The sequence below is a fragment of the Mesorhizobium sp. M0074 genome, from assembly GCF_040322975.1.
In the GTDB taxonomy this organism is placed as follows: Bacteria; Pseudomonadota; Alphaproteobacteria; order Rhizobiales; family Rhizobiaceae; genus Mesorhizobium.
On the sequence record NZ_JAMYUM010000022.1, the window covers coordinates 1 to 115,343 of the forward strand.

Annotated in this window: 95 protein-coding genes and 2 pseudogenes (1 of these 97 running past the window's edge); 50 read left to right on the forward strand and 47 right to left on the reverse strand. The window is 64.1% G+C overall.

The window, feature by feature from the left end:
- From NKJ73_RS25620 to NKJ73_RS25640, 5 genes and pseudogenes are all read left to right on the forward strand, one after another.
- A pseudogene (locus NKJ73_RS25620) lies at positions 1 to 370 on the forward strand (DUF4350 domain-containing protein); the annotation flags it as partial.
- Positions 357 to 1,313, forward strand: a complete 957-nt coding sequence (locus NKJ73_RS25625; protein ID WP_292661489.1) for an AAA family ATPase — start codon at positions 357 to 359, stop codon at positions 1,311 to 1,313. The pseudogene NKJ73_RS25620 and the gene NKJ73_RS25625, both read left to right, overlap by 14 nt.
- Positions 1,310 to 2,617, forward strand: a complete 1,308-nt coding sequence (locus NKJ73_RS25630; RefSeq protein WP_352571509.1) for a DUF58 domain-containing protein — start codon at positions 1,310 to 1,312, stop codon at positions 2,615 to 2,617. The genes NKJ73_RS25625 and NKJ73_RS25630 overlap by 4 nt, the downstream gene beginning before the upstream one ends.
- A complete protein-coding gene (locus tag NKJ73_RS25635; RefSeq protein ID WP_352571510.1) occupies positions 2,614 to 3,645 on the forward strand; it encodes a stage II sporulation protein M in 1,032 nt (343 codons plus the stop codon). The genes NKJ73_RS25630 and NKJ73_RS25635 overlap by 4 nt, the downstream gene beginning before the upstream one ends.
- A complete protein-coding gene (locus NKJ73_RS25640) occupies positions 3,632 to 4,498 on the forward strand; it encodes an RDD family protein (RefSeq protein ID WP_352571511.1) in 867 nt (288 codons plus the stop codon). Before NKJ73_RS25635 ends, NKJ73_RS25640 begins: the two co-directional genes overlap by 14 nt.
- Before the next feature lie 269 nt (positions 4,499 to 4,767).
- On the opposite strand, the gene NKJ73_RS25645 is transcribed toward NKJ73_RS25640, so the two are convergent.
- On the reverse strand, positions 4,768 to 5,454 hold the full coding sequence (locus NKJ73_RS25645; protein ID WP_352457149.1) for a D-lyxose/D-mannose family sugar isomerase: 687 nt from the start codon (positions 5,452 to 5,454) through the stop codon (positions 4,768 to 4,770).
- A 145-nt stretch (positions 5,455 to 5,599) separates the two neighbouring features.
- On the opposite strand from NKJ73_RS25645, the gene NKJ73_RS25650 reads away from it, so the two are divergent.
- Complete coding sequence (locus tag NKJ73_RS25650) at positions 5,600 to 6,658, forward strand: D-TA family PLP-dependent enzyme (protein WP_352571589.1); 1,059 nt, start codon at positions 5,600 to 5,602, stop codon at positions 6,656 to 6,658.
- Positions 6,659 to 6,893: 235 nt separating this feature from the next.
- Here NKJ73_RS25650 and NKJ73_RS25655 read toward each other — a convergent pair whose 3' ends face one another.
- The 8 genes from NKJ73_RS25655 to hutI all read right to left on the reverse strand — a co-directional run bounded on the left by NKJ73_RS25655 (position 6,894) and on the right by hutI (position 25,208).
- On the reverse strand, positions 6,894 to 7,646 hold the full coding sequence (locus tag NKJ73_RS25655) for a heme ABC transporter permease (protein WP_352571512.1): 753 nt from the start codon (positions 7,644 to 7,646) through the stop codon (positions 6,894 to 6,896).
- A 259-nt stretch (positions 7,647 to 7,905) separates the two neighbouring features.
- Complete coding sequence (locus NKJ73_RS25660) at positions 7,906 to 9,675, reverse strand: glucan ABC transporter ATP-binding protein/ permease (RefSeq protein WP_352571513.1); 1,770 nt, start codon at positions 9,673 to 9,675, stop codon at positions 7,906 to 7,908.
- A gap of 364 nt (positions 9,676 to 10,039) precedes the next feature.
- Complete coding sequence (locus NKJ73_RS25665) at positions 10,040 to 18,610, reverse strand: glycoside hydrolase family 94 protein (protein ID WP_352571514.1); 8,571 nt, start codon at positions 18,608 to 18,610, stop codon at positions 10,040 to 10,042.
- A gap of 266 nt (positions 18,611 to 18,876) precedes the next feature.
- Positions 18,877 to 19,464, reverse strand: coding sequence for a HutD/Ves family protein (locus NKJ73_RS25670; protein ID WP_352571515.1), 588 nt, complete (start codon positions 19,462 to 19,464; stop codon positions 18,877 to 18,879).
- 8 nt (positions 19,465 to 19,472) lie between these two features.
- Positions 19,473 to 21,143, reverse strand: a complete 1,671-nt coding sequence (hutU, locus tag NKJ73_RS25675; RefSeq protein WP_352457143.1) for a urocanate hydratase — start codon at positions 21,141 to 21,143, stop codon at positions 19,473 to 19,475.
- A 32-nt stretch (positions 21,144 to 21,175) separates the two neighbouring features.
- On the reverse strand, positions 21,176 to 21,994 hold the full coding sequence (gene hutG, locus NKJ73_RS25680) for an N-formylglutamate deformylase (RefSeq protein WP_352571516.1): 819 nt from the start codon (positions 21,992 to 21,994) through the stop codon (positions 21,176 to 21,178).
- Positions 21,995 to 22,440: 446 nt separating this feature from the next.
- The gene (gene hutH, locus NKJ73_RS25685) at positions 22,441 to 23,976 is read right to left on the reverse strand and encodes a histidine ammonia-lyase (protein WP_352571517.1); all 1,536 of its coding nucleotides are present in this window, start codon (positions 23,974 to 23,976) and stop codon (positions 22,441 to 22,443) included.
- Positions 23,973 to 25,208: an imidazolonepropionase gene (hutI, locus tag NKJ73_RS25690; protein WP_352571518.1), complete on the reverse strand. Its 1,236-nt coding sequence runs from the start codon at positions 25,206 to 25,208 to the stop codon at positions 23,973 to 23,975. Before hutI ends, hutH begins: the two co-directional genes overlap by 4 nt.
- Positions 25,209 to 25,306: 98 nt before the next feature.
- On the opposite strand from hutI, the gene NKJ73_RS25695 reads away from it, so the two are divergent.
- The 4 genes from NKJ73_RS25695 (at position 25,307) to NKJ73_RS25710 (ending at position 28,624) form a co-directional block, all read left to right on the forward strand.
- Positions 25,307 to 26,659 (forward strand): formimidoylglutamate deiminase, encoded by a 1,353-nt coding sequence (locus NKJ73_RS25695; RefSeq protein ID WP_352571519.1) that lies wholly within the window; start codon positions 25,307 to 25,309, stop codon positions 26,657 to 26,659.
- Positions 26,656 to 27,417, forward strand: coding sequence for a histidine utilization transcriptional repressor HutC (gene hutC, locus NKJ73_RS25700; RefSeq protein ID WP_352571520.1), 762 nt, complete (start codon positions 26,656 to 26,658; stop codon positions 27,415 to 27,417). The genes NKJ73_RS25695 and hutC overlap by 4 nt, the downstream gene beginning before the upstream one ends.
- Before the next feature lie 162 nt (positions 27,418 to 27,579).
- Complete coding sequence (locus NKJ73_RS25705; protein ID WP_023677111.1) at positions 27,580 to 28,134, forward strand: DUF4142 domain-containing protein; 555 nt, start codon at positions 27,580 to 27,582, stop codon at positions 28,132 to 28,134.
- A 247-nt stretch (positions 28,135 to 28,381) separates the two neighbouring features.
- Entirely contained in the window at positions 28,382 to 28,624 is a 243-nt protein-coding gene (locus NKJ73_RS25710) for a polymerase (protein ID WP_352571521.1), read from the forward strand.
- A gap of 105 nt (positions 28,625 to 28,729) precedes the next feature.
- Here NKJ73_RS25710 and NKJ73_RS25715 read toward each other — a convergent pair whose 3' ends face one another.
- On the reverse strand, positions 28,730 to 29,626 hold the full coding sequence (locus NKJ73_RS25715) for a DUF1236 domain-containing protein (RefSeq protein ID WP_352571522.1): 897 nt from the start codon (positions 29,624 to 29,626) through the stop codon (positions 28,730 to 28,732).
- 96 nt (positions 29,627 to 29,722) lie between these two features.
- Between NKJ73_RS25715 and NKJ73_RS25720 the strand changes: the two genes are divergently transcribed.
- From NKJ73_RS25720 to NKJ73_RS25735, 4 genes are all read left to right on the forward strand, one after another.
- Complete coding sequence (locus NKJ73_RS25720) at positions 29,723 to 30,022, forward strand: DUF1236 domain-containing protein (RefSeq protein ID WP_023677114.1); 300 nt, start codon at positions 29,723 to 29,725, stop codon at positions 30,020 to 30,022.
- 345 nt (positions 30,023 to 30,367) lie between these two features.
- Complete coding sequence (locus NKJ73_RS25725; protein ID WP_352571523.1) at positions 30,368 to 31,216, forward strand: MetQ/NlpA family lipoprotein; 849 nt, start codon at positions 30,368 to 30,370, stop codon at positions 31,214 to 31,216.
- Between the two features lie 133 nt (positions 31,217 to 31,349).
- Entirely contained in the window at positions 31,350 to 32,414 is a 1,065-nt protein-coding gene (locus tag NKJ73_RS25730) for a methionine ABC transporter ATP-binding protein (RefSeq protein WP_352571590.1), read from the forward strand.
- On the forward strand, positions 32,395 to 33,051 hold the full coding sequence (locus NKJ73_RS25735; RefSeq protein WP_023677117.1) for a methionine ABC transporter permease: 657 nt from the start codon (positions 32,395 to 32,397) through the stop codon (positions 33,049 to 33,051). Before NKJ73_RS25730 ends, NKJ73_RS25735 begins: the two co-directional genes overlap by 20 nt.
- Before the next feature lie 45 nt (positions 33,052 to 33,096).
- On the opposite strand, the gene NKJ73_RS25740 is transcribed toward NKJ73_RS25735, so the two are convergent.
- From NKJ73_RS25740 to NKJ73_RS25750, 3 genes are read right to left on the reverse strand one after another with little or no spacing between them, the layout of a single operon-like run.
- Entirely contained in the window at positions 33,097 to 33,471 is a 375-nt protein-coding gene (locus NKJ73_RS25740; RefSeq protein ID WP_023677118.1) for a hypothetical protein, read from the reverse strand.
- A complete protein-coding gene (locus NKJ73_RS25745) occupies positions 33,468 to 35,153 on the reverse strand; it encodes a hydantoinase B/oxoprolinase family protein (protein ID WP_352571524.1) in 1,686 nt (561 codons plus the stop codon). The genes NKJ73_RS25740 and NKJ73_RS25745 overlap by 4 nt, the downstream gene beginning before the upstream one ends.
- Position 35,154: 1 nt before the next feature.
- Positions 35,155 to 37,239 carry a hydantoinase/oxoprolinase family protein gene (locus tag NKJ73_RS25750; protein WP_352571525.1) on the reverse strand — a complete coding sequence of 695 codons (2,085 nt, stop codon included), beginning with the start codon at positions 37,237 to 37,239 and terminating at the stop codon, positions 35,155 to 35,157.
- A 218-nt stretch (positions 37,240 to 37,457) separates the two neighbouring features.
- Here NKJ73_RS25750 and NKJ73_RS25755 point away from each other — a divergent pair, with 218 nt between their 5' ends.
- The 5 genes from NKJ73_RS25755 to NKJ73_RS25775 all read left to right on the forward strand — a co-directional run bounded on the left by NKJ73_RS25755 (position 37,458) and on the right by NKJ73_RS25775 (position 43,803).
- A complete protein-coding gene (locus NKJ73_RS25755; protein WP_352571526.1) occupies positions 37,458 to 38,285 on the forward strand; it encodes a ferredoxin--NADP reductase in 828 nt (275 codons plus the stop codon).
- Between the two features lie 162 nt (positions 38,286 to 38,447).
- Positions 38,448 to 39,497, forward strand: a complete 1,050-nt coding sequence (deoC, locus tag NKJ73_RS25760) for a deoxyribose-phosphate aldolase (protein WP_031211867.1) — start codon at positions 38,448 to 38,450, stop codon at positions 39,495 to 39,497.
- 13 nt (positions 39,498 to 39,510) lie between these two features.
- Entirely contained in the window at positions 39,511 to 41,883 is a 2,373-nt protein-coding gene (locus NKJ73_RS25765; RefSeq protein ID WP_352571527.1) for an aldehyde dehydrogenase family protein, read from the forward strand.
- A gap of 176 nt (positions 41,884 to 42,059) precedes the next feature.
- Positions 42,060 to 42,791, forward strand: coding sequence for an SDR family oxidoreductase (locus NKJ73_RS25770; protein ID WP_254815741.1), 732 nt, complete (start codon positions 42,060 to 42,062; stop codon positions 42,789 to 42,791).
- Positions 42,792 to 42,957: 166 nt separating this feature from the next.
- A complete protein-coding gene (locus tag NKJ73_RS25775; protein ID WP_352571528.1) occupies positions 42,958 to 43,803 on the forward strand; it encodes a fumarylacetoacetate hydrolase family protein in 846 nt (281 codons plus the stop codon).
- Positions 43,804 to 44,010: 207 nt separating this feature from the next.
- On the opposite strand, the gene NKJ73_RS25780 is transcribed toward NKJ73_RS25775, so the two are convergent.
- The 6 genes from NKJ73_RS25780 to NKJ73_RS25805 form a co-directional block, all read right to left on the reverse strand.
- Positions 44,011 to 45,009 (reverse strand): ABC transporter ATP-binding protein, encoded by a 999-nt coding sequence (locus tag NKJ73_RS25780; protein WP_352571529.1) that lies wholly within the window; start codon positions 45,007 to 45,009, stop codon positions 44,011 to 44,013.
- A gap of 15 nt (positions 45,010 to 45,024) precedes the next feature.
- Positions 45,025 to 46,086: a Gfo/Idh/MocA family protein gene (locus NKJ73_RS25785; protein WP_352571530.1), complete on the reverse strand. Its 1,062-nt coding sequence runs from the start codon at positions 46,084 to 46,086 to the stop codon at positions 45,025 to 45,027.
- The gene (locus tag NKJ73_RS25790) at positions 46,083 to 46,922 is read right to left on the reverse strand and encodes a carbohydrate ABC transporter permease (protein WP_023679838.1); all 840 of its coding nucleotides are present in this window, start codon (positions 46,920 to 46,922) and stop codon (positions 46,083 to 46,085) included. Before NKJ73_RS25790 ends, NKJ73_RS25785 begins: the two co-directional genes overlap by 4 nt.
- Positions 46,923 to 46,930: 8 nt before the next feature.
- Positions 46,931 to 47,854 (reverse strand): carbohydrate ABC transporter permease, encoded by a 924-nt coding sequence (locus NKJ73_RS25795; protein WP_352571531.1) that lies wholly within the window; start codon positions 47,852 to 47,854, stop codon positions 46,931 to 46,933.
- 240 nt (positions 47,855 to 48,094) lie between these two features.
- Positions 48,095 to 49,354 (reverse strand): ABC transporter substrate-binding protein, encoded by a 1,260-nt coding sequence (locus tag NKJ73_RS25800; protein ID WP_352571532.1) that lies wholly within the window; start codon positions 49,352 to 49,354, stop codon positions 48,095 to 48,097.
- Between the two features lie 2 nt (positions 49,355 to 49,356).
- The gene (locus tag NKJ73_RS25805; RefSeq protein WP_352571533.1) at positions 49,357 to 50,316 is read right to left on the reverse strand and encodes an N-acetylmuramic acid 6-phosphate etherase; all 960 of its coding nucleotides are present in this window, start codon (positions 50,314 to 50,316) and stop codon (positions 49,357 to 49,359) included.
- A gap of 199 nt (positions 50,317 to 50,515) precedes the next feature.
- On the opposite strand from NKJ73_RS25805, the gene NKJ73_RS25810 reads away from it, so the two are divergent.
- From NKJ73_RS25810 to nagA, 4 genes are read left to right on the forward strand one after another with little or no spacing between them, the layout of a single operon-like run.
- Positions 50,516 to 51,397, forward strand: a complete 882-nt coding sequence (locus NKJ73_RS25810) for a glucosamine kinase nucleotide-binding domain-containing protein (protein ID WP_352571534.1) — start codon at positions 50,516 to 50,518, stop codon at positions 51,395 to 51,397.
- On the forward strand, positions 51,394 to 52,176 hold the full coding sequence (locus NKJ73_RS25815) for a GntR family transcriptional regulator (protein ID WP_023679844.1): 783 nt from the start codon (positions 51,394 to 51,396) through the stop codon (positions 52,174 to 52,176). Before NKJ73_RS25810 ends, NKJ73_RS25815 begins: the two co-directional genes overlap by 4 nt.
- A complete protein-coding gene (locus NKJ73_RS25820) occupies positions 52,173 to 53,204 on the forward strand; it encodes an SIS domain-containing protein (RefSeq protein WP_036239401.1) in 1,032 nt (343 codons plus the stop codon). The genes NKJ73_RS25815 and NKJ73_RS25820 overlap by 4 nt, the downstream gene beginning before the upstream one ends.
- Complete coding sequence (gene nagA, locus NKJ73_RS25825) at positions 53,201 to 54,370, forward strand: N-acetylglucosamine-6-phosphate deacetylase (RefSeq protein ID WP_352571535.1); 1,170 nt, start codon at positions 53,201 to 53,203, stop codon at positions 54,368 to 54,370. The genes NKJ73_RS25820 and nagA overlap by 4 nt, the downstream gene beginning before the upstream one ends.
- A gap of 2 nt (positions 54,371 to 54,372) precedes the next feature.
- Here nagA and NKJ73_RS25830 read toward each other — a convergent pair whose 3' ends face one another.
- The 4 genes from NKJ73_RS25830 to NKJ73_RS25845 form a co-directional block, all read right to left on the reverse strand.
- The gene (locus NKJ73_RS25830; RefSeq protein ID WP_352571536.1) at positions 54,373 to 55,896 is read right to left on the reverse strand and encodes a malonate--CoA ligase; all 1,524 of its coding nucleotides are present in this window, start codon (positions 55,894 to 55,896) and stop codon (positions 54,373 to 54,375) included.
- Between the two features lie 40 nt (positions 55,897 to 55,936).
- The gene (gene rpe, locus NKJ73_RS25835; protein WP_352571537.1) at positions 55,937 to 56,614 is read right to left on the reverse strand and encodes a ribulose-phosphate 3-epimerase; all 678 of its coding nucleotides are present in this window, start codon (positions 56,612 to 56,614) and stop codon (positions 55,937 to 55,939) included.
- Positions 56,615 to 56,787: 173 nt separating this feature from the next.
- The gene (locus tag NKJ73_RS25840) at positions 56,788 to 57,069 is read right to left on the reverse strand and encodes a hypothetical protein (RefSeq protein ID WP_352571538.1); all 282 of its coding nucleotides are present in this window, start codon (positions 57,067 to 57,069) and stop codon (positions 56,788 to 56,790) included.
- Between the two features lie 249 nt (positions 57,070 to 57,318).
- The gene (locus NKJ73_RS25845) at positions 57,319 to 58,488 is read right to left on the reverse strand and encodes a hypothetical protein (RefSeq protein WP_352571539.1); all 1,170 of its coding nucleotides are present in this window, start codon (positions 58,486 to 58,488) and stop codon (positions 57,319 to 57,321) included.
- 43 nt (positions 58,489 to 58,531) lie between these two features.
- On the opposite strand from NKJ73_RS25845, the gene NKJ73_RS25850 reads away from it, so the two are divergent.
- Positions 58,532 to 58,756, forward strand: coding sequence for a hypothetical protein (locus tag NKJ73_RS25850; protein WP_352571540.1), 225 nt, complete (start codon positions 58,532 to 58,534; stop codon positions 58,754 to 58,756).
- A 167-nt stretch (positions 58,757 to 58,923) separates the two neighbouring features.
- Here the strand turns inward: NKJ73_RS25850 and NKJ73_RS25855 are convergent, their stop codons facing one another.
- Together NKJ73_RS25855 and NKJ73_RS25860 are read right to left on the reverse strand one after the other, a co-directional pair.
- A complete protein-coding gene (locus tag NKJ73_RS25855; RefSeq protein WP_352571541.1) occupies positions 58,924 to 62,607 on the reverse strand; it encodes a DUF7929 domain-containing protein in 3,684 nt (1,227 codons plus the stop codon).
- 10 nt (positions 62,608 to 62,617) lie between these two features.
- Positions 62,618 to 64,579, reverse strand: a complete 1,962-nt coding sequence (locus NKJ73_RS25860; RefSeq protein ID WP_352571542.1) for an NHL repeat-containing protein — start codon at positions 64,577 to 64,579, stop codon at positions 62,618 to 62,620.
- A gap of 571 nt (positions 64,580 to 65,150) precedes the next feature.
- Between NKJ73_RS25860 and dnaK the strand changes: the two genes are divergently transcribed.
- From dnaK to NKJ73_RS25890, 6 genes are all read left to right on the forward strand, one after another.
- Positions 65,151 to 67,067: a molecular chaperone DnaK gene (gene dnaK / locus NKJ73_RS25865; protein WP_023679851.1), complete on the forward strand. Its 1,917-nt coding sequence runs from the start codon at positions 65,151 to 65,153 to the stop codon at positions 67,065 to 67,067.
- 213 nt (positions 67,068 to 67,280) lie between these two features.
- Complete coding sequence (dnaJ, locus tag NKJ73_RS25870) at positions 67,281 to 68,411, forward strand: molecular chaperone DnaJ (RefSeq protein WP_352571543.1); 1,131 nt, start codon at positions 67,281 to 67,283, stop codon at positions 68,409 to 68,411.
- A 117-nt stretch (positions 68,412 to 68,528) separates the two neighbouring features.
- Positions 68,529 to 69,134: a phospholipid N-methyltransferase PmtA gene (gene pmtA / locus NKJ73_RS25875; protein ID WP_023679853.1), complete on the forward strand. Its 606-nt coding sequence runs from the start codon at positions 68,529 to 68,531 to the stop codon at positions 69,132 to 69,134.
- A 60-nt stretch (positions 69,135 to 69,194) separates the two neighbouring features.
- Complete coding sequence (locus tag NKJ73_RS25880) at positions 69,195 to 69,791, forward strand: NADPH-dependent FMN reductase (RefSeq protein ID WP_352571544.1); 597 nt, start codon at positions 69,195 to 69,197, stop codon at positions 69,789 to 69,791.
- Positions 69,788 to 70,501, forward strand: coding sequence for an orotidine-5'-phosphate decarboxylase (gene pyrF / locus NKJ73_RS25885; RefSeq protein ID WP_023679855.1), 714 nt, complete (start codon positions 69,788 to 69,790; stop codon positions 70,499 to 70,501). The genes NKJ73_RS25880 and pyrF overlap by 4 nt, the downstream gene beginning before the upstream one ends.
- Positions 70,502 to 70,528: 27 nt before the next feature.
- Positions 70,529 to 70,816, forward strand: a complete 288-nt coding sequence (locus tag NKJ73_RS25890) for a DUF1330 domain-containing protein (RefSeq protein ID WP_023679856.1) — start codon at positions 70,529 to 70,531, stop codon at positions 70,814 to 70,816.
- Here the strand turns inward: NKJ73_RS25890 and NKJ73_RS25895 are convergent.
- The 6 genes from NKJ73_RS25895 to NKJ73_RS25920 all read right to left on the reverse strand — a co-directional run bounded on the left by NKJ73_RS25895 (position 70,813) and on the right by NKJ73_RS25920 (position 77,307).
- Positions 70,813 to 71,871, reverse strand: a complete 1,059-nt coding sequence (locus tag NKJ73_RS25895) for a D-alanine--D-alanine ligase family protein (RefSeq protein ID WP_352571545.1) — start codon at positions 71,869 to 71,871, stop codon at positions 70,813 to 70,815. The two genes, NKJ73_RS25890 and NKJ73_RS25895, sit on opposite strands and share 4 nt — an antisense overlap.
- A gap of 268 nt (positions 71,872 to 72,139) precedes the next feature.
- Complete coding sequence (locus NKJ73_RS25900) at positions 72,140 to 73,021, reverse strand: SMP-30/gluconolactonase/LRE family protein (RefSeq protein WP_352571546.1); 882 nt, start codon at positions 73,019 to 73,021, stop codon at positions 72,140 to 72,142.
- Positions 73,021 to 73,659 carry a 2-dehydro-3-deoxy-6-phosphogalactonate aldolase gene (locus tag NKJ73_RS25905; protein ID WP_023679860.1) on the reverse strand — a complete coding sequence of 213 codons (639 nt, stop codon included), beginning with the start codon at positions 73,657 to 73,659 and terminating at the stop codon, positions 73,021 to 73,023. Before NKJ73_RS25905 ends, NKJ73_RS25900 begins: the two co-directional genes overlap by 1 nt.
- On the reverse strand, positions 73,656 to 74,606 hold the full coding sequence (locus tag NKJ73_RS25910) for a 2-dehydro-3-deoxygalactonokinase (protein WP_502905403.1): 951 nt from the start codon (positions 74,604 to 74,606) through the stop codon (positions 73,656 to 73,658). The genes NKJ73_RS25905 and NKJ73_RS25910 overlap by 4 nt, the downstream gene beginning before the upstream one ends.
- The gene (locus tag NKJ73_RS25915; protein ID WP_352571548.1) at positions 74,606 to 75,373 is read right to left on the reverse strand and encodes an SDR family NAD(P)-dependent oxidoreductase; all 768 of its coding nucleotides are present in this window, start codon (positions 75,371 to 75,373) and stop codon (positions 74,606 to 74,608) included. Before NKJ73_RS25915 ends, NKJ73_RS25910 begins: the two co-directional genes overlap by 1 nt.
- Positions 75,374 to 75,504: 131 nt before the next feature.
- Entirely contained in the window at positions 75,505 to 77,307 is a 1,803-nt protein-coding gene (locus NKJ73_RS25920; protein WP_352571549.1) for a GtrA family protein, read from the reverse strand.
- A 129-nt stretch (positions 77,308 to 77,436) separates the two neighbouring features.
- On the opposite strand from NKJ73_RS25920, the gene NKJ73_RS25925 reads away from it, so the two are divergent.
- The 4 genes from NKJ73_RS25925 to NKJ73_RS25940 all read left to right on the forward strand — a co-directional run bounded on the left by NKJ73_RS25925 (position 77,437) and on the right by NKJ73_RS25940 (position 81,679).
- Positions 77,437 to 78,444 carry a glycosyltransferase gene (locus tag NKJ73_RS25925; protein ID WP_352571550.1) on the forward strand — a complete coding sequence of 336 codons (1,008 nt, stop codon included), beginning with the start codon at positions 77,437 to 77,439 and terminating at the stop codon, positions 78,442 to 78,444.
- 7 nt (positions 78,445 to 78,451) lie between these two features.
- Positions 78,452 to 78,826, forward strand: coding sequence for a GtrA family protein (locus NKJ73_RS25930; protein ID WP_023679865.1), 375 nt, complete (start codon positions 78,452 to 78,454; stop codon positions 78,824 to 78,826).
- Positions 78,827 to 79,044: 218 nt separating this feature from the next.
- On the forward strand, positions 79,045 to 79,986 hold the full coding sequence (gene gshB / locus NKJ73_RS25935; protein ID WP_352571551.1) for a glutathione synthase: 942 nt from the start codon (positions 79,045 to 79,047) through the stop codon (positions 79,984 to 79,986).
- Positions 79,987 to 80,149: 163 nt separating this feature from the next.
- Positions 80,150 to 81,679: a YifB family Mg chelatase-like AAA ATPase gene (locus NKJ73_RS25940; protein WP_352571552.1), complete on the forward strand. Its 1,530-nt coding sequence runs from the start codon at positions 80,150 to 80,152 to the stop codon at positions 81,677 to 81,679.
- A 230-nt stretch (positions 81,680 to 81,909) separates the two neighbouring features.
- Here NKJ73_RS25940 and NKJ73_RS25945 read toward each other — a convergent pair whose 3' ends face one another.
- The 6 genes from NKJ73_RS25945 to lepA all read right to left on the reverse strand — a co-directional run bounded on the left by NKJ73_RS25945 (position 81,910) and on the right by lepA (position 91,024).
- Positions 81,910 to 84,084, reverse strand: a complete 2,175-nt coding sequence (locus NKJ73_RS25945) for a malate synthase G (protein WP_352571553.1) — start codon at positions 84,082 to 84,084, stop codon at positions 81,910 to 81,912.
- Positions 84,085 to 84,343: 259 nt separating this feature from the next.
- Entirely contained in the window at positions 84,344 to 86,371 is a 2,028-nt protein-coding gene (locus NKJ73_RS25950) for a hydantoinase/oxoprolinase N-terminal domain-containing protein (protein WP_352571554.1), read from the reverse strand.
- A gap of 244 nt (positions 86,372 to 86,615) precedes the next feature.
- Positions 86,616 to 87,239 (reverse strand): CDGSH iron-sulfur domain-containing protein, encoded by a 624-nt coding sequence (locus NKJ73_RS25955; RefSeq protein ID WP_352571555.1) that lies wholly within the window; start codon positions 87,237 to 87,239, stop codon positions 86,616 to 86,618.
- Positions 87,240 to 87,796: 557 nt separating this feature from the next.
- The gene (locus tag NKJ73_RS25960; protein WP_352571556.1) at positions 87,797 to 88,171 is read right to left on the reverse strand and encodes a hypothetical protein; all 375 of its coding nucleotides are present in this window, start codon (positions 88,169 to 88,171) and stop codon (positions 87,797 to 87,799) included.
- Between the two features lie 276 nt (positions 88,172 to 88,447).
- Positions 88,448 to 88,960, reverse strand: a complete 513-nt coding sequence (locus NKJ73_RS25965) for a hypothetical protein (RefSeq protein WP_352571557.1) — start codon at positions 88,958 to 88,960, stop codon at positions 88,448 to 88,450.
- Positions 88,961 to 89,218: 258 nt separating this feature from the next.
- Positions 89,219 to 91,024: a translation elongation factor 4 gene (gene lepA, locus NKJ73_RS25970; protein WP_352571558.1), complete on the reverse strand. Its 1,806-nt coding sequence runs from the start codon at positions 91,022 to 91,024 to the stop codon at positions 89,219 to 89,221.
- A 157-nt stretch (positions 91,025 to 91,181) separates the two neighbouring features.
- Between lepA and NKJ73_RS25975 the strand changes: the two genes are divergently transcribed.
- The 4 genes from NKJ73_RS25975 to msrA all read left to right on the forward strand — a co-directional run bounded on the left by NKJ73_RS25975 (position 91,182) and on the right by msrA (position 94,508).
- On the forward strand, positions 91,182 to 92,246 hold the full coding sequence (locus NKJ73_RS25975; RefSeq protein WP_352571559.1) for a TadE/TadG family type IV pilus assembly protein: 1,065 nt from the start codon (positions 91,182 to 91,184) through the stop codon (positions 92,244 to 92,246).
- A gap of 345 nt (positions 92,247 to 92,591) precedes the next feature.
- Positions 92,592 to 93,302, forward strand: coding sequence for a DUF1223 domain-containing protein (locus NKJ73_RS25980; protein WP_352571560.1), 711 nt, complete (start codon positions 92,592 to 92,594; stop codon positions 93,300 to 93,302).
- A 79-nt stretch (positions 93,303 to 93,381) separates the two neighbouring features.
- On the forward strand, positions 93,382 to 93,702 hold the full coding sequence (locus NKJ73_RS25985) for a hypothetical protein (protein WP_352571561.1): 321 nt from the start codon (positions 93,382 to 93,384) through the stop codon (positions 93,700 to 93,702).
- Between the two features lie 77 nt (positions 93,703 to 93,779).
- On the forward strand, positions 93,780 to 94,508 hold the full coding sequence (gene msrA, locus NKJ73_RS25990) for a peptide-methionine (S)-S-oxide reductase MsrA (protein WP_352571562.1): 729 nt from the start codon (positions 93,780 to 93,782) through the stop codon (positions 94,506 to 94,508).
- A 200-nt stretch (positions 94,509 to 94,708) separates the two neighbouring features.
- On the opposite strand, the gene NKJ73_RS25995 is transcribed toward msrA, so the two are convergent.
- The 3 genes from NKJ73_RS25995 to NKJ73_RS26005 form a co-directional block, all read right to left on the reverse strand.
- Positions 94,709 to 97,243, reverse strand: coding sequence for a mechanosensitive ion channel family protein (locus tag NKJ73_RS25995; RefSeq protein ID WP_352571563.1), 2,535 nt, complete (start codon positions 97,241 to 97,243; stop codon positions 94,709 to 94,711).
- 99 nt (positions 97,244 to 97,342) lie between these two features.
- Positions 97,343 to 98,347: a cytochrome d ubiquinol oxidase subunit II gene (locus NKJ73_RS26000; protein ID WP_352571564.1), complete on the reverse strand. Its 1,005-nt coding sequence runs from the start codon at positions 98,345 to 98,347 to the stop codon at positions 97,343 to 97,345.
- Positions 98,344 to 99,717, reverse strand: coding sequence for a cytochrome ubiquinol oxidase subunit I (locus NKJ73_RS26005; protein ID WP_352571565.1), 1,374 nt, complete (start codon positions 99,715 to 99,717; stop codon positions 98,344 to 98,346). Before NKJ73_RS26005 ends, NKJ73_RS26000 begins: the two co-directional genes overlap by 4 nt.
- 263 nt (positions 99,718 to 99,980) lie before the next feature.
- Here NKJ73_RS26005 and NKJ73_RS26010 point away from each other — a divergent pair, with 263 nt between their 5' ends.
- The 4 genes from NKJ73_RS26010 (at position 99,981) to NKJ73_RS26025 (ending at position 103,013) form a co-directional block, all read left to right on the forward strand.
- Entirely contained in the window at positions 99,981 to 100,907 is a 927-nt protein-coding gene (locus tag NKJ73_RS26010) for an ABC transporter ATP-binding protein (RefSeq protein WP_352571566.1), read from the forward strand.
- 14 nt (positions 100,908 to 100,921) lie between these two features.
- Positions 100,922 to 101,683: an ABC transporter permease gene (locus tag NKJ73_RS26015; protein ID WP_352451914.1), complete on the forward strand. Its 762-nt coding sequence runs from the start codon at positions 100,922 to 100,924 to the stop codon at positions 101,681 to 101,683.
- Between the two features lie 161 nt (positions 101,684 to 101,844).
- On the forward strand, positions 101,845 to 102,336 hold the full coding sequence (locus tag NKJ73_RS26020; RefSeq protein ID WP_023679020.1) for a MarR family winged helix-turn-helix transcriptional regulator: 492 nt from the start codon (positions 101,845 to 101,847) through the stop codon (positions 102,334 to 102,336).
- Positions 102,333 to 103,013, forward strand: a complete 681-nt coding sequence (locus tag NKJ73_RS26025) for a GNAT family N-acetyltransferase (RefSeq protein ID WP_352571567.1) — start codon at positions 102,333 to 102,335, stop codon at positions 103,011 to 103,013. The genes NKJ73_RS26020 and NKJ73_RS26025 overlap by 4 nt, the downstream gene beginning before the upstream one ends.
- Positions 103,014 to 103,113: 100 nt before the next feature.
- On the opposite strand, the gene NKJ73_RS26030 is transcribed toward NKJ73_RS26025, so the two are convergent.
- Entirely contained in the window at positions 103,114 to 105,105 is a 1,992-nt protein-coding gene (locus tag NKJ73_RS26030) for a PhoX family protein (protein ID WP_352571568.1), read from the reverse strand.
- Positions 105,106 to 105,306: 201 nt separating this feature from the next.
- Between NKJ73_RS26030 and NKJ73_RS26035 the strand changes: the two genes are divergently transcribed.
- Both NKJ73_RS26035 and NKJ73_RS26040 read left to right on the forward strand, forming a co-directional pair.
- The gene (locus tag NKJ73_RS26035; protein WP_023679017.1) at positions 105,307 to 105,645 is read left to right on the forward strand and encodes a hypothetical protein; all 339 of its coding nucleotides are present in this window, start codon (positions 105,307 to 105,309) and stop codon (positions 105,643 to 105,645) included.
- Positions 105,646 to 105,659: 14 nt separating this feature from the next.
- Positions 105,660 to 106,361, forward strand: coding sequence for a phosphatase PAP2 family protein (locus NKJ73_RS26040; RefSeq protein WP_352571569.1), 702 nt, complete (start codon positions 105,660 to 105,662; stop codon positions 106,359 to 106,361).
- A 1-nt stretch (position 106,362) separates the two neighbouring features.
- Here the strand turns inward: NKJ73_RS26040 and NKJ73_RS26045 are convergent, their stop codons facing one another.
- Positions 106,363 to 106,542 (reverse strand): hypothetical protein, encoded by a 180-nt coding sequence (locus NKJ73_RS26045; protein ID WP_352571570.1) that lies wholly within the window; start codon positions 106,540 to 106,542, stop codon positions 106,363 to 106,365.
- A gap of 78 nt (positions 106,543 to 106,620) precedes the next feature.
- Between NKJ73_RS26045 and NKJ73_RS26050 the strand changes: the two are divergent.
- Positions 106,621 to 106,870 (forward strand): annotated as a pseudogene (locus NKJ73_RS26050) (sodium-independent anion transporter); the annotation flags it as partial.
- A 16-nt stretch (positions 106,871 to 106,886) separates the two neighbouring features.
- Here NKJ73_RS26050 and NKJ73_RS26055 read toward each other — a convergent pair.
- Entirely contained in the window at positions 106,887 to 107,747 is an 861-nt protein-coding gene (locus tag NKJ73_RS26055; protein ID WP_352571571.1) for an SMP-30/gluconolactonase/LRE family protein, read from the reverse strand.
- A gap of 115 nt (positions 107,748 to 107,862) precedes the next feature.
- Between NKJ73_RS26055 and NKJ73_RS26060 the strand changes: the two genes are divergently transcribed.
- The gene (locus NKJ73_RS26060) at positions 107,863 to 108,666 is read left to right on the forward strand and encodes a helix-turn-helix domain-containing protein (protein ID WP_352571572.1); all 804 of its coding nucleotides are present in this window, start codon (positions 107,863 to 107,865) and stop codon (positions 108,664 to 108,666) included.
- Between the two features lie 126 nt (positions 108,667 to 108,792).
- On the opposite strand, the gene NKJ73_RS26065 is transcribed toward NKJ73_RS26060, so the two are convergent.
- The 3 genes from NKJ73_RS26065 to NKJ73_RS26075 are packed head-to-tail and all read right to left on the reverse strand — an operon-like array spanning position 108,793 to position 111,052.
- Positions 108,793 to 109,593 carry a C40 family peptidase gene (locus NKJ73_RS26065; protein ID WP_352571573.1) on the reverse strand — a complete coding sequence of 267 codons (801 nt, stop codon included), beginning with the start codon at positions 109,591 to 109,593 and terminating at the stop codon, positions 108,793 to 108,795.
- A 41-nt stretch (positions 109,594 to 109,634) separates the two neighbouring features.
- Positions 109,635 to 110,582: a CHAD domain-containing protein gene (locus tag NKJ73_RS26070; protein WP_352571574.1), complete on the reverse strand. Its 948-nt coding sequence runs from the start codon at positions 110,580 to 110,582 to the stop codon at positions 109,635 to 109,637.
- Positions 110,579 to 111,052, reverse strand: coding sequence for a CYTH domain-containing protein (locus NKJ73_RS26075; RefSeq protein ID WP_352571575.1), 474 nt, complete (start codon positions 111,050 to 111,052; stop codon positions 110,579 to 110,581). Before NKJ73_RS26075 ends, NKJ73_RS26070 begins: the two co-directional genes overlap by 4 nt.
- Positions 111,053 to 111,140: 88 nt before the next feature.
- Between NKJ73_RS26075 and NKJ73_RS26080 the strand changes: the two genes are divergently transcribed.
- Genes NKJ73_RS26080 through NKJ73_RS26095 form a run of 4 tightly spaced genes read left to right on the forward strand, consistent with a single transcriptional unit; the run spans position 111,141 to position 114,869 of the window.
- Complete coding sequence (locus NKJ73_RS26080) at positions 111,141 to 111,857, forward strand: CerR family C-terminal domain-containing protein (protein ID WP_352571576.1); 717 nt, start codon at positions 111,141 to 111,143, stop codon at positions 111,855 to 111,857.
- A complete protein-coding gene (locus NKJ73_RS26085) occupies positions 111,854 to 112,807 on the forward strand; it encodes an HlyD family secretion protein (RefSeq protein WP_352571577.1) in 954 nt (317 codons plus the stop codon). The genes NKJ73_RS26080 and NKJ73_RS26085 overlap by 4 nt, the downstream gene beginning before the upstream one ends.
- Complete coding sequence (locus NKJ73_RS26090; protein WP_023679007.1) at positions 112,804 to 113,724, forward strand: ABC transporter ATP-binding protein; 921 nt, start codon at positions 112,804 to 112,806, stop codon at positions 113,722 to 113,724. Before NKJ73_RS26085 ends, NKJ73_RS26090 begins: the two co-directional genes overlap by 4 nt.
- 8 nt (positions 113,725 to 113,732) lie before the next feature.
- On the forward strand, positions 113,733 to 114,869 hold the full coding sequence (locus NKJ73_RS26095) for an ABC transporter permease (protein ID WP_023679006.1): 1,137 nt from the start codon (positions 113,733 to 113,735) through the stop codon (positions 114,867 to 114,869).
- Between the two features lie 36 nt (positions 114,870 to 114,905).
- Here the strand turns inward: NKJ73_RS26095 and NKJ73_RS26100 are convergent, their stop codons facing one another.
- Positions 114,906 to 115,343, reverse strand: the 3' portion of a protein-coding gene (locus tag NKJ73_RS26100; protein WP_352571578.1) for a glutathione S-transferase family protein. 216 nt of this gene lie beyond the right edge of the window; only the last 438 of its 654 coding nucleotides appear in the window; the start codon falls outside the window, past its right edge; the stop codon is at positions 114,906 to 114,908.

The following is a 115,343-nucleotide window of genomic DNA, read 5'->3' on the forward strand; positions in this document are numbered from 1 at the left end:
GGGTGCGGGTAGCTGGCTCGGCTGGGGCGGTCGCGCCCCCCGCTCACCCTCGCCGGGCGCTTTGACGTGCGCATCGCGGTGTTTGTTAATAACGACGGCGATGCTCATGCGGCGTGCCGGCCGGCTGGACGAGCTGGGAGGCCGCTATGCGGCCTTGATGCGGGTGCGCGCCGGCGCGCTGCTCGGCGCACCGCAAGGGTTGCAAGGCAAAGCGCTCGACCACTGGCTCGACTCTCGCGATAAGGAGCAAGCTGGCGGCTTCACGACGCGCTCGCAAGCGGCCGGCGAGGCGAAGAATCTGACGCAGATGCAACAGGCAGCAGAACGGCTGCATGACTGGACGGCAAGGAGGCTCGGTGAACGTCGATGATGTGAAGGCCCTGGCGACACGGATCAGGGAAGAAGTGGCCAAGGCGATCACCGGGCAGCACGATACGGTCGACCTGATGCTGACCGCCTTGTTTGCGGGCGGGCATATCCTGCTCGAAGGTCCTCCCGGCACGGCCAAGACAATGACGGCGCGCTGCTTCGCCCAGGCGCTTGGGATCGCCTACGGGCGGATCCAGTTCACGCCGGACCTGATGCCCGGCGATATCGTCGGGTCGAACATCTACAACTTCCAGACCGGGCAGTTCACGCTGACGCGCGGCCCGATCTTCTGCGATCTCCTGCTTGCCGACGAAATCAACCGCACGCCGCCCAAGACGCAGGCCGCACTGCTCGAGGCGATGCAGGAACATGCGGTCACCTTCGACGGCACCACGCATTCGCTCGGCCGCAATTTCATGGTCGTCGCGACCCAGAATCCGATCGAGCACCAGGGCGTCTATCCGCTGCCGGAGGCGCAGCTCGACCGCTTCCTGTTCAAGCACCGCGTCAGCTATCCCGGCCCCGAGGAAGAACGAGCCATCATCGTCCATCATGGCGGCGGCTCCGCCTCGCACGACATCGCGCAATATGGCATCGAGGCGCAGACGGATCGCGAGACGCTGCAGGAGGCACTCGCTACGGTCGGCTCCGTCACCCTTGTCGACGATGTCGTCGGCTACATAGCGGCGCTGGTTCGGGCTACGCGCGAAAATGCCGATTTGGAGGTCGGGGCCAGTCCGCGCGCCGGCGCCATGCTGGCGCGGGCGGCGCGTGCCCGGGCGGCGCTGGACGGACGCGCTTATGTGATCCCCGACGACGTCAAGGCGCTGGCGGTGCCGGCGCTGCGTCATCGCGTCATCCTTTCGCCTGCCGCACAGATCGATGGCCGGCTGGTCGAGCAGATCGTCTCCGACCTGGTCGACCAGACGGAAGCACCACGTTGATCTATCCCAGCGGCCGAGCGGTATGGGCAGCTGCGGCCGGCGCGGTGCCGGCCTTCCTGGTCGCGCTGGCACTGCCGTCGTTCTGGTATCTGGGGTTGCTGTGGAGTTGTCTGCTGCTTGCCTTCCTGGCGGTGGATGCAGCGGCCGGACGCGGGCGGGCATCGCTGAATGCCAGCATCGATGCGCCGCAGCAGGTCGGTGTTGGTGGGGAATTCGGCGTGCAAATTGCCGCCCGTCACTCGGGGCCGCGCGCCGCGGAGGCCCGCGTCGGCCACGATGTGCGGCTGGCGCCGGTGGACGACAGCGGCGGGGCCTTGCTGCCAACCGCCGGAGGCGGCTCGCTCGACCTTCGCTTCCAGGCGCTGCGGCGCGGCGTCGCCAGCTTCGACCGCCTCTGGGTGCGCTGGCGCGGGCCATTCGGGCTGGTCTGGAACCAGGTCGTGCTGCCGGTGGAAAGCAAGGTTGCGGTGCTGCCCGACGTCAGCAGCGCTCGCGGCGAGGCGATCACGCTGCTGCAACATGCGGCGCTTGCCGAAGGCCATGCGCAGCGCCGCGCCGGTCAAGGCCGCGAGTTCGACGCGCTCAAGGATTACCAGCCGGGCATGGGCCGGCGGATGATCGACTGGAAGCGCAGCGCCCGCCACGGCAAGCTGTTGGCGCGCGAGTTCCGCATCGAGGAGAACAACAACATCGTGCTGGCCATCGACAGCGGACGCCTGATGTGCGAACCGGTTGACGGTGTGCCGAAGGTGGACCGGGCGGTGACGGCCGCCCTGCTGTCGGCATTCATCGCGCTGAAGGGCGGTGACATGGTCAGCCTGTTCGGCTTCGATGCAAGGCCGCGCGTTTCGAGCGGCGCGGTGCGCGGCCCCGCCAGCTTTGCGATGATCCAGAAACGGGCCGCCGAGATCGACTACTCCAGCGAGGAGACCAATTTCACGCTGGCATTGACGACGCTGGCGGCGCGGCTCGACCGCCGCTCGCTGGTCATCATCTTCACCGATTTCGTCGATCCGATCAGTGCGGAATTGATGCTGCGCACCGTGGGCCGGCTCACCGAACGGCATCTCGTGCTGTTCATGATGATGAAGGACACCGAACTGGAGGGCTTGGCCGACCTGCCGCCACGCTCCGGCGAGGATGTTGCCCGCGCGGTCGTTGCCGGAGGGCTCTTGCGCGAAAGGCAGGTCGTCATCGGCCGGCTGCGCCTGCTCGGGGCGCATGTGATCGAAGCCGACCACAGCCGGCTCGGTCCGGAGCTGGTCGAGCGCTATCTGCAGTTCAAGCAGGAGGATTTGCTGTGACGGCGCCGGTACGCGGCAATGCGGTGCGCGGCGACGCGGTACGCCAGTCGCTGGCCAGCTTCCGCCGCGAGCGCGAGGCCGACTGGAAGGCATTCGAGGCGCTGCTGGCGCGTGTCGAGAAGCGTGCGCCGCGGACGCTTTCCGAAGAGGAGCTGCTGTCGCTGCCGCTGCTCTATCGATCGGCGCTGTCTTCCCTGTCGGTGGCGCGCGCGACATCGCTCGATAATGCGCTGGTCGGCTATCTCGAAGCGTTGTCGCTGCGCGGTTATTTCTATCTCTACGGCGCGCGTCGCGGGCTGCGGCAGCGCCTCGCCGATTTCTTCCTGCATGACTGGCCCGAAGCCATTCGCGACCTGTGGCGCGAGACATTGGCGTCGGTCGCGCTGATGGTGATCGGCATTGGCGCAGGCGCCTGGCTGGTGGCATCCGACAAGAGCTGGTTCGACGCGATCATCCCGCCCGGCCTGGCAGGAGGCCGCGGCCCCGACACCTCGGCCGAACTGCTGCGAGGCATGCTTTATGATGGCGACAATGGCTTTCTCTCAGGCTTTGCCGCCTATCTGTTCACGCACAACGTCCAGGTCGCAATCCTGGCCTTCGCCCTTGGCTTCGCCTTCGCGGTGCCGACGGTGCTGCTGATGCTGTTCAACGGCTGCATGATCGGGGCGTTGTTCCAAGTCTATTGGTCCAAGGGGCTTGGCATGGAGCTCGGCGGTTGGCTGGCCATCCACGGCACCAGCGAATTGTTCGCGATCGCTTTGGCCGGCGCGGCCGGCATGCGCATCGGCACCAGCATCGCCTTTCCCGGCGAATTGACACGCATGGCGGCAGCGGCTCGCGCCGGACGCATCGCCGCGAACGCCATGGTCGGGGTCTCAGTCATGCTGCTGTTTGCCGGGCTGCTCGAGGGCATTGGCAGGCAGACCATCACCAGCGACGTCACGCGCTACGGCATTGGCGGTGGCATGCTGGTGCTGTGGATCGGTTATTTCTACCTGTTCCGGGCGGTGCGGCATGGCGATCGTTAAACGCGCCGCCTTCGCGGCTATACGGCCGCTGATCACGCCCGAAGGCGTCGATCTCCGGATTAGGCTTGCTGACGCCGGCACGCGGGCCTCCGCCTTCCTGCTCGACATCGTGTTCATCGCCGTGGCTGCAATCGTGATCACGATCGTCGCGCTGTTCGGGGTGGGAGGCCTTGGCAGCGAGGGATTTCAGCCACTCTTCGTAGTCTGGATCATCCTGATCTTCTTTCTGCGCAACGCCTACTTCATCGTTTTCGAAGCGGGCCGGCGCGCGGCTACGCCCGGCAAGCGGATCGTCGGCATCCGGGTCGCGTCGCGCAGCGGAGACGGCCTGTCGATCGACCAGGTCATCGCCCGCAACCTGATGCGCGAGATCGAGGTGTTCCTGCCGCTGTCGATCATCGTTGGACGCAGCGGGACCGACCTCGCCGACACGCTGACGACGGTGTTCGGACTGGTGTGGACGCTGTTGTTTGCCTTGTTCCCGCTGTTCAATCGAGACCGCATGCGGATCGGCGACCTGTTGGCGGGGACCTGGGTGGTCGAGGCGCCGAAGCGCGCCTTGCTTGAAGACCTGTCGGCACGGCAGGATCCGGCGGCCGGCGCCTTCCGGTTCAGCCACGCCCAGCTCGATGCCTACGGGATTGCCGAACTCCACAAGCTGGAGGAGGTGCTGCGCCGCGACGACTATTTCGCCCTGCGGACGGTTGCCGAAACGATCGCACGCAAGATCGGCGCAGCACCCCAAGCCCATGACCCGCGCCCGTTCCTGACGGCTTACTACGGCGAGCTACGGGCGCATCTCGAACGCAAGCTGCTGCTGGGCAACCGCAGAGCCGACAAGCATGCGCGGTAGCAGTTGCCGAACAGGTGCAGCTAGCGACAAGCATCGGTGCTGCCCCTCATCCGCCTGCCGGCACCTTCTCCCCGTATAGTGACGGGGAGAAGGGAGATAGACGCAATGTCGACCACTATTCCGCAACGCTGCCAGTTTGCGAAACCATCTGCGATAGCGTCTTTCTCCCCGTCACTATACGGGGAGAAATGCCCGGCAGGGCAATGAGGGGCGGCGCCGACGAACCTGATGAGCCCCTCTCATGAGGCCGGTTCAAATGCCACCCTGCCCTACCCCACCCACTTCTCATAATCGGACACCAGCAGGTGCAGCGGTGCTGTGTCCTCGTCGATGTCCGCGAAGCGGCCGATTGGTTCGCGAAAGACATTGTCGGTGAGATCGTCGTTGACGGTCGAAACCTCGCCGATCAGCACGTCCTTGCCCTCGGCCCAGAAGGCATGCCAGACACCCGGCAGCAAAGTGACGCTCTGGCCTGGGTCGAGCTTCAGGAGCCCACCCGCAGGTAGTCTGTGGATGGTTCCGTCGACAGGCACCGATACTTCGGCCTTCGGATCGATGCCGCCATCGCGATCATGCATGAACAGCTCCAGCACCAGTTTGCCGCCGCCGCGGTTGATGATGTCCTCGGCCTTGATGTTGTGGCGATGCATCGGCGACAACTGGTCCTTGCGCGAGATCATGATCTTTTCGGCATAGAGCATGCCCATGCCCTTCTTCATGTCCTCGTAGCGGCCGTTGCGGACGGTGAACAGGAACAGGCCGAGCTCGTCGAATTTCTCCTGGCCGTAGTCGGTGATGTCCCAGCCGAGCCGGGAGGAGAAGATTGCCGACGAATCCTGCCGACGCGCCTTCATCTCTTCGGGGGTCCAGTAGGCGAAGGGCGGCATGATGTAGCCGAAAGAGCGGATGAAGGCGTCGGCGTCGCGGATGATGTCGTTGATGGCGGAGCGTTTCATGGTCGTGGTTCCTTCCCGTCGCGTTCCAAGCGCTAACCGCATAGCCGAACGCCCATCCGGTGTCGATGCAAACTGCTGTCGCTGGCCCCATGACATGCGGTCCGATCAGGGCCATAAGGTCAACCAATTTTCCGATGGTGAGACCATGCGCAGCATAGACGACCTCGATACGCCGGCGATCCTGATCGATGCCGGCCGCGCCGAAGCCAATATCGCGCGGGCGCAGGCCCATGCCGACCGGCACGGGCTGAAGCTCAGGCCGCACATCAAGACCCACAAACTGCCCTACTGGGCAAAGAAGCAGATCGCGGCCGGCGCCGTCGGCATCACCTGCCAGAAGATCGGCGAGGCCGAGGTCATGGCCGACGCCGGACTGACCGACATCTTTCTGCCCTACAATATCCTCGGGCGGGCCAAGCTGGAGCGCCTCAAGGCGCTGCACCGCCGCGTAACCCTGTCGGTGACAACGGACAGCATGGACACGCTGATGGGACTTGCCGCCACCTTTACCGATCCCGGCCACCGCCTGCCGGTGCTGGTCGAATGCGACACCGGCATGGGCCGCTGCGGTGTGCAGTCGGCCGGCGAGGCAGTCGCGCTGGCGAGCGAGATCGACAAGGTCCGGGGGCTCGTCTTCGGCGGCTTGATGACCTACCCGGGGGCGGGCCGCGCCACCGAGACCGAGGCGTGGCTCGCCGATGCGCAGCAAGCACTTGCCGCAGCCGGCCTTGCTTGCGAGCGCATCTCCAGCGGCGGCACACCCGATATGTGGCGTTCCGGCGAGCACAGCGTCGTTACCGAATACCGGCCCGGCACCTACATCTATCTCGACCGCTACCAGGTCGCCAAAGGCGTCGGCAGCCTCGACGATTGCGCACTGACGGTGCTGTCGACGGTGGTCAGCCACCCAACGCCGATACGCGCCATCCTCGACGCCGGCAGCAAGGCGCTCTCCAGCGATACGCTGGGGCTCGCCGATTTCGGCGAGCTGCTGGGCATTTCAGGCGCAAGGGTGACCAGCCTCAGCGAAGAGCACGGCAACGTCACGCTGTCAGGCGGCGCCGAGCTTCGCATCGGCGAGCGCGTGCGCGTCGTGCCCGACCATTGCTGCGTCGTCACCAACCTGTTCGACGAGGTGCATCTGATCGAAGGCGACAAGGTGCTGGAAACGCTGCCGGTGGCAGCACGCGGGCGGATGGGGTGAGTCCAGCTGGAGCGCGTGCGCTTCAGGTACAAAATCCTTCAAACGCTTATGGGACAGCGCCCCCCTCTGGCCTGCCGGCCATCTCCCCCTCAAAGGGGGGAGATCGGTAGCTTCGCCGGTAGCGCCTCTCTTTCAACATTCGCGATTGGCGAAACGATACGTGACATTCAATCTCCCCCCTGGAGGGGGAGATGGCCGGCAGGCCAGAGGGGGGCGCGAAGGAACTCGACGAAGATCAGCTAGCCTGTCTCGCGGCAACCCGGCGCATCGAAATGACGCGGCGGCGCCAGATCTCGGTGCGCATCGCCATCAGATGCAGCGCAAAGAACAGCACGGTAAAACCAACCGCCATCACCAGCAGCGGCCACAAAAGACTTGGGTCGATGGTCGGGCCGCCAAGACGGAACACCGACGCCGGCTGGTGCAGCGTATTCCACCAGTCGACCGAGAATTTGATGATCGGAATGTTGATGAAGCCGACCAAAGTGATGATTGCGGCGGCCCAGGCGGCGCGCCCGGCATCGTCGAGCGCGCGGGTCAGCGCGATGATGCCGAGATACATCAGGAACAGGATGAAGACCGAGGTCAGCCGCGCGTCCCACACCCACCAGGTGCCCCACATCGGCTTGCCCCAGATCGAACCGGTGATCAGTGCAAGGGCGGTGAAGACGGCGCCGATGGGTCCCGCCGATTTTAGCGCCACGTCAGCCAGCGGATGGCGCCAGACCAGCGTGCCCAGTGCCGAGACCGCCATCAGCGTGTAGCACATCATGGCGAGCCAGGCGAAAGGCACGTGGATATACATGATGCGAACGGTGATGCCTTGCTGGAAGTCCTCAGGCGCCGTGAAGCTCATATAGAGACCCACGCCGAGGACGATGGCGGCCACGCTCGCCAACCACGGCACCACCTTGTCGACCAGCGCGACGAACCGCGTCGGGTTGGCAAGGTCCATCCAGCCGGAGAGGCGTGAAGTCGTATCGCTCATGCGGCTTTACATAGACCGCCGGCGGAGTTGCGGCAACCGCAGCGGCGGTACGTCTTCCCTTCTCCCCTTGCGGGAGAAGGTGGATCGGCGCGTAGCGTCGAGCCGGATGAGGGGTGCTGGACGGAGTGAGGCGCCAATGATCGCCGTGCGCCGAAGTCTGGATTTGGATGAAGATTTGCGCCAAGCTGGAGCACCCCTCATCCGACCTCGCTTCGCGAGGCCACCTTCTCCCGCAAGGGGAGAAGGCAAGCCGCGCTGCTCAGGCGGCTTCGTTCACCGGACGGCTGAGGCGGCGGACCTCCTCGTCGTTGAGCAGGCCGCCGGCGCGCAGCAGGCTGGCGAAGCGACCGTTGCGCAGCGACAGTTCGGTGAACCCGCCCATCTCGACCACCCGGCCCTTGTCCATGAACACGACCAGATCGGCGTCGCGAACGGTGGTCAGGCGGTGGGCGATGATGAAGGTGGTGCGGCCGCGCCGCAATTCGTCGATGGCGTCCTTGACGCGGTCTTCCGTCTCGACGTCGAGCGCGCTGGTCGCCTCGTCGAGAACCAGGATGGGCGCGTCCTTCAGCACGGCGCGGGCGATCGCGATGCGCTGGCGCTCGCCACCGGACAGCTGTCCGCCGCGTTCGCCGACGACCGTGTCGTAGCCCTCGCACTTTGACAGGATGAAATCCTGCGCGGCGGCGGCATTGGCCGCGGCATGGACCTCGTCATAGCTCGCCTCCGCGCGGCCGACGCGGATGTTGTCCTCGATCGAGCGGTTGAGCAGGCCGGCATCCTGGAAGACGGTGGCGATCGAATGGCGCAGCGACTTGCGGGTCACCGTGCGGGTATCGATGCCGTCGATCAGGATGCGTCCGCCGGACGGCGTGAAGACGCGCTGCAGAAGGTTGATGAGCGTCGTCTTGCCGGCGCCCGTCGGGCCGACGATGGCGACGGTCTGGCCGGCCTGGACCTCGAACGACGCGTCGTCGACGCCCTGCCCGGAATTGCCGAACTCGAAGCAGACATTCTCGAAACGCACATGACCGGTGACGTTGACGAGCTCGCGCAGCCCATCGGGCTCGGCGGCGTCGGATGCAGAGTCCTCGAGATGATAGAATTCCTCGAGCTTGGCGCGCGCCTCGGAAATCTGGTTGGCGAAGGCCGACATCTGGTCGAGCCGGGCAATCAGCAGCGTGGCAAAGCCGGTAAAGGCGATGACGTCGCCGATGCGCAACTGGCCGTGCGTCACCAGATAGGCGCCAATCAAGAGCACCACCATCATCGAAATCGTCGACGACAGGCGGTGCAGCGCGTTGGCCATCGCCCACCAGTCGAGCACCGGATTCTGTGCGTCGAGCAGGTTCTTGACGTAGCGCTTCAGCGCCTCGGTCTCATGGCCGATGCGGTTGTAGCTTTGCAGGACGGCGACGTTGCTGACCGAGTCGGTCACATGCGCAAATACCTTGTGGTAGTGCCGCTCCACGGCCGCCTGGCCTTCCTTGGTGCGCCGCATCACCAGCCGTCCGATGCCGACATAGAGCGCGCCAAGCGCCAGCAGCACCATCGACATGCGGATATCCATGCTGAGCGCGGTGGGCACCAACAGGACCAACGCAACCGCGGTCGACAGATGCTGCCGCATGAATTCCAGCCAGAGGCTGAACAAGGTCTCGACCGCGCGCAGGAGCGTGTGCAGGGAATTGGAGGTGCCGCGCTGATGATGCCAGGCAAGCGGCATGGTGATCACGCGCTCGAACGACTGGCAAAGAACCTCGCTGCGCCGCTGGTGGGCAAAGCGGTCGGCGCCGCGCGCCACCAGCACGAAGGCGATGATGTTGAACGCGCCGAGGCCGGCCCACATTGCGAGTGTCGCGAATACCGAGCCGCGGTCCGAAATGGCATCGATCACCCGGCCGAACATGATCGGCTCGAGAATGGCGATAATGGCAAGCGCGACATTCGCCCCGCAGATAAACGCAACGCGTTTCCTGTCGGCAGCGAGATAACCAAGGGCTCGCCAGTAGATTTGCAGAAGTGACACTTCAGCTACTCCGCCAATTATTTATGGTGCAGTGCGTCATTTTTTGACTCGTATCGGTTGACGCGTCGCAAAACAATGCTCGTCTAGCTCTTCCGTTCCCATTCCGCGAACAAAAGATGACGACGCTTCGAAATTTGCCGTGATCGTCTAACAGTTTGAGATAAAAGGTGAAATGTCAGCGTTGCGGCAAAATCATGGCAGATGGAAAGCACTGCCACAATTTTAATCAGCAAGACCCTGGGCACGACGTCTAAAGTCGTGTGCAGGCATTCAGCAAGGTCAAACGCAAATATAACCGGTAGATGCACTTGGAGCGCCCGTGCGTGCCCCTGGGAACGCTAAGCGACGCTCCAAGCCCTTGAATCTAGGCCGGTATTCTGACGACCACCTCGGCACTATCTCCGGCTTTTGGCTCGAAGGACGAAGATTTGGTCTTCGTGCCATTCACTTCAAGTGAGATGGCCCGGGCCTTTTTGTCGCGGACGACGCGTACTTTGATCTCGGCGCCCAGCATCTTCAGGGTTGCCGAATAGCCGTCCCAATGGCTAGGAAGTCTCGGCGTGAACTGGAGGCGCTGTCCGCGGCGCTCTATGCCGAGAATGCTCTCGACCGCAGCTCGATAAAGCCAGCCCGCCGACCCGGTATACCAGGTCCAGCCGCCTCGGCCGCCCTTGTCTTGCCCGGAATAAACGTCGGCCGCGACGACATAAGGTTCCACCCGGTAGCGCTCTGCCGCGGCTTCGTCGAGCGCATGGTTGACCGGATTGAGCATTGAAAGGCAACGGTAGGAATCGTCGGTGCGACCCATCTCGGCTAGCGCAATGACGAACCATGTTGCCGCGTGCGTGTATTGGCCGCCGTTTTCACGGACCCCCGGCGGATAGCTCTTGATGTAGCCCGGGTCCTTTTCCGTCTTCGAGAAGGGCGGGGTGAACAGTTTGGCGATCTTGAGGTCGTCGTCGACGAGCGCTTTCATCGCCTGCGCCATTGCCGTGGTCGACCGCGCCGGGTCGCCCTCGCCCGAAAGCACGCTCCAGGACTGGGCGATCGAGTCGATCTTGCACTCGTCCGACTTGCGCGAGCCGAGCGGCGTGCCGTCGTCGAAGCTGCCGCGCCGATACCACTCGCCATCCCAGGCGGTGCTTTCCAGCGCCCGCTTCAGCACCTCGGCGTGCTTCGTCCAGGCCTGCACGCGCTTGGCATCGCGCTCCGCCTTGGCGACAGCGGCAAAGTCGCCCAGCGTCTTCAGCAGGAACCAGCCCAGCCACACGCTCTCGCCCTTGCCGTGCTCGCCGACGCGGTTCATGCCGTCGTTCCAGTCGCCGCCGAGGATCAGCGGCAGCCCGGCTGGGCTGCTGCGCTTGACGGCAAGATCGAGCGCCCGCGCGCAATGGTCGTAGAGCGAGGCTGTCTTCTTCGAGATTTCTGGGATGAAGAAAGCATCGTGCTCGCCTTCGCCTAGCGCCTGCCCTTCGATGAAGGGCAGTTGCTCCTTCAGGATCGCGGTGTCGCCGGTCACCAGCAGGTAGCGGGCCGTGGCGTGGGCCAGCCAGACGACGTCGTCCGAGATCATGGTGCGGACGCCGGCCTCGGTGCGCGGCAGCCACCAATGCTGCACGTCGCCTTCGGGGAATTGCCGCCGCGCCGCATTGAGTATCTGATCACGCGCCAGCTTGGGGTCATGCGCCAGCAAAGCCAAGGTATCCTGCAACTGATCGCGGAAGCCGAAGGCACCGCTCGCCTGATAGAACGCAGAGCGGGCACGGATGCGGCAGGCCAGGCTCTGATAGGGCAGCCAGTGATTGACCATAGCGTCGAGTGCCTTGTCCGGCGTCTCGACCTGGATTGTGTCGAGAAAGCCGCGCCATGTGCGCTCGTTGTCGGCCAGCCGCTGATCGAAATCCCTTGAGCGATGGGTCTGCACCAGCGCCCTGGCCGCCTCGGGCGAGGCCGCGTCGCCGAGCAGCCAGAGCAGCGTGACGTCGCCGCCGGCAGCGATGTCGATGTCGCGTGCGATGGCCGCGCAGGGATCGTCGCCGGCCTCGACACGGCCGGACAGGCCGGCGCCGCTCAGCACGGCATGCGGAAACTCGCTCGTGCCTTGCCTGCCGATGAACTCGCCGCGATCGGCGGTGACCGAATGCACAGCACCGTCGGCGGCCAGAAAGGCGATCCGCTCGCCGAAATCGAGCCCATAGGGATTTTGCGCCAGCAATGCGCCGGTTGCGGCATCCCTCGACGGAACGATGCTTGCAGCGGTGCGCGAGCGATGGCCGCCAAGAACCCATTCCGCATAGGCGTAGACGCGCAGCCGCATCGGCACCGAACCCGAATTCTGGATGCGCAGCCGCGATATCTTCACCGGATCGACGGGATCGACAACATGGGTCAGGTCCATCGACAGCGGCCCGCGTTTTGAGCGGAACGTCGAAAAACCCTGCCCGTGCCAGGTTTCGTAGGTCATTGTCGGATCACGCACCACGGCAGCCATTGGCGAGAACGCCCTGCCACTGGCATGATCGTAGATATAGATGCCCTCGCCCGGCCGGTTGGTGACCGGATCGTTCGACCATGGCGTCAACTGATAGTCGCGGCTGTTGCGGCTCCAGGTGAAGGCAGCGCCTTCAGCCGATATGTGGAACCCGAACGATGGGTTGGAGATGACGTTGATCCACGGCTGCGGCGTCGTGCGCCGGCCGGCAAGACGCACGACGTAGTGGCGTCCGTCGCCGTCGAAGCCGCCGAAACCGTTCCATTGGTCGAGCCCGCTGCCGTCGACGCGGCCCTCGATCAGTGCCTGGGCCGCAGATGCTTGCGACGTCGGCACCGGCAAGGACGGCTCGCGAAGCGCTGCAAGGTCTGCCGGCTGGAGGGCGGCGTCCCGCGCCTGCAGTGCCGCGGCCTCGGCGCGCTCGATCTGGTCGAAGATGGTGCCGTTGCGCGTATGCAGCACCACCCGAGCGACGGCGAGCAAGGTCCTGTAGGTCGTTTCCTCCATCAGATCGCGGCGCACTGCGAAGATGTGCTGGCGGGGTCCGAGTTCCTTGCCGCGCAACCGGCTGTTTTCGCACAGCGTCTCCACCGCGCGCTGCAGGTCCTGCACGTAGGATGACGCCTGCTCGTTGACGACGACAAAATCGATCATCATGCCGCGGGCGCGCATGTATTCCTGGAAGCGAAGCGCCTGGGCGACGATCTCCAGATCGGCGACATCGGCGATCCTGACCAGGAAAATCGGAAAATCGCCGGATATGCTGGTCGGCCACAGGCTGGACTGCCTGCCGAGCCCGGAGACGATGGATTCGCCCGGAAGGCGCAGGAACGGATCGGGATAGATCAGATAGCGCGCCAGCTTCTGCACATTGGCGGCGTCGGACAGGCTGAGGCCAAGGTGCCGGGTCTGCACCTGCGAGCGCGTCCAGGCGAGCATCGCCTGGCGGGCGAAGCTTTCGGGATGGTCGAGCCGTGCGATGGCGGCATCCAATTCGGCGCGATGGGTACCGACGACGGTCCAGAACGTCAGCGAAATCTTCTTGTTGGCCGGCACGCGCACCTGCCGGCGAAGCGATGCGATCGGATCCAGGGTGAAGCCGGAATGGCCCCCAAGCGTGGCGCCGGGATCAAAGGCAGCCGCTTCGGTGATGGTGCGGCCGCGGCCGATGAAGGCGCGCCTGTCGGTTTCCGCCTCGGCGTCTCGCGCCGATCCAGACGGGTCGGTGACGAAATGCACCATGGTGACGTCGGGTTCGTCCTTTTCGCGCTTGCCCCTGGTGGCGAAGATCGCGCCGTTGTTCGGCGCGATCTCGGTTTCCACGAACATCTTCGAAAAAGCCGGATGGGCATTATCCGAGGGCTCGGAGCCCAGCACCAGTTCGGCAAACGAGGTTACTTCGATATGCCGGTCGGCGGGGCCATCATTGTGGAGCGTCACCCGTCGGCCCTCACCATTGCCTTCCGAGATGACGATGCACTCGACTTCCGAACGCAGCGATCCAATCGATTTGACGAAGCTCGCCTTGTCGTCGGAGAACAGCGTTTGCGCACGCTCGCCGACGGCGCGCTTCGGCTCGGCGGTGGTCGACCACCAGTCTCCGTTGCTGGCGTCGCGCAGGAAAATATAGGAACCAAGGCGATCCTCGGTCGGATCCGGCTGCCAGCGCGTGACGGCAAGTTCGCCCCAGCGGCTGTACCCGGAGCCGGTGGCGGTCACCATGACCGAATAGCGGCCATTGGACATGACACTGGTCGAGCGGAGCGCCCTGAGCGGATCGAGCACGATGCGGGTATCCGGGCTTTCCAGCTCGGTCTCGTCCTTCGAGCGCTCGTCGGCCTCGGTCCTGACGGTCGCAGTCGGGATGTCGCGCGGCGCCCTTTCCTGCAGCAGCAATTCGGCCGACTCGATCACCGGATCGCTGTGGAAGCGGTCGCGCAGGCGCCCTTCGAAGATCGCATCGGCAACTGCGGCAATCGACATGCCGGAGTGGTGGGCCATGTAGTTGAGCACGACGGCGTGGTCGGTGCCCTCGGGAACGCGTTGCGGCGTGAAATCCACCGCGTCGTAAAAACCGTGCCGGCCCAGTGCGCCCAGCCGCCTGAGCTTGGCCAGGTTCTGGACGGATTCATGCGGCGTGAACTGCGCTGCCAGCACGGTCGCGTAAGGCGCGATCACCGTGTTTTGGCCAAGGCCGCGCTTCAGGCCGAGCCCGGGCACGCCGAAATTGGTGTACTGATAGGTCAGCTCGCGGTCGCGGGCGTTGTAGGCCGCTTCCGAAATCCCCCAGGGAACGTTCTTCGAACGGCCATACTGGATCTGGCGCTTGATGATGAGCTTGCTGGTCTGGTTGAGAATGCTGCCTTGCGGCTCCTTCATCACCAGTGGCGGCATCAGATATTCGAACATCGAGCCGGACCAGGACATCAGTGCGCCCTGGAAGCCGATCTCGACGATCGGCCGGCCGAGCCGGAACCAGTGCTCGGTCGGCAAATCGCCCTTGGCGATGGCGAACAGGCTGGTCAGCCGCGCCTCGGAGGCCAAAAGATCGTAGCAGCTTTCGTCGAGCTGATGCTCCTCGACCCGGTAACCGATCGACAAGAGCTTGCGTTCGGGCCGCATCAGGAACGAGAAATCCATCTCGAAGGCGAAACGGCGCGTGCGCTCGCGCAACGTCAGAAGCTTGGCCCGCAATGCCGCGACGGCGTTTTCGTCGCTGTGCGCGTCGTGCACATGCGCCTCGCAGGTGGCTTCGAGCCTGGCCGCCCAATCGGCGATGGTGTCGCTCTGGGTCGACGCGGCCTCGGTGTGGATGGCTGTCGCGAGCTTGCGTATCTCGCCGGCCAGGACGGCCAGGTTGATGGTACGGATCGACGCCATCTCCGGCTGCGCCTTGATCAATTCGACCGCCCGCCGCATGCCGTCGAGACGGTCGGCGAGCCGCTGGCGCAATGGCCGCAATTGACGCCGGTCGTCGGGCAGTTCCTCAAGGCTTTCGTCGAGGATGGTGACGGTGTCGAGGATGCCTTCGAAGTCGCCCTGCACATGCACCGACGGCGCTTCGGCCCATTCGGCGCAGGCAGCGGCCACGGCCACCAGATGGCCGGCGAGATTGCCGCTGTCGACCGCCGAAATGTACAGCGGGTAGAGCGGCTTCAGGGTCGTCGTGTCATACCAGTTGAAGAGATGGCCGCGATCGCGCGGCATGCTCTCGATGGTCGACATGGTCGCGTCGATGCGGTTGACGGCGTCGGAGAGGCTGATCCAGCCGAAATCGCGTGCCGAAATCACCGACAGCAGGTAGACGCCGATATTGGTCGGCGAGGTGCGGGGCGCCACCACGGGGGCCGGGCTTTCCTGGAAATTATCCGGCGGCAGATGGTGATGCTCGGCCGTCACGAAGGTCTCGAAATAGTGCCATGTACGCCGCGCCACGGTGCGCAGCGCGTGGATGTCGGCGGCCGATATGCGCAGGCGGTCCTCGGTTTCGGCCGAACGGCTGATCCAGCAGGCGATGGCGGGCGAGCCGATCCAGAACAAGGCAAAGAAGAAGGCGACGAAGGCGCCGGTGGAATCGGCCAGCACCGGGACGGCGAGGCCGACAACGCCGATGATCACGGCGCCGTACATGATGCTGTAGTAGGAGCCGAGATCGTTGTCGCCGCCCTTGTGTGCCTGCGAGGCGGTGCGCCATTCGAGCAGGTTCTGGCGGCTGACGAACAGGCGGTAGAGCGTGCGGATGATCGCGTCGCCCATCATCCAGGCAAGGTGCGCCATCAGCACGATCTTCAGCGCCACCAGGGCGGTGCCGAAGGCAACGTCGCGCGCCAGTGCCGAGAAATGGCCGCGCGGCGTCTGGTCGCCGCTCTTCGGCAGGATGGCGTCGACGATGTCGAAAGTGGGCGCCATGAACAGCGTGAGGATCAGCAGCGCCTGCCATTGGGCGGCCTGCGTGAAGGGCAGCAGCGTCCAGCCGGCGATCGCGGCCATCACCCAGAAGATCGGCGTCACCGAGCGGCGCAGATTGTCCACCATCTTCCAGCGCGACAGCGCCGGCACGTTTGAGCGCGGGCCAAGAATGAAGCCCAGAAGCTGCCAGTCGCCGCGTGCCCAGCGATGGTGGCGCGACGCGTCGACCGAATAGCGGGTCGGATAGTCCTCGACCAGTTCGACGTCGGTGACCAAGGCCGAGCGCGCCAGGGCGCCTTCGAGCAGATCATGGCTGAGGATGGTGTTTTCCTCGATGCGGCCCTTCAACGCCGCCTCGAAGGCGTCGACATGGTAAAGACCCTTGCCGGTGAAGGAACCGTCGCCGAAGATGTCCTGGTAGAGGTCCGACACGGCAAAGACGTACGGATCGAGCCCGCGATTGGCGGAAAAGACACGCTGAAAGAACGATGCCTCGTCGCCACTGGTCAGCGACGCGGTGATACGCGGCTGCAGGATGGAATAACCTGCCGTAACCTCGCGCCGTGCGACATCGAAATGCGGACGGTTGAGCGGGTGGCAAAGCTTGCCGGCCAGCGCAGCGACGGCGTCGCGGGTGGTGCGGGTGTCGGCGTCCAGCGTCATCACGTGGACGACGCTCTCCGGCAATGGCACTTCCAACGGCAGGAAGGTGGTGTCGCTGTCCCCGCGCAGCAGAAGGTTCAATTCGTGCAGCTTGCCGCGCTTGCGCTCCCAGCCCATCCAGACGCCTTGCGATGCGTTGTAGAGCCGGCGCCGATGCAGCAGATAAAAGCGCGGCGCCCCTTCCGAGGGATAGCGGGCGTTCAGCCTGGCGATTTCGGCGCGGGCGAATTCGAGGATTTCGACATCCGCCGTATCGATCTCGGTCTTCGAGTCCGGCCAGTCGGAAAGCAGCGCGAAATAGACTTCGCCCGCCGTGTTGGCGAGGTGATGCACCTCGATGTTGCGGATGTTCTCCTCGACATCGTCGCGCGAGCCGATCAGCGACGGCACCACCACCAGCGTGCGCGCCTCGGGCGGCACACCGTGCCTGAAATCATAGCCGATGAGACGCGTCGGCTTCAAAAACAGCGAGACGACGGTGTTGAAGAATGCGAGCGCGCCTTCGCTGGCCGGCACCGCGAACAGGGCCAGCATCAGGACGATCGACGGCACCGACAGGCCGAGATTGGCAAGCGCATTGCCGGAAACGACCAGAAGCAGGACCGTCAGCGCAAACACCGGCACGACGATGCCCAGCCATCCGGTCTTGCGGAAGGTCCGGTTGAGCGTCTTGCCGATGGTCGGCCGGTAGCCGATCGACCGCTCGAGCTCCTGCCGGCGCGGGCCGACCAGAAAGAAGCCGACGTCGGTGTGAGCGATCGGACCGCTTTCGGAGCCCGGTGCATCGGCAGCATGGCCGGCGAGCTCGATCGCCCTTTCGGCAACGCGAAATTCGGAGAGATCGGAACGGCGCGCCAGCTCCTCGATCGCAGTCCGGTATTGGTCGCGCGAAAAGAAATCGAGCGCGGCGAAATCGGTGCGTTCGCGCAGCAAGGTGTCGATGCGGCTGACGCCCTCGAACCACACCGTCCAGTCGATGTCGTTGATCAGGCGCAGGCCGCGGATGATGTTGCCGGTGGTCACGTTGCCGCTGGACAGCGTGTGGTGCTCGCTGAGGATGATCTCCTCGGCGTCGGAGCCGGTCCTTTCCAGCTCGCCCTCCAGCCATTCCAGCGCCCTGCCGGCATTTTGCGAGCCGTCACGCAGCCGGTAGAGCAACTGGGTGGCGAAGGTGGTGTCCTGCGCATGGGCGCTGTAGTGGGAAAGTATCGCCTGCCGGTCGGCGCTGTCGTCCGTCGCCAGCACACGATCGGCGACCTCGTTGGCGATCTGGCGCAGTTCCCGCGTGCGATTGACGCGGACCGCGATCCGGCGAAGGTTCTCGATCAGGACGAAGCGCAGCAGCGATGGCAGCGCCCATAATTCGCCAATCTTCAGCGGCTCGATGGACTGGAAGCCTTCGACAATCGCCTTGAACATGGCCGACGAGACGGAACTGTCGGAATGCGCGACATAGGTCCACGCGACCGCCAGTGCGCGCGGCACGCTGGATCCATCCGACAGTTTCAGCGTCGGCAACTGGCGGTAGAAGCGGCGCGGCAGGTCGCGCTTGACCTGAAAAATGGTCTCCTCGACCAGGTAGTTGTTGTCGAGCAGCCACTGCGCCGCGGGCGTGATCGTTTCGCCCCTCGCCTGGGCAGCGTTGGTGGAACGGTAGACATCGAGAATTTTCCTGGCGCTGTCGCGGATGCGCGCCTGAAAATCGAAAGGCGTCAGACCGAACAAGTCCTTGGCGTCGCCATTGGCAAGGGCTGCGCCCAAAGCGCGCAGCCGATCTTCCGGCAGGAAATTGGAGCGTATCGGCACGTCGGTGACAGCCGGGAAGCTGGCGCTCGTCTTTTCGATCTGTGCGAGATTGGTCTGGATATTCATCTAAGGTTCCGTGTTGGGGACGCAGTGCGGCGTCACCGCCACGGCAATGTCCCTAAAACCGGTCCAAATGCAATTGGTTGCATCGCAACACTTGGCCGAAAGTTTGTTTCCGCGCCACGACAAGATGCCGTCTTTCGACAACTTCCAGGCGGCACTATGAGCATCGTTTCGGCTTCTGATCGGCGGAAGATTCAGGCTTTTTCGTGATGCAGCGACCAGCTTACGCGATATTTGGCCGGCGTCACGATCATGTTTGGAAACAGACGTTAATCGTTGCCGGCAATACGGTCGATGCGGATCACGAACAGCATGGCCGGCCGGACCGGATCCAGGCGCAGTTCCGGCGCTTGCGCCCCGAGCAACAGCGCGTCGAGCGGCCCAAGTTGCATGGGCGCCGCGCCGGCCACGCTGAGTTCGCCGTCGACGCACAGGATGAGTGTTTCATCGGCTTCGGCCTGGATCTCCGTCGGAGCCGAAATCAGCAGGCGCTCGACCGTGTGGATCGCCCGGTCGCGGCGGGTCATGACGTTGAGGTCGGTGATCGGACCGGCGATCAGCGTGGCTTGCGTCGGCACGTCGGCCGGAAAGGCAAGCGGTGCGGAAGCCTTGATGATTTCGACCGGTAGCCGGCCGGCGATGTCGAGGATCATGCCCTCGCCTTCCAGCAACGCCAAGGTCCGGTCGACGCCGGCAAATCCGGAAAATGGGCCGCCGCCCTCGACCAGCGCCATCGAGACGCGCCAGTCGAAATCGTCGAGCCCGGCACCTGGCGGCGAGACGGCAATCTCCGTCGTCACCCCGCCGCCGTTCTTCCACGGCATCGACCGGTATTCGGCTGCCCGAAGGATGCGCAAGGCGCGGCTCAGCCCAAAATGCCGGGCAGGTTGAGCTGGTTCTCCCGGGCGCACTCGATCGCGATGTCATAGCCGGCATCGGCGTGGCGCATGACGCCGGTCGCCGGATCGTTCCACAGAACCCGCTCCAGGCGCTTGGCCGCCTCGGGCGTGCCGTCGGCGACGATGACCATGCCGGCATGCTGCGAAAAGCCCATGCCGACGCCGCCGCCATGGTGCAGCGACACCCAGGTGGCGCCGGACGCCGTGTTGAGCAAGGCATTGAGCAACGGCCAGTCGGAGACGGCATCGGAGCCGTCCTTCATCGCCTCCGTCTCGCGGTTCGGCGAGGCGACCGAGCCGGAATCGAGGTGATCGCGGCCGATGACCACCGGCGCCTTCAGTTCGCCCCTGGCGACCATCTCGTTGAAGGCGAGGCCGAGCCGGTGGCGATCGCCAAGCCCAACCCAGCAGATGCGCGCCGGCAGGCCCTGGAAGGCGATGCGCTCACGCGCCATGTCGAGCCAGTTGTGCAGATGGGTGTTGCCGGGGGTCAGCTCGCGCACCTTGGCGTCGGTCTTGTAGATGTCCTCGGGATCGCCGGAAAGCGCTGCCCAGCGGAACGGGCCGATGCCGCGGCAAAACAGCGGACGGATATAAGCCGGCACGAAACCCGGGAAGGCAAAAGCATTCTCGAACCCCTCCTCCTTCGCCACCTGGCGGATGTTGTTGCCGTAGTCGAGCGTCGGCACGCCGGCATTCCAGAACGCCACCATCGCCTCGACATGCTCGCGCATCGACGCGCGGGCAGCTCTTTCAACGGCCTTCGGGTCGCTGGTGCGCTTCTCGCGCCACTCGGCCAGCGACCAGCCCTTGGGCAGATAGCCATTGAGCGGGTCATGCGCCGAGGTCTGGTCGGTGACGATGTCAGGGCGCACGCCGCGCCGCACCAGTTCCGGCAGGATGTCGGCGGCGTTGCCGACCAGGCCAACCGATTTCGCCTCACCGGCTTTGGTCCAGCGCTCGATCTTTTCCAGAGCCTCGTCGAGCGTGTCGGCGCGCTCATCGACATAGCGGGTGCGCAGCCGGAAATCGATGCGGTCGGGATCGCATTCGACGGCCAGGCAGCAGGCGCCGGCCATGACCGCGGCGAGCGGCTGGGCACCGCCCATGCCGCCGAGACCGCCGGTCAGGATCCACTTGCCCCTGAGATTGCCGCCATAATGCTGGCGGCCGGCCTCGACGAAGGTCTCGTAGGTGCCCTGCACGATGCCTTGCGTGCCGATGTAGATCCACGAGCCGGCCGTCATCTGGCCGTACATCATCAGGCCCTTTCTATCGAGCTCGTTGAATTTCTCCCATGTCGCCCAGTGCGGCACGAGATTCGAGTTGGCGATCAGCACACGCGGGGCGTCAGGATGAGTGCGGAACACGCCGACCGGCTTGCCCGATTGCACCAACAGCGTCTCGTCGTCGCCAAGCGTCTTCAGCGAGGCAACGATGCGGTCGAAATCGTTCCAGGTGCGCGCCGCCCGGCCGATGCCGCCATAGACGACCAGTTCGTTGGGGTTTTCGGCGACGTCTGGGTCGAGATTGTTCATCAGCATGCGCAACGGCGCTTCCGTCAGCCAGGTGCGGGCGTTGAGCTCGCTGCCGCGCGGGCTGCGCACTTCACGGATGTTGTGGCGAGGATCGGTCATGATTGTCCCTTTCGAGTGAGGTGCACCGCGCGTCAGCGTTCGGCCCAGGCGATCGCGGTTTCCAGGATCTTCTTCAGCGTGACGCGGATCGGCGCCGCGAATTCGGCCTCGTAAGGCACCGGCCAGTTAGCCGGTTCGCCCTTGCCTTCGGGCTCGCGCATATAGCCGCGGTTGGAGAGTTCCATCTGCAGCGCGTGGATGCCGGCTTGCGGCTGGCCGAAATGGCGCGTGATCCAGCCGCCCTTGAAGCGGCCGTTGACGACGTAGCTCTCGCCGGTTTCGGCGAGGATCTGGCCAACCGTCGCTTGCAGCGTCGGATCGGCGCTCTTGCCGTCATTGGTGCCGAGATTGAAGACCGGCAATTTGCCTTCGAAAAGGCGCGGCAGCACCGAGCGGATCGAATGGCAGTCATAGACGACGACCTTCCCATGCAAAGCGCGCAGCCTGTCGATCTCGGCCTGCAGAGCGGCATGATAGGGTACGAAGAACTTCTCGCGGCGTTCGTCGATCTCCGACGGTCCCGGCTCTTCGCCCTTGCGGTAGAGCTGATCGCCGTCAAAGGTCTCAGTCGGGCAGAGCCCAGTCGTCGTCTGGCCGGGATAGAGCGAAACGCCGGACGGATCGCGGTTGACGTCGATAACGGTGCGCGAAATCGCCGTATGCACAACGGTCGCGCCGAGGTCTTCTGCGAAGTCATAAAGCTTGTCGATCCACCAGTCGGCGTCACGGCGGCCGAGCCAGGGCGAGACCAGCCGGCTATCGAGGCCGGCGAGATCGATGCCGGTATGCGGGATCGAAACCAGCAGGGGTGCTGTGCCTTGGGTGACGGTGAGCCAGGAGGGCGAGGTCATAGAAGATTCTCCCGCGTCGGAGCTCTACGGCACCCCCCTCTGTCCTGCCGGACATCTCCCCCACGAGGGGGGAGATTGGCCGTCAGACCGGCTTTCGCCATTCTCCAACGTTGCAGGACAGAGCGAGGCGCCGCAGCTGCCAATCTCCCCACTAGAGGGGGAGATGCCCGGCAGGGCAGAGGGGGGCGCGAAGGAACTCGACCAAGCGTACCGACGTCGGGATTGCCGACAAGGCGAGGCAGCGCAGGGAATTCGCATTTTACTGCCCGCTGCAACGCATTTTGTTCTTGCTTTGTGCCGGTAGCTATGCTACTAATTTCGGTATGGTGCTGATTCGGCCCGACGACCCGCCTTTGAGGCGGGTTTTTTGTTTCTGGATTTGAAAGTTTCGGTGTTGCCGGGGTGAGGTCGGCGCGACAGAACGCGACCTGTCACGGCACACCGCCTCATGACGCAACGCCCGGCAGTTTCACCGCACCCGCGGCCTTCACCGCCGCGCCGCTGCGTATCATGGCGATGGCCTTCTCCATGTCGGGGTGGAAGTGCCGGTCGTTGTCGAGATGCGGCACCTCTGCCCTGACCAGCCGGCGCACCGCCTCCAGTGCCGCGCTCGAGGCCAGCGGTGCGTGGAAATCGCAGCCTTGCGCGGCGGCCAGCAATTCGATGCCGATGACGGCCGTCGCATTCTCGACCATGCCGATGAGGCGGCGCGCGCCATGCGCCGCCATCGAGACGTGGTCTTCCTGGTTGGCCGAGGTCGGGATCGAATCGACGCTGGCCGGATAGGCCTTTTGCTTGTTTTCAGAAACCAGTGCTGCCGCCGTGACCTGAGGGATCATGAAACCGGAATTCAGACCCGGCTTGGGCGTGAGAAAGGCCGGCATGCCCGACAGCGCGGGATCGACCAGCATGGCGATGCGCCGTTCCGACAGCGAGCCGATCTCGCAGACGGCGAGTGCGATCATGTCGGCGGCGAAGGCGACCGGCTCGGCATGGAAATTGCCGCCCGAAAGTGCGGAGTCGTCCTCGGCAAAGATCAGCGGATTGTCGGTGACGCCGTTGGCCTCGGTGCCGAGCGTCTCGGCGGCCTTGCGGAGCACGTCGAGTGCTGCGCCCATCACCTGCGGCTGGCAGCGCAGGCAATACGGATCCTGCACGCGCTCGTCGCCGACGCGGTGCGATTCACGGATGGCGCTGCCGGCCATCAAATTGCGCAACGCCTCGGCCGTCTCGATCTGGCCGCGATGTTTCCTGAGCAGATGGATGCGTGGATCGAACGGAGCGTCGGAGCCCTTGGCGGCATCGGTCGACAGCGCGCCGGCGACCAGTGCCGACTGGTAGAGCACTTCCGCCTCGAACAAAGCGGCAAGCGCATAGGCGGTCGAAAACTGGGTACCGTTGAGCAGCGCCAGGCCTTCCTTGGCGCCCAGTGTCACCGGCTCCAGGCCGTGCGAAACGAAGGCGACCTTGGCGGGAAAGCGGCCATGCGGGGTAAAGCACTCGCCGACGCCGATCATCACGGCGGTCATGTGCGACAGCGGCGCAAGGTCGCCGGAAGCGCCGACCGAGCCTTGCGCCGGCACCACGGGGATAACGTCGTTGGCCAGCATCGCCTCGATCAGTTCGATCGTCCGCGGCCGCACGCCGGAGGCGCCCTGTGCCAGGCTGGCCAGCTTCAGCGCCATCATCAGCCGGCAGATTGCGACGGGCATCGGCTCGCCGACGCCGGCGGCATGAGACAGCACGATGTTTCGCTGCAACGTTTCCAGATCGGCGGCGGGGATGCGGACGCTGGCCAGCTTGCCGAAGCCGGTATTGATGCCATAGACCGGCTCGCCCTTGGCAACGATCCTGGCGACGGCCTCGGCGCTGGCCTTGATCTTCGGCCGGCAGGCATCATCGAGCCTCAGTGCGGCGCCGCGATAGATGGCGCGCCAATCGGCCAGCGTGGCATTGCCCGGCCTTAGCTTGAGTTCGGTCATTGTCCCCTCCAGATGCGGGCATGCAGCGGGTTGAAACCCATGCGGTAGACGAGTTCGGCCGGGCGCTCGACGTTCCAGATCGCCAGATCGGCGGATTTTCCGGCCTCCAGCGTACCGGTCTGTCCAAGCAGCCCGAGCGCGCGGGCAGCCTCGCGGGTAACGCCGGCAAGGCATTCATCGACGGTCAGGCCGAACAACGTCGCGGCCATGTTCATGGTCAGCAGCAGCGAGGTCAGCGGCGACGTGCCGGGATTGTTGTCGGTGGCAACGGCCATCCTGACGCCATACTGGCGAAACAAGGCGATCGGCGGCTTCTTGGTCTCGCGGATGAAGTAGTAGGCGCCGGGCAGGATGGTCGCCACGGTTCCGGCCTTCGCCATCGCCGCCGCACCCGCCTCGTCGGTGTATTCGAGGTGGTCGGCCGATAGCGCACCATAGCGCGCCGCAAGTTCGGCGCCGTGCAGATTGGACAGCTGGTCCGCATGGAGCTTGACCGGCAGGCCCGCCGCCTTCGCGGCATCGAACACGCGGGCGATCTGCTCCGGCCAAAAGGCAATGCCTTCGCAAAAACCGTCGACAGCATCGGCCAGGTCCTCGGCAGCGACGGCCGGCAAAATCTGCTTTGCAACAAGATCGATAAAGGCGTCCTTGTCACCTTTTGCTTCGGGCGGCAGCGCATGAGCGCCGAGGAAAGTGGTCCTGACCGTCACCGACCGCTCATCGCCCAGCCGTCGTGCGGCGCGCAGCGACTTCTTCTCGTTTTCGAGGTCGAGACCGTAGCCGGATTTAATCTCGACGGTGGTGACGCCTTCGGCAATCAGCGCATCGAGGCGCGGCAGCGACTGGGCGACCAGTTCGTCCTCGCTCGCCGCGCGCAACGCCTTGACCGACGAGACGATGCCGCCGCCGGCCTTGGCAACCTCCTCATAGCTGGCGCCGGCCAGCCGCATCTCGAATTCATTGGCACGGTTGCCGGCGTGGACCAGATGGGTGTGGCAGTCGATCAGGCCGGGCGTAATCCAGCGGCCTTCGCAGTCGGTCGCCTCGGCGCCCTCGCGGAGAGCCGCCGGCATGTCGACTTCCGGCCCGGCATAGACGATCCGGCCGTTGCGCACGGCGACCGCACCGTGCTCGACGACGCCTGACCCGGCGCTGCTTTCGGCCATGGTCGCGAGGCGCGCATTGCGCCAGAGGCGAAGCTCTCCTGCCCGGCTTTTGCTCTCTGCAGCCATTATCTTTTCCGTTTCAATCGGTGACGATTATGTATATACATAACAAAAGGCACTGCAAGCGCTATCATCGCATGGCAGGCCGGGATTTGGAGAAAAACGTGACAGCAATCTTTGCGGAACAGGCGCTTCTGCCCGACGGCTGGCACAGCAATGTGCGGATCGTCATCTCCGACGGCAGGATCGCCACGGTCGAGGCGAATACCTCGCTCCTGCCTGGCGACGAGCGCCGTGCCATCCTGCTATCAGGGATGCCGAACCTGCACAGCCATGCCTTCCAGCGCGGCATGGCCGGCCTTGCCGAATTGCGCGGCCCTTCCGCCGACAGTTTCTGGAGCTGGCGCGAGGTGATGTACCGTTTCGCGCTGTCGATGACGCCGGACCAAGTCGAGGCGGTCGCGGCCCAGCTCTATGTCGAGATGCTGGAGGCCGGGTTCTCGCGCGTCGGCGAGTTTCATTATTTACACCATGACCGCGACGGCCGGCGCTATGCTGACATCGCCGAGATGGCGCAGCGCATCGTTGCCGCAGCGTCCGAGACAGGCATCGGGCTGACTTTGCTGCCGGTGTTCTACGCGCATTCCTCTTTCGGCGGCGCTGCGCCAAATGAAGGCCAGCGCCGGTTCATCAACGATGTGAACCAGTTCTCGCGGCTTGTTGAGAAATGCCGCGAATCCATTCGCGCGCTGAATCAAGGCGTCGTCGGCGTCGCCCCGCACAGCCTGCGCGCCGTGACACCGGAGGAACTGGAAAACATCATGGTGATCGCACCAGAGGGGCCGATCCACATCCACATCGCCGAGCAGATGAAGGAGGTCGAGGACTGCCTTGCCTGGTCCGGCGCGCGGCCGGTCGAATGGCTGCTTGCCAACGCCAAGGTCGACCAGCGCTGGTGCCTCATCCACGCCACCCACATGACCGACACCGAGACGACCGATTTGGCGAAAAGCGGCGCCGTTGCCGGTCTCTGCCCGATCACCGAGGCCAATCTCGGCGACGGCACCTTTGCCGCGTCCTTGTTCATGCAGCATGGCGGCCGCTTCGGCATCGGCTCGGATTCAAACGTACTGATCGGCCTGCCGGACGAGTTGCGGCAGCTCGAATATTCGCAGCGCCTCGCCCGCCGCGCCCGCAACGTGCTGGCGGTGGCCGGCGGCTCGACCGGCCGTGCGCTATTCGATGCAGCGCTCGATGGTGGCAGTGCCGCGCTGGGCGCCGGCCCCTCGCAGATCGCAGCAGGTGCCTCGGCCGATTTCGTCTCGCTCGACGGCAAGCATCCATCGCTGGCCGGCAAGACGGGCGATGCAATCCTCGACGCCTGGATTTTTGCCAACGGCACCAAGGTCGATTGCGTCTGGGTGCATGGCAAGAAACTGGTCAGCGGCGGCATGCATGCCAGGCGCGATGCCATCGCCGAGCGGTTCCGCAAGGTGATGACGGCGCTTTCGGCATGAGCATGATCGAGGCAATAAGCGCGGATTCTGGAAGCGCGGACGGCGGCGAGGTTCTTTCGCTGCACCAGCGCATCCTGTCGGACATCAGCGAACGGATCCTGTCGGGTGCCTGGGCGCCCGGCCACCGCATCCCGTTCGAGCATGAACTGACGGCCGAATACAAATGTTCGCGCATGACCGTGAACAAGGCGCTGTCGCAACTGGCCAAGGCCGGGCTGATCGAGCGCCGGCGTCGTTCGGGCAGTTTTGTACGCCGGCCGCAGTCGCAGGCAGCCGTTCTCGAAATCCACGACATCCGGATCGAGGTCGAGGCACTTGGCTTGCCCTACCGCTATGAGCGCATGGCGCGAAACAGAAGGCGCAGCAGCACCGACGACCGCGCCCTGCTGGAACTCGACGTCGCCGGGCCGGTGCTGGTGCTGGAATGCCGGCATTTCGCCGGCAAGCGGCCGTTCGCCCACGAGCAGCGGCTGATCAACCTGGCTGCCGTGCCGGAGGCCGCCGAAGAGGCGTTTTTCGACACCGCGCCCGGTCCGTGGCTGATCGGCCGTGTGCCGTGGAGTGCGGCCGAGCATCGCATCCGCGCGGTTGCCGCCGAAAAGCACGTAGCGGCGGCACTCGACATCGCGACGGGCGCACCGTGCCTGGTGATCGAGCGGCGGACATGGAGCGCCGAGCACCCCATCACCCATGTCCGCTTCACCTATGCGGCAGAGAACCACACCCTGGTGGCGCGGTTCACGCCGTCGCAGGGGTAAACCCTCCCCCTTGAGGGGAGGGTCGGCGAGTGATCGGAGCGAAGCGGAGATTGCGAGACGGGGGGGGGGGGGGGCGGCGGGGCCCCCCCCACGACCAGGCAACCTCGCCGCAGCTTGCGCGTTGAGCCATCGGAGGGATGACATCAGCCTCGGAGAACCCCCATGAAAACCCTTCTATCCATCACTGCGGCAGCGATGATGGCTGGCGCACCTTTGGCTGCTTTTGCCCAATCGGCGACGCTGACGCCTCTAACGACCGACACCATGAGCAAGGTTGACACCGCGACGTTCGTCAAGACCGTGCCCATCGCCAATACATTCGAAATCGAATCGAGCCGACTTGCGCAGACGCAGGCGACTGCCGACGACGTGAAGGCATTCGCGGCGCAAATGGTCACGGACCACACCAAGGCCGGCGAGGACTTCAAGGCGGCGCTCAGCAAGGGTCAGACGACTTCGGCCACCGCGCCAGCCGGCCCGTCGCTGGACACCAAGCACCAGGCGCTGCTCGACCAACTCAAGGAGGCCAGCGGGGACAGCTTCCAATCGAAATATATCGACATGCAGACCCAGGCGCATAAGGAAGCGGTGGCGCTGTTTTCCGCTTACGCGAATTCCGGCGACGATCCGGCGATGAAGGAGTTTGCCAAGAAGACGCTGCCGGTGCTGCAAATGCACGAACGTCATGTCAAGAACCTCGCTGCCGCGCATCAATGAGAGCGAAGAGTGCCTTTTGCAAACGAAAGGCCGCCCCACACACGGCCTGTGTGACGCGGCTGTCGTCCGGCCACACGGCCGGGAACAAAGCACCGAGAGTGCCGTTATTTATCCGGCTTGTTCGGGGAGGATCCAATGGAAGGCGGCATTCGCGCGGCCTCAAGGATAGTAGCGCCGGCTTTCGGCGCCGTCCTGGTCGCCGCTGTCACAGGCTGAAATCGCTTTCCGAACGGGACAGGCTGCCTTCATGCGCTACGGCGAGATATTTGCAAATGTTACGGCACTCATGTTGCTGGCCTTGATGATTGGCGGCGTCTTCGTCCTGTTTGGAGAGCCGCTGTGGCCGCGGCACTACGCGAGAATGGCGCTGGTTACGGATATCGATGCCATGACCACCGCGTCAGTCCGAACAAGCTGCGTGCCCAGTCCCTGCCTGCCCGACACCATCGATCACACAGTGCTCACTCCTCGCCCCGAGGACGGACCTTGATTTGCGATTTGCAGACGCTGGAGCCGGGTACGGAAAAGCCCGCCGCCCGAGCTGCGCGGCGGGCTTTTTTGGTGCATCAACCCACGGTAGACCGTCTGGCCACGACTAGGTCAGGATAATCACGATCTCGTAGGTATTCGGGTCGACGATGACGATCCGGCCGTCGGCGAGCACGAAATACTCATAGCCTTCGTAAGCCGGAATGATCTTGACGATGCGCGCCGGCAGGCGATGCAGCCGGACCTTCTTTCGCGGAACCTCGACACCGACAGAGATGTCGAAATCGACGCTGGAAACCGGTTGGACGTTCGTCTCCTTGATGACCTGCGTGATCTCCGTCTTCTGTTCAACGGTCACATTGTTGATGGAAGCGGTCGAACTCTGGTCTTGCGTCTGCGTCGAGGCATTGCCCTGAGTCTGCTCGGTGGTCGTGGTCCCAGTCTTGCCCTGAGCCTGCTCCTCGGTCTTCATTTTCGTGCTGCCTTGGCCCTGCTCGGTGGTGGTGGTTCCGGCCTTGCCTTGGGCCTGTTCGTCGGTCTTCATCTTGGTGCTGCCCTGGGCCTGCTGGTCAGTCGTGGCGCCAGCCTTGCCCTGAGCCTGCTCGTTGGTCTTCAGTTTCGGTTTGCCCTGGGCTTGCTGGTCAGTCGTTGCGCCGGCCTTGCCTTTGGCTTGCTCATCGGTCTTCAGCTTCTTGTTGCCTTGCGCCTGTTGATCAGTTGCAGCGCCGGCCTTGCCCTGAGCCTGCTCGCCCATTTTGGCGCCGTTCTGGCAATTGGCAGTGCCGGCTGCACAATTGGCGCCGGACTGGTCGTCGGTCGACTGCTGCGTCTGGGCAAGTGCAGCCCCGCAGCTGACGCTGATTGCTAGCATGCTGGTGATCAGAACGCCTTTCATGAGAGATCTCCTTGGAAAACGCGTCCCTTCACCGCGTAAAACTGCGGCTAAAAAACTTTGTTCCAAACTAATGGAGCGAAACGGCAAGCGATCCGAGTGGCGGAACAAGCTCCACCTGATGACGTTACCGGCCTATAGCGACCCCGCTGCGAACAGCATGACGCGGCGCAGCGCAGAGGTGGCTCACCATGAAAGGAGACGATCATGAGAATGCATCTTTCGGCAGCCGCGGCTGGGTTCTTGCTGCTTGCGGGTATTGGCGCCGCTGCCGCTCAGGACGTGGTCATCGAACCGCAGCAGGAGACGATCGTACGCGAGTATGTGAAAAAGCAGCCTCTGGCGTCCGTCCAGCTTCCCGGCGTGGAGCTCAATGTCGGCTCGACACTGCCCGATACCGTCGAGCTTCATGAGGTTCCCGACGTCAAATACCGCTATGTCGTCGTCGACAATCGGACCGTCCTGGTCGATCCTGGCACGCGCAGGATTGTAAAGGTCATCGAGTGAGCAAGCGCGTCGCTTTGAAGGGACATGCGGCGCGTCCAGCATTGTCGACATCCCACACCGCTGCCCGTGTTGGGCATTCGGACGCAGAAAGGCCCGCCGCTTCGAAGCACGGCGGGCCTCATAGCGGAGACGACGTCCGGACAATTTCTGAACCAGCATTGGCTTAGAACGCATGATCCCAGCACGCCCTGTGCTCGCCAGGCCCGAAACTTTAAGAGAATATTCCTGGCTTCGCATTTCGCGGGAAATACGGTGCTTTGATCCGACGGTCAGCATTCCCGATGATGCCGGCAAGGCTTGGCACTCCGCCTGGCCGCAACGACTTCAGAACCGACGGGATAGATCATGTCTGGGAATACCAACACTTTGCTCTCATTTCTCTCCGCAAGTATAAACCGGCGCGCCGGTCTGGCTGTACTTTTCGCGTCGGCGGTTGCGATTGTCGGCCTTGCTGCGCCGTCGTTCGCCGAAGACAAGACGGCGGTCAAGGTCGGCATCATGAGCGGCGAGGACGAGGATGTGTGGCGCGTCGTCACCGCCCAGGCGGCGGAGAGGGGGCTGACGATCGAGACCGTGGTGTTCAACGACTACACCCAGCCGAATGAAGCACTCGAGCGTGGCGAAATCGACGCCAACGCCTTCCAGCACAAGCCCTATCTCGACAACCAGATCAAGACGCAGGGCTATCACATCGTCCCGGTCGGCTATACCGGGGTCTGGCCGATCGGCCTCTATTCCAAGAAGTACACGAAGATTGCCGACCTGCCCGAAGACGCCGTCATTGGCGTGCCGAACGACCCGTCCAATGAGGGCCGCGCACTGCGCGTTCTGCAGAGCGAAGGTCTGATCAAGCTCAGGGAAGGCACCGGCATTCTGGCTACGACGACCGACATTGCCGAAAACCCGAAGAAATTAGTCGTCAAGGAGCTTGACGCCGGGATTGTCGGGCGCTCGGTGGAAGACCTCGACGGGGCCGTGGTCAACACGGATTGGGCGCTTAAAAGCGGCCTCACACCGGAGAACCGCATCGCCCAGGAGGCGGTGGCCGACAATCCCTACCGCAACTTCATCGCGGTCAAGGCCGGCAATGAAAACCAGCCCTGGGTAAAGACATTGGTCGCCTCCTACCAGAACGAAAAGGTGAAGGCCGAATTCGACCGAGTCTACAAGGGAACCGGCATCAGCGCCTATTGATACCGAGCTCGACTTGGCGCTGAAGCCCGGCATGATAAAGCGGTCCGCGCTCCAACGCGGACCGCGATCGCGTTTTGCGGGCACGAATACAGGAACTTTCATGAACCAGCATTTCGCCTCGGTCACCGAAGTCATGCATCCCGTCGGCGGCCGCTCCGCGGGACCGAACGATGTCGTGCGCCTCATCGAGCTGAAGCGCTGCTTCGGCGCGACAGCGGCGCTGGACGGCGTATCGCTCAGCGTGCGCCAGGGCGAGATCCTCGGCATCATCGGCCGGAGCGGCGCCGGCAAGTCGACGCTGATACGCTGCCTGAACGGCCTGGAGCGGCCGGATACAGGACAGGTCTTCATCGAAGGCCGCGACATCAGCCGGCTCGGCGAGCGCGAATTGCAACCGCTGCGTCGGCGTATCGGCATGATCTTCCAGCATTTCAACCTGCTGTCTGCCAAGACGGTCGAAGACAATGTAGCGCTGCCGCTCAAGATCAAAGGCCGGCCAAGGGCCGAACGCCTGGCGCGCGCTGCCGAGCTGCTCGAGCTCGTCGGCCTGTCGGAGAAGGCGAAAGCCTATCCGGCGTCGCTGTCGGGCGGGCAGAAGCAGCGCGTCGGCATTGCCCGGGCGCTTGCGGCGCGCCCGGCGCTGCTGCTGTCCGACGAAGCGACCTCGGCATTGGACCCGGAGACGACGCGCTCCATCCTCGCCTTGCTCAGAGATATCAACCGGCAGCTCGACCTGACCATCCTGCTCATCACCCATGAGATGGAGGTGATCCGTTCGATCGCCGATCGTGTCGCGGTGATCGACGCTGGGCGGATCGTCGAGCAAGGGCCGGTGTGGTCGGTGTTTGCCGATCCGAAGTCGGCGATCACACAAAGCCTGCTCGGCGGCATCCGGCCGCAATTGCCGGCGGAGATCGCAAGCCGGCTAACGCAGAACGCCGGCGTGGAGGCGATCCTCAGGATCGACGTGGCGGGTGAGGCCGCCCGAAGCCCGCTTTTGTCCGATCTTGCCTCGGCAGTTCCCGGCTCGTTCCGCCTCGTGCATGGCGGCATCGATCACGTCCAGCAGCAGCCTGTCGGTACACTGTTCGTGGCGGTCGCCGGCAGCAATGAAGCTCACCTGGCAGAGGTGATCGCGTTCTTGAAAGCCCGCCAAGCGCGGGTGGAGGTGCTTGGCCATGTCGCCGGTTCTGTTTGAGCTTCTCGCCCGTTCGATCTGGGAAACGATCCTGATGACGGCCGCCTCCGGCCTCATCTCGCTGGTTTTCGGGCTGCCGCTCGGCCTGGCGCTGGTCGCCACCGACCGCGGCGGTATCGCCGAAAACCTGTGGATGAACCGCGCGCTCGGAGCGGTCATCAACGGCTTCCGCTCGGTGCCTTTCATCATCCTGCTGGTTGCGCTGATCCCGGTGACGCGGCTGATCGTCGGCACCTCAATCGGCACCTGGGCAGCGATTGTGCCGCTGTCGATCGCGGCGACGCCCTACTATGCCCGGATCGCCGAAGTGTCACTGCGCGAGGTCGACCACGGGCTGATCGAGGCAGCACGCGCCATGGGCGGCAACCGCTGGACGATCATTCGAGAGGTGCTGGTGCCGGAAGCGTTGCCCGGCATCGTCGCCGGCTTCACGGTGACGCTGGTGACGCTTATCGGCGCCTCGGCCATGGCTGGCGCCATCGGCGCCGGCGGGCTCGGCGACCTCGCCATCCGCTACGGCTACCAGCGCTTCGAGACGTCCGTCATGATCGCCGTGGTCATCGTCCTGATCGTCCTGGTCTGCGGCATCCAGTGGGCCGGCGACCGGCTGGTCGCGAGGCTGGACCACAGGGCATAGCGGTGCGCAGCGGTCTGGGCGATATGCCAGCACCCGGTAAAACCCTCACTGCCGGTCCGGCTTCTCCACCGCGCTCAGCGCCGCCAAGCCTTGTAGCGGCGGCTCTCCGGCCTGCAGATATCGTTGGATCAGTTGCTCATCCTCTGCGCCTTTATAGGCTAACGGAATACCTCTGATTTGAGCGGGCATGTCCCAATCGAGCGGCCGATCCTCCGGCGCGAACCACTTGCATCGCCGAACCTCCACCCAATGCCGGCGAATTGACAAACAATTGCCGAGGCCGTCGTCTTCGTAGCCGAACTCCACTCCACAGCACGAACATATGATGGAGCTGGGTTCTTTGCCGTTCTCGCCCCATGGCAGATCGGGAGATTGATCGAGGCCGCAGACACGGCATTTGAATTTGTCTTGTGGATTCATTTGATCCCGAACAGGTCCCTGGCTTGCTCGGCGGTATAGTACTCTAGCCTGACGTCCCGAGCGACCAATTCCGGATCCCGCTGCAACGGATCGCCGTAGCCGCCGCCGCCCGGCGTGCTAACGCGCACGCGGTCGCCTGCCTTCAGCGCGATGTCCTGTTCCTTGGAGAGGTGCGGCGGCACATGTTCCTTGCCGTCGCGGAACACGGTGACCGTGTTGACCGCGCCGTCCTTGCCGCCGAGCGCGCCTTGCGGGCCGAAGCGGCCGTGATCCATGACGAAAGAGGCGCGGGCGTCGCCGCGCAGGATCTCGACCTCATAGGCGAGGCCAAAACCGCCGCGATGCTTGCCGGCGCCGCCCGAGCCTTCGCGCAGGGCGTAGTGGCGGTAGAGCACCGGGAAGGCCTGCTCCATGATTTCGACCGGTGGCGACTTGGAAATGCCGATGGTCGAGCAGCCATTGGTCAGGCCGTCGTGACCGGCATTGCCGCCATAGCCGCCGCCGGAGATCTGGTACATGACATAATCGCGGCCGCGGGCCGGATCGTTGCCGCCGAGCGCGAAATTGCCGCTGGAGCCGGCGGGGGCCGCCGTCACCTTGTCCGGCAGCGCCTGCACCATCGCCGCGAACACCGCTTCGGCAATGCGCTGCGAAACCTCAGCCGCGCAGCCCGATACCGGCCGCGGATATTTGGCGTCGAGGAAGGTGCCTTCCGGCCGCTTGACGATCAGCGGCTCGAAGGCGCCAGCGCTGATCGGCACGTCGGGGAAAATGTGCCGCATGGCGAGATAGACCGAGGACAAGGTCGTCGCCAGCACGCTGTTCATCGGCCCAGCGCAGGGCTTTGACGAACCGGAGAAGTCGAAGCTGAGCGTGTCGCCCTGTTTTTCGACCGCCAGCGCGATAGTCAGCGGCTCGTTGACCACGCCGTCGGAATCAACAAAAGCCTGCGACCGGTAAATGCCGTCGGGAATGGCTGATATGTTCGCGCGCATCTGTTCGGCGGCGCGGCGGCGCAGTTCGGCGATCGCACCGACGACCGTTTCATCTCCGTAACGATCCAGGATTCCGTTCAGTCGGTCTTGACCGATCAGCAGTGCCGCCGCCTGCGCCCGGATGTCGCCGATGCGCTGGTCGGCAACCCTGATGTTCGAGCAGATGATGGCGTAGATCTCAGGGTCGAGCACGCCCTTCTTGAATAATTTCACCGGCGGCAGTCGCAAGCCTTCCTGCTCGACCGCTGTTGCCGAGGCGGAAAAGCCGCCCGGCACCGAACCACCGATGTCGGGCCAGTGGCCGGTGTTCGACAGCCAGCAGAATATCTTGCCGTCCCGATAGACCGGCATGGCGAAGCGCACATCCATCAAATGGGTGCCGCCGAGATAGGGATCGTTGACGATGTAGATATCGCCTGGCTCGGGCGGCAGGCAGCGACCGTCGGCGATCATCTCGATCACCGTTTTGGTCGAATACTGCATGACGCCGACGAACACCGGCAGGCCCTGGCTGCCTTGCGCGATCAGCGAACCATCGAGCGCCGAATAGATGCCATCCGAACGGTCATTGGCCTCGGCGATGACAGGCGAGAAGGCGGCGCGCGAAAATGTCAGGTCCATTTCGTCGCAGACTTGCTGTAGCGCCGCCTGGATGACCGAAAGGGTGATGGCGTCGAGTTTTTCCATCTCAGGCCTCGCCGATATCGATGATGATGTTGCCGTCGGCATCCGATCGCGCCCGGTCACCGGGCTCCAGCACAGTCGTCGCGTCCATCTGTTCGAGGATCGCCGGACCTTCGATTGTTGCGTCGAGCGGCAACTTCTCTCTGCTGTAGACCGGCGTGTCGTACCAGCGCCCGCCATACCAGACAGGCCGGATCTCGCGCCGCGCCTCTTCGAGCGTTTTGGCGCGCCCAGCCGGGTCGATCAGCCGGGACAGATCGATTGCCGGCCGCACGCCGGTGACCGAGGTGTTGAGGTTGACCAGATTGGCGCGGATTTCCGGCAACTGGACCTTGAAGCGGGCGAAATAGGCCTTCTCGAACAGTTGCTGCAGTCCCTCGCGTGTCACCGCAGATGACGGCAGCGGCACGTTGATGATATGCGTCTGGCCGACGAACTGCATGTCGGCGGAATGCGTGACGCGGATCATTTCCGGCTTCACCGCCTCCTTGCCGATCAGCTCCTTGCCTTCGTTTCGGTGCCGTTCCAATGTCTCGTGGAGTTGGATTTCATCGAGACGGGCCACCGGCTGGTTGACCGTATTAACGAAATCATGGCGCAGATCGGCGACGACGCAGCCGAGCGCATTGGTGATGCCCGGCCGCGCCGGCACCAGCACCTTGGGCAGGCCGAGCTCGCGCGCCAGTGCCGTCGCATGCAGCGGCCCGGCGCCGCCGAAGGCGAACAGCGCGAAATCGCGCGGGTCGTGGCCGCGCGACACCGACACCATGCGGATGGCGCCGGCCATCTTCACGTTGCCGAGCCGCAGCACCGCACCCGCCGCCTCGACGCCGGACAAGCCTGTGGCGCGGCCGATCCTGTCCTCGAATATGCCGGTGACCCGTTCGACGGTGACCGGGTTTTCCACCGCGAGCAGCTTCTTCGGCGCCAGCCTGCCGAGCACCAGATTAGCGTCGGTAATGGTCGGCTCCAAGCCGCCGCGTCCGTAGCAGATCGGGCCGGGATTGGCGCCGGCGCTTTCCGGGCCGATCTGGATCAGACCGGCCGCATCGACGCGGGCGATCGAGCCGCCGCCGGCGCCGACCGTATGCACCGCCACCATCGGCACGTGGATCGGCATCGCATACTCGATCTCGATCTCGTTCGACACCGCCGGCTCGGCGTTGCGGATCAGCGCCACGTCGGTCGAGGTGCCGCCCATGTCATAGGTGACCAGGTTTTCGAAGCCGGCGCGTTTTCCCGTATAGGCGGCAGCAATGACGCCGGAAGCGGGGCCGGACATGACGGTCTTGGCCGACTCACGTGTGACAAAGCGGGCCGAGATCATGCCGCCATTGCCGTTCATGATCAGGAAGTCGCGGGCGTAGCCTTTTGACGCCAGCTCCTTGCGCAGCCGCTCGACATAGCGTTCGAGGATCGGTTGCACCGAGGCGTTGACCGAAGCGGTGACGCCGCGCTCGAATTCGCGCGCTTCCGAAAGCAGCGCATGGCCTGTCGTGATGTAGCCGTTCGGCCAAAGCTCGGCCGCGATCTCGGCGGCACGCCGCTCATGCCTCGGGTTGGCGTAGGAATGCAGGAAATGGATGACGAGGGATTCGCAGCCGGCCGCGATCAGTTGTGAAATCGCTGCCCGCATCTCGGCCTCGTCGAGCGGTATGCGCACCGCGCCCGAGGCCTCGACCCGCTCCGACACTTCGAGCCGCAGATTGCGCGGAATGATCGGCACGAACGTGCCTGTCATGCCATAGGCTTGCGGCCGTGTCCGCCGGCCAAGCTCGATGACGTCACGAAAGCCGCGCGTGGTGATCATGCCGGTTTTGGCCAGCCGGCGCTCCAGCACCGCGTTGGTGGTGGTCGTCGTGCCGTGCACGATGAGGTCGATGCCGTCGACGGGAAAGCCGGTGGCACCAAGAGCTGCAACGACGCCGAAAGCCTGGTTGTCGACCGTCGTCGGGGTCTTGGCGATATGCACCCGGCCGCCGTCACGGCCGTCGATCAGAAGCAGGTCGGTAAAGGTGCCGCCGACATCGATACCGGCGACGACGCTGCCCGTCGAATCCAGAGCTTGCGCCGAAAAATTCTGTTCCATTGTCGAAACCCGAAATGCCCGAACTGCTTACATGCCTCAGTTTGGAAAGCTGTTTTACGGCGGCGTCTTGACGCAAATATCGTTTGTATACTAATAAATTCCGGACACAAGAGCTTACCGCTTCGGAGTGTGCAAACGGCACGCTGGAACCTGACCGGTTCGGGCGCGCAGGTGAAGATTTGGCGCGGGCGCTGAGCTGGCCCGGAAGGTTAGGTTTGATGAACACCATATCCGCGTTCAACACTGCCGGCGCCCGGCCGTTGCAGTTCCCGATACCGGCCAATGTCTATGCCGAAACCGTCGTCTCGGTGAAGCATTATACCGACCGGCTGTTTTCGTTCCGCATCACCCGGCCGCAATCGCTGCGCTTCCGTTCCGGCGAGTTCGTCATGATCGGCCTGCCCAATGCCGAGAAGCCGGTGTTCCGCGCCTATTCGATCGCCAGCCCTGCCTGGGACTACGAACTCGAATTCTTCTCGATCAAAGTGCCGGACGGCCCGCTTACCTCGGAGCTGCAGAAAATCGAGATCGGCGATACCGTCATCATACGGCAGAAGTCGACCGGCACGCTGGTGGTCGACGCGCTGACGCCGGCCAAGCGCCTGTTCATGATCTCGACCGGCACCGGCATTGCTCCATTCGCCAGCCTGCTGCGCGATCCCGATACCTATGAGAAGTTCGAGCAGGTTATCCTGACCCATACCTGCCGCGACAATGCCGAGCTCACCTACGGCCAGGAACTGGTGGCCGCACTGGAGAACGATCCGCTGATCGGCGAACTGACCGGCGGCCGCGTCACGCTGTATAATTCGACGACGCGCGAGACCTCCGAGCGCATGGGCCGCATCACCGCGCTGATCGGCTCGGGCAAATTCTACACCGATCTCGGCATCGACAGGCTCAATCCCGAAACCGACCGCATCATGATCTGCGGCTCGATGCATATGCTGAAGGACGTCAAGGAACTGGCCGAAAGCCACGGCTTCCAGGAAGGCTCGCTGCATCATCCGGCAAGCTTCGTCGTCGAGCGCGCCTTCGTCGGCTGAGACGCGCAGTTCAGCGTCCGCTGGTTCGAGACCCTGATTTTGATCATGCGGTCAAAAATCGGCTGCCTTGACTGTCTTTTTCCGCTATGACCGCTTGAAGGACTCGTGAAGCGCTGCTTCACGGTCTATCTTCGGCATAAGTCGCTGAACAAGGGGCAGGAGATGAGCAGCACAATCCGCGAAACCGACGTCGGCATATCGAAGGTCACGCCGCTGCCGGCACGCGCCGCCGCCAATGCACCAATCCCGCAAGCCCATGGCATTGCTCGCAATCCCGGCATGAGGCTCGATCTCGGCTTCATGGAATCGATGCGCGGCGTCAACCGCTCGGCGCTGGAACGCCGCGTCGCCAGCCTGACCAAAAGACGCTCGATCAAGGCCGATAACCAGGCCGCCTGGCTGCTGCGCGCCGTCGCCTGCATGGACCTGACGACGCTGAACTCGAACGACACGGAAGAGCGCGTGCGCCGGCTTTGTGCCAAGGCGGTCAACCCGTTCCGTCGCGACATTGCCGAGGGGCTCGGCATTACTGGTGAAAAGATCCGCCCGGCGGCGGTCTGCGTCTATCAGCCCTTCGTCGCCACTGCCGTCGAAGCGCTGCGCGGCAGCGGCGTCCATGTCGCCGCCGTTTCCACGGCTTTCCCGCACGGCCTTGCACCGCTTTCGACACGTCTGCAGGAGATCGAAGCATCGGTAAGGGACGGCGCCGACGAGATCGACGTCGTCATCCCGCGCGGCCTGGTATTCGGGGCGAAATGGCAGGAGCTCTATAACGAGATTGTCTCGATGCGCGCCGCTTGCGGCGAGGCCCATCTGAAGGTGATCCTCGGCACCGGCGACCTCGCGACGCTGCGCAACGTCATGCTCGCCTCGATGGTGGCGATGATGGCGGGTGCAGATTTCATCAAGACCTCGACCGGCAAGGAAAGCGTCAACGCGACGCTGCCGGTCGGCCTTGCCATGGTGCGCGCCATCCGCGCCTATTTCGAGGAAACCGGCTATCTCATCGGCTTCAAGCCGGCCGGTGGCATTTCCACGGCAAAAGCCTCGCTCGATTGGCTGGTGCTGATGAAAGAAGAACTGGGCCGGCCGTGGCTGGAGCCGGAGCTGTTCCGCTTCGGAGCATCGAGCCTTTTGACCGACATCGAGCGCCAGCTCGAGCATCATCTGACCGGCCACTACTCGGCCAATCATCGCCACGCGATGGCGTGATTCGGAGCGCGCCATGAACATTCTCGAACGCTATCACGCCATGGAATACGGCCCGGCGCCGGAGGCGCGCAACGAGGCCGATGCGTGGCTTGCCGCGCGGGATTTCGGCAAAGCGCTGTTTATCGGCGGCGACTGGAAGGCAGCCAGCGGAGGCAAAACCTTCGACACCAGCGATCCGTCCTCGAGAAAGCTGCTGGCCAAGGTGTCGGATGCCGGTGCCGCCGATATCGACGCGGCGGTTTCGGCCGCCACAAAAGCGCTGCCGAAATGGAGCGCCAGCACCGGTTATCAACGCGCCAAAGTGCTCTACGCCATCGGCCGCGCCATGCAGCGCCACCAACGGCTGTTCGCGGTATTGGAATCGATCGACAACGGCAAGCCGATCCGCGAAAGCCGCGACATCGACGTGCCGCTGGCCATCCGCCATTTCATCCATCATGCCGGCTGGGCGCAGGCGCTGGACAGGGATTTTCCAGGCCATAAGGGGGTCGGCGTCGTCGGCCAGATCATCCCGTGGAACTTCCCGCTCTTGATGCTCGCCTGGAAGATCGCGCCGGCGCTCGCTGCGGGCTGCACCGTGGTGCTCAAACCCGCGGAATTCACGCCGCTCACCGCGATCCTGTTTGCCGAGATCTGTGGACGCGCCGGCGTGCCGAAGGGCGTCGTCAACATCGTCCAGGGCGGGCCGGAGGCGGGTGGGGCAATCGTCAATCATCCCGGGATCCAGAAGATTGCCTTCACCGGTTCGTCCGAGGTCGGCAAGATCATCCGCAAAGCCACCGCCGGTTCGGGCAAGAAACTGTCGCTGGAGCTTGGCGGCAAGTCGGCCTTTGTGGTCTTTGAGGATGCCGATCTCGACAGCGCCGTCGAGGGACTGGTCGACGGCATCTGGTTCAACCAGGGCCAGGTGTGCTGTGCCGGTTCGCGGCTTCTGGTGCAGGAGGGCATCGCCGATGCCTTCATCGCCAAGGTCAAGACGCGGATGAGCCGGCTGCGCGTCGGCAGCCCGCTCGACAAGAACACCGATATCGGCCCGCTGGTCGATTTGACCCAGCTCGATCGCGTCAAGGGCCTGATCGCCGAGGGCGCCAAGCAGGGCGCAATCTGCTGGCAGCCGGACTCGGCGCTGCCCTCCTCGGGCTATTACCATCTGCCAACGCTGGCGACCGGTGTTTCGCCGGCTAACATTCTGGCACAGGAAGAGGTGTTCGGGCCGGTGCTCGCCACTATGACCTTCCGCAACACCGAGGAAGCGGTCGAGCTCGCCAACAACACACGCTATGGCCTGGCCGCTTCGGTGTGGAGCGAGAACATCAATCTTGCCCTGCACGTCGCGCCCCAATTGAAGGCGGGCGTCGTCTGGGTCAACGGCACCAATATGTTCGACGCCGCCTGCGGCTTCGGCGGTTACCGCGAGAGCGGCTTTGGCCGCGAAGGCGGGCGCGAGGGCATGTTCGAATATCTCTCGGCAAAACTGCCGCTCGGCCCGTTCATCAAGCCGGCAACGTCTTCGGCTCAACCTGTCGAGCAGGCGGAAGGTGCCGCCATCGACCGCACGGCAAAGCTGTTCATCGGCGGCAAGCAGGTCCGGCCGGACGGCAATTATTCCATCGCCATCGCCACCGCCAAGGGCAAGCTTGCCGGCGAGGTCGGTCTCGGCAACCGCAAGGATATCCGTGACGCTGTCGCGGCCGCGCGCGCCTGCAAGGCCTGGCCGGAGGCGACCGCCTACAACCGCAGCCAAGTGCTCTACTACCTGGGCGAAAATCTGTCCGGCCGCGCCGACGAGTTTGCCGCCCGTTTGACGCAGCTCACCGGCGCGACCGCCAAGGCGGCGCGTGACGAGGTCGAGCTGTCGATCGAGCGCCTGTTCCTCTATGCCGGCTTGGCCGACAAATTCGAGGGCCGCGTCCACCAGCCGCCGGCCCGCGCCGTCACGCTGGCACTGCACGAACCGGTCGGGGTCGTCGGTATCGTCGCGTCGGACAACGCGCCTTTGCTTGGCTTGATCTCGCTGGTGGCGCCGGCGCTCGCCATGGGCAACACCGTGGTCGCCGTGCCGTCCGAAAAATACCCGCTGCTTGCCACCGACCTCTACCAGGTCATCGAATATTCCGACGTTCCGGCAGGCGCCATCAATATCGTCACCGGCCGTAGCGCCGAGCTCGCCGGCGTGCTGGCCAAGCATGACGATGTCGACGGGCTCTGGGTGTTCGCCGATGCCGAGACTTGCGCCAAGGCCGAGGCCGAGTCCATCGGCAATCTCAAACGCGTCTGGACCGGCAACGGCCACAGCCTCGACTGGGCGTCGAGCGAAGCAGCCGGCGATGCCTTGCTGCGCCGTGCGATCGAGGTCAAGAACGTCTGGGTGCCCTACGGCGACTGAGTGTCCCGGAGGGACGTCCGGGCTTGACGGGCCAACAAATGTTCTTTACCGAGAAAAAACATTTGGCTGGCAGGCGAATATAGAAACAGGCGGGATGGTAGTGCCCGGCTGGCACATTGCGCCCCGGCCTTGCGCCGGTAAAAGCCGAACGACCACAGACGGGCGAGGAGAAAAGCATGGCGGATCTGACAGGCAAAATCGTTGTCGTCACGGCGGCGGCGCAAGGCATCGGCCGGGCGAGCGCGCTGGCGTTTGCCAAGGCCGGCGCCGTCGTCCATGCCACCGACATTAACGAGGTGGTGCTCGCCGACCTCGGCAAGACGCCCGGTATCAAGACCCGCAAGCTCGACGTGCTGAACGACGAGGCGGTGAACGCCGCTTTTGCCGAGATCGGCGCCGTCGACGTGCTGTTCAATTGCGCCGGCTTCGTCCATTCCGGCTCGATCCTCGAGATGAAGGACGGCGATCTCGACTTTGCCTATGATCTCAATGTCCGCTCGATGATCCGCACCATCCGCGCCGTGCTGCCCGGCATGCTGGAGCGCGGCGACGGCTCGATCATCAACATGGCATCGCTGGCCAGTTCGACCAAGGGCGTGCCGAACCGCTTCGTCTATGGCCTAACCAAGGCAGCCGTCATCGGCCTGACCAAGTCGGTCGCCGCCGACTATGTCGGCAAGGGCATACGCTGCAATGCCATCTGTCCGGGCACGGTCGAAAGCCCGTCGCTGCAGGACCGCATGCATGCGCAGGGCGACTACGAAGCAGCTCGCGCCGCCTTCATCGCCCGCCAGCCGATGGGCCGGCTCGGCACGCCCGAGGAAATCGCCGATCTCGCCGTCTATCTGGCCGGCGCCACCTATACGTCGGGGCAGGCTTATAATATCGACGGTGGCTGGTCGATCTAAGAGGCCATTTGAAAACCCTACTCCGCCGGGCGCCTGACGCGGCTTTCTGCGCTTCCGGTGCTCACGTACTTTAAGTACGCTCCGCTCCGGTTCTCGAAACCCACGCCATTCGCGGCAGCGGAGCGAGTTTGCAAACGGCCTCTGGTCGCAACTAGGAGAAAACTGCATGAAACTGCTGCGCTATGGCGAGGCGGGGAGCGAACGCCCCGGCCTGCTCGATGCCGATGGAACGATCCGCGACCTCTCCGCCCATGTCACCGACATTGCCGGCAAGGCACTTGACCCGGCATCGCTCGAGACATTGTCGAAGCTCGACCCGAAGACGCTGCCGGCGGTTTCCGGCAAGCCGCGGATCGGCGCCTGCGTCGCCGGCACCGGCAAATTCATCTGCATCGGTCTCAACTATTCCGACCACGCCGCCGAAACCGGCGCCACCGTTCCGCCGGAGCCGATCATCTTCATGAAGGCAAGCTCGGCCATTGTCGGGCCGAACGACGACGTGCTGATCCCGCGCGGCTCGGTCAAGACCGATTGGGAAGTCGAGCTCGGCGTGGTCATCGGCAAGACCGCTAAATATGTCACCGAGGCCGAGGCGCTGGATTATGTCGCCGGCTACTGCGTCGCGCATGACGTCTCCGAGCGCGCCTTCCAGGCCGAGCGCCAGGGCCAGTGGACCAAGGGCAAATCCTGCGACACGTTCGGGCCGATCGGCCCGTGGCTGGTGACCAAGGACGAGGTCAAGGACCCGCAGAACATCCCGATGTGGCTGACGGTCAACGGCAAGACGATGCAGAACGGCTCGACCAAGACCATGGTCTTCGGCGTCGCTTATCTCGTCTCCTATCTCAGCCAGTTCATGTCGCTGCACCCGGGCGACATCATCTCGACCGGCACGCCGCCCGGCGTCGGCCTCGGCATGAAGCCGCCGGTCTTCCTGAAGCCCGGCGACGTGGTCGAGCTCGGTATCGAAGGGCTGGGCATCCAGAAGCAGACGTTCAGGGCGGATGCGTAGGCGCTCTTCCTTCTCCCCTTGTGGGAGAAGGTGGATCGGCGCGCAGCGCCGAGACGCATGAGGGGTGCTGGAAGAAACGCGACGAGAAAACATCGAAGGATTTCCGTCGCTTACGCCTTCAGCATAGCGATCCGTCCAACACCCCTCATCCGACCGAGCTTCGCTCGGCCACCTTCTCCCACAAGGGAGAAGGGGAGTCGGCACCAGCTATTTCAGCACCTTCCCGGCGGCTCCAAACCGGTATGTCTTCGCCGGATCCGGCGTCGCGTAGAGCGTGGCACCAGGTTCGGCGTTATAGACGCCAAAAATGCGCACTGTGATCAAGCCGGCCTTCTCGCAGTCGAGATAGAGGTTGGTGTCGGCGCCAAGGTGCTCGGCATGGACGACCGTGCCTTTCCAGGCGCCGGATTTGGGATCGACGGTCAGATGTTCGGGACGGACGCCGATGGTCTTTGCCGTTTCGCCAAGCCTGGCGCCGTCGACGAAGTTCATCTTCGGTGAGCCGATGAAGCCGGCGACGAATTCATTTGCCGGCGAATTGTAAAGCTCCATCGGTCCGCCGATCTGCTCGATCCTGCCCGCATTAAGGACCACGATCTTGTCGGCCAGCGTCATCGCCTCGACCTGGTCGTGGGTGACATAGATCATCGTGGCCTTCAGCCGGCGATGCAATTGCGCGATCTCCAGCCTGGTGTTGACGCGCAGTGCGGCGTCGAGGTTCGACAGCGGCTCGTCGAACAGAAACAGCTTGGGCTCACGCACCACGGCGCGGCCGATGGCGACGCGCTGGCGCTGGCCGCCGGAGAGCTCGGCCGGCCGCCTCGAGAGGTAGGGCTCCAGCGACAGCATCGAGGAGGCGATGCCGATGCGGCGGTCGATCTCGGCCGCCGGTGTGCCCGCCTGCTTGAGGCCGAGGGCCATATTGTTCTTCACCGTCAGATGTGGATAGAGCGCATAGGTCTGGAACACCATGGCGATGCCGCGCTTGGCCGGCGGGGTGGCGGAGACGTCCGCCCCGTCGATGACCACGCGGCCCGAGGTCGAGTCCTCCAGCCCGGCGATGACCCTCAGCAGCGTCGACTTTCCGCAGCCGGATGGACCGACGAAGACAACGAACTCGCCATCGGTCACCTCGAGGTTGATGCCCTTCAGCACCTCGACCGGCCCGAAGGCCTTTTTTACGTTCTCGATGTTCAGCGAGCCCACGGCTTCGTCCCTGTTCTAGAGTTTGACGGCGAGGCCGCTGCGCACGCTCTCGTCTGCGGCAAGGCAGACGGCGAGCGACTTCACCGCGTCGTCCATGTGACGGGTCAAGTCCAGATCCTCGCGGACCGCCTTCAGCACAAACGCCTGTTCCAGGTCGCAGAGGTCCTGATGGCCGGGCTCGCCTTGCATCGACAGCATCTCGTCCGGTTTGGCGAATTTGCCGTCGGCTCCGGTCGCCGCACTGTGCAGGCGGATGGTCGAGGTCTTGGTGTGGGTGTCGATGTCGTCGGACCTGACACCCTCCTTCATGACGATCGACACGCAGCCATTGGGCGAGATCACGTCTTTCACGAAGAAAGCCGTCTCCGAAATCATCGGCCCCCAGCCGGCCTCGTACCAGCCGACCGAACCGTCGTCGAACAGCACCTGCAGATGACCGTAATTGTACATCGACGGCGCGATCTCGTCGCTCAGCCGTAGCCCCATGCCGCGCACCTCGACTGGTCTGGCGTCGGTGATCTGCAGCATCACGTCGAGATAATGCACGCCGCAATCGACGATCGGCGACGTCGTCTGCATCAGCTGCTTGTGCGTCTCCCAGGTATGTCCGGAGGATTGCTGGTTGAGATTCATGCGGAACACGTAAGGGCCGCCGAGCTTGCGCGCCTCGGCGATCAGCCTGATCCAGGACGGGTGGTGGCGCAGGATATAGCCGATCACCAGTTTCTTGCCGTTGGCCTTGGCTGCTGCGACGACGCGTTCTGCATCGGCGACCGTCGTTGCCAGCGGCTTTTCGACGAAGACGTGGCAGCCGGCCTCGAATGCCTTGACCGCATAATCGGCATGGCTGTCGGAATAGGTGGCGATGCAGGCGACATCGGGCTTTTCTTCGCGTAGCGCCTCGTCGAAGGAACGCCGGATGGCGTAGGTCGAAAGCCCTTCCGGCAGCGGCACATCGGAGCGGTTGACCAGCGCGGCGATCTGGAATCCCGGATTGGTGTGATAGGCCAGCGCATGGCTGCGGCCCATATTGCCGAGGCCGGCGACGACGACGCGAAGAGGTTGTTGCGAACTCACTTGACCGCCCCCGAAGTGATGCCGCGGATCAGCTGCCGCGAGAAGATGACGTAGAGGATCAGTACCGGCATGATTGCCAGCGACAGCGCCGCCAGGATGGCGTTCCAGTTGGTGACGAACTGGCCGAGAAACAGCTGGGCGCCGAGCGTCACCGTCTTGGTCTCCTCCGACGGCGCCAGGATCAGCGGGAACCATAGATCGTTCCAGATCGGGATCATGGTGAAGACCGCGACCGTCGCCATCGATGGTCGCACCAGCGGCAGCACCAGGCGAAAGAAGATGGTGTATTCCGAGAGACCGTCGATGCGCCCGGCGTTCTTCAGATCGTCGGAGACCTGCTTCATGAATTCCGAGAGGATGAAGACGGCAAGCGGCAGGCCTTGCGCCGTATAGACCAGGATCAGCGCCGTCAGCGTGTTGACTAGCCCGCTCGCCACCATCAATTGCAGGATGGCGACGGTGGCAAGGCGGATCGGGATCATGATGCCGAGCGCCAGATAGAGCCCCATCAGCGAATTGCCGCGGAAGCGGTATTCCGACAGCGAGAAAGCCGCCATGGCGCCGAACAAAAGCACGAAGAACAGCGAGGCGACGGTGACGACAAGGCTGTTCTGGAAATAGTGGATGAAATCGCCCTGGCCGATCACCGTCGTGTAGCCGATTAGATCGAAGGTTTTCGGCGTCGGCGGCGCCAGCGGCGCACCGAAGATGGCGGCGCGCGACTTGAATGAGTTGACGATGACGATGATTACCGGAAACAGCGCGATCGCCGTGTAGGTCAGAAGGATCGCATGCGCGCCAATGGTGCGGGGCAGCGAGCGGGTTGCCGTGCTCATGTGGCGCCTCAGAACTGGTAGCGACGCAGGCGCGTCTGCACGAGGAACAGGTAGACGCAGACGCCGCCCAGGATGATCAGGAACATCATCGTGGCGATTGCCGCGCCCATGTTGGGATCACCGATCTGCAACTGGAAGCCGAAGAAGGCACGGTAGAGGAAGGTGCCGAGGATATCGGTTGAATAGTTCGGCCCGGCCAGCGCCCCTTGCGCGGTGTAGATCAGGTCGAACGCGTTGAAATTACCGACGAAGGTCAGGATCGAGATGATGCCTATCGACGGCAGGATCAGCGGCAGCTTGATCTTCCAGAACTGCGACATGCCGGTGATGCCGTCGCATTCAGCCGCCTCGATCACCTCTTCGGGGATGGATAAGAGCGCCGCATAGATCAGCATCATTGGGATGCCGACGAACTGCCAGACCGAGATCAGGCTGAGTGTGGTCAGCGCGTACTGCTCCTTGCCCAACCAGGGCGTGAACAGGCTCTTGAGGCCGACCAGATCGAGCAGATGCGGCGCCACGCCCCACAGCGGCGACAGGATCAGCTTCCAGGCGAAGCCGACAATGACGAAGGACAGGATCGTCGGCACGAAGATCGCCGTTCGGTAGAAGGCGGAGAATCTCAGCCGCGGGCTCGACAGCAGCGCCGCCAAAAGGACGCCGATGGGATTCTGCACCAGCATGTGGATGATGAAGAACCAGACATTGTTCCGGAGAGCATTCCAGAAGCCCACCGACCAGTTAGGATCGCCGAACAGCGTGCGGAAGTTTGCCAGTCCCACGAAGACTTGGGACTGGTCTATGTTGCGGAACAAGGAGAGCTGCAGCGTGCCGGCCAGCGGCAGGATCATGATTGCCGTATAGACCAGCACTGCCGGCGCCAGGAAAACGCCGATATGCCAACGGAACGGTCTTTTCGGTGCTGCGGCCATGCGTTCGGTCCCCGCCGATCAGGTCTTGTTATTGCCGTCAAAGAGCGCGGCGCCTCCCTCCCCCTCGAGGGGAGGGTGCCTCGCAAAGCGAGGCGGGTGGGGTCGGCAGAGGCAGCGCGCCATCGTCGTTCGACCGTGCTTTCCAGCAGCGATCAAGCCGCAGCCTGCCTCGACCGACCCCCTCTGTCGCCTTCGGCGACATCTCCCCCTTGAGGGGGGAGACAACGCTTCGCCGCACTCTTACTTCGCCGGCTTGTACCAGCTGTCGAGACCGTCCTGCAGTTTCTTGGCGGCAGCTTCCGGCGTGTCGGTGCCGTTGATGACGTTAGCCGATTCAACCCATGTCTCGTTTTCGAGGTTCGGCGTACCGCGGCCCAGGATCTGGTAAGTCGAGCGGATCGTCGACTTGCACTTGTCGCGCCAGGAGACGAATTCCTGCGCCAGCGGGTCTTCCATCTTCACCGGCGTGTTGTTCAGGCTGAAGAAGCCCGGCAGCGCGTTGGCATAGATGGTGGCAAAATCAGGCGAGGCGACCCAGGACAGGAAGGTCTTGGCCGCATCCGCGTTCTTCGAGGCCGCATTGAGGCCCATGCCGATGTCGGTGTGGTCGGAGATGTAGCAGGTGTCGCCGGCCTTCTGCACCGGCGGCGGGAAGGCGCCCATCTTGAACTGCGCCTGCGTGTTGAACAGGCCGATCTCCCACGAGCCGGCCGGGTAGATGGCGGCGCGGCCGAGCGTGAACAGGTTCTGGCTGTCCGGATAGGTCTGCGCCTCGAAGCCGTCGCCGAGATAGTCCTTCCACTTGGCCAGTTCCTTGAAGGGCTCGACCCACTGAGGGTCGGTCAGCTTCTGCTCGCCCTTGATCAGTGCGGCGCGGCCTTCCTCGCCCTTCCAGTAGTTCGGGCCGATGTTCTGGTAGCCCATGGTGGCGGCTTCCCAGAGGTCCTTGGTGCCCATCGCCATCGGAATGTAGGTGCCGTCGGCCTTGATCTTGTCGAGCGCGGCGTAGAATTCCTCATTCGTGGTCGGCACCTTGATGCCGAGCTTGTCGAAGGCGTCCTTGTTGTAGATGAAGCCATGGATGACCGAGGCCATCGGCACGCAGAATGTCGCCTTGCCGTCGTCGGTCTGCCAGGCCGACTTGGCCACCGGGGAGAAGTTCTCCATGCCCGGCAGCGCCGACAGATCGGCGAGGTTGCCCTTCTTGAAGAGTTCCAGCGACTTGTCGAACGGGCGGCAGGTGATCAGGTCGCCGGCCGAGCCGGCGGCGAGCTTGGCGCCGAGGGCGGCGTCATATTCGGTTGGCGCCGACGGCGCGAACACCACCTTGATGCCCGGGTTCTTGGCTTCGAAGGCCGGGATCAGCTTGTCCTTCCAGATGGCAAGGTCGTCGCCGCGCCAGCTTTCGATGTTGAGCGTTACGTCGTCGGCATAAGCCACCCCGGCGGAGCCGAGAACGCTGGTGCCGAGAAGAAGTGCCGTCAGTAGCTTCGTTGTCATGCTCAGTCTCCCTGTTGACCTTTTTCAGGTTCGGTTTTGATGAGAACAGAGGCATTGCGCCCCTTGCTCCCCTCGATCGCGGAAAGCGCCGGCCGCAGTTTGTGGCCGGTCCCTTCCAATATCTTCTCGGCTGCATCGGCGCTGGCGGCGCCGGCGGCGAGCAGAATAGCGGTCTTGACGACGCCGCCGCTCCTTTCGAGCAGGCGGGCCGCCTCGTCCTTGTCGCGCCCGCTGACGGCGGCAACGATGCGTGCGGCGCGGTCGCGCAGCTTGATGTTGTCGGCCATGAGGTTGACCATGTAGCCGTCATGGACATGGCCGAGATGAATGGCGGCGAGCGTCGACAGCATGTTGAGCGCGATCTTCTGGGCGGTGCCTGCGCCCATGCGCGTTGAGCCGGCAATCAGCTCCGGCGGCGTTTCGAGCAGGATGGCGATGTCGGCCAGCCGCAGCAGCGGCGCATCCCTGTTGTTGGCGATGGCAATGGTCGCCGCACCGCGGCGCCTGGCGTCCTCGATCGCCCCGACTGCATAAGGTGTCGAGCCGCTGGCCGAGACGGCGATCAGGCAGTCGCCCTTGCCGATGCGGGCGGCAGCAACTGCTGCCGAAGCTTCCTCGGTGTCGTCCTCCGGCCCGCCGGCCAGTGTCTTGAAGGCCTCGTCGCCGCCGGCGATCAGGATGGCGATGCGGTCGCGTTGGATGCCGAAAGTGCCCGGCAGCTCAAGCGCATCGGCCAGTGCCATCAGGCCCGAACTGCCGGCAGCCGCATAGGCGAGCTTGCCGCCGCTTTTCAGTCTGCTTGCGATGATTTCGGCTGCCCCGGCAATGGCAGGAATGGCGCCGTGCACAGCCTTGGCGGCCTCGATCTGTGCGTTGGCCAACGAGGAAAGGACGGCTTCCGGGGCCTGGATATCCAGTTCCTCGGCATTCTGGTGAAGCGCTTCGGTGCGCGTTTCGGCCATCCGCTTTCCTCCAATCGAGAAAACCATACCAAAAAAATACCACTTGTCCACACGCATTAATGAAATCCTTGCGGCGGTGCAGGCTTGCGAACGCAATTGGCTGATTTTCCAACAAACTACGCCTTAACTTTTTTGAAACGGAAATTAATCCTTGGCTATTGGTATTTTATTGGTATTATCCACCCGGAGGAGAAATCGCGTGAAATTCGTGCTCGGCATCGACGGCGGCGGCACCAGCTGCAGGGCGGCCCTTGCAACGGCCGACGGCAGCGTCCTCGGCCGCGCCAAAAGCGGTGCCGCCAACATCCGAACCGATCTCACCGGCGCCAGGACGAACATCGTCGACGCAGCGCAGCAGGCCTTTGTCGCCGCGGGCAGGGATCCCGCACTGATCCCGCAAACTCCGGCCGTTCTCGGTCTTGCCGGCGCCAATGTCGGCACCTACCGGCAGCAGCTCGAAGCGATCCTGCCGTTCCGCATCAGCCGCGTCGAGACCGATGCCGAGATCGCGCTGGAAGGCGCGGTTGGCTCAGGCGAGGGCGCCATGGCCATACTCGGCACCGGCACCGCTTATATGGCGCGCAGACGAGGCAAGTCGCGCGCCATCGGTGGCTGGGGTTTTCAGGTCGGCGACCAGGGCAGCGGCGCCCGCATCGGCCGCGACCTGCTCGAGCAGACGCTGCTCGCCTATGACGGCATCCGCCAGGGATCGCCGCTGACGCAGACCATGCTCGCCATTTTCCGCAACAATCCCGAGGATGTGGTCGAATTCACCACCAATGCCAAGCCCGGCGATTTCGGCGGCTTCGCGCCCAAGGTGTTCGAACATGCCGAAAAAGGCGACGCCGTCGCTATCTGGATCCTCGACAAGGCGGTCGCCGATGTCGAGGCAGCGCTTGGCGTGCTCGACCTCGGCGGCGACGATCCGCTCTGCCTGCTCGGCGGGCTGGCGCCGCTTTATGCGCCGCGCCTGTCGGCCCGCTACCGGGCGCTGCTGAAACCGCCGCTCGATGACGCGCTGGGCGGCGCGGTGCAGATGGCGGTTCGGATTTTCGCAAACACGGCGGAGGCAGCTCGATGAGCGAGGCCGCCGACCAGATATTCGCGGCGCTGAAACAATCGTCGCAGAGTGGCGCGCCGCTCTATCTGCAGCTCAGGAAGAGCATCGAGGATGCGGTCAAACGCGGGCTGATCGGACCTGGCGATGCGCTGCCTTCCGAGCGCGACATCGCCAGCAAGGCCGACATTTCGCGCGTCACCGTGCGCAAGGCGGTGCAGGACCTGGTCAAAGGCGGCATCCTCGTCCAGCGCCATGGTTCCGGCACCTTCGTTGCGCCGCGCATGGAGCGCGTCGAGCAGTCGCTGTCGATGCTGACCTCGTTTACCGAAGACATGGCGCGGCGCGGCATGGCGGTGCGTTCGGCTTGGCTCGACCGCGGCCTCTATCCGCCGTCGCCCGACGAGATGATGGTGCTCGGCCTGGCGTCGAACGAATTGGTTGCGCGCGTGGCGCGCCTTCGTATCGCCAACGACACGCCGCTGGCGATCGAGCGCGCCTCGCTATCGACAAGCGTGCTGCCCGATCCGGCGGCGATTGGTTCGTCGCTCTACGCCGCGTTGGAAAAGACCGGCAACAGGCCGGTGCGGGCGGTGCAGCGCATTTCCGCCACCAACCTCGGCGATGGCGACGCACATCTGCTGGAAGTACCGCCGGGCATTGCCGGCCTGCACATCGAGCGTATCTCCTATCTGGCGAGCGGCAAGGTGATCGAGTTTACCCGCTCCATCTACAGGGGCGACGCCTATGATTTTGTCGCCGAACTCCGGCTGAGCGGGCCGGGCGAAGAGGGCCGACCATGACCGCGACAACGACCCATATGCGGCGCGAGATCGAGGAGATCCCGGAGGCCACCGCCCGTCTGCTCGATGGCTCGGCCGCGGTGCTGACGGAAGCTGGACGCGGCATTCGCGAGCGCGACCCGAATTTCGTCGTCACCGTGGCGCGCGGCTCGTCCGACCATGCCGCAACCTTCATGAAATATGCCGTGGAGTTGACCGCCGGGCTGGCGGTTGCATCGGTCGGCCCGTCGATCGCCTCGATCTATGGCGCCAAGCTGAAGCTGGGCGGCTCGGCCTGCCTGGCGATCTCGCAGTCCGGCAAGAGCCCGGACATCGTTGCAATGGCGCAAGCGGCGAGGACCGGCGGTTCGCTGACCGTCGCCATCACCAACACCGCCGATTCGCCGCTGGCGCGGGCTTCGGACTACGCGATCGACATCCTGGCCGGACCGGAGCGCAGCGTCGCGGCGACGAAGACCTTCGTCAATTCAGCCGTCGCAGGACTCGCCTTGATGGCGCATTGCACCGGCGACGAGAAACTCCTGGTGGCGCTCGCGCGCTTGCCGGAGCATTTTCGCAAGGCGATCGCCTGCGACTGGATGGCGCTGGCTGGGGCACTCGAGACGCCGAAATCGCTGTTCATTCTCGGCCGCGGCCCGTCGGCGGCGATCGCCAACGAGGCGGCGCTGAAATTCAAGGAAACCTGCGCCATGCATGCGGAAGCCTATAGTGCCGCCGAGGTCATGCACGGCCCGCTGGCGCTGGTCGGTCCCGGTTTCCCGGTGCTGGCTCTGGCTGCTCGCGATGCGTCCGAGCCATCGGTGGCCGATGCCGCCGACAGCCTGGCCGGCAAGGGCGCTGCCGTCTTTGTGACGTCGAACAAGGCAAAGAGCGCTCAGCGCCTGCCGCATGTCGCAACCGGTCATCCGCTGACCGACCCGCTGACGCTGATCGTGTCGTTCTATGGTTTCGTCGAGGCTTTTGCCCGCCATCGCGGCCTCGACCCCGACACGCCGCCCAATCTGCGCAAAGTAACGGAAACCCTATGAGCGACCGTTTTGCCCTGACTGGCGCCCGGATTTTCGATGGCGACGACTGGCACGACAATGCGGCGCTCGTGTGCGACGGCCTCGTCGAGGCCATTGTTGCCGCCGGCGCCATTCCATCCAATGTTGCGCGTATCGAGACCGGCGGCGGCATGCTGGCGCCTGGCTTCGTCGATCTGCAGGTCAATGGCGGCGGCGGCGTCATGCTCAACGACCATCCGGACGTCGCCTCGATCGAGACCATCTGCCGGGCGCACGCACCCTTCGGCACGGCGGCGCTGTTGCCGACGCTGATCACCGACACGTCCGAGATCACCGCCGCGGCGGTTGCGGCCGGAGCCGAGGCGGCACGGAGGAAGGTGCCGGGGTTCCTGGGCCTGCACCTCGAAGGGCCGCATCTGTCGATCGCCCGCAAGGGCGCACATGACCCGGCTTTGATCCGGCCGATGCTAGACTCCGACCAGACGATGCTGATCGCCGCACGGAAAAACCTGCCCGTGCTGCTGACGACGGTGGCGCCCGAATCCGTCGAGCCCAGCCAGGTGTCGGCGCTTAGCAAGGCCGGGATTGTCGTCAGCATCGGCCATTCCGATACCGGCTATGCCACGGCTCGCGCCTTTGCCGAGGCCGGCGCAACCGTGGTCACCCATCTGTTCAATGCGATGAGCCAGATCGGCAATCGCGAGCCAGGGCTAGCGGGCGCCGCAATCGATACCGGCACATTCTATGCCGGGATCATCGCCGACGGTATCCATGTCGATCCGGCCACCATGGCCATCGCCTTGCGCGCCAAGCAGGGGCCGGGCAAGATACTGCTCGTTACCGATGCCATGGCGACGATCGGCACCGACATGACCTCGTTCACGCTGAACGGCCGCACCATCCACCGCAAGGATGGGAGGCTGACACTTGCCGACGGCACGCTGGCGGGCGCGGATCTCGACATGATTTCCGCGGTGCGCTTCATGCACCGCGTCGTCGGTCTCGACCTCGATGAAACCTTGCGCATGGCCTCCCTCTATCCGGCGCAGGCGATCGGCCAGTCGCACCGGCTCGGGCGCTTCGCCAACGGTACCGCGGCCAACATCGTTTCGCTGTCGGACGATCTGGACATTAAAAGCGTCTGGATCGATGGTGCCAAGGTTTTTGCAGGCAGCCCTGCTCGTTAGGGTTAGCCGGCTTTGGACGTATAGAGGTCCTTGTAGGCTTCGCGCAGCAGGTTCTTCTGCACCTTGCCCATCGTGTTGCGCGGCAGTTCGTCGACGAAGATCACCCGTTTCGGATGCTTGTACCTGGCGAGGCGCCCGGCGATGGCCTCGACGATCCCTGCGGCGCTGATGGTCGAGCCCGGCGCCCTCACCACGACAGCGGTGACGCCTTCGCCGAAATCCGGATGGGCAACGCCGATGACAGCGCTTTCGGCGACGCCAGGCAGCGCGTCGATCTCGCTCTCGACTTCCTTTGGATAGATATTGTAGCCGCCGGAAATGATCAGGTCCTTGCCGCGGCCAACGATGTGGACATAGCCGTCGGCATCGATCAGCCCGAGATCGCCGGTGATGAAGAAACCGTCGTCACGGAATTCGGCCCTTGTCTTTTCCGGCATGCGCCAGTAGCCGCAAAAGACGTTCGGGCCCTTGACCTCGATCATGCCGACCTCGCCCCGGGCAAGTGTTTCGCCGCCATCGGGATCGGCGATGCGCAGGGAGACGCCGGGCAAGGGGAAGCCAACCGTGCCGGCTCGCCGCTCTTCCTCGTATGGATTCGACGTGTTCATGTTGGTCTCGGTCATGCCGTAGCGCTCGAGGATGGCGTGGCCGGTGCGCTCTCGCCAGGCTCTGTGCGTCTCGGCCAACAGCGGCGCCGAGCCGGAAATGAACAGGCGGATGTTTTTCGCCGCTTGCCGGTTCAAACCGTCCTGCTGCAGCAGGCGGACGTAGAATGTCGGCACGCCCATCAGCACGGTGGCGCGCGGCAGCAGCGAGACGATGCGGGCCGGGTCGAATTTGGTTTCGAACAGCATCGAGGCGCCGGCCATCAGGACGACATTGGTGGCGACGAAAAGGCCATGCGTGTGGAAAACCGGCAGCGCGTGAATCAGCACGTCTGCGGCAGTGAAGCGCCAGAGGTCGACCAGCACCCGCGCATTCGAGGCGAGGTTTTCGTGGCTGAGCATGGCGCCTTTCGAACGGCCGGTGGTGCCGGAGGTGTAGAGGATCGCAGCAAGGTCGTCCGGTCCGCGCGCCACGTCGTGGAAGTCCACGGCCGCCTCAGAGGCGCGATCGGTCAACGAACCCTCGCCCTTGCTGCCGAGTGTCGCGACCGCAGCGCCCGAGGCCTGCGCCAAAGCGCCGATCTCGGTCACTCGCGCCGGGTCGCAGACGATCAGTCGCGGCTCGGCATCCCTGAAGAAATAGTCGAGCTCGGTCAGCGTATAGGCGGTGTTGAGCGGCAGGAAGATCGCGCCGGCACGCAGACAGGCGAGATAGAGGAAAATGGCCTCCGGGCTTTTCTCGACCTGAACGGCGACGCAGTCGCCGGCTTCGACGCCCAGCTGCGACACCACATGTGCCAGTTGAGCGGAGCGCGCCAGCATTTCGCCATAGCTGATCGAGCGCCCGTCCTCTGCCTCCATCAAAAGGCGTCCGGGCGTGGGCATCCGGGCACGGAAAGCATCGAACAGATGGTTGCTCATAAGTCCCCCCGAGCGGCTGTCTCCGGCCGAACGGCGGCGGTCAGCCGGCCGCCTTGTCCGCCGCCGCCCTGATTGCCTCGATATTTGCCCGGTAGGCCTCGACGCTGCCGCCCTTGAAGATGGCCGCACCAGCGACCAGCACGCTGGCGCCGGCGGCGGTGACCAGGGGCGCAGTTTCAGGCGAAATGCCGCCGTCGATCTCGATCCGGATCGGCCTGTCACCGATCAGCGCCTTCACCCGCTTCACCTTGTCTACGATCGCCGGAATGAAGGCCTGGCCGCCGAAGCCCGGATTGACCGTCATGATCAGGATAAGATCGAGCCGGTCGAGCACGTATTCGATCATCGTCTCCGGTGTCGCCGGGTTGAGCGACACACCGGCCTTCTTGCCAAGGTTTTTGATCGTCTGCAGCGAGCGGTCGAGATGCGGCCCGGCTTCGGCGTGCACCGTGATGCCGTCGCACCCGGCCTCGGCGAAGGCGGCCAGATAGGGGTCGGCGGGGGCGATCATCAGATGGCAGTCGAAGAAGGCCTTGGTGCGGTTGCGAATCGCCTTGATCACCGGCGGCCCGAAGGTGATGTTGGGGACGAAATGCCCGTCCATGACGTCGAGATGGATCCAGTCGGCGCCGGCGGCCGCCACCGCCTCGACCTCGTCGCCGAGCTTCGAGAAATCGGACGCCAGCACCGATGGCGCGATCAGGGTTTTTTGAGCCATGTCCGCTTCCCGTTGTTGAGCCCCATCGGCGTAATCATCTCGGCGCCGCTTGTCGACAGGAATCCGGCGTCAATACCGCATCCGCGCAGAAGGGGAGAAGCGGTGCGAGCCACTTCTCTCCTGTGCAGACCTTTCCTCCAGTGCAAGGACTTTCCAGGGCAAGGCCTTGGATTTCAGTTCGGATGAAGCCGCGGCCTGGCCGTCCGTGGCAGGAAGAGCTTGCCGTTGCCTTGTTTCACCTTCTGCAGATCGGGCTTCTTCAGCGGCGGCTTGGGCACACAATGTCCACGCACCAGTTTTTCGGTTGCACGGCAGGCGGTGACGATCACCGGGTTCTTGACGCATGCCTTGCCGACCAAATGGTAGCCGCGCTTGCAGTCGATAACGACCGGCGGCTTGCGCACGCATCTTCCGTCGATGCGCAGCTCATTGCGGTTGCACCTGTCGGCGATCACCGGATTCCTTACGCATTCTAGTCCGATCTGATGGTAGCCGGGCAGCAGTGGATGCTGATGCCAATGCACTTGCCATTGACGAGCTTTTCGGTGCTGCGGCACGCGTCTACGAGCGGCCTGTCGATGCATTTGCCGTGGATCAGCTTCTGGCTGGGCAGACATTTACGGCCGGGATCGACGACGACCGGAGGCAGCTTGGGCTGATCGGAATCCGGACGGGTGGTCGAGACGAGATCGTCGGCCTTCGGATCAAAGGTGCGCTTTATGCAGGTGAAATCCTCCGTATCCGTATCGACGGTCGCGATTGAACCGTTCTGCTTGATTTCCTGCAGGGTGCACTGGATCGAGCGCGTCCTGACGATGCTGAGATCGTGCGCGGCGCTCGCCTTGAACACACCGCCATTGTTGAAGGCCGCAGTCGTGCCGGTAAAGAAGGCACCATTCGAGCAACTGATGCGGTAGTGAAACGCGCCCGGCGCATCGCGCTCGACTTCGAACGTCACCTGACCCTTGCACGGGCAGAGTTTCTTGAGGCCGGCGCTGTCGGACACGGTGACCTCGCCCCTGCCAGTCCGAATGAACCGGCGGGTTGACGGGGTTGTCCTGCGGTGAATCGGTGAAGCCGCCGCCGCCGGCACTCGTGCAATGGACGGTGATGTCCTTCCAGCCGTCGAAGGGCTCGAACGGGTCGTTGCCGACAATCTCGGTCTTGTATTGGAAATAGGCGGTGGCGCCGACATCCTCCCATTTTTCATAAAGCGCGAAATAGCCGTTCTTCGCTGCATCGTACGAAGCCCATGCCTGCTGCACCTCGGAGGTGATCGGCCCACCGTCCTTCTGGCGCCAGATGCGCATCGTAACCGGCCCGGCCTGGTTGGCTTGCGCCCGGCTGGTGACCCTGAGCGAAGGGCAAACAGTGCCAGGCGCGGAGCCTGGCTGGTTGGACTGGTATGTCGTCAAGAACAGCCTGACGTCATTCACGTCGAACTCGCCAAAATCGGTGGCGATGTCCTGGACCTTTGGTTTGACGACCGCATCGCAGACGATTTGAACGTCGAACGAGCCATGCTCGGCATAGTGCGATCCGTACAGCGGATGCGGCCAGCTGCCGCCCTGTACTTCGCTGACCGCATTGTCCATGTCGAGAGCAGTGTCGGTGGCTGCCGAGAAACTGGCGTGGAATGTGTGCGTGAATGAATAGGATTTGGTCGGGCCGTCGGCCTGGAGGTGCTGGTTGCACTTGGCGATGATCTCATCGCCATCGGGTACGACGGCGATGCCGGTATTCGATGACAGCGGGATGATGGAGGGATCAAAGGAGAAATTTTCCTGGTGGTCGTAGTCGCGGCTAAGCGGCGAAGCACTCCAGATCGGCGGGAACGCCTGGCACTGGCCTGGTCCGCAGACGCCGAGCGACACGGCGACATCCTGCACATAGCCAGGCCACCAGAGGTCGAGATTCATGTGGCCCCAGAACTGGACGTTGCCGCTTTTCAGCGTGTCCCATTTCTGCTTGTCGCTCGAGCCGACATGGATTGTCGTGTTGGCGCTTTCCGTATGGAATGACATCGATTTTATGTTCGCCTGCTTGGCGAAGGCGGGCGTGCCTGCAAGCGAGGCTGCGATCAATGCACTGGTCGCCACAGTTCGGAAAAGACGTTTGGCTGAAGGCATTTCTCTCTCCTGATGGGTTGATGGGGTCCTTCAGGAGTTTGTCGCTGCTGACTGCCGTAAGGTTCATGCAAGCCGCCGAAATACAGCGCTGCCAAAGAAAGAACCCGCCGGATCGCTCCGGCGGGTTTTGGGTGACGCGAACCATCACCGTTTGAAGTTCCGCGCGCGATCCTCGCGATCCTATTGCTCGAGCTGCGGCTTGCGCCTCCTTGGCACGACCTGCTGAAGAACCTTTGGATTCAGCAGCAGGTTCGGTTTGCGGATCGGCTGGCACCGGCCATTGATCGGCCGCGCGCCCGGTGCGCATTCCAACCGTGGTTTGCGGCAGGCGCCGTCGCGCAGCTCTGTCCCACGCGGGCAGACGCATACGCCACGCTTGTTGTGGATCTGACCAGGTATCGGGCACTCCACCACAACAGGCTTCTTGCGCCTGCAGGCATTGCCTTGCACTTCCGTGCCCCTCGGGCAGACGCAATCGCCAGCGGCATTGTGGATCTGACCACGAATGGTGCACTGCTCCGGCTTCGGCTGGATTGGCCGGCAGGCATTGCCCCTGACTTCCGTACCCCGCGGGCAGACGCAATCGCCAGCGGCGTCGTGGATCTGGCCACGGATGGTGCACTGCTCGGGCCTTGGCTGGATTGGCCGGCAGGCATTGCCTCTGACTTCGGTGCCCCGCGGGCAGACGCAATCGCCGGCAGCGTCGTGGATCTGGCCACGGATGGTGCACTGCTCGGGCTTCGGCTCTTTCCCCACGCAAGCGCCGTTCTCCAGCTCGGTTCCGCGCGGACAGACGCAGCGTCCGTCTTCGGTGCGGATCTGGCCTTTGAGCAGAACGCAAGGTTTTGGCTTCGGCACGATGACCGTGCCGCCCCCGGACGAGCATTGGCCATTGCGGAAGGTCGTGCCGGGCGGGCAGACGCAGTTGCCGGCGTCGTTCATGACGAAGCCTTGCGAGCATTCCTTCTTCACCTCATTCCTGATGGTGAAGGGATGGCAGGCATAGGCCTTGCCACGATCACCCTGCACGTCGGCCGCACCGCGGGACAACACGTCGCCACCGCCTTGCACCGGCGTGTTCGGAGACAGCACGCCGACGCAGTTCTGACCATTGACCGTGCCCTGCAGATTTGCCAGGCGACCGTCGTCGGGAAGCACCACGGTCACGTTGTGAACGTGGCTTTCCCCCGAGCCGATCGTCAAATTGGCAATGCAGGAGGCAGGCAAGGTTGCCGGCTCCGGCGAGCAGCCGAAGGGCGGATCGATCGAGGTGATCGCAACGCCCTCCAGCCGGCCGAGGCCTTCGACGCCGATGGCATCGCCGATGCGAACCGGGCCAGAGAAGGCGCTCGCCCCATCGTTCGTGATGGTGATCTCGAACGAGCAGGGCTGGCCGGGCTTGCACTCGGCATCACCGGTCTTCTCGACGCGGATGGTCGAGGCGCCGCCGCCCTTGGCGCAGGCCTGGCCGATCGGATAGACGATGTCGTCTCCCGGAGCCGGGCCGTAGGAGCCGCGTGCGCAGTTCTCGAATTCGCCGTTCGCGGCAACCGTCAGGTCGAAATGGCGGCTGGTTCCAGGCGTCATAACAGCGCCAGGAATCTGGCAGGACAGTGTGTTGGCCGGAAGCGGTCCGCAAGCCCATTCCGCGCCGTCTGGGGTGACGGTCTGGATCTGGACCGGCGCTCCGCCGGCTATCAGCGTCGCGGCATCGTTGACCCGTACCGGACCGGTCGGGGCAATGGTGCCGAGGCTGATGACGGTAATGCGGCAGGAAACGACCGCAGCACCGGCCAGCGAGGCATTGCATACCTTGGTGATGCGCAGGGCCGGCTGGCCGCCATTCGGATGACGGATGCGTTCCTTGGCGCAGGCCCTGTTGTTGGTGATGTCGTTCTCACCGGGAATAGCCTTCACCTCGGCGCAGTTCTCGACACTGTCGGGCCGGTAGTTGGCCGGCATCACCGCCCTGACGAAGATCGGCGTCGAGGCGCCAGGCAACAGCACGATGCCGGCGGTGTCGCAGCGGAACTGGCCGGGGCCGTTCGGTCCGCATGTCCATGGCGGCGTCGGGCCGAAGGTCGAGGATGCCGGCGCGCCGCCCGGATAGGTATCGACGACCGTCAGCGGCCCATTATAGGGGACGCTGCCATTGTTGATTATGTCGACCACGAAGGTGCAGACGCCATCGGCCGAACAGAATTCGGTGCGGGCGCGCTTCTTCAGGATCAGGTCGACCTTCTTCTCCACCGGCGGCCGGCAGTCGCGGTCACGATCGCCACGCCGGCAGACCGGGATCGATGCACAGCCGCGATCGTTTTGCTGGCTGCCGAAAAGCGGCTTGCCGCTGGCGCCGTAATTGTAAGTGGCGCAGTTGCGCAAGACGCTGCCTCGCCAGCCTGCGGCCGGCTTGAAGCCGAGCTTGAGGTCGACAGAGGCACCCGGATTGAGCGTGGTCACCAGATGAGTGCAAATCATCGGGGTGGTTCCAGGCGCGCAGACCCAAGGCGGGTTCGGCCCTGAATCGAGGGTGGAGCCGGCCGGCAGGGTGACTTCGTCGAGCACGATCTTGCCGTGGTAGGGTGCATCGCCGACATTGGTGACCCTGATGGTGAAGTCGCAGCCGCCGCCCATCGTGCAACGTTGCACGTCGGCGCGCTTTTCGACTTTCAGATCCGGTTCCTTGTCCTTCGGCGGGCAGCGCTGATCACGTGGGATGACGATATCGATGGTCTGCGTACAGCACCGGCCCCAGCCCTCCCTCGGGCCGGCATAGGTTTCGATACCGGTGACGATGATGTGGATGACGTCGCCGGGTGAAGCGCCGACGATCTTCCAATTGAGCACACCGCCGCCGGCCGGCACCAATTGCGTGTCGGGAATGATGGTGATGCCGGGTGTCGTCGTCGAAAGCTGCACCCATTTGCCGGCCATCTCTGGGCCGACCGGCATGTGGTAGATGAAGGCGCCGCCGCCGGGCAAGCAATCGACCGTGCCGCGCTCCACCTTGAAGCATTCCTTGCCGGGAGGTGGAGGCGGCGGGTTGCACCTGGTGACGTCGATCTTGATCGACGTCTTTGCACCCGTGAGATAATTGCCGTCGTCCGGCTTGCCCGGATCCTGCGATGGGATTTCGATGCCGGCGCCGCGTTCGCGGCTCACCTTAACCGCGCCCTGGTTGTGAACGATCGTCGGCGACGGAAACGCCGCATGGTCGATCTTGGCGGTGATCTGGAACGTGATGACGCGCTGGTTCGCAGCGCCGATGCCGTCGAGATCGCTGGCGGAAATCCGGAAATCGGACACCGTCGCGGTATCGTCCGGGCCAGCCGAACTGCTGATCGCAGCGCCGGGCAGCGGTCCGCCGGACGCATCGGTGCCGTCGCCGGTCACATGCACGCCGACGATGCGCAGGCCGTGCGGGAGCTGGTCCCTGAAATCGAGCCTGACCTTTTTCAGCATGGCGGCGAGGTCCGGGCTGGCAAAACCCTGCGGATTGCCGCGCAAGCCAAAGCTCAGCGAGTATACGACATAGTCGCAGCCTCTCTGGGTGCCTTTCTTGGTGAAGAAGGGCACGATCCGGCCCGGCTCCGGATTGACGGTGCGAGGATTGTCGAAATCGAGCCTGGGATCTGGAACGGCAGTGTAGATGCCCGCATCGGCAGGCTTGGTCTTGGCCGGAGCAAGGTCTTCAGCGAAGCCTTGCAGCGGACTCAGCATGGCGACCGCGATACCGGCCGCCATCAGCCAGCGCACGCCGCGCCTGGCGAGTGACAGGGGTTTCATGATGGTCTCCATGACGGATGATTGTTTGCCGGTTGATGGGCTGCTTGTCGCAGGCGGGAAAAATGCGAGATTGCTCATCTTCCCCTCCTCACGGTTCGCAGCTGACGGCTGGGGTTCTGAGCCGCAAGGTCATCTTGCAGCAAGGGTAGTAGCCACCCTTGTCGCTATCGGACTGCCTGTAGAAGCAGAGCCCGACATCGACCGTATCGCCAGGGTAATGGCCGGTGATGCCGATCGTGTATGGCGCGCCGGGCGCATGCGACAGAGGTGAAGTCACCCCAACGCCAGGCGTCCTGGACAGAGCCTTGATCGAATCGCCGCCAAAGCCGGCATGGTCATGGAGATAGAGATCGGCCTCGAGGCCGGGGGGCGTGCAGAAATACCTGACATCCTCGACATCAAGGCAAGGAGGCAGATTGCCGGGGGGCGGAAAGTCCGGCGGATAGAACGGTGGCAGATAGCCGCCCGGCACCTGCTCGTAATAGCCGGCACGGCCTTCGCAGGGGCGCCAGACCTCGACGTCGCCGACATGGCCTTCGACTTCCGGGTCTTCGAAATAATTGTCGAAGTCGACGAACCACGCGCCGAAAGGCGGCATGTTGGCCGGCTTGACCAGTGCCGTCGGCGTGATTTGCACGCCGTGCACGGCGAGCGGCCCGCCGGCTGCGAGTTGTTCGGCAAGCTCCGGGTTGTCGCGCAACTTGTCGCCGGTATCGACCAGCGTGTCGGTGCAGACGCCGGTATCGAGATTGCCTTCGGCATCGTAGCCATATTGCAGGTCGAGGCCGCCGGCCGACTGTCGGTTGTCTTGCGGGAAGCCGACCGCATATTCCTGCGGCACTTCCACCCAGGCCGATTCCGTCGCCGGATCGTCCGGATTTTCGCGCCAGTAGCGGATGACCTCACCCTTGCCGGAATCGGCGAACTGGCTGTAGTCGTAGCGGTTCTCCACCGGGCCGCGCTGGGCCAGGTACATGAAGCCCTCGTTGTCGAAGGCGATGTCGGTGACCGCGTAATCCTTGTCGGCCTTGACCGTCAGTTCCCAGCGCGGGTCGCCGGCGAAACTGCCGTCGCCGGCAACGCCCACCGACCAGATCTCCGCCTTATCACCGACCGAATAATAGAGCCGGCCGCCACGATAGGCGACCGACCAGACGCGGCGCTCGTCCTGCGTGTAGCCCCAGCTGTCGGGGTCCTCGCTGTCGAAGGCAGCACCCTGGATGTCAATCACCGAGCCGTCGTCGGCAAGGGCGGCAAGCCCGTGCGCCGGGCGGCCGGCTATGCCGTGGTCGAACGTGTCGAGCAGCGCGCCATTGGCGTCGATGCGGTGGATGAGGCCGGTGTCGAGATCGCTGGCGAAGAACTGGCGGTGGATATTGTCGAAAGTGACGTCGCCGATGCCGGGACCGCTATTGGCGTCGGTATCGGCGAATTTCGAGACGGCGCCGGTGATGCCGTCGATCTTCCAGATCGTTCCGGAGCCGCCGCCGTTTTCGGTGCCGAACTGGCCGTCCATGAAGACCGCGTCAGCCGTGCCGCGGCGCTGCCGCTCCGGCCGGCCGTCGGCGTCGCCGTCTGGCGTGACTATGCGGATGCCGTGCAGCGACGTGGCGCCGGCATAGAGGTTTGGAATGGCCGATGGAACGCCGTCGCGCACGCCGTCGTCGTAGGTGATGCCGAACACCTGGCCGATTTGCCCGGCCGTGACCTCGAACGGTGGCGGGGTGAAGACCAATTGGCCAGACGCCGGCCCGCCCAGCCTTGAGACGTCGAAGATGCGCAAGGTCGCGCGCGCCGTGTCGATGAAGGTTTCGTCGACGGGATCGACGCCCGGCGGCAGGCCTTCCTCGAAATTGGGAATGATGGTGCCGGAGAATCCGGTCACTGCCATTGAGCCGGGATAGATGATCTGGGTTTCCTGAGCCTGGGCCGAGCCACCGAGCCAGAGCCCAGCGGCGAGCGCCAAGATCGACAATCCGCTGGCAGCCTGGATGGCGCGGCGCAAACGGCCGGCACGAGAGCGCACGAACGCGCCGTGGTCGCAAGACATGGATCTCCCCCCACAGGTCATGGGAGAAGCATCCGGTCCCGGCGCGCAAATCAGGGCAAGGCGCGGCGTTCCGGCACGTTCATCCCTGATCGAATTGTCTGCTTTCCTCAACGTCACGATACGCCTGCGTCCGCGCAGGGTCAACGGAACCAGCGAAAAGCCCAGCGCATCGACCCGGTCCCGAAGGCGATGGTCGCGCTGAGTTCCTGCTGTTCCCGGAGACCATGGAGCCTCTGGATCTGTGGTCATGGGGCTTTCCTTTCCGGGGCCGCACCACGCGGCACCTGAGCGTCAGTCGCGGGGCGAGGCGGAAAGGTTCATGGGCCGGGGGCCGGGCCGGCTGGATCACCGCCGGAAAATACGGGCCTGCCGGTCCCGAATCCGATCAACCGCGATGAAAGGTGAACGCCTTGCGCAGAATGCTTGCGCGCCACGCAGCCTGTTCTTATATACGCGCCAAGCCGTCCAGCGCCGAATGCCGGTTGCCGGAGCGGAATTTCTTGTGAACAGGGGCTTTCGTCGGAACGCCTGTACGGGTCCTGAGAGCCTGCTTAGCGGAGAGATTAGAGAAATGGCAAAAGTAATCGGTATCGATCTGGGAACAACCAATTCCTGTGTCGCCATCATGGACGGCAAGGAATCCAAGGTCATCGAGAATGCGGAAGGCGCGCGCACGACCCCTTCCATCGTCGCCATCAACAGCGACGGCGAGCGCCTCGTCGGCCAGCCGGCAAAGCGCCAGGCGGTTACCAATCCTGAGAACACCATTTTCGCGGTCAAGCGCCTGATCGGCCGCCGCTACGACGATCCGGTGACGGAGAAGGACAAGAAGCTTGTCCCCTACAAGATCGTCAAGGGCGACAATGGCGACGCCTGGGTCGAGGCCGGCGGCAAGAAGCAGTCGCCTAGCCAGATCTCGGCGATGATCCTGCAGAAGATGAAGGAAACGGCGGAGGCCTATCTCGGCGAGAAGGTCGAGAAGGCGGTCATCACCGTTCCGGCCTATTTCAACGACGCCCAGCGCCAGGCGACCAAGGATGCCGGCAAGATCGCCGGCCTCGAAGTGCTGCGCATCATCAACGAGCCGACGGCGGCCGCGCTTGCCTATGGACTGGACAAGAAGGAAGGCAAGACGATTGCCGTCTATGACCTTGGCGGCGGCACGTTCGATATTTCGGTGCTCGAAATCGGCGACGGCGTGTTCGAGGTGAAGTCGACCAATGGCGACACCTTCCTCGGCGGCGAGGATTTCGACATGCGTCTGGTCGAATATCTGGCAGCCGAGTTCAAGAAGGAACAGGGCATCGACCTGCGGAACGACAAGCTCGCCCTTCAGCGCCTCAAGGAAGCGGCTGAAAAGGCCAAGATTGAGCTGTCGTCCACCACGCAGACCGAGATCAACCTGCCCTTCATCACCGCCGATGCCACCGGCCCCAAGCACCTGACGCTGAAGCTGACGCGGGCGAAGTTCGAGAGCCTGGTCGAGGATCTCGTCCAGCGCACGATCGATCCTTGCAAGGCGGCGCTCAAGGATGCCGGCCTGAAGGCCGGCGAAATCGACGAAGTCGTCCTGGTCGGCGGCATGACCCGTATGCCCAAGATCCAGGAGATCGTGAAGCAGTTCTTCGGCAAGGAGCCGCACAAGGGCGTCAACCCGGATGAAGTCGTCGCGTTGGGCGCCGCTATCCAGGCCGGCGTGCTGCAGGGCGACGTCAAGGACGTGCTGCTGCTCGACGTGACGCCGTTGTCGCTCGGCATCGAGACGCTGGGCGGCGTGTTCACTCGGCTGATCGAACGCAACACGACGATTCCGACAAAGAAGAGCCAGGTGTTCTCCACGGCCGAGGATTCGCAGTCGGCGGTGACCATCCGCGTCTTCCAGGGCGAGCGTGAAATGGCCGCCGACAACAAGGCGCTCGGCCAGTTCGATCTGGTCGGCATCCCGCCTGCGCCGCGCGGCGTGCCGCAGATCGAGGTCACCTTCGACATCGACGCCAACGGCATCGTCAACGTCTCGGCCAAGGACAAGGGCACCGGCAAGGAGCACCAGATCCGCATCCAGGCGTCCGGCGGCCTTTCGGACGCCGACATCGAGAAGATGGTCAAGGACGCCGAGGCCAATGCCGAAGCCGACAAGAAGCGGCGCGCGCTGGTCGAGGCCCGCAACCAGGCCGAGGCGCTGGTGCATTCCTCGGAGAAATCTCTGAAGGAATACGGCGAGAAGGTTTCCGAGGCCGACCGCACGGCGATTGCCGATGCGATCGCGGCGCTGAAGACCGCTGCCGAAGGCGACGATGTGACCGAGATCGAGGCCAAGACGCAGACGCTCGCCGAAGTCTCGATGAAGCTCGGCCAGGCCATGTACGAGGCTTCGCAGAAGGAAGCCGCCGAGGCCGACGCCAAGGCTGATGCCGCCAAGGACAGTGACGTCGTCGATGCCGACTTCGAGGAAATCGACGAAGACGACGAGAAGAAGAAGTCGGCCTGAACCGCCTGACGGTACAGGTAAGGGAAAAAGCCCGGCGCACAGCCGGGCTTTTTTGCAACCCTTTGCCGGAAAAACGCTGAGCTGCCCGAAAAAATGCGGACAAAGCCTCGTAGACACTGGCATCGCGGCTCCATCACACCTAAATCGGAACAGCGTGCCGGCAAACGACGCAACGATGCTTCAAGACGTTGACTATCCGGACTGCGGGAAAACATGAAAGCTGATTTTTACGAAACGCTAGGCGTGCAAAAGGGCGCCGACGAGAAGGAGCTCAAGAGCGCTTTTCGCAAGCTCGCCATGCAGTTCCATCCCGACCGCAACCCAGGCGACCATGCCTGCGAGCACAAGTTCAAGGAAATCAACGAAGCCTATGAGACACTGAAGGACCCGCAGAAGCGCGCCGCCTATGATCGCTTCGGCCACGCCGCCTTCGAGCACGGCGGTATGAATGGCGGGGCGCAAGGCTTTGGCGCCGGCGGTTTCGCCGACATTTTCGAAGACATTTTCGGCGACATGATGGGCGGGCGCCAGCGCCGCTCGTCCGGCGGCCGCGAGCGCGGCGCCGACCTGCGCTACAATATGGAAATTACGCTGGAAGAGGCATTTTCCGGCAAGACCGCGCAGATTCGGGTGCCAGCCTCGATCACCTGCTCGGAATGCTCGGGCAGCGGCGCCAAGCCTGGCACCCAGCCCGTCACCTGCTCGATGTGCAACGGCCACGGCAAGGTGCGCGCCACGCAAGGCTTCTTCTCGATCGAGCGCACCTGCCCGCAATGCCAGGGGCGCGGCCAGACCATCAAGGATCCGTGCCCGAAATGCGCCGGCCAGGGCCGTGTCACCGAGGAGCGCTCGCTGTCGGTAAACATCCCTGCCGGCATCGAGGATGGCACCCGCATCCGGCTGGCCAATGAGGGCGAGGCCGGCCTGCGCGGCGGCCCGTCGGGCGATCTCTACATCTTCCTCGCGGTCAAGCCGCACGAATTCTTCCAGCGCGACGGGGCCGATCTTTATTGCAAGGTGCCGATCTCGATGACGACGGCAGCGCTTGGCGGCTCGTTCGAGGTGACGACACTGGACGGTACCCAGACGAAGGTGAAGGTGCCGGAAGGCACCCAGAACGGTCGCCAGTTCCGCCTCAAGGGCAAGGGCATGCCGGTGCTGCGCCAGCCCAATATCGGCGACCTCTACATCCAGACCGTGGTTGAGACGCCGCAGAACCTTTCGCGCCGTCAGCGCGAATTGCTGGAGGAATTCGAGCAGCTTTCCTCAAAGGACAATTCGCCTCAGTCGAGCGGATTTTTCGCCCGCATGAAAGACTTTTTCGAAACGTTCGGCGAGCACTGAAGCTGATCCCTGGAAAACGCTTCCCGAGCGTCATCAACACCTTATCCGGGGATTCGACTTGTCTTGCACCTCGTAACTGTTAAGTAGCATGCGAGGGAGCGTTGAGGAGGACTTTCGATGACGCGTAGTCCCGGACTGCGAAAGACGCTGGCGGAAAAGTTCGACGACGAGCTGAAGTTCTTCAAGGGCTGGATCGACAAGCCGAAGGCGGTCGGTTCGATCGTCCCGACCAGTTCCATCACCGCAGGCAAGATGGCCTCGATCGTCGATCCGACATCCGGCCTGCCGGTGCTCGAGGTCGGGCCCGGTACAGGCGTCATCACACGCGCCATCCTCGCCCAGGGCATAAAGCCTGAGAACCTCTACGCGGTCGAATATTCCACTGATTTCGTGCGCCATCTGCGCCAGCTTTATCCAGGCGTCAACGTCATCGAGGGCGACGCCTTCAATCTCGACGCGACGCTTGGCGACAAGCGCGACCTGATCTTCGATTCTGTGATATCGGGCGTGCCGCTGCTCAATTTCCCTGTCGCCCAGCGCATCGCCTATGTCGAGAGCCTGCTCGACCGTATCCCGGCGGGCCGGCCGATCGTGCAGCTGACTTACGGGCCGCTGTCGCCGATCCCGCCGGGCCGCGGCGACTATACGGTCGAGCATTTCCATTTCGTCATCCGCAACATTCCGCCGACGCAGCTTTGGATCTACCGACGCGGGGCCGCATGAATTGAAGCGTTGGGTTTGAATAGCACTTGTCTTATACCCATCGGGTGACAAGGCAGACCCATGGCTGTGATCCCGAAAATTCTCGTCGTCGCCGGTTCGTTGCGCAGCGGCGCCTATAGCGGCAGGACCGCCGACGTGGCACAGAAGGAACTTGCCATGCAGGGCGCCGAGGTGACCCGCATCTCGCTCGCCGACTATCCGCTGCCGATCCTCGACCAGGATTTGGAAAAGGACGAAGGCATTCCCGAAAACGCCGTCAAGCTCGGCCGGATGATCGCCGCCCATGACGGGCTGCTGATCGCGACGCCCGAATATAACGGCTCCATTCCACCGCTGCTCAAGAACAGCATCGATTGGGTGAGCCAGCTGCGCAAGGATGGCGGCCGGACGTTCAGGCCGCTTGCCGGCAAGGTCGCCGGCCTCTGCTCGTCTTCCAACGGACCCTTCGGCGGGATACGCTGCATCAACCATCTGCGCGCCGTTCTGGTACGCTGCCGGATGGAGGTGGTGACACCGGAGTGTTCGGTGCCGGAGGGCGGCTACGCCTTCGACGACGAGGGCAACTTCCGGGACGAAAGACTACGCCAATCGATGGAGCACCTATGCCGAACGCTGATCGAAACCTCGCGCATGCTGTCGACGCGGATCGAGGCATGATCCCGGACGCCGCGCATGCCGACACGATGCAGGAACGGCTGATCGTCGGCCTCGACCTGCCGACGCTGAAGGAAGCCGAGAAAGCGGTGCGCGAGCTCGACGGGATCGTCTCCTTCTACAAGATCGGTTACCAGCTCGCCTTTGCCGGCGGGCTCGATTTCGCCCGCGAGCTGGCCAGCGGCGGCACTAGGATCTTTCTCGACATGAAGCTCCTCGACATCGATAACACCGTTGCCAAGGGGGTCGACAACATCGCCAGGATGGGCATGAGCATGCTGACCATCCATGCCTATCCGAAGACGATGAAGGCGGCGGTCGAGGCCGCGAGGGGCAGCGACCTTTGCCTGCTCGGGGTCACCGTGCTGACCTCGATGGACGAGCAGGACGTGATCGACGCCGGCTATGAGTATGATCCGCATACACTGGTGCTGAGGCGCTCCGAGCAGGCGCTGCATGCCGGCATGGGCGGCATCGTCTGCTCGGCCGAGGAAGCTGAGGCGGTGCGCCGCATCGTCGGCCCCGACCTGGCGGTCGTGACGCCGGGAATCCGGCCGAAGGGCAGCGACCATGGCGACCAGAAGCGGGTGGTGACGCCGGCGCAGGCGATCCGCAACGGCTCCAGCCATCTCGTCGTCGGCCGGCCGATCGTCGGCGCGGCCGACAGGCGGGCGGCGGCGGAAGCGATCCTCGATGAAATGCGCTCGGCCTGACGCCAGGAATTAACCCGGAGAAAAGCCATGCCCAAGGGATACTGGATCGCTCGCGTCGACGTGCGCGATGCGGAAGGCTACAAGGACTATGTCGCAGCTGCCAAACCGGCCTTCGACCGCTTCGGCGCCAAGTTCCTGGCGCGCGGCGGCGCGCATGAGAAGGCCGAGGGGCCGGGCCGCGACCGCAACGTGATCATCGAGTTTCCGTCGCTTGCGGCGGCGCATGACTGCTACCACTCGCCCGAATACCAGCGCGCCGTCGCGATCCGCCAGAAGGTGGCCGAGGGCGAAATCGTGCTGGTCGAGGGGATTTAGGCGAGAAGCCGGTTCGCCGCTGCCTCCGCCATCGCATCGGCGAGGCTCAAGCCCCATTGCTGGCGACAGTAATCGCGGAAATCGAAGCAGGGCAGGCCGGGGCAGACCTCGAACTCGATGAGGTGGATGCTGTCGTCGGCTTCGACCCGGAAATCGATGGAAAACACATCCCGCAGGCCAAGCCCGACCATCAGGCGTTCGGCGATGCGACGGATTCTTGCATCGGCTTCAGGCTGGCTGCCGGCGACCGGCAGCAGCACCGGCTCGGTATATTTTCCCGCAGCTTTCGCCGCTGCGCCGGCATCGCCGTAAAGCGCCAGGCTGTCCTGCATTGTCTGGAAGTCGCCGCCCGAATCGACAAAGGCGATGCCCAGCGCCTCGACGCCGGTATCCGGCCTCAATCCGAGAAAACTGGCGCGCGCGTTGCGGCCGGCGACATAGGGCTGGACGATGACATCGTCGCGATAGGCGGCGAAGACGCGCCGGCTAAGCTCCAGCGCGTGGCCGAGATCGTGGCAGTGCGAATCCGGCCAGATGCCGATCTTGGCGCCGAGCCGGTTCGGCTTGACGAACCAGCCGGCGGGCGAGGCCGGTGGCGCGACCAGCCAGGCGCCGTCACGGGCAAGGCCAGCCCGCGGCACCGGCAGGCCAAGCGCGCCGAGCACGGCGCCGGACCGGAACTTGTCCTGACAGAGCGCGAACGACGCATCGTCGGCGCCGATCGCCTTCAGGCCATTCAGCCGTGCCAGAGCTGGTGCGGCGCCGCCACGGAAATAGGCAATGCCGTCGGTCAGCGTCCAGACAAGCGTGGTCTTCGGGTCCTCGCCGCCGAGAACGCTTGCGGCATCGTCGAGCGCCAGCGGTGCGAATGACAGGCCGCGCTTTTGGCAAGCGGCGGCAAGTGCGTCGAATTCAGCAGCGAAGTCGGTCGATTGCGCCAGATAGGAGGCAATTTCGGCGGCACGCTTCGGCACGTGGTTATCGGCAACCAGCCGATCGAAGCAGGCCTTTTCCGGCTCGTAGACAAGGATCAGCTTCGGCTTGCGGCTTGACATGATCGAACGATTTCCCGGGCAGCACGATTGCTAGAGCAATTCCAGGAAAAGTGTGAAACGGTTTTCCGTCCGGAATTGCGTCAAAACAAAGAGATAGAGCGGTTCAGCGTTCCCGCGAAACGATGAACCGTTCTAGCATCGCACGGCGAATGCATTCGGCTTTCGCGGAACCGACGTCAGCCGAATGCCTGCACGACAGCAACGGCGCCATCTTCCTGTTTGACCATGATCTTTTCCGAAAACCGGTTCCCACTTTTCGGGATCATGGTCAGCCAATCAGCACACGCGGCTCGAAGCGACCATTGACTGGAATGTCGAGCATGAATGTCATGCCGGCTTGCGGGTCGAGCAGGCGCTGCTTCTCGCTCTTGCCCGACCAGGCGGAGGTGACCGCCAGCCGGTCGGCATTCCTGCCGACGAAAGCCGGACAGGAAGGCTGCGTCGCCGGCATCGCCACCGAACGGACGAGTTTGCCGTCGGGTCCATAGGCTTCGACGACGCTGCCGCCCCAGCAGGCGTTCCACAATATGCCGTCACGGTCGAGCACCGAACCATCGATATAGCCCTTGGCCGAACGGTGGTCGACGAAGACCTTCGGTTCGCCAACCGGCAGTCCGGTCGCCGGATCGCAGCCGACGCGCATCAACAGGCCGGTGCTGGTGTCGGTGTAATAGGCAATGGTCCCATCCTCGGAAAAGCAGATCGAGTTGGGCACAGTAATGTCGGCATAAAGCCGGCGCAGCTCGCCCTTGAAGAACCAGTAGATCGAACCGGCACCCTTCTCCTCGCCCTTGCCCATTGTGCCGACCCACAGCGCGCCGCAAGGGTGAACGCGTGAATCGTTCGAGCGGGTGACCGCATTGTCGGCCTCGATCGGCGTATGCAACGTCAGCTTGCCGGTCGCGACGTCGCGGACATGCAGGCCGGTCTCGGTGGCGATCAACTGGCGCCGGTCGTCGACGATGGCGACGGCGCTGGCCATCTGGCCGAGCTCGTGGACCTTGACCGCACCGCCGGACAGGAGCTTTTCCAGGAGCTGGCCATTGACGATGTCGAACCAGTAGAGCGTGTCGGTGGCAGGGTCATAGCTTGGTCCCTCCCCGAGTTGGCAGACATGGTCGGAAAAAACCGAAACAATGGTCTCGCTCATCATGCCACTCCAAACGCCGCGTCCCAGGCCTGAACTGCGGCTTTCGCTCGCGCTGCCACTTCGTCGACGCTCATGCCCGGCTTGAACAGGCTGGAGCCAAGACCGAAGACGCTGACGCCGGCTGCCTTGTAGCCGGCAAAATCCTTATCCGAAACGCCGCCGACCGCGCCGACCAGCACACTGGCCGGCAGCACCGCGCGCATCGCCGAAATGCCTGCCGCGCCAAGCACGCTCGCCGGGAAGAATTTCAGTGCCGAGGCGCCGAGCCGGATTGCTTGAAATGCCTCGGTCGGCGTGAACACGCCGGGCATCGTCACCATGCCGTAGTGCATGGCACGGCCCATGACCTCGGCATCGATATTGGGGCTGACCAGCAGCCGCCCGCCGGCCTTGTGCAGGCCGTCGACATCGGCGGCGCTGAGCACCGTGCCGGCACCGACCAAGGCTGTTGGAGGAAGCGCTCCGACAATGCTGGCGATGGAGGCGTAAGGATCGGGCGAGTTGAGCGGCACCTCGATCGCTTCGATACCGGCGCCGAAGATCGCCTGGCCGATCGCCACCGCCTCGCTTGGCTTGAGGCCACGCAGGATGGCGACCAGACCCCGCTCGAGCTTTGGAAAAGGTGCGGTCTCTGTCATGCGGCAACTCCATTTCCGGCGATCATGCCATTTTCGCGCGCGGCTTCGGCAAGACCGGCACGCACCGCCTCGTCAGCGTCGACCACCCTGACCGCGAGCCCGGCAAGGCCGAGCGCGTCGGCATAGAGCGTGCCAAGTGCGCCCGACGCGATCAGCACGACGGGCACGGCACTCGCCCCATAACGGCGATTTGCCGAAGCGATCTCGCCGCCGATCAGCAGGCCGGACAGGCACGCGGCGGCATCCTCGGGCTTCAGATCCTGCAGCAGGCTGGCGGCGCGGATCGAGAACAGTCTTGAACCGATGTCACCGCCTTCGGCCAACGCCTTCAGGCACCACTCCCGGAAAAATGGATTTTCGGCGGCAACCGGCTTCGGCGGCTCGCCCAGCGAATGGCGCAGGATCGAGTGCGCGGCCAGCACCGAAAACAGCTCGCCGGTCGGCCAGGTGCCGAAACCGGCAACGGCACCGTCCTCGACCAGCACCCATTTCGAATGCGTGCCGGGCATGCAGACGAGGTGGCGCCCCTTTGCCGGCAAACCGGCGCCGGCGAGCTGCGTTTCCTCGCCGCGCATGACGTCCGGGGCGTCGGCCAGACGCTGGGCAAGGCCGGGCACGATGCGGATGTCGCGGCGCTGGCCGGGGATGCGGGCAGCGCCGGCGAGAATAGCGCCGATCGGCGCCGGCACGCTGACATAGGGCGCCTCCAGCCAGCCCTGGCGCGAACCGGCCATGCCGCAAATGATGACCGGCAGCGCCTCGGCTGCGCCCAGGGCAGCCAGATGCCCTTCGAGAATGGACGAAAATCCTTTAGCCTGGGCGGTGATCAGCCCGTCATCGCCGCGCCGCTCGGCGAGAACCTTGCCGGCGCCGTCGAGCAGCCAGACCCTCATACGGGTGGTGCCCCAGTCGACGGCCGCGACGGAAGCTGCCTTGCTCGATGAGATCACAGGAACCCCCCATCGACGATCAGCATCTGCGCGGTCAGCATGCGTGAGGCATCCGACGCCAGGAACAGCACAGTGCCGACAATGTCTTCCGGCTGCATCACCTCTTTGATGCACTGTTTGGCGACATGAGCGGCGAGCGCTTCTTCGGTGACCCAGAGCTTTCTCTGCCGCTCGGTGATCACCCAGCCGGGCGCGATCGCGTTGACGCGGATGCCGTCGATGCCGAGCTTGCCGGCAAGACCCTTGGTGAGGCCGACGATGCCGGCCTTGGCGGCGGTATAGGCCGGCATATCGGGATGGTTGATGAGAAACGAGGTTGAGGTGAAGTTGATGATCGATCCGCCGCCGGCCCGCTTCATGCCCGGCGCCACCGCCTGTGCGCTGAAGAAATGCGGGCGCAGGTTGATGGCATGATTGTTGTCCCAGAACTCCACCGTGACGTCTTCCACGGCATGACGGTCATCCTGCGCGGCATTGTTGACCAGCACGGTCACGTCGCCATGCGCCTCTGCAGCTTTGCCCGCCGACAGCCGCAACGCCTCGATGTCGCGTATGTCGGTCTTGAGATAGAGCGGCCGCCGGCCCAGCTCCTTCTCTAACCGATCGGCCAGCGCCAGGCTCGGACGGTCGGCAATATCGATGAAGGCGACGTTTGCCCCCTGGCGGACAAAGCCTTCTGTCAAGGCAGCGCCAATGCCGGAGCCGCCGCCGGTGATCAGCACCGAAGCGCCTTCGAGATCGGCAAAGCGCGCCGATGGCATCATGAATTCTCTCCCGGTCCAATGATCGCGGTCTGGCCGGCGCGCATCCTATCCAGCCATGTCGGGCGGGCAAGGGCGAAAGCGTGGATTGTCGGGACTTATGTCCGACAAAAGGCCGCATGGCCGCCGATCGATCAGCTGTCCGGCCGGACGCGGTACAATTCGACGGCGGCTCCGCTGGTCCCGGCAACCGGCTCAAGCCATTCCGGCACGCTGCCGCGCATCAGCCCGGCAAGAAAGCCTGCCGGCGCCTTGGCTGCGAGGAGCTTGCTTTCGGCGCTGCCGGGGCACAGCGCGACGAGGCCGACTTGATGATCCGCCACGACCGTCCTGGCATCGGCATCGGACCCAAGGAAGGCATCGAGCGCCAGCAGGTTGCCGGCGACGTTGCGATGGTAGGGCCCGGCGAAGACGTGATGTCCGGAATAGGCCAGGATAGGCGATCCGAGATTGGAAATTGCCAGTACGGTGGTGCCTGGCAGGCGGCCAAGCGCCGCAAAGGAGGCCATGCGCTGGCAAGCGACATCGGCGCCGTCGCCATTATCGGCGGCGGTATTGCTGTCCTCGAAGGCGACCGAGGTTGCCGCGGCAGCCCCAGTCCAGACGGCATTCACCGAAACCAGCCAGACGGCGGCCATGCGCAGCGCCACGCCACGCGACGGGCTGGCCTCGGCCCGTTGACGCCATTTGGCAATCCAGGCGGCAAGCGGGATGACAGCGAAGGCGATCGAGAATGTCGAACCGCGCACCTGCCAGACGCTGACGATGAAGGCCACGGCAAGTAGCGCGCCGACAAGGCTGTCCTGCCGCCGCCAGCCGCCACGGCCAAGGCGAAGCGCCATCAGCACGAGCGCGATGAGCGGCGTGGCATAGCGCGCCACCACCCCGGCCGGATCTTCAGCGAGCAGCTTGAACAGCGATTGCGCCTCGTCGATGTGATCAAGCCATAGCTCCTTGAGGCGCGGATCGAGGTTGGCATAGGGCGCTGCCAGGCATTGCGGGGACAAAAAGACGACGACAGAGCCCAATACAAGAGCAAGCAGGCCAAGCAAGGCGAACCGCCATTGGCGCGTGCGGCCGGCGGGCTCGACCGACGCTATCGCCGCAAGGCCGGTTCCGGCAATCGCCGCGACGACGAACTGCACGGTCGAGAAGGCGTCGCATTGCGCCTGACCCCAGGCAGACGGCGCAATGGTGGCGACAAAGACGAGAGCGGACGCGCCGGCAAAGCCGAGGCCGAAATCCCTGGCGATCAGCCTCTCGCCATTGGCGCCGAGGGCGAACAGCATGGCAACAGAGGCGCCGATGGTGGCCACATAAGGCGCGGTCTCCATGCCGACGGCCAGCATCAATCCGGCGCACAGGCCGGAGAGCAATGCCGCCGGCCTACGCGTTGGCGCTTCAAGCAACAGGCTCAGGCTGGCCATGCTCAGCATCAGCTGGACATTGTGGTGATCGAGCGCGCCAGGCGAAAAAATGCCGAGGAAATACAGTGCGGCAGCGCCGATCACGACAGCGGGCAGCACGGCGCTGTCACCGGCAAAGCTGCGCGCGGCGCGAGCCGTGAAAAATACGGTCAGGCAGAAGAGCAGCGCCGGCCACAGCACTTGCGCAACATTCTCGGCAAAGGCCGCGCTGCCGGTCAGGGCCGATACGGCCGTGATGATAGCGGCGATCGGCGCATCGACCAGCCGCGACCAATGCATGACGAAACCGCCTTCCAGGCCCATCCTGTACTGGTGGAGATCGAACCACCTTTGGCCGGCCAGCATGTCGCGAACTTCGACGAGGCGCAGCAGATTGTCGTTGTCGCCGCCGGCATTGGTCAGTGCCGGGAAGCCGGCAAAGGCATTGACGGCAAGCGCCAGCACCGTGGCAAGCAGCGCCAGCGCGATATCGGACCTCCAAATGGAGGCGCCATCGTCGGCTGTGCTCATATCGGGACCTTTGGAAGGAATACGGGGCGGTTTAAACCTAGCCTTAACAGCTTCAATAAATAGTAAAGCCGCCCGAGCGAGGCCGGCGTTTGAGCGGTCAGGGGCCTCACAGGGCATCCGGAGACGAAAATGCCACAAGAAGTGCGCCATGAGCCGAGCATCGCCGTGCTCCTGCCTTGCTACAATGAGGAGCTGACGATCGGCGAAGTGGTGCGGCGCTTTCGCGAAACGCTGCCTGCCGCCGCGATCTATGTCTACGACAACAATTCGCGCGACCTGACCGCGCTCCGAGCCCGCGCCGCCGGCGCCATCGTGGTGCGCGAGCCGCGCCAGGGCAAAGGCAATGTCGTGCGCCGCATGTTCGCCGACATCGAGGCCGACATCTACCTGATGGCCGACGGCGACGGCACCTATGCGCCGGAGGACGCGCCGCAACTGATCAACACGCTGCTGACCGAGCGCTCCGACATGGTGGTGGGCACCAGGCGCGGCGTCGCCGACGACGCCGGCAGGACAGGCCACGCCTTCGGCAACCGCATCTTCAACAGCCTCTACAAACGTTTGTTCGGCTCGGACTTTACCGATATCTTCTCGGGTTACCGCGCCTTCACCAGGCGCTTCGTCAAGAGTTTTCCCGCCGTTTCCGGCGGTTTCGAGATCGAGACCGAAATGTCGGTGCACGCCTCGCAGCTCAAATTGCCGGTCAGCGAGATCGGGCTCGACTATGGCCGCCGGCCGGAAGGCTCCTCGTCGAAGCTGTCGACCTTTCGCGACGGCGCGAAGATCCTGTGGATGTTCGCCATGCTGATGAAGGAGACGCAGCCGCTGCGTTTCTTCGGCGCTTTTTCGGTGTTCTTCCTGGCATCAAGCCTGTTTCTGATGGCGCCGGTGCTGATCGAGTTCGCCGAAACCGGGCTTGTGCCGCGCATGCCGACCTGGGTTCTGTCGGTCGGCCTGCTGCTGCTGTCGATGCTGGCGGCGGTGACCGGGGTGATCCTCGATTCGGTGTCGCGCGGCCGCGCCGAGCAGAAGCGCATCTTCTATCTGTCGATGCCTTCCGGTCGCGTCGAACGTGAACGTGCAAGCGCGCTCGCGACTTTGAAGGCCGGACCGCGCAAGACCCCGCGGGCGGCCTAGAGCCTAAATGGGACGCCTCGCCCGCTTCATTGTCGCCGGCGGCATCGGCTTCGTCGCCGACGCGGGTGCGCTTTGGCTGGTGCTGGCGGCAACGCCGCTTGGCCCCTTGGCAGCCCGCATCATTTCGATCGGTTTTGCGCTGTCCGCCACCTGGCTGATCAACCGCCACCTGACCTTCTCGCCTTCCAGCCGGGGCATCGCGCATGAGGGCGCCCGCTACGGCGGCGTCGGCATTGCCACCAGCGTCGTCAATTATCTCGTCTATTGCGTCATGTTGTTCGCACTGCCGATGGTGTCGCCGCTCATAGCCCTTGCGGTCGCCTCGCTGGTCGCCATGGCGCTGTCCTTCCTCGGCTATTCCAAGCTGGTGTTCGACCGCTGAAGGCACATCGCGTTGGGATCTGCGCCAAGCGAAGCGCAGCCTCATCATGACCTTGGCCGATTGGCAGAGGCCGCCGATTTCCTTATATCGCTGTCGTCGATGCATCGGCCCGAAAAATCGGAATCGATTTTCGGAAAGCACGATGCATGGATTCAAGAAATGTTGGAGCGTACTTTGTGCGTCCAAGTGGATCGCTCCAAGTGCGCCGGAGAGCTGCCATGCCCCTGAAAGTCGCCGTCCAGATGGACCACATCTCCACCGTGTCGGTAGCCGGCGACACGTCGTTTGCACTGTCGCTGGAGGCGCAGCGGCGCGGCCACCAATTGTTCCACTACACGCCCGACCGGCTGTCGCTGCGCGACGGCAAGGTGTTTGCCCGTATCGAGGCGATGCAGGTCCGCGACGAGAAGGGCAATCATTATTCGCTGGGCGAAGAAGTCCGCACCGATCTTTCGGAGATGGACGTCATCCTTTTGCGGCAGGATCCGCCCTTCGACATGAACTACATCACCACCACGCATATTCTCGAGCGCATCCATCCGAAGACGCTGGTGGTCAACGACCCGGCCTGGGTGCGCAACAGCCCGGAAAAGATCTTCGTCACCGAATTTCCCGACCTGATGCCGGACACGCTGATCACCAAGGACCCTCTCGAGGTCGCAGCCTTCCGCAAGGAGTTCGGCGATATCATCGTCAAACCGCTCTACGGCAATGGCGGCGCCGGCATCTTCCACCTGCACGAGGCCGACCGCAACCTCGCCTCGCTGCTCGAAATGTTCGGCCAGTTGTTCCGCGAACCCTACATCGTGCAGCGCTACCTCAAGGAGGTGCGGGCTGGCGACAAGCGCATCATCCTGATTGACGGCGAGCCTGTCGGCGCCATCAACCGCGTGCCGGCCGAGCACGATTCGCGCTCCAACATGCATGTCGGCGGCCGCGCCGAAAAGACCGAATTGACGGAACGCGAACGCGAGATCTGCGCCCGCATCGGTCCCTCGCTGAAGGAGCGCGGCTTCATCCTCGTCGGCATCGACGTCATCGGCGATTACATGACCGAGATCAACGTGACCTCACCGACCGGCATACGCGAAGTGCAGCGCTTCGGCGGCGCCGACATCGCCAGCCTGTTCTGGGATGCCGTGGAGGAGAAGCGCAACTAGCCTCGCTTCGCGAGCGGCCGCGTTGCAAACCATTGCCGCCGTTGCGCTCAGCTGTTCCCCAAATGTTCTTGCCTTCGCCGGAAATCTGTGGTTGTCTCGGGTGACGCCGTTCGCGGCATGATCGCAAAGGCTTGGGGCAAAAGCCTGCATCCGGGGTGAAGACATGGTGGCGCGGGTTCGCACGGTTGCTTTCCAGGGCATCGAGGCCGTGCCGGTCGACGTGCAGGTGATGATCGCGCCGGGCAAGGTCAACATGCACATCGTCGGGCTGGCCGACAAGGCCGTAGCCGAAAGCCGCGAGCGGGTGCAGGCAGCACTTCATGCATCCGGCCTGTCGATGCCGTCGAAGAAGGTCACCGTCAATCTGGCGCCCGCCGACCTGCCCAAGGAAGGCAGCCACTACGATTTGCCGATCGCGCTCGGGCTGATGGCGGCGCTCGGCGCCATTCCGGGCGACATGCTGGCCGGCTATGTCGTGCTTGGCGAATTGTCGCTCGACGGCACCATCGCGGCGGTGGCCGGCGCGCTGCCGGCGGCGATCGGCGCCAATGCCGAAGGCAAGGGCTTGATCTGCCCGTTCGCCTGCGGGCCGGAAGCGGCCTGGGCCGGCAAGGATTTCGACATATTGGCGCCGCGCAGCCTGATCGCCATCGCCAATCATTTTCGCGGCACGCAGGTTCTGTCGCGGCCGGAAGCCGGCATCCATGCCTCGGCGCGCGACCTGCCCGACCTTGCCGACATCAAGGGCCAGGAGACCGCCAAGCGGGCGCTGGAGGTGGCGGCGGCCGGCGGCCACAATCTTCTGATGGTCGGACCGCCGGGGTCGGGAAAGTCGATGCTGGCGCAGCGGCTGCCGTCGATCCTGCCGCCGCTGGCGCCCAGGGAATTGCTCGAAGTCTCGATGATCGCCTCGGTGGCCGGCGAACTCGGCGAAGGAAAACTCACCGACCGGCGGCCGTTCCGCGCGCCACATCATTCGGCCTCGATGGCGGCGATGGTCGGCGGCGGTCTGCGCGTGCGGCCGGGCGAGGCCTCGCTTGCCCATCACGGCGTGCTGTTCCTCGACGAGTTCCCCGAATTCTCGCCGCAGGCGCTCGATGCACTGCGCCAGCCGCTCGAGACCGGCGACTGCATGATCGCGCGCGCCAATCATCGCGTCACCTATCCGGCACGTATCCAGCTGGTCGCGGCGATGAACCCGTGCCGCTGCGGCATGGCCGGCGAGCCCGGCTATCGCTGCCTGCGCGGCGACCGCTGCCGCACCGACTACCAGGCGCGCATTTCCGGCCCGCTGCTCGACCGTATCGACCTCAGGATCGAGGTGCCGGCGGTCTCGGCCAGCGATTTGATCCGGCCGGACCGGGCAGAGAAAAGTGCCGCGGTGGCGCTGCGCGTCGCCCGCGCCCGTACGATCCAGCGCGAGCGCTTCGAGCGGCTCGGCGCGACCGCCACCACCAACGCCCATTGCTCGCCCTCCGTCATCGAGGCGATCGCCATGCCCGATGCCGCCGGCCTGTCGTTGCTCAGAGATGCCAGCGAAAAACTCGGCTTTTCCGCGCGCGCCTATCACCGCGTCTTGAAGGTGGCGCGGACGCTGGCCGATCTCGAGGCCAGCGAGACGGTCGGCCGCATCCATCTGGCCGAAGCGATTTCCTACCGCATGAGCTCGGAACGGATGGCACAAGCGGCGTAGGCTTCCTTCCCCTCGAGGGGAGGGTGGCCGCGAAGCGGCCGGGTGGGGTCGCCGGCGACGTGCTCGGCCTTTAACGTCTGCACGATATGCGCAGATCAAGATGGCACCGAGTATTGGTCGCCAAGACAATCCCGTTCTTGTCGCTGGAATGGGAGTCGGCGCACTTCTTGCAGGACCCCTCCCGGCCCTTCGGGCCACCCTCCCCTCGAGGGGGAGGGGGACGCCGGCGACTAGCGCGCCTGCTCGTTCGCCTTCAGCTCCAGCCTCCGTGCGTGCAGCACCGGCTCGGTATAGCCGTTGGCCTGGACGCGGCCCTTGAAGACCAGATCACACGCGGCGAGGAAGGCGATGGACTTGCCGAAATCCGGCGCCATCGGCCGGTAGAGCGGATCGCCTTCGTTCTGGCGGTCGACGATCGCCGCCATGCGTTTCATCGTCTCCATGACCTGCTCGGGCGTGCAGACGCCGTGATGCAGCCAGTTGGCGATGTGCTGCGAGGAGATGCGCAGCGTGGCGCGGTCCTCCATCAGGCCGACGTCGTTTATGTCCGGCACTTTCGAACAGCCGACGCCCTGGTCGATCCAGCGCACGACATAGCCCAGAATTCCCTGCGCGTTGTTGTCGAGTTCCTTCTGGACGTCTTCAGGGGACCAGTTCGGCCGCCTTGCTACCGGCACCGACAGGATGTCGTCCAGTTTCGCCTTGGGGCGGCTCTTCAGCGCCGCCTGGACGGCGTGGACATCGACCTTGTGGTAGTGCGTGGCGTGCAGGGTCGCCGCCGTCGGCGACGGCACCCAGGCGGTGTTGGCGCCGGCCTTGGGATGCACGATTTTCTCGGCCAGCATCGCCGCCATCAGGTCAGGCATCGCCCACATGCCCTTGCCTATCTGGGCGTGGCCGGCCAACCCACATTCCAGCCCGATGTCGACGTTCCAGGCTTCGTAGGCGGCGATCCAGGCGGCCTGCTTCATGTCGCCCTTGCGGATCATCGGGCCGGCTTCCATCGAGGTGTGGATCTCGTCGCCGGTGCGATCGAGGAAGCCGGTGTTGATGAAGACGACGCGTTCTTTCGCGGCGCGGATCGCCTCCTTGAGGTTGACGGTGGTGCGCCGCTCCTCGTCCATGATGCCCATCCTGATGGTGTTTTTGGGCACGCCGAGCAGCGCCTCGACGCGGTCGAAAATCTCGACGGCGAAGGCAACTTCGTCGGGCCCGTGCATCTTGGGCTTTACGATGTACATCGAGCCGGCGCGAGAATTGGCGCGGCGCCCGTTCACGCCGATGTCATGCAGCGCGATCAGCGCCGTCAGCGCCGCATCCATGATGCCTTCCGGCACCTCGTTGCCGTCGCGGTCTGATATCGCCGGATTGGTCATGAGGTGGCCGACATTCCTGACCAGCATCAGCGAGCGGCCCGGCAAGGTCAGCGTGCCGCCATCGGGCGCGGTATAGGAGCGGTCTGGGTTGAGCCTGCGGACAAAGCTCTTGCCGGCCTTGGTGATCTCCTCCGCCAAGTCGCCCTTCATCAGGCCGAGCCAGTTGCGGTAGACCAGCACCTTATCTTCGGCATCGACGGCCGCCACCGAATCCTCACAGTCCTGGATGGTGGTCAGTGCCGATTCCAGCACGACATCGGCAATGCCGGCCGGATCGGTGCGGCCGATCTGGTTGTTGCGGTCGATGACGATTTCAATGTGCAGGCCGTTCTTGACCAGCAGGACGGCTTCGGGGTCGGCGGCATCGCCGCGATAGCCGGCAAACTGTCTGAGGTCGGCAAGCGTGGTGGCGCCGGCACCCTCGCCCAGCCGCAACATGCCGTTGGCGACCGAAAGCCCGTTGACGCCGGCCCATTTGCCTGTGGTGAGCGGCACCGCCTCGTCGAAGAAGCTTTTCACCCAGGCGACGACCTTGGCGCCGCGCGCCGGATTGAATTTGTTGCCTCGCTCGGCGCCGGCCGTCTCCGGGATGGCGTCGGTTCCGTAGAGCGCATCGTACAGCGAGCCCCAGCGCGCATTGGCGGCGTTCAGCGCATAACGCGCATTCATCACCGGCACCACCAGCTGCGGCCCGGCGACCGAAGCGATTTCCGGGTCGACATTTTCGGTCGTCACGCTGAAGGCCGGCCCCTCGGGCAGCAGATAGCCGATCTCGCGGAGGAAGCTCGTGTAGGCCTCCATGTCGACGGGCGCGCCGTTGTCGCGATACCAGCGGTCGAGCTTGTCCTGCATGGCATCGCGCTTTTCGAGCAGCGCCCGGTTTTTTGGCGAGAGATCATGGACGATCGCCGAAAAACCGCTCCAGAATGCCTCCGCTTCAATGCCGGTGCCCGGCAGCGCCTCGTTCACGACAAAATCATGAAGCGCGCGGGCAATCCGCAATCCGGCGATCTCGACGCGATCGGTCATCAGGGCTTCTCCAAGGCGAACGGCTAGGCCGGGCCTTTGGCATGTCACGGTGGCAGGGTCAATTCAGCTTAGGGTGAAGGTAGGGCGTTTTCGCTGCCGATCTCCCCCTTTGTGGGGGAGATGGCCGGCAGGCCAGAGGGGGTCGCCTCGCGTGGAGTGCAACCTCTTCTTTGCACCAAATCGCGTCGCGCTTCATGCGAGGCGACCCCCTCTGTCGCCTTCGGCGACATCTCCCCCCTCGAGGGGGGAGATTACGCGCTCACACCGCAATCCTTGGCCGTCCCGACGCCACCGCCACGACATGCGCCTCGATGAACATGCGCTGGCCCTCTACGGTGGAGACTCGGAACTCGCTGGCGATTTCGATCTCGGCACTGTCGGTGCCGGCGTCCTTAGCCCGCCCGGCGGCAATCGCCCGCACATCTTTCTCCGCCGCGGCGATTGCCGCCGCCTCGTCGTTGAAATCGCGCACGCTTTCACCTGAGGCAACGCGGAACAGCCCTTCCTTGGGCTGGCTGACCCGCGCCTCGGCCGATACCCGGACCTGGCCGACGACGGCGCCGAGCGCGTTGGCGACATCGGTATCCTGCGGCACCACGCATCGATTGCCGACCAGCTCAGCCAGGCCGGCATAATGCAGCGGCGCCGAGGCGCCGAGGCCGATCACCGGACGGTCGAGCGCGACGCTCAAGCGGGCGATGCCGGGATGCGCGTCGACGGCGCGCTGGACCAGGGCATGGGCGACGGTCGCCGCGCCATCCAGCCCGTCCTCGGCAAAGGCGGTCTCGAGGATGACTTCCGCCGACAGGCGGGTCAGCGCGGTCAGCACCCGTTCCGAGATCGCCTCCGGCGAGGCGGCGATGAACTGGCCGCGGCCGTCGCGCCTGCGCGCGAACAGCTCGGCACCCAGACGCGCCGCGGCCGCATCCCAATTGGCCTGCCGGCCCAGCACATGCGCGGCGTCCGACGGCGTGAAGCCGGCGACATGCACCAGCCCGCGCGACACCAGCCGGTTCAAGGTGGCGTTCTGGGCGTTCGAGGTCAGCAATCTGTCTAGAGCCTGCGGCACGGCGCCAATCAGTTCGTAGAGCTTGGCTTCGGCGCCGGTCAGTCCGGCCGCCAGCCGCTCCGGCACGCCGGTGCGCACCGCCAGACGGCCATCCATGCGGCCGGGATTGGGCGCGCGCAGCTGGCGCTCGAGCTCCGCCGTGACGGCCTCGCCATGCATCAAGCCGGCCAGCGCCAGCGGCACCAGGCGGCGCGGGCCGAGCAGGATTCTCGGATTGAGCGCGCCGTCCTCCAGCGCCACTTCGGAATCGCCGCCGAGCCCAAAGGTGCGCATGGCGACGGCCTCGACCATGGTGCGGAACCCGCCGACGGTGGCGCCTTCCGGATCAAGCCGCGGCCGGCCCTTGTCGAGCACGGCGACGTCGGTGGTGGTGCCGCCGATATCGGAGACCACGGCATCGTCGAGGCCGGTCATGTGGCGGGCACCGACGAGGCTGGCGGCCGGGCCGGACAGGATGGTCTCGATCGGCCGCTGGCGGGCAAAGGCGGCCGAGACCAGAGCGCCGTCGCCGCGCACCACCATCAGCGGGGCGGCGATGTTGCGCGCGGCCAAAAAGCCTTCGGTTGCCGCGACCAGCCGGTCGATCATCGAGATCAGCCTGGCGTTGAGCAAAGTCGTCAGCGCCCGGCGCGGGCCGCCGAGCTTGGCCGACAGTTCGTGGCTGGCGGTGACCGGCAGGCCGGTCCTGTCGCGGATCAGGTTCCGCGCGCTTAGCTCATGCGCCGGGTTGCGGGTGGCGAAATAGGCGCAGACGGCAAAGCCGGACACCGACTTTTCCAGTTCCGGCAAAGCTGCCTCCAGCCCGGACAGATCGAGCTTTGCCGCATTGCCATGGACATCGTGGCCGCCGGGGCAGAACACCACCGGGTCGGTGCCGAGCGCCGCCTTCAGCCCGTCGCGGGCAAGGTCGCCCTCGGCAAAGCCGATCATCACCAGCGCCACGCGGCCGCCCTGGCCCTCGACCAGCGCATTGGTGGCAAGCGTCGTCGACATCGACACCAGTTTGATCGCTGCCGGGTCGGTGCCGGCCATTTCGAGCACCGCATCGACCGCGCCGGAGATGCCGACCGCCAGATCATGGCGCGTGGTCAGCGCCTTGGCCTTGGCCAGCACCTTTCCGCTTGGCCCGCCGGCCTCCGACCACAGCACGGCGTCGGTATAGGTGCCGCCGGTGTCGATGCCGAGGAATAGGGGTGGCGATTTGGTCTTGGCGGTCATTGGCGGGTCCGGAGAATTCTCTTGCCCCGCCCTTAGCCGATATGAACGGGCCGATAAAGGCACGAGCGCTGGGCCAAGGCAGCGTAATCTCCCCCCTCGAGGGGGAGATGGCCGGCAGGCCAGAGGGGGTCGTCTCGCGTGGAGCCCCGGCATTCTCTGGCCGCGATGGCATTGGCGTCAGGACGTACCGACCCCCCTCTGTCGCCTTCGGCGACATCTCCCCCTCAAGGGGGAGATCGCTAGGCTACCCGACAAACCCCACGCGCTTATGCGAGCCATCGCAGAACGGCTTGTTGGCGGTGTGGCCGCAGCGGCAGAGGAAGGTGCGTTGCGTACGGTCGACCGTGTGGCCGGTGCCGGTGACGATTTCGACATTGCCTTCGAGCTTGAGCGGGCCGTTGGTCGTCGGTGTGACGGTCAGCGGGCCATTCCGCACCTCCAGCGCCGGCGCGTCCTTCAGCGCCGGCTCGCCGGTGGCGGTGAAGCCCGATTTGGTGTGGCTACCATCGCAGAACGGCTTGTTTTCCGAGGCGCCGCAGCGGCACAGCGTGGCGCGGTAAAACGTTTCGCCGCCCAACACGATCTCGGCATGGACGGCAAGCGGACCGTTTTCCCTTATGCGCACAATGTTGACCACCGGCGGCTGTTCCTGCGGCCCGCCATCCTTGCGGATATAGGTGATGGCGCCGGACGGGCAGGCTTCGGCGAGCGCCACGATCTTCTCGACGCTGGCCGCCTCGGGGTGGATCCACTGGCCGGGCGCATTGGGCACGAAGACACGCGGATCGCCCAGCACGCAGTTGCGCGAATGGATGCAACGCCGGCCGGAAAAGCCGATGTCGATGTTCTCGCCTTCGACCACTGCCATTGGGTGGGTCTCCTGTCGGACTACGCTATGGCGACAGTCAGGACGACGTCAAGGCAGAATTCTCACCCTCGTGAGGGCCGACCTCGGGCGCGGCGGTAAGGGAATTCGCATTTCTTGCTCGCAGCACCACATTTTGTTCTTGCTTTGTGCCGGCAGCTATGCTACTAATTTGGGTATGGTGCTAATTGGCTCCAACGACCCGCCTGCCGAGGCGGGTTTTTTGTTTCAGCTTTGAAATTCCGGCGTTGCCGGCCTGACGTTGGCGGGACAGCGCGCGCCCCTGCCCGCTTTGCGCTGGCTTCTCCCCCACAAGGATGGAGCAATCGCCCATGAAGTCCCCCGGCCGCGGAGCCTGCCCTCGGGCTGCGGAGGCAAGACTCGTGGGCGGCCACCTTCTTCCCGCCGGGGAGAAGAGCCTGGCGCAGCGCAGGCGACCTCCTCTCCCCTCGGGGAGAGGTCGGATTGCCCCGAATTGCCCTTCGCAATTCGGTTGGCAATCCGGGTGAGGGGGCACTTGCCCATACGCGATTGCCCCCAACAAGAGGAAGACGGGCAACTCACGGAACCAGATCGATTTCCTCGGTCTCGCCGCCACTGCAGGTGTAGCAGCAATCGTCGCACTTTTCCGTATTGCCGGGGCCGACGCCCCAATAGGTATTCTCGTCGCCATCGACCCAGGCGCCGTAGCAGATCGATTCGCCGTCACTGCAGGACAGCGGGATCGCCTTGGTCTCGCCGTCGTTGAGATAGTAATCCTGATTGTTGCCCGGCCAGACATGATCGCGGTCCTGGCTGTAGAGCTCGACGCGCATGGCGTTCGGATGGCTGTTCTTGATCTCGAAGGTGACATCGCCGGCATGCGCGACGGGCGCAAACAGCGTGACAATGAACAGCGACGCGGCGACGCGGCGCGCGAAAGCGTAGGACGACATGATGATTTCCCCCCGGAATGAAGCGGCCTGCCCGGCCGCGAGGGGGAACATGGCATGGCGGCGGGATGGGTGGAAGGGGGTGCGCCATTTGCACATCGCGAAAGCGCAGCGTTGCCAAGGAAGACCCCTCTCCGGTTTGCTTCGCAAACCACCTCTCCCACTTCGTGGGGCGAGGAATGCCAATCACCGAAGCCTCACAAGACCTGGGTCCCTCGCCCCCACAAAGTGGGGGAAAGGTGGCCGCGAAGCGGCCCGAGAGGGGCGGTTCGACCAGGCTCAACGCCCAGGCTTCAGGAGGGTCCAGATCCAGCCGATGAATGTTAGGACCAGAAACGGATATCCGGCAGCCGGCAGAGGCGCCGAGGTCGGCAGCAAAGGCGCACCCCACAGGATCAGGCCCGCCGACGCAACAAACAGCAAGGCGGCCACGACAGCCGTGAGCCGCATCCACAGCGCGAAGGTTTTCGGCGCGCTGACCATGACCAGCGCCGCCGCCCAAAGCGAGATACCGCCGACATAGGAGGGCACGCTGGCCTCAAGCCCCGCCGCATTGCCGGCCAGCAGCAGGCTCTCGCCGGCGAGAAAGGTCAAAAATCCGGCCGCCAGGCAGTCGTTGCACAGTCGCTGATATTTCATCGTCAGCAGCGCGGTCGCCACCACGAGCGCCACGCCGTCGATCGTCCAGAGCGTTTCGCGAAGTTCGGCGCTCTCGACGAAGGTGCCGGCGAGTCCGAAAGCGCCGCCGATGGCGAGGCCGATCGCGGCGACGAGGTCCAGAGTGGAGCGCATGTGATGTCTCCCCCGAAGCCGCAAGGATACTTCAAGGCGGGACATTCTCCAATGATGGTCCGCTGTCCTGAAGGGTCGCAATGGCCGGCGCGTATCCAGCTTGCTGACCTGTCGCACTCTTCTGCCCAATCTCCACCATGCAGCTTCAGCGCCGCGCTGGCGGGGGGCCCGCTGCCTCCGGCAGCTCCCCCGCTTTCGAAGCCTGCCATCGATTCACTGGATCGATGGGTTGGCGCGCTGTGCGCGCCAACCGGCTTCTCAATCCCCCATTTTCAAGGCCTGGATAAACGCTTCCTGCGGGATGTCCACCTTGCCGAACTGGCGCATCCGCTTCTTGCCCTCTTTCTGCTTGTCGAGCAGCTTGCGCTTGCGCGAGACGTCGCCGCCGTAGCATTTGGCCGTGACGTCCTTGCGCAGCGCCGAGATGGTCTCGCGGGCGATGACCTTGCCGCCGATCGCCGCCTGGATCGGGATCTTGAACAGATGATGCGGGATCAGCTCCTTCAGCTTCTCGCACATCTGCCGGCCGCGCTTTTCCGCCGCCGTACGGTGGACCAGCATCGACAGCGCATCGACCGGCTCTTCGTTGACCAGGATCGACATCTTGACCAGGTCGCCCTCGCGATAGTTGGTGAGGTGATAGTCGAAGGAGGCGTAGCCCTTGGAGATCGACTTCAGCCGGTCGTAGAAGTCGAAGACCACTTCGTTGAGCGGTAGGTCATAGATCAGCATGGCGCGCTTGCCGACATAGGACAGGTCCGCCTGGATGCCGCGTCTATCCTGGCAGAGTTTCAGGATGCCGCCGAGATAGTCGTCCGGGGTGAGGATGGTGGCGCGGATCCACGGCTCCTCGATGGCCTGGATCTTGACCACGTCGGGCATGTCGGCCGGGTTGTGCAGTTCCTTGACAGTGCCGTCGTTCAACAGCAGGCGGTAGACGACGCTAGGTGCGGTGGCGATAAGGTCGAGATTGAATTCGCGCTCCAGCCGCTCCTGGATGATCTCCAGATGCAAAAGGCCGAGGAAGCCGCAGCGATAGCCGAAGCCGAGTGCGGCACTGGTTTCCATTTCAAAGGAGAAGGAGGCGTCGTTGAGGCGCAGCTTGCCGACGGCGGCGCGCAGATCCTCGAAGTCGGCGGCGTCGACCGGGAACAGGCCGCAGAACACCACCGGCTGTGCCGGCTTGAAGCCGGGCAGGGCCTGTGCCGTCGGCCGCTTGTCCTCGGTGATGGTGTCGCCGACGCGAGTGTCGGCAACCTCCTTGATCGAGCCGGTGAAGAAACCGAACTCGCCGGGGCCGAGCTCGTCGACATTGATGCGGGCGGGCGTAAAGACGCCGGTGCGCTCGACCAGGTACCTGGCGCCGGTACCCATCATGCGGATGGTCTGGCCCTTCTTCAGCACGCCGTCGATGATGCGGACCAGCACGATGACGCCGAGATAGGCATCGTACCAGGAGTCGACCAGCATCGCCTTCAGCGGGGCCGCGATGTCGCCCTCGCGCGGCGGCGGCAAATCGTTGACGATCGCCTCCAGCACATCGGGAATGCCGAGCCCGGTCTTGGCCGAGATCAGCACGGCGTTGGAGGCGTCGATGCCGATCACCTCCTCGACCTGTTCGCGGATGCGCTCGGGCTCGGCGGCGGGCAGGTCGACCTTGTTCAGCACCACGACGATCTCGTGGTTGTTGTCGATCGCCTGGTAGACATTGGCCAGCGTCTGCGCCTCGACGCCTTGCGAGGCGTCGACGACCAGCAGCGAACCTTCGCAGGCGGCGAGCGAGCGCGACACTTCATAGGCGAAGTCGACATGGCCGGGCGTGTCGATCAGGTTGAGGATATAGTCCTCGCCATTGTTGGCGTGGTATTTCAGCCGCACCGTCTGCGCCTTGATGGTGATGCCGCGCTCGCGCTCGATGTCCATCGAGTCCAGCACCTGCTCCTTCATGTCGCGCAGCTCCAGCCCGCCGGTCGACTGGATCAGCCGGTCGGCAAGCGTGGATTTGCCATGGTCGATATGGGCAACGATGGAGAAGTTGCGGATGTTTTTGATCGGCGTGGTCATGCGGCGCGCTTTAGCAGGGGCACGCTACATCGGCAAGCGGCGGGGCGCGGGTGCGGCGGCGGGGCGGCAAAGTCGTTAAACTTTGATCCATGAGATTAGAGCATAGTTCGCGCCCGGCGTGATAGCCACTGGCCATCGCCGTTTCGGGGGGATCGGAATGCCGTTGTCAGCACGCAAATTTCTCAAATCGGTGAGCGGCTCGTTCGCGCCATTGCTCGCCATCTTGCTTATCCCGATGGTTGCCGCATTGGGTTTTTCCATCGACTATACCTCTGCGGTTTCAACCAGGGCATCGATGCAGAACGCCCTCGATGCAGCGTCGCTGTCGATCACGACGCTTTCGACGGACACCTCACTGGCGGACCGCCAGGTAAAACTGCAGGAGGCATACCTGGCCAATGGCGGGCAAGGCACGGTCAAGCTCGACAGCTTCGTCGTCGCCACCGACGGCGCCGCCAGCATCAAGGCTTCGGCCGGCTTTGCCATGCCGACGAATTTCATGCAGATCGCCAGGATCAACACCGTGCAGGTCGGCGTTGCGTCGGCAGTGACAAAGCGGCCGGCATTGGTGCAAGCCACGTTCAAGGTGACCAAGGTCTCGGGCTGGTGGGGCAAGACAATGACGCTCTACGGCACCAAATTCGGGGACACGGTGGCCAACAAGCTGATGAAGATCACCTACACATACAACGGTTATGGCGATCCGAAAGGCTATGGCACGGCGACCGTCTCCACCATCAACGGAGCGACGATCACTATGGTCCAGCAGCAGGTGTGTACGACCACCACGGTGCTCAGCTTCTACGGCTTGCCTAGCACCACGATCGTCCAGACCGACTCATACGGCAGGAAATACGCGACCACCTGTGTCAACACAATGTATCCCGCGACCGGTGCCGGCGCGGTGATCGACGTCAGCCAGATGGACCAGCTATATCTGCAGATGGATGTCCCGTCAGGCAATCCAACGGTGCTCAAATCGAACGATCCGGCAACATCGAACCGCCTCTACGCGAACGGCGTCGAGATCGCCAGTGGCCAAACGGTCGATATCTTTATGCTGGTGCCGTGCGGCCAGACCAGCACACAAGCGTGGGAAGACGGGGGATCGTCGGTGCCGACATCTCCGACCATCACCGATTCCAACGCGGACTTTTTCTACACAGTAACCGGCAAGTGCGCCTTCAATCAGCGGGCATCGGAAACGCTGTTGACACAATAGGCCGCCGCAGCTGAATGCGAGGGCATATCGGCCCGCTTAGGCTGCCCGTCCATCACACCGCCGCCCGGTCACACCAGGTGGCGTGTTGGTTGCGAGCGACCGTCTTCCCTTCGCCCACTGTGGGAGAAGGTGGCCGAGCGAAGCTCGGTCGGATGAGGGGTGTTCCAGGGAACGCCAACGCCTCATTTCTTGCAGCACCCCTCAACCGTCTCGGCGCTTCGCGCCGATCCACCTTCTCCCACAAGGGGAGAAGGGAGAGCTGCGAACGATCACGAAGCGGTGATGCTGTAACGAACCGTGTGTCGGCGGCGAAGTGTGGACATGGAACCGCACAGGAGAACAGCGATGACCGGATCGAAACGCAGCACAGCCCTGATGGGGCTCGCCGCGGCACTGTTTTCCGCGACTGTGCTGTCGGCAACCAGCGCGGCCGCCGGCCAGACGCTGACCGTCGTAGAGCTGTTCACCAGCCAGGGCTGCTCGTCCTGTCCGCCGGCCAACGCCAATCTGATCAAGGTCAAGGACCGGCCCGGCGTGCTGGCGCTGTCCTTCAACGTCACCTACTGGGACTATCTCGGCTGGAAGGACACATTCGGCAAAGAAGAATTCACGCAGCGCCAGGTCCGCTATGAACCGTCGCTCGGCCGTTCCGGCCCGTTCACGCCGCAAGTGGTGGTCAACGGCAGGGCCGATGCCGTCGGCGCCAGGCCGGGCGAGATCGAGCAGCTGATTTCGAGTGGCGGCCACGCTGACGGACCTTCGTTGTCGCTCGCCGGCGGAAAGGTCAGCATCGGCGCCGGTCCGGTGCCCGGCGGCAGGGCCGATGTCTGGCTGGTGCGTTACGGCAAGGGCGTCGTCGAGGTGCCGGTGGCGCGCGGAGAAAACACCGGCCGCACGCTGCCGCACGCCAATGTCGTGCATTCGCTGACCAGGCTGGGCAGTTGGACCGGCGACGCCACCGCACTGCCGCTGCCGGCGGCGACGGGCGGCCTCAGCACAGCGGTGCTGGTGCAGGTGCCGGGCGGCGGGCCGATCCTCGCTGCCGCAGCGAATTAGAACCCGTTCCGAAATTTGCGCAACGCCGCAGCGGCGCCGCTGCATGCCGTCAACCCCTGCCAAACCCTAGGAGATCATCATGACCAATCCTTTGACCAATCGCCCGACCCTGGCGGCACTCGCCTTCGCACTTTGCTCGACGGCGCTGTTCGCAGGAGGCGCGGCGCGGGCCGAAGATGCGATGAAGCCGGCGAACGCCATGGCAACAAACGCCATGAAACCGGCAACGGACGCAATGAAGCCGGCCGGCGCCATGGCGGCTGACGCGATGGCCACGACCGCGATGAAGGCGACAGATCCGATGAAGGCCGACTGCATGGCCAAGGCCGCCGCCGAGACGGACGCCATGAAGAAAGCCGAAGCGACCAAGGCCTGCGATGCCATGGCTCCGGCCAAATAGGCGATGCGCACAGCAATGTGAGAGCCCGGCGGACCTATCCGTCGTATAATCCACACCAGCATCATGGGAGATCAGACATGACCGGAGCCGTGAAACGATCGTCGATTTTCGCAAAAGCAGCACTTGCCGCGCTCATCCTCACGGCCGCCGCGGCCGTGTTCTGGCAGACGCCGGCAGTTTCGGCCGAAGACGCGGTGGTGATCCCGCCGCCGGCAATGGACGAGAAGGCCACCGCCGGCACCGAAAAGGCGGTCTTCGCCGGCGGCTGCTTCTGGGGTGTGCAAGGCGTGTTCCAGCACGTCAAGGGCGTCACCAGCGCCGTTTCCGGCTATACCGGCGGCGACAAGGACACGGCCGTCTATGAAATGGTCGGCACCAGCCGGACGGGCCATGCCGAATCCGTCGAGATCACCTACGAGCCGTCCGAGGTGACCTACGGCCAGCTGCTGCAGGTGTATTTCTCGGTGGCGCACAACCCGACGCAACTGAACTACCAGGGCCCGGACAGCGGCACCCAGTACCGTTCGACGATCTTTGCCGAAAACGACGCACAGAAAAAGATCGCCGAAAGCTACATCGCCCAGCTCGACAAGGCCAAGGTGTTTCCCAAGCCGATCGTGACGACGCTGGAGACCGGCAAGACCTTCTATCCGGCCGAGGACTATCACCAGGACTTTCTGACGCTCAACCCGACCTATCCCTATATCGTCTACAACGATTTGCCCAAGGTCGAGAATCTGAAGCGGCTGTTCCCCAACCTCTACCGCGAAAAGCCGGTGCTGGTGCTGGCCGCCAACAAGAGCTGAGCTTTTGCGGGGGGCCTGCTGATCTCCCCCCTTGAGGGGGAGATGGCCGGCAGGCCAGAGGGGGGTCGGTTCGGTTGGCGCGACGCGGTCCAGCATATCGAGGAAGACGAAGTTGGCACTCCACGCGCGGCGACCCCCTCTGTCGCTTTCAGCGACATCTCCCCCTCAAGGGGGGAGATCAGCAGTTTCCGCGCTTCGCACTACTCCCCCTTTTTCCAGGGCAGGCTCCAGCGCACCTTCTCCAGCGTCGCCTTTGCCACGGCCGAGTCCGGGTCGGGCTCTGTCTCGCGATAATGCGCCGAGCCCTCAGGCGGGTAGGCAAGTGTATTGTTGAGGGCGGATTTGTCGATCTGGCTGAAGTCGGGGAAAGGCAGATTTTGCGCCTCGCGCCAATCGCTGACCCTTTTCTCCGCGGCGATGCGTTTTTCGTCGTCGACCGGAAGGTCGGTGGCTCTGTATTCCAGTGACGAAGGGAAGGCGAACTGCGCGCCGGCATCATCCATGATGTTGATCATGGACAACAGAATGTCCTCGCGGATGGCTTGAAAATCGGCCACGTCGGCGGTTTTGATATAAGTGAACACGTCGATATCGAGCGAATAGGCGCCGAAGCCGGCAAAGCGCACGCGGCAGGGCTCATCGGTGACGCGCGGATGGGCAATCAGCAGCTTGCGCAGCTCGGCCAGGACGTAACGTAGCTGATCGGGCGTCGTTTCGTAGCGCAGCTGCAGCGTCGTCGCGAACCGGGTGCGATCGCGATGCGCGTAGTTCTCGATCTGCATGCCGGCGAAATCCGAGTTTGGCACCGAGATGATCGTGCGGTCGAGCGACCGGATGCGGGTGGAGCGCATGCCGATATGCTCGATCGTGCCGGACTGGTCGCCGAACTTGCAGAAGTCGCCGACGCTGACCGGCCGATCGGCATAGAGCGTCAGGCCGGAGAGGAAGTTCTGCAGCGTCGGCTGCGCGGCCAGCGCCACCGCCAGACCGCCGATGCCGAGACCGGCGATGACGCCTTCGTAGGGGATGGCGAGCACTTCGGCCAGCAGCAGGAAGGCGACGACCAGCACGGCGACGCGCGCCACGCCGGTGGACAGCGAAATCAGCGTGTCGTGATAGCCGGGCACCTGCCACAGTCCACGGTAATGGTCGGCGACCTTGCCGATCAGGTGCCAGACCACCGGCACGGCGCCGATCACGACCAGGCTCCAGGCGATTGCCTTGACCGGGGCGGCGACCACTTGCGGCAGACCGAGCGGGCGCAGCGTCAACAGCAGGAAGAAGCCAAGCACGATCGAGCGCACCGCCCATTCGACAATGCGGAAGAAGGCCGGGCTGTCCGTCCTTCGCACAAACAAGGAAATCAGCGCATTGGCGATGAAGCCGAAGACGATGCCGGCCAGTGCGGCAAGGCCGAGCATCGACCATTGCCAGCGCTCCATCGGGCCGGCGCGGGTGAGCAGGCCGGGGCTGATCTCGCGGGCGAGGCCACGGGCGATGAAGAACGGGTCGGTGCTGGCGAAGGCGGCGAATTCCGGCGCCACCGGCACGTCTTCGACATCGGCGTAGAGCGCGCGGATGTGGGCGAGCGTCTCGGGCGTGAACTGCCAGATCTTGCCCTTCTCAGTCTCGACCGGGCCGATGACGATGTTGCCGACGGGATGCTCGAAATAGACGAAGGGGGTGTTGCTCTTCGGATCGTCGGGGATCTCCTGCCAATAGACGTAGCCGATGCGGTCGATGACCTTTTTGAGATAGCGCTCGAGCAGGAACGCCTCGTCGCCACGCACCGCCTGACTGTAGTTGCGCAGGTCGAGCGCCGCCTGGGCCGGGTCGCCGGCTTCGGTGAGGCCGCTCAACAATACCTTGAACGTGTCGCGCGGCGAGGCGAGCCTGCTCGGATCGTCGACCATGTCGACGGCTTCGCCACGCGCTTCCTGGAATTCGGCGAGCTTGGCCTGGAGCTGGGCAAGTGGCGGCCCGACGATGAACCAGTCGCCATTCTTGCGACGAAAAGTGACGTCGAAGGAGATCCTGGTGCCGTATTGCGGCAGCGTCGCCGTCACCTCGTCTCCGGAAATCGCATCATGCGGCATGCTCCACAGACGGAACGTCGCGTTGTCGATGACGGTGAACAGAAGCTTGGTGTAATCGGGCATGTTGAGGCCGCCGCGGTCGGCCTCGGTGACGTCGACGAGACCCGCTGCCAGACCGGCAAGACCCATGCCGCCACCGGTGGCGCGCGGCACATTGTCGGCGCCGCTCTCGTTCATTGTCTGCAGGAACGAGCGCATGGTGCTCATCGGGCTCGACTGGTCGACACGGACGTCCTCGACGGCGCTGACGCGCACACCTGTCCACCATTCGGCGGTGGCGGCATCGAAGCGGCCCATGAAGCTGCCGCCGTCAGGCGATTGGACGAAGGTGAAGGCGCCCTGGCGGTCGCCTTCGAACCAGTGGCCGACAAGCTTGTCGCCTTCGGCCTTGGCCTCGATACGGCCGTTATAAAGCGGGTACACGCCCTTTACGTCAGTGCCCGTCTGCTCGAACTTGATCTGGGCGCCGCCGCCGCGCCACTTCGTGTCCCACACGCCCGTCCAGTTGGCCGCGTCCTGGGCATGCGCCTGCGGCATGGCCGGCAGCAGGCCGGCAAGCGCGAGTGCGCCGATCAGCGCGACCGTCCGGATCAGCAAAAGCAGCAGCCGATCCTGTCCTGCCGCAGAAAAGGGGTTCATTCTGTTGCCCTTCTTCTTGCCGGCGATTCTGCTGGGCCGGCCAGAGAAGGTTATTCCGCTTGAAGATGAATATTCTGTTTCAGGCGACGGCGATACCGGTCAGTCATAGGTCAGATCCGTCGCCTTGCCGGCGAACACCCGGTAGGCAAAGAACGAATAGAAGATGATGATCGGCAGCACGACGACCGTCCCGACCAGGATGACGGCCAGGCTTTCGGGTGCCGAAGCAGCCTGCCAGATGGTCAGCCGGTCGGGCACCACGAAGGGGTAGAACGACCAGGCGAGGCCGGCAAAGCCGAGCGTGAAGATCGCGGCCAATGTCAGGAACGGGAGCAGCGCGTGGCGGTCGTCGGGCTTCGGCAGATGGAAGGTCTGGCGCCACAGCCACAGGAACAGCACTGCCGACAGGATCGGCAGCGGCGACAAATAGAGCATGGCCGGCCAGACGAACCATTTGTCGAAGATGCGCGCGCTGGCAAAGGGCGTGGCCAGCGATACCGCGACCATGCCGAGCGCGGTCAGCACCAACGCCGTGCGCAGCCACAGCACCGCCTTCTTCTGCAGATCGCCTTCGGTCTTATAGATGACCCAGGCCGCGCCCATCGCCGCGTAGGCCGCGGCAAGGCAGAGCGCCACCAGCGCGCCGAACGCCATGCCGCCAGGGCCGACGTCGAGGCCGAGCACATAGACGCCGAGCATATAACCTTGCGCCAGCGAAGCGATGACCGAGCCGAGGAAGAAGATGCGGTTCCAGCGGTGCTTCCTGCCGGCCGGCACCTTGGCGCGGAAATCGAAGGCGACGCCGCGCAGGATCAAGCCGACCAGCAGCACGAAGACCGGAATGTAGAGCGCCGTCAGAATGGTGCCGTGCGCCAATGGAAAGGCGACCAGCAGCAAGCCCACCGCCAGCACCAGCCAGGTCTCGTTAGCGTCCCAGAACGGGCCGATGGCGGCGATCATCGTATCCTGTTCGGTGTCTTCGGCTGCGGCGAACAGGATGCCGATGCCGAGATCGAAGCCGTCGAGGATGACGTAGATCAGGATAGCGAGGCCCATCAGGCCGGCGAAGATCAGAGGCAGCAGGGTCGGCCAGTCGAAGCTCATGATGTTTCTCCTGGTTGCGCAACCGGCTGCGACAGCGGCCTGTTCATGACGCCCGGTAGCGGCGAGGTGTCACCATCCTTCGCCGCCTTCAATGCCAGATGCACCAACACGCCGAGATAGGCGATCAAGAGCAGCACATAGAGGATGAGATAGACCGCGAGCGACAGCGCGACATGGCTGCCGGCGACCGGCCCGACAGCATCGGCGGTACGCAGCACGCCGGTGACCAGCCAGGGCTGGCGGCCGATCTCGGTGGTGTACCAGCCGGCCAGCGTCGCCAGCCAGCCGGACAGCGCCATCGGCACCATGACAAGCGCCAGCGGCTTGGGCAGGCCGTGGCGGCGCTTGAGGAAGAAGGCCGCCGACCAGGAGACGGCGAGCATCAGGAGGCCGGTGCCGACCATGATGCGAAAGCCCCAGAACACCGGAAATACCGGGGGATGGTTGCCGGCATAATCGTTCAGCCCCGGTACGACGCCGCCGGCGCTGTGCCTGAGGATGAGGCTGGCGCCATCGGGAATGGTGAGCTCGAACCTGTTCTCCTTGGCCGCTTCATCGGGAAGCGCAAACAGCACCAGCGGCACGTTGGGACCGGTGTTCCAGTTGGCCTCCATCGCGGCGATCTTCTGCGGCTGGTGTTCCAGCGTGTTGAGGCCGTGCTGGTCGCCGGCAAAGATCTGGATGGGGATCAGGATCGCGGCGGTGAAGACGCCGGTGCGCAGCGCCTTCCACATCGATTCCGAGCGATCGCCGTAGAGATAGCGCAGCGCCGACAGGCCGGCGACCAGGAACGAGACGGTCAGGCCCGAAGCAAGCAGCATATGGACGAGCCGGTAGGGCATGGACGGATTGAAGACAACGGCCCACCAGTCGGTGGCGTGCGCAACACCATCGCGCATTTCGAAGCCGGCCGGCGTCTGCATCCACGAATTGAGCGCGATGATCCAGAAGGCGGACAAGGTGGTGCCGCCGGCCACCAGCACCGTCGCCAGCGTGTGGACGCGGTTCGAGACACGGCGGAAGCCGAACAGCATGATGCCGAGGAACGCCGCCTCGAGGAAGAAGGCGGTCAAGATTTCGTAGGCCAGCAGCGGGCCGGCAATGTTGCCGACCGTCTCCATATAGCCCGGCCAGTTGGTGCCGAACTGAAAACTCATGGTGACGCCGGAAACCACGCCCATGGCGAAGGACAGCGCGAATACCTTAACCCAGGTGAAATAAGCGCGCATCCAGGCGGAATCGTTTGTCGCGTTGTAGCGGAGCTTGAAGAACAGCAGCACCCAGCCGAGCGCGATGGTGATCGCCGGGAACAGGATGTGGAACGAGATGTTCGCGCCGAACTGTATGCGCGACAGAATGAGCGGGTCCATGGCGGCTCCGGCTGCTGCTTGTTTGTTGAAGGATAGGCTTGATGCACCGGACGGTCAAAGCGGCGTCCCGCCGCGAGGCGGAACGCCGCAGTGCGGTTAATCTGCTTTTGCGTGGAATTTGGCTGGACGACCGGGCAGGTGTTGCCTATTCCGGCGAACCTCGATGGTCCAGAACTGTCAGGAGCGCCATTGACATCCGGATTTGCGAACCGACATTCAGCGGATTAAATCAACAACTCTGTTTCAAGCAGTCGTTTTCAGCCATGCAGCCGATCATCTCGATTTCCGGGGTCACCAAGACCTACGCCACCGGCTTCAAGGCGCTGAAGGAGATCAATCTCGACATCGTGCGCGGCGAGATCTTTGCGCTGCTCGGGCCGAATGGCGCCGGCAAGACAACGCTGATCTCGATCGTCTGCGGCATCGTCAACCGCTCGTCGGGTTCCGTCACCGTCGACGGCCATGACATCAACCGCGACTACCGCGCCGCGCGCAGTCTGATCGGGCTGGTGCCGCAGGAACTGACCATCGACGCCTTCGAGAGCGTGTGGGCGACGGTTAACTACAGCCGCGGCCTGTTCGGCAAGCCGGCGGACAGGGCGTTCGTCGAAAAGGTGCTGCGCGACCTGTCGCTCTGGGACAAGAAGGACGCCAAGGCGATCACGCTGTCCGGCGGCATGAAGCGCCGGCTGATGATTGCCAAGGCGCTGTCGCACGAGCCGCGCATCCTGTTCCTCGACGAACCGACGGCAGGCGTCGATGTCGAACTGCGCCAGGACATGTGGGCGATGGTGCGCCGGCTGCGCGAAGACGGCGTCACCATCATCCTGACCACGCATTACATCGAAGAAGCCGAGGCGATGGCCGACCGCGTCGGCGTCATCAACCGCGGCGAGATCGTGCTGGTGGAGGACAAGGCCGAGCTGATGCGCAAGCTTGGCCGCAAACGGCTTGTGCTGGAACTGCGCAGTCCCCTGGCCACCGTTCCCGATGCTTTTTCGCACTACGCGCTGGAGCTTTCGCCGGATGGCGGACAGCTGACCTATACTTATGACAACCAGAGCGAACGGCCGGGCGTCGCCTCGCTGATCCGCGAGCTCGAGGCGGCCGGCATCCAGTTCCGCGACATCGATACGGAAAACAGCTCGCTCGAGGAGATCTTCGTCAATCTGGTGAGGAAACCGGCATGAACCCGCGCGCGGCCATGAATCTTCATGCGGTATGGGCGATCTATCGGGTGGAGATGGCGCGCGCCCTTCGCACTGTGCTGCAGAGCATCGTTTCGCCGGTCATTTCGACGTCGCTCTATTTCGTCGTCTTCGGTTCGGCCATCGGCTCGCGCATCACCGAGATCGACGGCATCAGCTACGGCGCCTTCATCGTACCGGGGCTGATCATGCTGTCGCTGCTGACGCAATCGATCTCCAACGCCTCCTTCGCCATCTATTTTCCGAAATTCGTCGGCTCGATCTACGAATTGCTGTCCGCGCCGGTGTCCTATCTGGAGATCGTCATCGCCTATGTCGGGGGCGCGGCGACAAAGTCGATCGTGCTTGGCCTGATCATCCTGGCGACGGCCTCGCTGTTCGTGCCGCTGACGATCGAGCATCCGTTCTGGATGCTCGCCTTCCTGGTGCTGACGGCGGTGACCTTCAGCCTGTTCGGCTTTATCATCGGCATCTGGGCGAAGAGCTTCGAGCAGCTGCAGCTGGTGCCGCTGCTGATCATCACGCCGCTGACCTTCCTCGGCGGCAGCTTCTATTCGATCAACATGCTGCCCGGCATCTGGCGCACGGTGACGCTGTTCAACCCGGTGGTCTACCTGGTCAGTGGGTTCCGCTGGAGCTTCTACGGCAAGTCCGACGTTTCGGTCGGCGTCAGCCTCGGCATGACGGTGGTCTTCCTGCTCATCTGCATAGCGATCGTCGCCTGGATCTTCAGGACCGGCTACCGGCTGCGCAACTGATCGAACGGGCCTCGTCCAGGCGAAGCAGCCTTATCGATCGACCTTTCCTTGCCGAAGGCGACATACGCCCGATGCCTGGAACCCGCGCTTGAATGCCTCGATCTTGCTTTTCATGCATTGTTATATATCATGTTATCGATGTTCATGGGATGAATTGACCTATGGAAGACGTCATACGATCGCTTGGCTTCCTGTGCCTGGGCAGCAGGCTGAAGCGTATAGGCGAGCAACTGCAAGCGGAGGCGCAGCGCCTGCTCGACAGGCTGGATGTCCCGGTTCAGGCGAGCCAATACCCGCTGCTGGCCGCGCTCGACAGACTGGGTCCGCTGTCGGTCGGGGAACTGGCGCAATCCCTTGGCATCGCGCAGCCAGGCGTAACGCGAAGCGTCTCGCTTCTGGCCGGATTGGGACTGCTCGAGGTCAGTCCGTCGACCGATGACCAGCGGCGCAGGATCGTCTCGCTTACTCGGGACGGCCGGCGGCTGGTCGATGTCGCAAAGCGCGACGTCTGGCCTTGCATCGAGAACGTGGTCGCGGATTTGTGCGCAGGTTTTTCGGGGCCACTTCTTGAGCAGCTGGCTGCCATCGAGGACGGCCTCGCCGCTGCCCCTCTCGACCGTCGTGTAAATAAGCCTGAGGGTGCCGCGCAATGAGACATCTGCTCGACCGCCCTATCTGGAGCGCGCTTCAGACGCGACATCGGGCCTTCGCGGAGGGTGACAACCTCGCCATGCGATATCGGCCGTCGATCGTCCCTTTCGCCGCCACTGGCGCGGACGACCCGGAAAGCCTGCGGGCGCTCGAAAAGCTTGTCTCCCCGGGCGAGAGTGTGATCCTGCTTCAAGCGGACGCGATTGCTCTGCCCACCGGGCTTTCCGCGACTTCGACCGCAGCCGGGGTTCAGATGATCGCCGAGCAGCCATTGCAGATCGTCTCCGACCCGCGCGTGCATCGTCTGACCCGAGACGATGCTGCTGAGATGCTCGCCCTGGCATTGCTCACCAAGCCTGGCCCATTCACGCTCGAAGCCTTGAGCCTGGGCGATTTTTGGGGTGTGAAAATCGAGGGCAGGCTTGCGGCAATGGCCGGTGAGCGCACGAAGCAACCTGGCTATACCGAACTCAGCGGGGTGTGCTCACATCCGGAATTTCGCGGCGGTGGCCTGGGCAAGCTGCTGTCCCTATTCGTGGCAAACCGGATAGTGGCGCGCGGCGAAGTTCCCTATCTCCACGCCTATGCCAGCAACGCCGCGGCCATAGCGTTATACGAGTCCATCGGCTTCAGGTTGCGAAGCACAATGAATGTCGCCGTGGTTCAGCGCACCGAATGATTAGTCGGCGCATGATGCGCAGCATGGATGCATCCCGTATCTCAAGGAAGGATTTCGTGTCGCCGAAATCCTTCCTCGAGATGCAAGAGCTGGCTGCGTGTCAGACCGCGATCTTGCCGCCGCCTTGCCTGGTGATGGCAACGACCGCCGGGCGCACCGGCATGTCCGGCTTGAAGTCGGGCCAGCGCGTCGACAAATCCTCATAGTAGGACGGACGGCCGAAAGCCTCCCAGTCCTCGCCGCCGTCGCCCGGATGCTGGACGGCAACGAAGGCGGTCTGGTCGTCCGGCGCAAACAGGGGACCGCACATTTCGGCGCCGATCGGCACGCGGAAGAACAGCTTTGATGTCGCCCGTGCCGTCCCCTCCGTATCGACAGCCCACAGACCATCGGTGCGGCCGGTGGCTTTCGGGCCTTGGCCGTCGGTGGCGACCCAGAGGCGGCCGGCCGAATCGACCGCGCAATTATCCGGCATGCCGAACCAGCCATTGGCGGTGGTTGCGGTCGAGAAGGTGGCGCCGACGTCGGCCACAGCGGGATCGCCGCATTTCAGCAGGATTTCCCACCTGCCCTTTGTCGCGGTGAAATCACCGCCGTCCTCGACGATCTCGATGATGTGGCCAAAGGCATTTTCGGCACGCGGGTTGGCGGCGTCGACCTGGTCGGCCTTGCGCTTCGAATTGTTGGTCAGCATGACATAGACCCTGCCGTTGGTGGCATTGGGCTGGATGTCTTCCGGACGGTCCATCTTGGTGGCGCCGAGCAGGTCGGCGGCGCGGCGCGTCTCGATCAGCACGTCGGCCTGGCTGGCAAAGCCGTTCTCCGCCGTCAGCGGCCCTTGGCCGAAGACGATCGGCAGCCATTCGACCGAACCGTCCTCGGCGAACTTGGCGACATGCAAGGTGCCGTCGTCGAGCAAATCCATGTTGGCGGCGCGGTTGTCCGGATCGAACTTGCCTGTGGTGACGAACTTATACACATAGTCGAAGCGCTCGTCGTCGCCGAGATAGAAGACGACACGGCCATCCTTGGCGACGATCGATTCGGCGCCCTCATGCTTGAAGCGCCCCATCGCGGTGCGCTTCCTCGGCGCCGAAGTCGGAGCCTGGACGTCGACCTCGACGATCCAGCCGAAGCGGTTCGGCTCGTTCGGCTCCTTGCCGATGTCGAAACGGTCGTAATGCGCTGCCCATTCATAGGCACCTTCGGGAATGCCGAGGCGCTTGTAATTGGCGGCTTCCTTATGCCCCTGCGGCAGCTCGCCCGAGAAATAGCCGTGGATGTTCTCCTCGGCCATGACATAGGTGCCCCACGGCGTGACGCCGCCAGCACAATTGTTGACGGTGCCGATGACCTTCGTGCCGGTCGGATCGGCGCTGGTCTTGACGCGGTCGTGGCCGGCGACCGGGCCGGAGAGCGCGATCTCGGTGTTGGAGGTGATGCGGCGGTTGAGCTTGCCGTCGCGAACGACCTGCCATTTGCCTGATACCTTGCGTATCTCGACGATAGTGCCGCCATGCGCCGTCATCTCGACGTCGACTTGTTCCTTGCTGAGGGGCGCCTGCTTGGCCTTGCCGTCGACGATGGTGACGAGGCCCGGAAACATCAGGTGCGGATTGGTGTATTCGTGGTTGACCACCAGCAGGCCGTGCTCGGCCGAGCCGTCGATCGGGATATAGCCGACATAGTCGTTGTTGTAGCCGAATTGTCTGGCCTGGGCTTCCGCCGACTGTTTTCTCGGATCGAATTCCGGCGAATCGGCGAACAGCGGATCGCCCCAGCGCAGCAGTACATCGGCGTCATAGCCGGGTGCGACGTGATGCTTGTCGTCGATGCCGGCCTCGAGCTCGTCAAAAGCGAAGGCGGAGCCTTCGGCGGCGCGGGCGTTGTCGGCGGTGATCAGCGCCAGCGGGCTGACGGTAGCGGCTATGGCCGAGACGGCAAGCGAGCTCTTGAGGAAGCCGCGGCGCGAGAACCGCGCGGCGATGATCTCACCCATGGTGCGGTTGTCGGTGAGATTGGCTCCTGGCCCGTCGTTTTCCTCGAGCAGGCTGGTTCGGAAATGGGCGTCAGGGGTGCGATGTTCGGTCATAGGGCCTGCCTCTGGCTGGATGGATTGCTGGAGCGTGTTGCCTGGCCAGTCCGGTATCGCCGGCAGGTCACAGTTTGATGACATGCCGGCTAATTGCCACCTGCGATTTCGTATCCAACATCGGCCCCGCTTGACCGCGACCGTCGCTTCGGAAACAAGAGCTGCGGCAGGCGCGTAGGGACACATCGGGAGAGAACAAAAGTGAGTTTCTGGGGACTTGGGCAGCTCTGCGTTTCGACGGTGATCTTCCTGCTGGCGGCGATGGCCGCAAAACAGTGGGGGCTGGCGCCGAGCCTCGGCAAGATTGTGCTGACGTTGGCGCTCTATTCGCTGGGCAATCTGATCATGCTGAGGCTGATCCGTGAATTCGGCATGTCGGTGTCGTTCAGCCTGTCGGCGGTGATCCAGCTGGTGTCGGTGAATGTGGTGGCGCTGGTCTTCTTCGGCGAGCGCGTCAATGCCTTACAGGCAACCGGCATCGTGCTTGCCATCGCAGCTGTGGCGCTGATCACGCTCGGGCCCTATCTGCAAAGGCTGTAACTGCGATCGGGCCGATGAAGAAGATTGCAAGCAGACTGCGCAACTGGCTGGAGTTCCCGGTTCTGCTTGCCGGGCTGGTCATTGCCGGCGGGCTGTGGGGGTTCGAGGAGCTGATGGAGCTGGCGCGGGCCACCACGCCGCATGCCTTCGACACCGAAATCCTGCTTGCCTTCCGCGAGGCCGGGCAGCCCGACAATCCGATCGGACCGGCGTGGCTGGAAGGGGCGATGCGCGACATCACCAGCCTCGGCAGCGCCAGCGTACTGGTGCTGATCACGGCAGCAATGATCGTCTATCTGCTCCTTATCCGCAGGCCAGGCGCGGCGCTTCTCATGTTCGTCGCGGTAGCGGGCGGCCAGCTCCTGTCAAGCGTGCTGAAATTCGATATCGACCGACCGCGCCCTGATCTGGTCTCGCATCTCGCCGATGTGGCATCGCTTTCGTTTCCGAGCGGCCACGCCATGCTGTCGGCGGTGACATATTTGACGCTGGGCAGCATGGCGGCGCGGTTTTTGCCCGGGCGGACAACGAAGATCTATGTACTCGGGCTGGCGGTGCTGACGACGGTGGTGGTCGGCATCAGCCGCATCTATCTCGGCGTCCACTGGCCGTCCGACGTATTGGCCGGCTGGTGCGCCGGCTTTGCCTGGGCGATGCTGTGCTGGCTTGCGGCACGGTTCCTGCAGCGATGGCTTGGGCGGGCCGACGGCACCTGACTCAAATCAGCCTATTGATCAGGCCATGACCGCAGCCTGCCAGCAGGAAAACCATCGACAGCAAGGCTGTCGAGGTCGCCAACGCTTTGAATATCTTCACCCGCTCATCCTTTTGAAGTCGTGCCTGTGCATTCGGGATCGCAGTGGATGTCCCGCCAAACGATGCCGAGGTTTGTAGCATGACAGCGCATCGGCTGGCAAAGAGTGCTGCATGTTTGGAGGCAGACCATCAATCCTTGGTGCAGGAAGACCTCGCCGACCGCGCCAGCGCCGGAACTTCATCCTCGACTGTTCGGCGGTGCCGTTCTTCGATTCGACGGCAGCAAATGTCATCGAGGGTGCGGCCCACAAGGCGAGCCGCGCCGGCGTTCGCTTCATTATATCAGGCGCTTCACCGCAGGATACGCCGCATGCTGATCAACCACGGTGTCAAGCGGCCGCTGGTGACTTATGCCGCCTCGATCACGGATGCGCGGGCGCAGCTGAGGAAAGCCGCGCCCGCCGCCTGAGCCGGCAACTGCCGGCTTAGTCGAGGCCCAACGCTGAGACCTCGCCCTCGTTCATCAGCGGCACGAAGATTGTCGACCTGCCGTCGGTGCCGATGTCGGCGCTGCCCGGTTTGAACGTCGCAACCACTTGCGGCGTACCGCCGGCTTTGTAGCGGTAGAGCGTGCCGGTCATATAGGCAGTGGCGTAGATGCTGCCGCCGATGGCAACGACGCCATCGAGGTTGGCAAACTTTTCCGCGCCAGCCAGTGGCGAAACGGCCTTGGTAGCAAGATCGACCGAGAGCAGGCCGCCCGGCTCCGCGGTGCTGAAGTCGGGCTTGATGCCCTTGCCCCACGAAGCGACGATCAGCCGGCCGCCATCGGCGAAGATGCCATTCGGCGAAGCAAGCGCCGCATCCCTGACGAACAGTTCGGGCCGGCCGCCGTCGATGCGATAGATCGTATCGGCAAGCATATCCGTGACGTAGACCTTGCCGGATGCATCAGCGGTCATGTCGTTGAGAAAGACCGCGTTCGGCACGTCGATCGTCGATGTTAGCTTGCCGCTTGCGAGGTCGACGACGCGCACATGGGTGAGGTCGGCGACGTAGAGTTTGCCGCCGACAATCGCCATGCCCTTGGGCGCGTCCATGCCGCCGGTCCAGTGTTGCGTGACTAGCTTGCCGTCCATCGACAGGATCGACAGATAGCCGTTGCCGTCGGCTTCGCCGGGATTGCCGACGATGTTCGAGACGATAACGCGCTGGCCGGCGGCGTCGAACAGCGCCGATTCAGGCTGCTCGAGGCCGCCGGTGCGCCAGAGTTCAGCGGCCTGAACTGCTGGCGCGGCCGCGATGCCGACCAGGGCGAGAAGTATCGAGGTGAAGAGGCTCTTCATGGCTAGTCTCCTGTAATGGACTGGCGGAGAGCTAGGCCTTTCGATACTTTTCGGGAAGATCTATCAGGACTAGTACCGAAGGCTGATACCAAATCGTGCAAAAGAGGTGCATCCCATGAACGGCCTGATCTTCGAAGCGCTGAAGCGGACGCTTAAGGCAAAGGGCATCACCTATCGCGTCCTTGCCGAGCGGATGGGTGTTTCCGAGCCGACGGTGAAGCGCATCTTCCACGAGCGCAACTGCAAGCTCGACCGGCTGATGGAGATCTGCACTGCCGCCGGCGTAGAGTTGGAGAACGTGCTCGGCTCTATGAACAGAGGACCAGGACCCGCCAACCAGATCGCGCCGGAGATCGAGCGGAAGCTCGCCGGGCGGCCGGCACTGCTGTTCGTCTTTGTCATGCTTTCCGAGAAATTCACGCCCGAAGGCATCATGCGCTCACAAGGGCTGAGCGAGGCTTCGATGTTCCTCTATCTGCGCGAGCTCGAGGAACTCGGCCTGGTTGCGCTCGGTCGCGGCCTGTCGGCAAGGCTGCTCGTCGAGGCGCCGATCCAGTGGAACTTCGACGGGCCATTGCGGCCGCTGTTCGAGATGACCAACAAGAATTTCATCGGCTGGGCCATCACCCATCTTGAGCGCGAGTCGACATTCGTCAGCTTCTCCAGGCGGATGCGGCCGGAAACGGCGGAAATGGTCAGGCGCGAGGCGGAGGAGTTGGCGGAGCGCGCCAAATTGCTTGCTCATCACGACCAGCACACGACGCCCGAGGACCGGCTGGTTGGTTACAAATGGACGTTTGCGTTCGGCGCAACGCCGTTCCCGGTGATCATGCCGATCGGGCCGCATCCGCGCGACGCAGGCGCACGGACGGACGATCGAGTTGCGGCTGCCGCAAACGGACGACGTCTGCCGGCCTAGGTCAAAATGCAGAACGACCGAGTCCTGGCTGTTGGCGGCAGCCAGTCTGACTGAGCTTCTCACCCCTGAGTATCGGCCGCAAACCGGTTCTCAGAGCGTCCCTTGCTCAACCACAAGATCGAGCGGCTATTCCGCGGTCTTGTTCGCCGCCACCTTGTCATCCCAGACCATCTGCCGGTAGTCGAAGCCGTATTCCAGCGTCGGCTTGACGATGCGGAAATAGGGCGACAGGTCAAAGTCGCGCGGCGTGTAGAGCGAGTGGTGGCGGATGTGCAGGATTTCCTTGCGCGAATAGCTCGACTGGGCCGAAGCACGGCCGGGCGCCCGGGTAATCTCGGGCAGGATCGGGTAGCGGATCCGGCCGTATGCCTCGGCGATCAGCGACGAGCAGATGGCGCGCGTCGGGTCGCCGGAACCGAAAGCCAGCATGCGGCGGCGCCAACGCACCGGCACCGGCGGCGTCGGCAAGAAGTAGCGCAGCATGTCGAATATGTTCTTGAGATCGTATCTGAGACCGAGCCTGCCGATCATGAAGGCGACGACCGTGTCGCGGTCTTCGGGAGCCAGGCCGCTCGCCCGGCAGATGCGGGTGTTATAGCTGCGGTAGCGCGACAGCGGCACGGCGGTGCAGCCATCGCCAAGCGTGACCTCGATCAGGCGCCGCCGCTCCGAGCCGTCCTCGGGTTCCGGCAATGCATCGCCGACATAGAAGGCGGCATGCGACCAGGTCGACTGGGTGAGGTATTTGATCGCCGCCGAGATCTTCTGGTTGCCTTCGATGAGCAGGATGTCGCCGGGCTCGAGCGTGCGGCGCAGCGTTTCAGCGTCCGACGGCGTGTAAGGCTCGTAGCCGGACGATTCCTCCTGCAGCCGGCCGGCAAGCCAGCGGCCAAGTCGGTCCAGAAGCGTGTCGCCGGGCTCGGTCATGCCAGACGGCGATTACCACAGGGCGGCAAATTAGACCATGATCAGCCCACGCCAGGCGCGCCGGCGTCTTCGTGCTGCGGTGCCGCTGTGAGATCTTCGCGCACCTTGCGGGCGAGCTTCCTCGTCGAGCGCTTCGGACTGTCGCCGAAAAGCTCGGCCGCCTCGGCGAGGCAGGTCTTTTTCAGGCCCTTTTCCGAGCGCTTCAGCAGCTTGGCAAGCAACCGCGTCTCCTCAGGGGGGCCGAGCGGTTGGTCCTCGGCATCTATAAGCGCGCGCATGACGAACACATCGTGGAGCTCGCCAAGCCGCTCGCCCAATTCGTCGACGGCCTTGCGCCGCGTCTTGATCGGCGTCGGCCACAGCCTGCCAAGCAGCGACAGGTGCATGCCATGCGTCTTGGCCGCCTTGCGCAGATCGTGAAAGTCATCGGCTTCGCCGCGCGAAGCCGCCTTGTCCAGCGCTTTCCTGGCGCGGCGCAAAGTGGTGCGCGCGCCTTCGGCGAGCACGTCGGCAGCCTGCTCCGGCTGGTCGGGCAGAGCGAGCTTGTCGATCCGGGCGACACCTTCCTCGCAAGCGGAAATCGCCGCGCCTATCGCAGCATCGAGGCCTGCTCCGCCATGCAGTTCATGCTGGCGCGCGACGAGCCTGTCACGCACGGCACCGAGGCCATCGCCGGCACTTTGCTCGGGAAAGCTTGCCGCCAGCCGGTCGATTGTTTCCACCAGTGCGGTCGCCTCGCGCGGGCCGGCAAGCAGGGCCGCCACCTGGCGGTAGCACTGATTCTCCGTCACGCAGAATGTTTCATCTCCGGAACGGACAAGGCGCAGCAAGGCGCGGACGTTCTTCAGCCGTTTGCGGCATTTGTGCAGCCCCTGTTCGGGCCTGTCACGCGCGGCGTCCAGATGGACAAGCGCCTTGCCGATCTCCTCGGCGAAGATGCGCCTGACCTCTCCGGTCAGCGACATGCGCGGATCGATACGAAAGCTCATGCGACGATCTCCGGAATCCCCCCAAGGGCGAGCGACGCGTTGTAAAATCTTGGCTCGCCGGTGACTTCACGGCCGAGCCAATGTGGCAGCATTTCGTCCTGTACATCATCCGGCGTCTCGAGCTCGGCGATCACCAACCCCGCAAGCGTCCCGCCGAAGACATCGACTTCGTAGCGATAGCCGCGGTGTCTAACATGGTGGCGTGTCTTCTCGATGACATGTCCGATGGCAAAGGCCTGCATCTCCTGCGCCTCCGCCAAAGGTACCGGATATTCGAATTCATCGCGCTCGCGTGCCTGGCTGCCGAACTTGAGCGTCAGCTTGGCGGCCGCATCGTTGCTGATGCGCACACGCACCGTGCGGCTGGGTTCGGCGACTAGGTAGAATTGACGGATATGAATGTCCGCCTCGACCATTGCCCGCCATTCGTCACCTGAGACCAGGAACTTACGCTCGATTTCCTTGCCCATGGCCAGGCACTAAAGCGCGCACGGCCAGAGTTGGCAAGCCGCTTGACCGCACTTGACTTTAATCATTCGATTGATTAAATTGTTGGCCATGATCAAATCGCCCAGCGCCAGCGGCCTTCCTCATGAGGCGCCCAAGACCGCCGCGGATATGACGCGGACGGCACTCGTGCGCGCGGCGCTGAAGCTGTTCGGACGCCAGGGTTTCGACGGCACGTCAACGCGCCAGATCGCGGCTGAGGCCAAGGCCAATATCGGCTCGATCGCCTATCATTTCGGCGGCAAGGAAGGGCTCCGCAACGCCGCGGCCGACTACATCGTCGACACCATCCAGACCGTTGCCGGCCAGGCGATCGGCAATCTGCAAGCGCCGGCCGCGGCATTGGCGGACACCGAGGCCGCGCGGGCACATTTGGCCGTCGCACTGGAGCGGATGGTCGCCTTCATCGCGGCAAGGCCGGAAGCCGGCGAGATTGTACAGTTCGTCCTGCGTGAGCTGTCGCATCCAACCGCCGCGCTCGACCGTATCTATGATGGCGTGTTCGAACCGGCGCATCACCGACTCTGCCTGATCTGGGAACAGGCGACGGGCGAGCCGGCCGAGAGCGAGCGCACTAAACTCACCGTATTTACGCTGATCGGCCAGGTCGTCTATTTCCGCATCGGCCGCGAGGCAGTTATGCGCCGGATGGGCTGGCGCGAGATCGGCGACGACGAGGCCGGCAAGATCGCGGCAACAATAACCGACAATCTCAGCGCGATTTTAGCTCGGCGCGATTTGGCTGTCCGGAAGGATCGTGGATCATGAGCCTGCTCTGTTCTTTGCCGTTTGCCGCCCAGCTTTTCAGCGCCTGCGCGCCGGCAGCACCGCTCGCCGTCGGCTACGTCGAGGGCGACTACGTCCTGCTCGCGCCGATCGAGGTGGCGCAGGTCGAGACGATTGCGGTCAAGCGCGGCGACCGCGTCGCGCCCGGCACGCCGGTGGTGACGCTGGAAAACGCCGACGCCAAGATCGCCATCGCACAAGCCGAGGCGGCCCTTGCGCAGGCCCAGGCGCAACTTGCCGACCTACAGGTCGGCAAGCGGCCGGAAGAGATTGCGGTGCTCAAGGCGCAGGTCGACATGGCCAAGGCGCAAGCCGCCGACGCCAAACGCCGTTACATCCGCGCCAGCGATCTGTTCAAACGCGGCACCGGCACACAGGCCGACTACGACACGGCTTCCGCGACGCTGGAGACGGCCAACGCGCAGGTCGGCCAGGCGGAGGCCAATCTCGCGGTCGGCGGCCTGCCGGCACGGCCCGAGACTATCAAGGCCGCCGACAATCAGGTCAGGCAGGCGCAATCGGCGCTGGAGCAAGCGCAATGGCGGCTGTCGAAGCGCGTGCTGACGGCGCCTTCGCCCGGCCGGGTCAACGACGTGATCCGCAATCCCGGCGATACGGCCGGGCCGACGGCACCGGTTATCTCGATACTGCCGGACGGCGCGGTGAAGCTCAGCGTCTATGTGCCGGAAAGCGCGTTCTCCTCGGTCGACGTCGGCACGCTGCTCAACGTCCATTGCGACGGCTGCGGGTCGGGCGTGAAGGCACGCGTCAGCTATGTGTCGCCCGATCCGGAATTCACGCCGCCGGTGATCTACTCGCTCGAGACCCGGCAAAAGCTGGTCTATCTGGTCGAAGCGCGGCCGGAGGGCGACGCCAGCGCCTTGCAGCCCGGGCAGATCGTCGACGTCGATCTGGCGGACATCGGAAAATGAACGTCATCGACGTGCACGGCCTGGTCAAACGCTTTGGCGACAAGACCGTCGTCGATCATGTGACTATGGCTGTGGCCGAGGGCGAGATCGTCGGCTTCCTCGGGCCGAACGGCTCGGGCAAGACGACGACCATCCGCATCATGTGCGGCTTGCTGACGCCGGATGAGGGCGAAGGCACGGTTCTGGGCTTCGACATCCGCACCGACAGCCTGCGGATCAAACGCGAAGTCGGCTACATGACGCAGAGATTCTCGTTCTACGAAGATCTGACGATCGGCGAGAATCTCGAATTCGTGGCTCGGCTGTACCGGCTGAAGCCGCTCGACGAGCACGTGGCTAAGACGCTTGAGGAGCTCGGCCTGACATCGCGCAGGAACCAGTTGGCCGGTACCCTGTCCGGCGGCTGGAAGCAGCGGCTGGCGCTGGCCGCCTGCATCATGCACAAGCCGAAACTGCTGCTGCTCGATGAACCGACGGCGGGCGTCGACCCGAAAGCGCGACGCGAATTCTGGGACGAGATCCACCGGCTGGCGAGCGGCGGCCTGACCGTGCTGGTCTCCACCCATTACATGGATGAGGCCGAGCGCTGCCATCGCATCAGCTACATCTCCTACGGCAAGATGCTGGCCACCGGCACGGTCGAGGACGTGGTGAGGAATGCCGGGCTGACCACCTTCGTCCTGCAAGGGCCGCGGCTCGATCAGGTCGCTGCCGCACTTCATGGCCGCCCCGGCGTCGACCAGGTGGCGCCGTTCGGCGCGACGCTGCATGTCGTCGGCTCCGACAGGACGGCACTTCAGGCAGCGCTCGCCGATGTCGAGAAAGAGCACGAGGGCGTTACGGTGACGCCCGGCGAGACCAGCCTGGAGGATGTGTTCATCCAGTTCATGTCCGGTTCGAAGGACAACATGGGATGAAAAATGGGATAAACAGCATCTTTTCGTTCGCCAGGCTAGGCGCGCTGCTGATCAAGGAGTTCATCCAGATGCGGCGCGACCGCATCACCTTCGCCATGATGCTCGGCGTGCCGTTGATGCAGCTGGTGCTGTTCGGCTATGCCATCAACAACGATCCGAAGAGCCTGCCGGCAGCGCTGGTGGCGATGAGCAGCGATCCTTACACACGAGCCATGGTTTCGGCGCTGCAGACCACCGGCTATTACCGCTTCGACCACGTCGCGCAAAGTGCCGCCGAAGCCGAATTCCTGATGGCGCGCGGCGACGTCGCCTTCGTCGTCACCATTCCCGCCGATTTTGCCCGGCGGGTCGAGCGCGGCGACAGCCCGCAGATTCTGATCGAGGCGGATGCGACCGATCCGGCCGTCGCCAGCGGCGCCATCTCGACGCTCGGCACCGTCGCCAACCAGGCGCTGCTCAGGGCACGCGGCATGCAGGAAACGGCGGCCGAGGCTGCCCGGGGCCAGCTCCAGGTGGTGGTGCACCGGCGCTACAATCCGGAAGCCGTCTCGCAATACAACATCGTGCCCGGCCTGCTCGGCGTCATCCTGCAGATGACGATGGTGATGATGACCTCGATCGCGCTGACGCGCGAGACCGAGCGCGGCACGATGGAGAACCTTCTGGCGATGCCGTCAAGCCCGCTCGAGATCATGCTGGGCAAGGTGCTGCCCTATCTGGCGGTCGGCGCCGTGCAGGTGCTGGTGGTGCTGGCAGCCTCGAAGCTTCTGTTTGCCATCCCCTTCACCGGGTCGATGTCGCTGCTGTTGACGGCGGTCCTGATCTTCGTCTTGGCGCTGGTGCTGCTCGGCTACACGATCTCGACGATCGCCCGCACGCAAATGCAGGCCCTGCAGCTCACTTTCTTCTTCTTCTTGCCGTCGATCATGCTGTCCGGCTTCATGTTCCCCTATCGCGGCATGCCGGACTGGGCGCAGGTCTTTGGCGAGGTGCTGCCGCTGACGCACTTCCTGCGCATCATCCGCGCGGTGATGCTGAAGGGCGCCGAACTGCCGGCGGTGGCAACGGAAATCGGTTGGCTGGTGGTGTTCGTGGCGCTGTTCGCCGGTATTGCGCTGGTGCGGTTCCGCCGGACGCTGGATTAGGGTCGAACTCGATCCGCTTGTGCAAATGATCGAGATTCACACGGACTCGGCCTGGCCCGGGACCGGTGTCAATTCAGGCGCATTGAGCCCTTCGAAGGGATCGCGCCAGGCGTCGATTTCTTCGAGTTGAAGATACCAGCGACTGACAGAGGGATAGTCATCGAGCGGCAATCGGGCGACATCGTTGAAGGGCAGAAACGTCGCCATTCGAAAGTCGGCGTAGGAAACCGAATTGCCGACCAGCCAGTCGCGCTCAGAAAGCTCGGCATCAAGTATTGCAGCGGCGGTACTGAAGTCCCTCAGGCCCTCCTCAACCCGCGCCTGATCTATCGGGCCGAGCCCATAGCGCTGTTTGGTCCCGCGTTCGAAATGCACGACATCGCAGGCTCGTGCGAAGTTCTCTTTCCCCCAACTCAGCCATCGGATCATCTCGGGCTCGTCGTCGCCAGCGCGCCAGAAATCCGAATGCATATC

Coding starts and splice junctions, on each gene's coding strand:
- NKJ73_RS25640 (WP_352571511.1), top strand. CDS start 3,632: ATGGCGATCGTTAAACGCGCCGCCTTCGCGGCTATACGGCCGCTGATC.
- NKJ73_RS25645 (WP_352457149.1), bottom strand. CDS start 5,454: ATGAAACGCTCCGCCATCAACGACATCATCCGCGACGCCGACGCCTTC.
- NKJ73_RS25650 (WP_352571589.1), top strand. CDS start 5,600: ATGCGCAGCATAGACGACCTCGATACGCCGGCGATCCTGATCGATGCC.
- NKJ73_RS25655 (WP_352571512.1), bottom strand. CDS start 7,646: ATGAGCGATACGACTTCACGCCTCTCCGGCTGGATGGACCTTGCCAAC.
- NKJ73_RS25665 (WP_352571514.1), bottom strand. CDS start 18,610: ATGAATATCCAGACCAATCTCGCACAGATCGAAAAGACGAGCGCCAGC.
- hutU (WP_352457143.1), bottom strand. CDS start 21,143: ATGACCGATCCTCGCCACAACATCCGTGAAGTGCGCAGCCCGCGCGGC.
- hutG (WP_352571516.1), bottom strand. CDS start 21,994: ATGACCTCGCCCTCCTGGCTCACCGTCACCCAAGGCACAGCACCCCTG.
- hutH (WP_352571517.1), bottom strand. CDS start 23,976: ATGACCGAACTCAAGCTAAGGCCGGGCAATGCCACGCTGGCCGATTGG.
- hutI (WP_352571518.1), bottom strand. CDS start 25,208: ATGGCTGCAGAGAGCAAAAGCCGGGCAGGAGAGCTTCGCCTCTGGCGC.
- hutC (WP_352571520.1), top strand. CDS start 26,656: ATGAGCATGATCGAGGCAATAAGCGCGGATTCTGGAAGCGCGGACGGC.
- NKJ73_RS25705 (WP_023677111.1), top strand. CDS start 27,580: ATGAAAACCCTTCTATCCATCACTGCGGCAGCGATGATGGCTGGCGCA.
- NKJ73_RS25710 (WP_352571521.1), top strand. CDS start 28,382: ATGCGCTACGGCGAGATATTTGCAAATGTTACGGCACTCATGTTGCTG.
- NKJ73_RS25720 (WP_023677114.1), top strand. CDS start 29,723: ATGAGAATGCATCTTTCGGCAGCCGCGGCTGGGTTCTTGCTGCTTGCG.
- NKJ73_RS25725 (WP_352571523.1), top strand. CDS start 30,368: ATGTCTGGGAATACCAACACTTTGCTCTCATTTCTCTCCGCAAGTATA.
- NKJ73_RS25730 (WP_352571590.1), top strand. CDS start 31,350: ATGCATCCCGTCGGCGGCCGCTCCGCGGGACCGAACGATGTCGTGCGC.
- NKJ73_RS25735 (WP_023677117.1), top strand. CDS start 32,395: ATGTCGCCGGTTCTGTTTGAGCTTCTCGCCCGTTCGATCTGGGAAACG.
- NKJ73_RS25740 (WP_023677118.1), bottom strand. CDS start 33,471: ATGAATCCACAAGACAAATTCAAATGCCGTGTCTGCGGCCTCGATCAA.
- NKJ73_RS25745 (WP_352571524.1), bottom strand. CDS start 35,153: ATGGAAAAACTCGACGCCATCACCCTTTCGGTCATCCAGGCGGCGCTA.
- NKJ73_RS25750 (WP_352571525.1), bottom strand. CDS start 37,239: ATGGAACAGAATTTTTCGGCGCAAGCTCTGGATTCGACGGGCAGCGTC.
- NKJ73_RS25755 (WP_352571526.1), top strand. CDS start 37,458: ATGAACACCATATCCGCGTTCAACACTGCCGGCGCCCGGCCGTTGCAG.
- deoC (WP_031211867.1), top strand. CDS start 38,448: ATGAGCAGCACAATCCGCGAAACCGACGTCGGCATATCGAAGGTCACG.
- NKJ73_RS25765 (WP_352571527.1), top strand. CDS start 39,511: ATGAACATTCTCGAACGCTATCACGCCATGGAATACGGCCCGGCGCCG.
- NKJ73_RS25770 (WP_254815741.1), top strand. CDS start 42,060: ATGGCGGATCTGACAGGCAAAATCGTTGTCGTCACGGCGGCGGCGCAA.
- NKJ73_RS25775 (WP_352571528.1), top strand. CDS start 42,958: ATGAAACTGCTGCGCTATGGCGAGGCGGGGAGCGAACGCCCCGGCCTG.
- NKJ73_RS25790 (WP_023679838.1), bottom strand. CDS start 46,922: ATGAGCACGGCAACCCGCTCGCTGCCCCGCACCATTGGCGCGCATGCG.
- NKJ73_RS25795 (WP_352571531.1), bottom strand. CDS start 47,854: ATGGCCGCAGCACCGAAAAGACCGTTCCGTTGGCATATCGGCGTTTTC.
- NKJ73_RS25800 (WP_352571532.1), bottom strand. CDS start 49,354: ATGACAACGAAGCTACTGACGGCACTTCTTCTCGGCACCAGCGTTCTC.
- NKJ73_RS25805 (WP_352571533.1), bottom strand. CDS start 50,316: ATGGCCGAAACGCGCACCGAAGCGCTTCACCAGAATGCCGAGGAACTG.
- NKJ73_RS25815 (WP_023679844.1), top strand. CDS start 51,394: ATGAGCGAGGCCGCCGACCAGATATTCGCGGCGCTGAAACAATCGTCG.
- NKJ73_RS25820 (WP_036239401.1), top strand. CDS start 52,173: ATGACCGCGACAACGACCCATATGCGGCGCGAGATCGAGGAGATCCCG.
- nagA (WP_352571535.1), top strand. CDS start 53,201: ATGAGCGACCGTTTTGCCCTGACTGGCGCCCGGATTTTCGATGGCGAC.
- NKJ73_RS25830 (WP_352571536.1), bottom strand. CDS start 55,896: ATGAGCAACCATCTGTTCGATGCTTTCCGTGCCCGGATGCCCACGCCC.
- rpe (WP_352571537.1), bottom strand. CDS start 56,614: ATGGCTCAAAAAACCCTGATCGCGCCATCGGTGCTGGCGTCCGATTTC.
- NKJ73_RS25850 (WP_352571540.1), top strand. CDS start 58,532: ATGTGGCCCCAGAACTGGACGTTGCCGCTTTTCAGCGTGTCCCATTTC.
- NKJ73_RS25855 (WP_352571541.1), bottom strand. CDS start 62,607: ATGAGCAATCTCGCATTTTTCCCGCCTGCGACAAGCAGCCCATCAACC.
- NKJ73_RS25860 (WP_352571542.1), bottom strand. CDS start 64,579: ATGTCTTGCGACCACGGCGCGTTCGTGCGCTCTCGTGCCGGCCGTTTG.
- dnaK (WP_023679851.1), top strand. CDS start 65,151: ATGGCAAAAGTAATCGGTATCGATCTGGGAACAACCAATTCCTGTGTC.
- dnaJ (WP_352571543.1), top strand. CDS start 67,281: ATGAAAGCTGATTTTTACGAAACGCTAGGCGTGCAAAAGGGCGCCGAC.
- pmtA (WP_023679853.1), top strand. CDS start 68,529: ATGACGCGTAGTCCCGGACTGCGAAAGACGCTGGCGGAAAAGTTCGAC.
- NKJ73_RS25880 (WP_352571544.1), top strand. CDS start 69,195: ATGGCTGTGATCCCGAAAATTCTCGTCGTCGCCGGTTCGTTGCGCAGC.
- pyrF (WP_023679855.1), top strand. CDS start 69,788: ATGATCCCGGACGCCGCGCATGCCGACACGATGCAGGAACGGCTGATC.
- NKJ73_RS25890 (WP_023679856.1), top strand. CDS start 70,529: ATGCCCAAGGGATACTGGATCGCTCGCGTCGACGTGCGCGATGCGGAA.
- NKJ73_RS25895 (WP_352571545.1), bottom strand. CDS start 71,871: ATGTCAAGCCGCAAGCCGAAGCTGATCCTTGTCTACGAGCCGGAAAAG.
- NKJ73_RS25900 (WP_352571546.1), bottom strand. CDS start 73,021: ATGAGCGAGACCATTGTTTCGGTTTTTTCCGACCATGTCTGCCAACTC.
- NKJ73_RS25905 (WP_023679860.1), bottom strand. CDS start 73,659: ATGACAGAGACCGCACCTTTTCCAAAGCTCGAGCGGGGTCTGGTCGCC.
- NKJ73_RS25915 (WP_352571548.1), bottom strand. CDS start 75,373: ATGATGCCATCGGCGCGCTTTGCCGATCTCGAAGGCGCTTCGGTGCTG.
- NKJ73_RS25920 (WP_352571549.1), bottom strand. CDS start 77,307: ATGAGCACAGCCGACGATGGCGCCTCCATTTGGAGGTCCGATATCGCG.
- NKJ73_RS25925 (WP_352571550.1), top strand. CDS start 77,437: ATGCCACAAGAAGTGCGCCATGAGCCGAGCATCGCCGTGCTCCTGCCT.
- NKJ73_RS25930 (WP_023679865.1), top strand. CDS start 78,452: ATGGGACGCCTCGCCCGCTTCATTGTCGCCGGCGGCATCGGCTTCGTC.
- gshB (WP_352571551.1), top strand. CDS start 79,045: ATGCCCCTGAAAGTCGCCGTCCAGATGGACCACATCTCCACCGTGTCG.
- NKJ73_RS25940 (WP_352571552.1), top strand. CDS start 80,150: ATGGTGGCGCGGGTTCGCACGGTTGCTTTCCAGGGCATCGAGGCCGTG.
- NKJ73_RS25945 (WP_352571553.1), bottom strand. CDS start 84,084: ATGACCGATCGCGTCGAGATCGCCGGATTGCGGATTGCCCGCGCGCTT.
- NKJ73_RS25950 (WP_352571554.1), bottom strand. CDS start 86,371: ATGACCGCCAAGACCAAATCGCCACCCCTATTCCTCGGCATCGACACC.
- NKJ73_RS25955 (WP_352571555.1), bottom strand. CDS start 87,239: ATGGCAGTGGTCGAAGGCGAGAACATCGACATCGGCTTTTCCGGCCGG.
- NKJ73_RS25960 (WP_352571556.1), bottom strand. CDS start 88,171: ATGTCGTCCTACGCTTTCGCGCGCCGCGTCGCCGCGTCGCTGTTCATT.
- NKJ73_RS25965 (WP_352571557.1), bottom strand. CDS start 88,960: ATGCGCTCCACTCTGGACCTCGTCGCCGCGATCGGCCTCGCCATCGGC.
- lepA (WP_352571558.1), bottom strand. CDS start 91,024: ATGACCACGCCGATCAAAAACATCCGCAACTTCTCCATCGTTGCCCAT.
- NKJ73_RS25975 (WP_352571559.1), top strand. CDS start 91,182: ATGCCGTTGTCAGCACGCAAATTTCTCAAATCGGTGAGCGGCTCGTTC.
- NKJ73_RS25980 (WP_352571560.1), top strand. CDS start 92,592: ATGACCGGATCGAAACGCAGCACAGCCCTGATGGGGCTCGCCGCGGCA.
- NKJ73_RS25985 (WP_352571561.1), top strand. CDS start 93,382: ATGACCAATCCTTTGACCAATCGCCCGACCCTGGCGGCACTCGCCTTC.
- msrA (WP_352571562.1), top strand. CDS start 93,780: ATGACCGGAGCCGTGAAACGATCGTCGATTTTCGCAAAAGCAGCACTT.
- NKJ73_RS25995 (WP_352571563.1), bottom strand. CDS start 97,243: ATGAACCCCTTTTCTGCGGCAGGACAGGATCGGCTGCTGCTTTTGCTG.
- NKJ73_RS26000 (WP_352571564.1), bottom strand. CDS start 98,347: ATGAGCTTCGACTGGCCGACCCTGCTGCCTCTGATCTTCGCCGGCCTG.
- NKJ73_RS26005 (WP_352571565.1), bottom strand. CDS start 99,717: ATGGACCCGCTCATTCTGTCGCGCATACAGTTCGGCGCGAACATCTCG.
- NKJ73_RS26010 (WP_352571566.1), top strand. CDS start 99,981: ATGCAGCCGATCATCTCGATTTCCGGGGTCACCAAGACCTACGCCACC.
- NKJ73_RS26015 (WP_352451914.1), top strand. CDS start 100,922: ATGAATCTTCATGCGGTATGGGCGATCTATCGGGTGGAGATGGCGCGC.
- NKJ73_RS26020 (WP_023679020.1), top strand. CDS start 101,845: ATGGAAGACGTCATACGATCGCTTGGCTTCCTGTGCCTGGGCAGCAGG.
- NKJ73_RS26025 (WP_352571567.1), top strand. CDS start 102,333: ATGAGACATCTGCTCGACCGCCCTATCTGGAGCGCGCTTCAGACGCGA.
- NKJ73_RS26030 (WP_352571568.1), bottom strand. CDS start 105,105: ATGACCGAACATCGCACCCCTGACGCCCATTTCCGAACCAGCCTGCTC.
- NKJ73_RS26040 (WP_352571569.1), top strand. CDS start 105,660: ATGAAGAAGATTGCAAGCAGACTGCGCAACTGGCTGGAGTTCCCGGTT.
- NKJ73_RS26045 (WP_352571570.1), bottom strand. CDS start 106,542: ATGCTACAAACCTCGGCATCGTTTGGCGGGACATCCACTGCGATCCCG.
- NKJ73_RS26055 (WP_352571571.1), bottom strand. CDS start 107,747: ATGAAGAGCCTCTTCACCTCGATACTTCTCGCCCTGGTCGGCATCGCG.
- NKJ73_RS26060 (WP_352571572.1), top strand. CDS start 107,863: ATGAACGGCCTGATCTTCGAAGCGCTGAAGCGGACGCTTAAGGCAAAG.
- NKJ73_RS26065 (WP_352571573.1), bottom strand. CDS start 109,593: ATGACCGAGCCCGGCGACACGCTTCTGGACCGACTTGGCCGCTGGCTT.
- NKJ73_RS26070 (WP_352571574.1), bottom strand. CDS start 110,582: ATGAGCTTTCGTATCGATCCGCGCATGTCGCTGACCGGAGAGGTCAGG.
- NKJ73_RS26075 (WP_352571575.1), bottom strand. CDS start 111,052: ATGGGCAAGGAAATCGAGCGTAAGTTCCTGGTCTCAGGTGACGAATGG.
- NKJ73_RS26080 (WP_352571576.1), top strand. CDS start 111,141: ATGATCAAATCGCCCAGCGCCAGCGGCCTTCCTCATGAGGCGCCCAAG.
- NKJ73_RS26085 (WP_352571577.1), top strand. CDS start 111,854: ATGAGCCTGCTCTGTTCTTTGCCGTTTGCCGCCCAGCTTTTCAGCGCC.
- NKJ73_RS26090 (WP_023679007.1), top strand. CDS start 112,804: ATGAACGTCATCGACGTGCACGGCCTGGTCAAACGCTTTGGCGACAAG.